General features: G+C 64.5%; 101 protein-coding genes, 1 tRNA gene and 1 riboswitch (2 of these 103 only partly in view). Of the genes, 41 read left to right on the top strand and 61 right to left on the bottom strand.

The genetic code is table 11. The features are described from left to right. The 4 genes in view from OQZ28_RS09685 to OQZ28_RS09670 are tightly spaced (at most 37 nt apart) and all read right to left on the bottom strand, a layout consistent with a single transcriptional unit that may run on beyond the window. Positions 1-711, bottom strand: partial view of a class I SAM-dependent methyltransferase gene (locus tag OQZ28_RS09685; RefSeq protein WP_458135966.1) — the 5' portion only. It extends 564 nt beyond the left edge of the window; the window shows 711 of its 1,275 coding nt (coding positions 1-711); the start codon lies at positions 709-711; its stop codon lies beyond the left edge, outside the window. 8 nt (positions 712-719) lie between these two features. After that, positions 720-1,478 carry a glycine betaine ABC transporter substrate-binding protein gene (locus OQZ28_RS09680; protein WP_458135965.1) on the bottom strand — a complete coding sequence of 253 codons (759 nt, stop codon included), beginning with the start codon at positions 1,476-1,478 and terminating at the stop codon, positions 720-722. A 37-nt stretch (positions 1,479-1,515) separates the two neighbouring features. Beyond that, complete coding sequence (locus OQZ28_RS09675; RefSeq protein ID WP_458135964.1) at positions 1,516-2,367, bottom strand: Dabb family protein; 852 nt, start codon at positions 2,365-2,367, stop codon at positions 1,516-1,518. A 36-nt stretch (positions 2,368-2,403) separates the two neighbouring features. Beyond that, positions 2,404-3,228, bottom strand: coding sequence for an acyl-ACP desaturase (locus OQZ28_RS09670; protein ID WP_130731292.1), 825 nt, complete (start codon positions 3,226-3,228; stop codon positions 2,404-2,406). Positions 3,229-3,414: 186 nt separating this feature from the next. On the opposite strand from OQZ28_RS09670, the gene sucC reads away from it, so the two are divergent. From sucC to OQZ28_RS09635, 7 genes are all read left to right on the top strand, one after another. Continuing rightward, positions 3,415-4,614, top strand: coding sequence for an ADP-forming succinate--CoA ligase subunit beta (gene sucC, locus OQZ28_RS09665; RefSeq protein WP_458135963.1), 1,200 nt, complete (start codon positions 3,415-3,417; stop codon positions 4,612-4,614). A 5-nt stretch (positions 4,615-4,619) separates the two neighbouring features. Further along, positions 4,620-5,492: a succinate--CoA ligase subunit alpha gene (gene sucD / locus OQZ28_RS09660; RefSeq protein WP_130731294.1), complete on the top strand. Its 873-nt coding sequence runs from the start codon at positions 4,620-4,622 to the stop codon at positions 5,490-5,492. Positions 5,493-5,601: 109 nt separating this feature from the next. Beyond that, on the top strand, positions 5,602-6,612 hold the full coding sequence (gene bioB / locus OQZ28_RS09655) for a biotin synthase BioB (protein ID WP_130731295.1): 1,011 nt from the start codon (positions 5,602-5,604) through the stop codon (positions 6,610-6,612). An 87-nt stretch (positions 6,613-6,699) separates the two neighbouring features. Then, complete coding sequence (gene queE / locus OQZ28_RS09650; protein WP_458135962.1) at positions 6,700-7,335, top strand: 7-carboxy-7-deazaguanine synthase; 636 nt, start codon at positions 6,700-6,702, stop codon at positions 7,333-7,335. 2 nt (positions 7,336-7,337) lie between these two features. Then, positions 7,338-8,078, top strand: a complete 741-nt coding sequence (gene queC, locus OQZ28_RS09645; RefSeq protein WP_130731297.1) for a 7-cyano-7-deazaguanine synthase QueC — start codon at positions 7,338-7,340, stop codon at positions 8,076-8,078. Next, the gene (locus tag OQZ28_RS09640) at positions 8,071-8,598 is read left to right on the top strand and encodes a 6-pyruvoyl trahydropterin synthase family protein (protein WP_130731298.1); all 528 of its coding nucleotides are present in this window, start codon (positions 8,071-8,073) and stop codon (positions 8,596-8,598) included. The genes queC and OQZ28_RS09640 overlap by 8 nt, the downstream gene beginning before the upstream one ends. Before the next feature lie 31 nt (positions 8,599-8,629). Then, entirely contained in the window at positions 8,630-10,090 is a 1,461-nt protein-coding gene (locus OQZ28_RS09635; RefSeq protein ID WP_458135961.1) for a SulP family inorganic anion transporter, read from the top strand. Positions 10,091-10,334: 244 nt separating this feature from the next. Here OQZ28_RS09635 and OQZ28_RS09630 read toward each other — a convergent pair whose 3' ends face one another. The 11 genes from OQZ28_RS09630 to OQZ28_RS09580 form a co-directional block, all read right to left on the bottom strand. Further along, entirely contained in the window at positions 10,335-10,517 is a 183-nt protein-coding gene (locus OQZ28_RS09630; RefSeq protein WP_458135960.1) for a hypothetical protein, read from the bottom strand. Positions 10,518-10,602: 85 nt separating this feature from the next. Then, on the bottom strand, positions 10,603-10,791 hold the full coding sequence (locus OQZ28_RS09625) for a DUF4304 domain-containing protein (protein ID WP_458135959.1): 189 nt from the start codon (positions 10,789-10,791) through the stop codon (positions 10,603-10,605). A 23-nt stretch (positions 10,792-10,814) separates the two neighbouring features. Then, entirely contained in the window at positions 10,815-11,717 is a 903-nt protein-coding gene (locus tag OQZ28_RS09620; protein ID WP_458135958.1) for a hypothetical protein, read from the bottom strand. Next, positions 11,714-12,664: an MlaD family protein gene (locus tag OQZ28_RS09615; RefSeq protein ID WP_130731301.1), complete on the bottom strand. Its 951-nt coding sequence runs from the start codon at positions 12,662-12,664 to the stop codon at positions 11,714-11,716. Before OQZ28_RS09615 ends, OQZ28_RS09620 begins: the two co-directional genes overlap by 4 nt. Beyond that, positions 12,664-13,359: a P-loop NTPase family protein gene (locus OQZ28_RS09610; RefSeq protein WP_130731302.1), complete on the bottom strand. Its 696-nt coding sequence runs from the start codon at positions 13,357-13,359 to the stop codon at positions 12,664-12,666. Before OQZ28_RS09610 ends, OQZ28_RS09615 begins: the two co-directional genes overlap by 1 nt. A 2-nt stretch (positions 13,360-13,361) precedes the next feature. Next, complete coding sequence (locus tag OQZ28_RS09605; RefSeq protein WP_458135957.1) at positions 13,362-14,258, bottom strand: MlaE family ABC transporter permease; 897 nt, start codon at positions 14,256-14,258, stop codon at positions 13,362-13,364. Next, the gene (locus tag OQZ28_RS09600) at positions 14,255-16,597 is read right to left on the bottom strand and encodes an adenylate/guanylate cyclase domain-containing protein (protein ID WP_130731304.1); all 2,343 of its coding nucleotides are present in this window, start codon (positions 16,595-16,597) and stop codon (positions 14,255-14,257) included. Before OQZ28_RS09600 ends, OQZ28_RS09605 begins: the two co-directional genes overlap by 4 nt. A 95-nt stretch (positions 16,598-16,692) precedes the next feature. Continuing rightward, positions 16,693-17,373, bottom strand: coding sequence for a DNA polymerase III subunit epsilon (dnaQ, locus tag OQZ28_RS09595; protein WP_458135956.1), 681 nt, complete (start codon positions 17,371-17,373; stop codon positions 16,693-16,695). Next, positions 17,370-17,999 carry a dephospho-CoA kinase gene (gene coaE / locus OQZ28_RS09590; RefSeq protein WP_458135955.1) on the bottom strand — a complete coding sequence of 210 codons (630 nt, stop codon included), beginning with the start codon at positions 17,997-17,999 and terminating at the stop codon, positions 17,370-17,372. The genes dnaQ and coaE overlap by 4 nt, the downstream gene beginning before the upstream one ends. Positions 18,000-18,004: 5 nt before the next feature. Continuing rightward, the gene (locus tag OQZ28_RS09585; protein ID WP_458135986.1) at positions 18,005-18,874 is read right to left on the bottom strand and encodes a shikimate dehydrogenase; all 870 of its coding nucleotides are present in this window, start codon (positions 18,872-18,874) and stop codon (positions 18,005-18,007) included. 29 nt (positions 18,875-18,903) lie between these two features. After that, a complete protein-coding gene (locus OQZ28_RS09580) occupies positions 18,904-19,722 on the bottom strand; it encodes an N-formylglutamate amidohydrolase (protein ID WP_130731371.1) in 819 nt (272 codons plus the stop codon). A gap of 250 nt (positions 19,723-19,972) precedes the next feature. Between OQZ28_RS09580 and argH the strand changes: the two genes are divergently transcribed. Continuing rightward, positions 19,973-21,403, top strand: a complete 1,431-nt coding sequence (gene argH / locus OQZ28_RS09575; RefSeq protein WP_458135954.1) for an argininosuccinate lyase — start codon at positions 19,973-19,975, stop codon at positions 21,401-21,403. Beyond that, positions 21,400-21,561: a hypothetical protein gene (locus tag OQZ28_RS09570; protein ID WP_165399143.1), complete on the top strand. Its 162-nt coding sequence runs from the start codon at positions 21,400-21,402 to the stop codon at positions 21,559-21,561. The genes argH and OQZ28_RS09570 overlap by 4 nt, the downstream gene beginning before the upstream one ends. Before the next feature lie 12 nt (positions 21,562-21,573). Here the strand turns inward: OQZ28_RS09570 and cdd are convergent, their stop codons facing one another. Then, a complete protein-coding gene (gene cdd, locus OQZ28_RS09565; RefSeq protein WP_458135953.1) occupies positions 21,574-21,972 on the bottom strand; it encodes a cytidine deaminase in 399 nt (132 codons plus the stop codon). A gap of 78 nt (positions 21,973-22,050) precedes the next feature. On the opposite strand from cdd, the gene lysA reads away from it, so the two are divergent. Continuing rightward, on the top strand, positions 22,051-23,421 hold the full coding sequence (lysA, locus tag OQZ28_RS09560; protein ID WP_458135952.1) for a diaminopimelate decarboxylase: 1,371 nt from the start codon (positions 22,051-22,053) through the stop codon (positions 23,419-23,421). Continuing rightward, the gene (locus OQZ28_RS09555; RefSeq protein ID WP_458135951.1) at positions 23,418-26,150 is read left to right on the top strand and encodes a DUF4175 domain-containing protein; all 2,733 of its coding nucleotides are present in this window, start codon (positions 23,418-23,420) and stop codon (positions 26,148-26,150) included. The genes lysA and OQZ28_RS09555 overlap by 4 nt, the downstream gene beginning before the upstream one ends. Positions 26,151-26,263: 113 nt before the next feature. On the opposite strand, the gene OQZ28_RS09550 is transcribed toward OQZ28_RS09555, so the two are convergent. From OQZ28_RS09550 to glmU, 7 genes are all read right to left on the bottom strand, one after another. Next, positions 26,264-28,885 (bottom strand): cation:proton antiporter, encoded by a 2,622-nt coding sequence (locus tag OQZ28_RS09550; RefSeq protein WP_458135950.1) that lies wholly within the window; start codon positions 28,883-28,885, stop codon positions 26,264-26,266. 226 nt (positions 28,886-29,111) lie between these two features. Next, positions 29,112-29,735, bottom strand: a complete 624-nt coding sequence (locus tag OQZ28_RS09545) for a thiamine phosphate synthase (RefSeq protein WP_458135949.1) — start codon at positions 29,733-29,735, stop codon at positions 29,112-29,114. Beyond that, positions 29,732-30,502 (bottom strand): thiazole synthase, encoded by a 771-nt coding sequence (locus OQZ28_RS09540; RefSeq protein ID WP_458135948.1) that lies wholly within the window; start codon positions 30,500-30,502, stop codon positions 29,732-29,734. Before OQZ28_RS09540 ends, OQZ28_RS09545 begins: the two co-directional genes overlap by 4 nt. A gap of 5 nt (positions 30,503-30,507) precedes the next feature. Further along, a complete protein-coding gene (gene thiS, locus OQZ28_RS09535) occupies positions 30,508-30,708 on the bottom strand; it encodes a sulfur carrier protein ThiS (protein ID WP_130731314.1) in 201 nt (66 codons plus the stop codon). Positions 30,709-30,730: 22 nt separating this feature from the next. Beyond that, positions 30,731-31,726: a glycine oxidase ThiO gene (gene thiO, locus OQZ28_RS09530; RefSeq protein WP_130731315.1), complete on the bottom strand. Its 996-nt coding sequence runs from the start codon at positions 31,724-31,726 to the stop codon at positions 30,731-30,733. A gap of 68 nt (positions 31,727-31,794) precedes the next feature. Then, positions 31,795-33,618: a glutamine--fructose-6-phosphate transaminase (isomerizing) gene (gene glmS / locus OQZ28_RS09525; RefSeq protein ID WP_458135947.1), complete on the bottom strand. Its 1,824-nt coding sequence runs from the start codon at positions 33,616-33,618 to the stop codon at positions 31,795-31,797. Further along, on the bottom strand, positions 33,618-34,985 hold the full coding sequence (gene glmU / locus OQZ28_RS09520) for a bifunctional UDP-N-acetylglucosamine diphosphorylase/glucosamine-1-phosphate N-acetyltransferase GlmU (RefSeq protein WP_458135946.1): 1,368 nt from the start codon (positions 34,983-34,985) through the stop codon (positions 33,618-33,620). The genes glmS and glmU overlap by 1 nt, the downstream gene beginning before the upstream one ends. A 344-nt stretch (positions 34,986-35,329) precedes the next feature. Here glmU and OQZ28_RS09515 point away from each other — a divergent pair, with 344 nt between their 5' ends. Next, complete coding sequence (locus tag OQZ28_RS09515) at positions 35,330-36,010, top strand: HAD-IA family hydrolase (RefSeq protein WP_458135945.1); 681 nt, start codon at positions 35,330-35,332, stop codon at positions 36,008-36,010. A gap of 6 nt (positions 36,011-36,016) precedes the next feature. On the opposite strand, the gene gyrB is transcribed toward OQZ28_RS09515, so the two are convergent. The 6 genes from gyrB to mutM form a co-directional block, all read right to left on the bottom strand. Continuing rightward, complete coding sequence (gene gyrB / locus OQZ28_RS09510) at positions 36,017-38,485, bottom strand: DNA topoisomerase (ATP-hydrolyzing) subunit B (RefSeq protein ID WP_458135944.1); 2,469 nt, start codon at positions 38,483-38,485, stop codon at positions 36,017-36,019. Positions 38,486-38,575: 90 nt separating this feature from the next. Continuing rightward, entirely contained in the window at positions 38,576-39,700 is a 1,125-nt protein-coding gene (gene recF, locus OQZ28_RS09505) for a DNA replication/repair protein RecF (protein WP_458135943.1), read from the bottom strand. A gap of 22 nt (positions 39,701-39,722) precedes the next feature. After that, a complete protein-coding gene (gene dnaN / locus OQZ28_RS09500) occupies positions 39,723-40,847 on the bottom strand; it encodes a DNA polymerase III subunit beta (protein ID WP_130731320.1) in 1,125 nt (374 codons plus the stop codon). Positions 40,848-40,955: 108 nt separating this feature from the next. Further along, on the bottom strand, positions 40,956-42,419 hold the full coding sequence (gene dnaA, locus OQZ28_RS09495; RefSeq protein ID WP_130731321.1) for a chromosomal replication initiator protein DnaA: 1,464 nt from the start codon (positions 42,417-42,419) through the stop codon (positions 40,956-40,958). 367 nt (positions 42,420-42,786) lie between these two features. Continuing rightward, a complete protein-coding gene (gene rpsT / locus OQZ28_RS09490; RefSeq protein ID WP_130731322.1) occupies positions 42,787-43,056 on the bottom strand; it encodes a 30S ribosomal protein S20 in 270 nt (89 codons plus the stop codon). A 130-nt stretch (positions 43,057-43,186) separates the two neighbouring features. Further along, positions 43,187-44,041 carry a bifunctional DNA-formamidopyrimidine glycosylase/DNA-(apurinic or apyrimidinic site) lyase gene (gene mutM, locus OQZ28_RS09485; protein ID WP_458135942.1) on the bottom strand — a complete coding sequence of 285 codons (855 nt, stop codon included), beginning with the start codon at positions 44,039-44,041 and terminating at the stop codon, positions 43,187-43,189. A 29-nt stretch (positions 44,042-44,070) separates the two neighbouring features. On the opposite strand from mutM, the gene OQZ28_RS09480 reads away from it, so the two are divergent. From OQZ28_RS09480 to OQZ28_RS09460, 5 genes are all read left to right on the top strand, one after another. After that, positions 44,071-44,868 carry a class I SAM-dependent methyltransferase gene (locus tag OQZ28_RS09480; RefSeq protein ID WP_130731324.1) on the top strand — a complete coding sequence of 266 codons (798 nt, stop codon included), beginning with the start codon at positions 44,071-44,073 and terminating at the stop codon, positions 44,866-44,868. Then, the gene (gene coaBC / locus OQZ28_RS09475) at positions 44,868-46,097 is read left to right on the top strand and encodes a bifunctional phosphopantothenoylcysteine decarboxylase/phosphopantothenate--cysteine ligase CoaBC (protein WP_458135941.1); all 1,230 of its coding nucleotides are present in this window, start codon (positions 44,868-44,870) and stop codon (positions 46,095-46,097) included. The genes OQZ28_RS09480 and coaBC overlap by 1 nt, the downstream gene beginning before the upstream one ends. Continuing rightward, positions 46,094-46,555, top strand: coding sequence for a dUTP diphosphatase (dut, locus tag OQZ28_RS09470; RefSeq protein ID WP_458135940.1), 462 nt, complete (start codon positions 46,094-46,096; stop codon positions 46,553-46,555). Before coaBC ends, dut begins: the two co-directional genes overlap by 4 nt. A gap of 71 nt (positions 46,556-46,626) precedes the next feature. Continuing rightward, positions 46,627-48,270, top strand: coding sequence for an ABC transporter permease (locus OQZ28_RS09465; protein ID WP_458135985.1), 1,644 nt, complete (start codon positions 46,627-46,629; stop codon positions 48,268-48,270). 9 nt (positions 48,271-48,279) lie between these two features. Beyond that, positions 48,280-49,641, top strand: a complete 1,362-nt coding sequence (locus tag OQZ28_RS09460) for an ABC transporter ATP-binding protein (protein WP_458135939.1) — start codon at positions 48,280-48,282, stop codon at positions 49,639-49,641. Positions 49,642-49,733: 92 nt separating this feature from the next. Here the strand turns inward: OQZ28_RS09460 and msrA are convergent, their stop codons facing one another. From msrA to OQZ28_RS09445, 3 genes are all read right to left on the bottom strand, one after another. After that, complete coding sequence (msrA, locus tag OQZ28_RS09455) at positions 49,734-50,288, bottom strand: peptide-methionine (S)-S-oxide reductase MsrA (protein ID WP_130731329.1); 555 nt, start codon at positions 50,286-50,288, stop codon at positions 49,734-49,736. Positions 50,289-50,415: 127 nt separating this feature from the next. Continuing rightward, entirely contained in the window at positions 50,416-53,109 is a 2,694-nt protein-coding gene (locus OQZ28_RS09450) for a valine--tRNA ligase (RefSeq protein ID WP_458135984.1), read from the bottom strand. Positions 53,110-53,428: 319 nt separating this feature from the next. Then, positions 53,429-53,502 (bottom strand) — tRNA-Cys (locus tag OQZ28_RS09445). Between the two features lie 182 nt (positions 53,503-53,684). On the opposite strand from OQZ28_RS09445, the gene OQZ28_RS09440 reads away from it, so the two are divergent. Both OQZ28_RS09440 and OQZ28_RS09435 read left to right on the top strand, forming a co-directional pair. Continuing rightward, positions 53,685-54,371 carry a protein-L-isoaspartate O-methyltransferase family protein gene (locus OQZ28_RS09440; protein WP_458135938.1) on the top strand — a complete coding sequence of 229 codons (687 nt, stop codon included), beginning with the start codon at positions 53,685-53,687 and terminating at the stop codon, positions 54,369-54,371. 92 nt (positions 54,372-54,463) lie between these two features. Next, a complete protein-coding gene (locus tag OQZ28_RS09435) occupies positions 54,464-55,885 on the top strand; it encodes a TolC family outer membrane protein (RefSeq protein WP_130731331.1) in 1,422 nt (473 codons plus the stop codon). Between the two features lie 165 nt (positions 55,886-56,050). On the opposite strand, the gene OQZ28_RS09430 is transcribed toward OQZ28_RS09435, so the two are convergent. Both OQZ28_RS09430 and OQZ28_RS09425 read right to left on the bottom strand, forming a co-directional pair. Next, complete coding sequence (locus tag OQZ28_RS09430; protein WP_458135937.1) at positions 56,051-56,635, bottom strand: hypothetical protein; 585 nt, start codon at positions 56,633-56,635, stop codon at positions 56,051-56,053. 113 nt (positions 56,636-56,748) lie between these two features. Then, entirely contained in the window at positions 56,749-56,880 is a 132-nt protein-coding gene (locus tag OQZ28_RS09425) for a hypothetical protein (RefSeq protein ID WP_458135936.1), read from the bottom strand. A 355-nt stretch (positions 56,881-57,235) separates the two neighbouring features. Here OQZ28_RS09425 and OQZ28_RS09420 point away from each other — a divergent pair, with 355 nt between their 5' ends. Both OQZ28_RS09420 and OQZ28_RS09415 read left to right on the top strand, forming a co-directional pair. Next, a complete protein-coding gene (locus tag OQZ28_RS09420) occupies positions 57,236-57,916 on the top strand; it encodes a hypothetical protein (RefSeq protein ID WP_458135935.1) in 681 nt (226 codons plus the stop codon). A 122-nt stretch (positions 57,917-58,038) separates the two neighbouring features. Next, a complete protein-coding gene (locus tag OQZ28_RS09415) occupies positions 58,039-59,391 on the top strand; it encodes a purine-cytosine permease family protein (RefSeq protein ID WP_458135934.1) in 1,353 nt (450 codons plus the stop codon). Positions 59,392-59,498: 107 nt separating this feature from the next. Here OQZ28_RS09415 and OQZ28_RS09410 read toward each other — a convergent pair whose 3' ends face one another. Then, a complete protein-coding gene (locus OQZ28_RS09410; RefSeq protein ID WP_458135933.1) occupies positions 59,499-61,634 on the bottom strand; it encodes a beta-N-acetylhexosaminidase in 2,136 nt (711 codons plus the stop codon). Positions 61,635-62,105: 471 nt separating this feature from the next. On the opposite strand from OQZ28_RS09410, the gene OQZ28_RS09405 reads away from it, so the two are divergent. The 5 genes from OQZ28_RS09405 to OQZ28_RS09385 all read left to right on the top strand — a co-directional run bounded on the left by OQZ28_RS09405 (position 62,106) and on the right by OQZ28_RS09385 (position 67,152). After that, positions 62,106-63,575: an aminotransferase-like domain-containing protein gene (locus OQZ28_RS09405; RefSeq protein WP_458135932.1), complete on the top strand. Its 1,470-nt coding sequence runs from the start codon at positions 62,106-62,108 to the stop codon at positions 63,573-63,575. Between the two features lie 78 nt (positions 63,576-63,653). After that, positions 63,654-63,950, top strand: coding sequence for a putative quinol monooxygenase (locus tag OQZ28_RS09400; RefSeq protein WP_458135931.1), 297 nt, complete (start codon positions 63,654-63,656; stop codon positions 63,948-63,950). Between the two features lie 34 nt (positions 63,951-63,984). Continuing rightward, complete coding sequence (locus OQZ28_RS09395) at positions 63,985-65,112, top strand: arabinose transporter (protein ID WP_458135983.1); 1,128 nt, start codon at positions 63,985-63,987, stop codon at positions 65,110-65,112. Position 65,113: 1 nt separating this feature from the next. Beyond that, positions 65,114-66,322, top strand: a complete 1,209-nt coding sequence (locus tag OQZ28_RS09390; protein ID WP_458135930.1) for a Tm-1-like ATP-binding domain-containing protein — start codon at positions 65,114-65,116, stop codon at positions 66,320-66,322. Beyond that, positions 66,322-67,152 (top strand): phosphoenolpyruvate hydrolase family protein, encoded by an 831-nt coding sequence (locus OQZ28_RS09385; protein WP_458135929.1) that lies wholly within the window; start codon positions 66,322-66,324, stop codon positions 67,150-67,152. Before OQZ28_RS09390 ends, OQZ28_RS09385 begins: the two co-directional genes overlap by 1 nt. A gap of 82 nt (positions 67,153-67,234) precedes the next feature. On the opposite strand, the gene OQZ28_RS09380 is transcribed toward OQZ28_RS09385, so the two are convergent. After that, entirely contained in the window at positions 67,235-68,212 is a 978-nt protein-coding gene (locus OQZ28_RS09380) for a hypothetical protein (RefSeq protein WP_458135928.1), read from the bottom strand. 281 nt (positions 68,213-68,493) lie between these two features. On the opposite strand from OQZ28_RS09380, the gene OQZ28_RS09375 reads away from it, so the two are divergent. From OQZ28_RS09375 to OQZ28_RS09350, 6 genes are all read left to right on the top strand, one after another. After that, positions 68,494-69,036, top strand: coding sequence for a Dps family protein (locus OQZ28_RS09375; RefSeq protein WP_130731343.1), 543 nt, complete (start codon positions 68,494-68,496; stop codon positions 69,034-69,036). Positions 69,037-69,139: 103 nt separating this feature from the next. Continuing rightward, positions 69,140-69,331 (top strand): hypothetical protein, encoded by a 192-nt coding sequence (locus OQZ28_RS09370; RefSeq protein WP_458135927.1) that lies wholly within the window; start codon positions 69,140-69,142, stop codon positions 69,329-69,331. 68 nt (positions 69,332-69,399) lie between these two features. Next, complete coding sequence (locus tag OQZ28_RS09365) at positions 69,400-70,344, top strand: 2-hydroxyacid dehydrogenase (protein ID WP_458135926.1); 945 nt, start codon at positions 69,400-69,402, stop codon at positions 70,342-70,344. A gap of 164 nt (positions 70,345-70,508) precedes the next feature. Next, positions 70,509-70,588: riboswitch (Fluoride riboswitch) on the top strand. 111 nt (positions 70,589-70,699) lie between these two features. Continuing rightward, positions 70,700-72,049: a voltage-gated chloride channel family protein gene (locus OQZ28_RS09360; RefSeq protein WP_458135925.1), complete on the top strand. Its 1,350-nt coding sequence runs from the start codon at positions 70,700-70,702 to the stop codon at positions 72,047-72,049. Between the two features lie 14 nt (positions 72,050-72,063). Continuing rightward, entirely contained in the window at positions 72,064-72,522 is a 459-nt protein-coding gene (locus OQZ28_RS09355; protein ID WP_458135924.1) for a hypothetical protein, read from the top strand. Then, positions 72,519-73,259: a DUF4232 domain-containing protein gene (locus tag OQZ28_RS09350; protein ID WP_458135923.1), complete on the top strand. Its 741-nt coding sequence runs from the start codon at positions 72,519-72,521 to the stop codon at positions 73,257-73,259. Before OQZ28_RS09355 ends, OQZ28_RS09350 begins: the two co-directional genes overlap by 4 nt. Here OQZ28_RS09350 and OQZ28_RS09345 read toward each other — a convergent pair. The 12 genes from OQZ28_RS09345 to OQZ28_RS09290 form a co-directional block, all read right to left on the bottom strand. Beyond that, entirely contained in the window at positions 73,244-74,014 is a 771-nt protein-coding gene (locus OQZ28_RS09345) for a glucose 1-dehydrogenase (protein ID WP_130731348.1), read from the bottom strand. The two genes, OQZ28_RS09350 and OQZ28_RS09345, sit on opposite strands and share 16 nt — an antisense overlap. Positions 74,015-74,247: 233 nt before the next feature. Next, positions 74,248-75,147, bottom strand: coding sequence for a glucose-1-phosphate thymidylyltransferase RfbA (gene rfbA, locus OQZ28_RS09340; RefSeq protein ID WP_130731349.1), 900 nt, complete (start codon positions 75,145-75,147; stop codon positions 74,248-74,250). Beyond that, on the bottom strand, positions 75,144-76,220 hold the full coding sequence (gene rfbB, locus OQZ28_RS09335) for a dTDP-glucose 4,6-dehydratase (protein ID WP_130731350.1): 1,077 nt from the start codon (positions 76,218-76,220) through the stop codon (positions 75,144-75,146). Before rfbB ends, rfbA begins: the two co-directional genes overlap by 4 nt. A gap of 200 nt (positions 76,221-76,420) precedes the next feature. Then, a complete protein-coding gene (locus OQZ28_RS09330) occupies positions 76,421-77,572 on the bottom strand; it encodes an acyltransferase family protein (RefSeq protein WP_458135922.1) in 1,152 nt (383 codons plus the stop codon). A 198-nt stretch (positions 77,573-77,770) separates the two neighbouring features. After that, entirely contained in the window at positions 77,771-78,361 is a 591-nt protein-coding gene (locus tag OQZ28_RS09325; protein ID WP_130731352.1) for a polysaccharide biosynthesis/export family protein, read from the bottom strand. Between the two features lie 59 nt (positions 78,362-78,420). Further along, complete coding sequence (locus OQZ28_RS09320; RefSeq protein ID WP_130731353.1) at positions 78,421-79,797, bottom strand: outer membrane beta-barrel protein; 1,377 nt, start codon at positions 79,795-79,797, stop codon at positions 78,421-78,423. 13 nt (positions 79,798-79,810) lie between these two features. Continuing rightward, positions 79,811-81,289 (bottom strand): flippase, encoded by a 1,479-nt coding sequence (locus tag OQZ28_RS09315; RefSeq protein WP_458135921.1) that lies wholly within the window; start codon positions 81,287-81,289, stop codon positions 79,811-79,813. Continuing rightward, on the bottom strand, positions 81,289-82,440 hold the full coding sequence (locus OQZ28_RS09310) for a glycosyltransferase family 4 protein (RefSeq protein WP_458135920.1): 1,152 nt from the start codon (positions 82,438-82,440) through the stop codon (positions 81,289-81,291). Before OQZ28_RS09310 ends, OQZ28_RS09315 begins: the two co-directional genes overlap by 1 nt. 19 nt (positions 82,441-82,459) lie before the next feature. Continuing rightward, complete coding sequence (locus OQZ28_RS09305; protein WP_130731355.1) at positions 82,460-84,634, bottom strand: GumC family protein; 2,175 nt, start codon at positions 84,632-84,634, stop codon at positions 82,460-82,462. Between the two features lie 41 nt (positions 84,635-84,675). Then, positions 84,676-85,491 (bottom strand): WecB/TagA/CpsF family glycosyltransferase, encoded by an 816-nt coding sequence (locus OQZ28_RS09300; RefSeq protein WP_207303450.1) that lies wholly within the window; start codon positions 85,489-85,491, stop codon positions 84,676-84,678. A 38-nt stretch (positions 85,492-85,529) separates the two neighbouring features. Next, entirely contained in the window at positions 85,530-87,029 is a 1,500-nt protein-coding gene (locus OQZ28_RS09295; protein ID WP_242621795.1) for an exopolysaccharide biosynthesis polyprenyl glycosylphosphotransferase, read from the bottom strand. 351 nt (positions 87,030-87,380) lie between these two features. Further along, positions 87,381-88,859, bottom strand: coding sequence for a mannose-1-phosphate guanylyltransferase/mannose-6-phosphate isomerase (locus OQZ28_RS09290; protein ID WP_458135919.1), 1,479 nt, complete (start codon positions 88,857-88,859; stop codon positions 87,381-87,383). 322 nt (positions 88,860-89,181) lie between these two features. On the opposite strand from OQZ28_RS09290, the gene OQZ28_RS09285 reads away from it, so the two are divergent. Further along, the gene (locus tag OQZ28_RS09285; protein ID WP_458135982.1) at positions 89,182-90,513 is read left to right on the top strand and encodes a UDP-glucose dehydrogenase family protein; all 1,332 of its coding nucleotides are present in this window, start codon (positions 89,182-89,184) and stop codon (positions 90,511-90,513) included. Positions 90,514-90,617: 104 nt separating this feature from the next. Here the strand turns inward: OQZ28_RS09285 and OQZ28_RS09280 are convergent, their stop codons facing one another. From OQZ28_RS09280 to OQZ28_RS09265, 4 genes are read right to left on the bottom strand one after another with little or no spacing between them, the layout of a single operon-like run. Continuing rightward, complete coding sequence (locus OQZ28_RS09280) at positions 90,618-91,583, bottom strand: glycosyltransferase family 2 protein (protein WP_130731358.1); 966 nt, start codon at positions 91,581-91,583, stop codon at positions 90,618-90,620. Continuing rightward, a complete protein-coding gene (locus tag OQZ28_RS09275) occupies positions 91,580-92,785 on the bottom strand; it encodes a glycosyltransferase (protein ID WP_130731359.1) in 1,206 nt (401 codons plus the stop codon). The genes OQZ28_RS09280 and OQZ28_RS09275 overlap by 4 nt, the downstream gene beginning before the upstream one ends. Then, positions 92,782-93,924 carry a glycosyltransferase gene (locus OQZ28_RS09270; protein ID WP_458135918.1) on the bottom strand — a complete coding sequence of 381 codons (1,143 nt, stop codon included), beginning with the start codon at positions 93,922-93,924 and terminating at the stop codon, positions 92,782-92,784. Before OQZ28_RS09270 ends, OQZ28_RS09275 begins: the two co-directional genes overlap by 4 nt. A 42-nt stretch (positions 93,925-93,966) precedes the next feature. Beyond that, positions 93,967-95,076, bottom strand: coding sequence for a GumK N-terminal domain-containing glycosyltransferase (locus tag OQZ28_RS09265; protein ID WP_458135917.1), 1,110 nt, complete (start codon positions 95,074-95,076; stop codon positions 93,967-93,969). Positions 95,077-95,396: 320 nt separating this feature from the next. Between OQZ28_RS09265 and OQZ28_RS09260 the strand changes: the two genes are divergently transcribed. From OQZ28_RS09260 to rfbD, 5 genes are read left to right on the top strand one after another with little or no spacing between them, the layout of a single operon-like run. Next, the gene (locus OQZ28_RS09260) at positions 95,397-96,572 is read left to right on the top strand and encodes an acyltransferase family protein (RefSeq protein WP_130731362.1); all 1,176 of its coding nucleotides are present in this window, start codon (positions 95,397-95,399) and stop codon (positions 96,570-96,572) included. After that, complete coding sequence (locus OQZ28_RS09255; protein ID WP_458135916.1) at positions 96,556-97,914, top strand: polysaccharide polymerase; 1,359 nt, start codon at positions 96,556-96,558, stop codon at positions 97,912-97,914. Before OQZ28_RS09260 ends, OQZ28_RS09255 begins: the two co-directional genes overlap by 17 nt. Before the next feature lie 38 nt (positions 97,915-97,952). Then, positions 97,953-98,939 carry a glycoside hydrolase family 5 protein gene (locus OQZ28_RS09250; protein WP_458135981.1) on the top strand — a complete coding sequence of 329 codons (987 nt, stop codon included), beginning with the start codon at positions 97,953-97,955 and terminating at the stop codon, positions 98,937-98,939. A gap of 44 nt (positions 98,940-98,983) precedes the next feature. Then, positions 98,984-99,541, top strand: coding sequence for a dTDP-4-dehydrorhamnose 3,5-epimerase (gene rfbC / locus OQZ28_RS09245; RefSeq protein WP_458135915.1), 558 nt, complete (start codon positions 98,984-98,986; stop codon positions 99,539-99,541). A gap of 46 nt (positions 99,542-99,587) precedes the next feature. After that, on the top strand, positions 99,588-100,475 hold the full coding sequence (gene rfbD, locus OQZ28_RS09240) for a dTDP-4-dehydrorhamnose reductase (RefSeq protein ID WP_458135914.1): 888 nt from the start codon (positions 99,588-99,590) through the stop codon (positions 100,473-100,475). Positions 100,476-100,542: 67 nt separating this feature from the next. Here the strand turns inward: rfbD and OQZ28_RS09235 are convergent, their stop codons facing one another. Continuing rightward, positions 100,543-101,454, bottom strand: a complete 912-nt coding sequence (locus OQZ28_RS09235; RefSeq protein WP_458135913.1) for a hypothetical protein — start codon at positions 101,452-101,454, stop codon at positions 100,543-100,545. Positions 101,455-101,784: 330 nt separating this feature from the next. Here OQZ28_RS09235 and OQZ28_RS09230 point away from each other — a divergent pair, with 330 nt between their 5' ends. Both OQZ28_RS09230 and OQZ28_RS09225 read left to right on the top strand, forming a co-directional pair. Continuing rightward, positions 101,785-102,942: an aminotransferase class I/II-fold pyridoxal phosphate-dependent enzyme gene (locus OQZ28_RS09230; protein ID WP_458135912.1), complete on the top strand. Its 1,158-nt coding sequence runs from the start codon at positions 101,785-101,787 to the stop codon at positions 102,940-102,942. A gap of 44 nt (positions 102,943-102,986) precedes the next feature. Then, complete coding sequence (locus OQZ28_RS09225) at positions 102,987-104,369, top strand: aminotransferase DegT (protein WP_458135911.1); 1,383 nt, start codon at positions 102,987-102,989, stop codon at positions 104,367-104,369. An 87-nt stretch (positions 104,370-104,456) separates the two neighbouring features. Here OQZ28_RS09225 and OQZ28_RS09220 read toward each other — a convergent pair whose 3' ends face one another. The 7 genes from OQZ28_RS09220 to OQZ28_RS09190 form a co-directional block, all read right to left on the bottom strand. Then, the gene (locus OQZ28_RS09220; protein WP_458135910.1) at positions 104,457-105,824 is read right to left on the bottom strand and encodes a sugar porter family MFS transporter; all 1,368 of its coding nucleotides are present in this window, start codon (positions 105,822-105,824) and stop codon (positions 104,457-104,459) included. Between the two features lie 56 nt (positions 105,825-105,880). Then, positions 105,881-107,017, bottom strand: a complete 1,137-nt coding sequence (locus OQZ28_RS09215) for an L-dopachrome tautomerase-related protein (protein WP_458135909.1) — start codon at positions 107,015-107,017, stop codon at positions 105,881-105,883. 97 nt (positions 107,018-107,114) lie between these two features. Further along, positions 107,115-108,584, bottom strand: a complete 1,470-nt coding sequence (xylB, locus tag OQZ28_RS09210) for a xylulokinase (protein ID WP_458135908.1) — start codon at positions 108,582-108,584, stop codon at positions 107,115-107,117. A 116-nt stretch (positions 108,585-108,700) separates the two neighbouring features. Then, positions 108,701-108,904, bottom strand: a complete 204-nt coding sequence (locus OQZ28_RS09205; RefSeq protein WP_458135907.1) for a hypothetical protein — start codon at positions 108,902-108,904, stop codon at positions 108,701-108,703. A gap of 8 nt (positions 108,905-108,912) precedes the next feature. Further along, positions 108,913-110,055, bottom strand: coding sequence for an acetoin dehydrogenase dihydrolipoyllysine-residue acetyltransferase subunit (locus OQZ28_RS09200; protein WP_458135906.1), 1,143 nt, complete (start codon positions 110,053-110,055; stop codon positions 108,913-108,915). 1 nt (position 110,056) lies between these two features. Beyond that, positions 110,057-111,085 (bottom strand): alpha-ketoacid dehydrogenase subunit beta, encoded by a 1,029-nt coding sequence (locus tag OQZ28_RS09195; RefSeq protein ID WP_130731127.1) that lies wholly within the window; start codon positions 111,083-111,085, stop codon positions 110,057-110,059. 30 nt (positions 111,086-111,115) lie between these two features. Then, positions 111,116-112,081, bottom strand: a complete 966-nt coding sequence (locus OQZ28_RS09190) for a thiamine pyrophosphate-dependent dehydrogenase E1 component subunit alpha (protein WP_130731126.1) — start codon at positions 112,079-112,081, stop codon at positions 111,116-111,118. A 214-nt stretch (positions 112,082-112,295) separates the two neighbouring features. Here OQZ28_RS09190 and OQZ28_RS09185 point away from each other — a divergent pair, with 214 nt between their 5' ends. Continuing rightward, complete coding sequence (locus OQZ28_RS09185) at positions 112,296-113,255, top strand: helix-turn-helix domain-containing protein (RefSeq protein WP_130731125.1); 960 nt, start codon at positions 112,296-112,298, stop codon at positions 113,253-113,255. An 8-nt stretch (positions 113,256-113,263) separates the two neighbouring features. Here the strand turns inward: OQZ28_RS09185 and OQZ28_RS09180 are convergent, their stop codons facing one another. Beyond that, on the bottom strand, positions 113,264-113,875 hold the 3' portion of the coding sequence (locus OQZ28_RS09180; protein WP_458135905.1) for a hypothetical protein. It continues 36 nt past the right edge of the window; only the last 612 of its 648 coding nucleotides appear in the window; its start codon lies beyond the right edge, outside the window; the stop codon is at positions 113,264-113,266.

The following is a 113,875-nucleotide window of genomic DNA, read 5'->3' as shown; positions in this document are numbered from 1 at the left end:
CAGCCCTGCGTCGCCCCCGGTCAGGTGATCGCCAAAATTGGTATTCTGCCGCAGCCAGGCGGTGGCGGGCAGATGGCGCATGACGCGGCGGGCCACATCGAGCCGCCCCTTCGGGGCCTCATCCACCGGGGCAAGGCGCTCAAGGGCGTCTTGCAGCATATACACGCCCGTGCGGCCATAAGGCGCATAGACCATCAGCCCCATGCCGCCACCGGGCGCAAGCACGCGCTCGAGGGCCGCAAGCCCCGCATCGGGGTCGGGCAGGTGATGCAGCACGCCGCAGCAGTCGATGTAGTCGAACGGGCCGGGGGCCACCTGCGCGATATCGGTCAGGTCGCCGCGCACGAAGCGCATGTTCTCCAGCCCGCGCACCGCAGCGCGTTTGCTGACAATGTCGAGCGCCGCGGGCGAGCGGTCGAGGCACAGCACCTCACCCGGCCGCCCGGTCCGCGCCATGTGAGTGGCCAGCATGATCGCGCCATCACCCGTGCCGCACCCCGCCACCAGCACCCGCAATGGCTGCGAACGCGGGCGGGTGGCGCCAAACACCCAGTAATCGATCTCGCGCAGGTGGCTGGGGCTGCCGATCAGCAGCCTGCTCTTTTCCTCACGCGGGTCGCGGGCGGGATAGGGGTAATGCTCGTACTGGGCAAGCAGCCCGGCATCACGCCCGTCATGCGGAGTGGGGATGGCGCTTTCATCACGGGTCATGATGGGCCTCAGCGCGGCAGCAGCTTGCCGCGCTGCCAGGCCTCGGCGGCGTCTTCAGCGCTCATGCCCTCGAAGCGCATGGCATGGTCGAGCGCGCTGACCACCTTGTTGCCCAGCGTCAGCTCATCAAGCTCGTCAAGCAGGTCGGTATCCATTTCGGGCCGGGCGACCGAGCGCAGCAGGATGCGGGCTTCCTGCTCCGCGCCGTAGCTGCCCTTGGGGTCATCAAGTGCGAGCAGCTTCTGGCCGTAATGCACGAAGGAAGGCTGCCAGGCGGGAATGATCTCGGGCAGGCTGCCCTCAAGCACCCGGGCTGCGTGGTCATATGCCTCTGCATCGGGGCGCGCGGCGATGGTGTAGCCCGCCTCGGTCAGGTTATAGGCGGCCACGACCTGGCGCACCCGGTCGAGCAGCGAGGCGGGGGTCACGATCTCGCGGCTTACGGGGCAGTCGGCCGCGGCAAGCCCGGCAACCGAGGTCACGCCCGTGGCCGCGGCCTCGGGCACGCCCCAGCCAAAGGCGGGGCGATAAAGCTGGCCGAAGGCTTCCATGCCCAGCTCGGGGGCGAGGAAGGCGGCATCGACATCAGGCAGCCAGGCCGAGACGAACAGGTCCACATCGCCACGGCGCATGTGCTCGATCATCTCCGCGCGCGGGGCAACGACGTATTCGATTTCCAGCTCATAGGCTTCCAGCACGCGGGCGACAGCGGCGGCGGAGGCCTGCTGCACGGTTTCATCAAGGTGCCCGAGGGTCACGGTGGTCATGTAGTTTCACTCCTTGGTGGCAAGTGTGCCCGGCCCGTCAGCCCTGCTGCTGGGGAACCTGCGCCGCGTGCCCGGTCTGGACCGGCGCCCTGTTCTGGGGATGCGCGGATGCAACGGCATAGTCAAATACGAGGGTGGTGACGATATAGGGTGCCGCGAATTTCTTGAAGGCTTCATGCGCGGGGTCGAAATAGGCCGGGTCCGTCACGACCGGGCGGCCCACGTAATAATTGCGATCTCCCTCCGAGCGGAAGGTGACCACGAAGGCCTGCTGCAGCCCCTCATCCACGCCCTCGCCGCTGATCTGGGCGCCGGTCTCGATCGAGACGACAACGGGCGAGCCATCCTCGCGCCGCGACGTGCGGGCCAGCGCCAGGAACCGGCGCACCACCTCCGCACGCTGGTCATCGGTGATGGTGGGCAGAAAGCGGAACAGCACGATATGGCGCACAAGGCCGCGATGAAAGCCCGCCGAGGTGAAGCGCAGCAGCCCCACCTGCGAGGCCATGAGCCGTTCGGCGCGCGTGGCATCGCTGACCGGCGGCTCGGCTGGCGCTGCCGCCGCACTGGCCGGAGCGGGAACCGGAGCCGCAGCGGCGGCTGGGGCCGGGACTGAAACCGGGGCCGCAGGAGCGGCTGATGCAGGGGCCTGAGCTGGAGCCACAGGGGCGGCTGATGCCGGAGCCTGAGCCGGAACCACAGGAGCAGTTGATGCCGGAACCTGAGCCGGAGCCGGGGGCACAGGCGCAGTCGGGGCCGGAACCGGGGCCACGGCGGCGTCCGGGGCGGGCGTTGCAGGCGCGTCATCCGCCCACGCGGTTCCCGCCATGAACAGGCAGCCCGCCGCGATGATGGCAGCCTGTCCCGCCCTGATGTCACGCACCTTCATTTTCAGTCTTCGTTCCTTTCATGCGGCAGCACGGGGTCAGGCTGCGGCGGTCATCCGCGCGAATTTGCGCTGGCGCATCATGAGCAGGCGGTACACCGCACTGCTGATCAGCCCGCTCAGCCGCCCGTGGGGCGTCCAGCCAATGGTTTTCAGAATCATGCCCGTAACCCGCACGGCATGGCGCGGCTTGTACAGCCGCAGCGCACGCGACATGTAGGCCGCGATGCAGCGGCGGTGGTCGTAGGGCGTGGAGGCGGGTTCGTTGGTGGTGTGGAAGGCGGACGCCAGTTCGTCATCCTCGCTTTCCGTCACCCGGCCCAGGGCAATGCGGGTGCGCTGCCATGCGCCCAGGCGCTCACGCCGCAGGTAGCGGCGCATATGGTCATAGAACAGCTTGAAATGGCGGTATTCGTCCGCCGCGATCTGCTTGCATATGGCCTTGAGCAGCGGCTCGTCGGTGGCATCGGCCAAGGCGCTGTAAAAGGAGGACGTGCCCGTCTCGACCATGCAGCGCGCGATCAGCTCCCCCGTGCGCGAGCCACGGATGGAGGCATTCACGTCAAGGTCGAGGCTGTAGGCCTGCCGGTAGCGGGTGAAGGCGGCCATGTAGTCCCAGCTCGGGTCGGCCAGCATGGCCCAGCGGCCCAGCGCATCGCCGTGCTGCACTTCCTCCACCGCCCAGTTATCCGCCGCACGGGCAAAGGCGGGGTCATCGGCAAAGACGTTTTTCAGGTAGCGGGCATAATCAAGGCCATTACGCTCCACGACCGATGCTGCCTTGATGACAGGTATCATGTCAGGGTCCACCCGTTGCGGGTCGAAACTGTTCCAGTTCATCTGTTCAATGCGCCAGTGTTTCATCGCAACCTGCTCTTGTATTTTTTCTCCATTAAGGCGCGCACAGCGTGCCATTGATGAAGAGGACATGACACATGTTTCATGTTTACGCCAATCCTGACACCATCCCACCCCCTGTCATTGCGCTGCCAAATCATGCTAGGGGGCTAGCCCGACACCGCCAATAAGAACGACAGATTGGGTCGCCACATGAATATTCATGAATATCAGGCAAAGGCGCTCCTGCGCTCCTACGGCATGCCCGTGCCTGAAGGACATGCCGCCACCACCGCCGATGAGGCCACCGCCGCAGCAAAGGCGCTGGGCGCGCCGGTTACCGTAGTCAAGGCGCAGATCCACGCCGGTGGGCGCGGGGCCGGGCATTTTGCGGGCAAGCCCGAGGGCAAGGGCGGCGTGCGCCTCGCCCGCACGCCCGCCGAGGTGGAACAGGCCGCCCACGCCATGCTTGGCCAGGTACTCGTGACCAAGCAGACCGGGCCTGCGGGCCGCCTCGTGCGCACGCTGTATGTCGAATCCGGCTGCGACATCGCACGCGAGCTGTATTTTTCCATGCTGGTCGACCGGGTGACCGGGCGCGTGGTCATTGTTGCCTCGCCCGATGGCGGCATGGAGATCGAGGAGGTCGCCGCCCGCACGCCCGAGCGCATCTTCAAGGAATATATCGACCCCGCGAAGGGCCTGTGCGACTACCAGTCACGCGCGCTGGCCGTGCGCCTGGGCCTGAAGGGACGCGAGATCCGCGCGTTCCAGAGCGTGGTGCGCGCGGCCTATACCGCCTTCACCAGCCTTGATGCCGCCATTGTCGAGGTTAACCCCCTGGTCGTGACCGGGGCGGGCGACCTGCTTGCCCTCGATGCCAAGATGTCGTTCGACGAGAACGCGCTCTACCGCCACCCCGAGATTGCGAAGCTGCGCGACGAGCACGAGGAAGACCCCCGTGAGCGCGAGGCGGCCGAATACGGCCTGGCCTATGTGGGGCTGGATGGCAATATCGGCTGCATGGTCAACGGCGCGGGCCTGGCCATGGCCACGATGGACATCATCAAGATGGAAGGCGAGGAGCCGGCCAACTTCCTCGATGTTGGCGGCGGCGCGTCAAAAGAGCGCGTGGCGGCGGCCTTCCGCATCCTCATCGGCGACCCCAAGGTGCGCGGCATCCTGGTCAACATCTTTGGCGGCATCATGCGCTGCGACGTGATTGCCGAGGCCATCATCGCCGCCTCGCACGAGACCGGGCTGAACGTGCCGCTGGTGGTGCGCCTGGCGGGCACCAATGTCGATCGCGGCAAGGCACTGCTGGCTGAATCCGGCCTGACCATCATCCCCGCCGATGATTTGGGCGATGCCGCCCGCAAGATCGTAGCCGCCGTCCGTAACGCGGGAGTCTGAAGCGCATGTCCATTCTCGTCAACAAATCCACCAAGGTGATCACGCAGGGCTTTACCGGCGCGCAGGGCACCTTCCACACCGAGCAGGCGCTGGCCTACGGCACCCACATGGTCGGCGGCGTGACCCCCGGCAAGGGCGGCAGCGTGCATCTGGGCCTGCCGGTGTTCGACACCGTGGCCCAGGCGCGGGATGCGACCGGGGCTGATGCATCGGTCATCTACGTGCCGCCCGCCGGCGCCGCCGATGCCATCCTTGAGGCCATTGCCGCAGGCATTCCCCTGATCGTGTGCATTACCGAGGGCATTCCCGTGCAGGACATGGTGCGCGTGCGCGCCGCCCTCGAGCTGTCGGGCAGCCTGCTCATCGGCCCCAACTGCCCGGGCATCATCACGCCTGATGAATGTAAGATCGGCATCATGCCCGGTCCCATCCACCGCCGCGGGCATGTGGGCATCGTCTCGCGCTCGGGCACCCTGACCTATGAGGCCGTGGCCCAGACCACCGCCATCGGCCAGGGCCAGAGCACCTGCGTGGGCATTGGCGGCGACCCGGTCAAGGGCATGGACTTCACCGATGTGCTCGCCCGCATGATCGAGGATCCCGACACGCATTCCATCGTCATGATCGGCGAGATCGGCGGCACGTCGGAAATCGACGGGGCGGAACTGATCCGCGCCAGCGGCACGCACAAGCCCGTGGTGGGCTTCATTGCCGGTGCCACCGCCCCTCCCGGCCGCCGCATGGGCCATGCGGGCGCGGTCATTACCGGCGGGCACGAGACCGCAGGCGCCAAGATCGAGGCCCTGCGCGAGGCGGGCATCCATGTCGCCCCCAGCCCCGCCGAACTGGGCACGACACTGGCCCGCGTGCTGGGCTGACCCCCGTTTCCGGCGATGGCGCCATAGGAATAAAAGAGTGGCCATCGCCGGTTTTGTATGGCACAGCCGGAAGCGTTTTTTCCACCCCCTGCCAGAGGACCTGAGCCCGATGCCCGATGGGAGCAGCCCGGATACCCTGCCCTTGCATGGCACCGCCATGCCCCCCGTCCGCACGGACTGGACGCGCGATGAAGTCGCGGCCCTCATGGCCCTGCCCTTCCCCGACCTGATCTACCGTGCCCAGACCGTGCACCGCGCACGCTTTGACCCCACGGAAATGCAGATATCCACCCTGCTGTCGATCAAGACCGGCGGCTGCCCGGAGGACTGCGCCTACTGCCCGCAGAGCGCGGTGCATGAGGATGGCGGCGTCAAGGCCAGCCGCCTCATGGCCGTGGAGGAAGTACTGAAGGAAGCCCGCGCCGCCAAGGCCGCGGGGGCCGCGCGCTTCTGCATGGGGGCCGCGTGGCGCAGCCCCAAGGAGCATGACCTCGAGACCGTGTGCGCCATGGTCGAGGGCGTGAAGGCGCTGGGGCTGGAAAGCTGCGTGACCCTGGGCATGCTCGACAACAGCCAGGCCCACAAGCTCAAGGATGCCGGGCTGGACTACTACAACCACAACATCGATACCTCGCCCGAATATTATGGCGACATCATCTCCACCCGCACCTTCCAGGACCGGCTCGATACGCTGGAGAACGTGCGCGACGCGGGCATCAATGTCTGCTGTGGCGGGATCGTGGGCATGGGCGAGGACAGCACCGACCGCGCGGGCATGATCGCCACCCTGGCCAGCCTGCCCCGCCACCCCGAGAGCGTGCCGATCAACATGCTCGTACGCGTGGAAGGCACGCCGCTGGCCGACAGGGCCGAGGCGGTTGACCCGATCGAATTCGTGCGCACCATCGCTGCCGCCCGCATCACCATGCCCGCCAGCCGCGTGCGCCTTGCCGCAGGCCGCGAGGACATGAGCGATGAAGCCCAGACCCTGTGCTTCCTGGCGGGTGCCAACTCCATTTTCTATGGCGAACGCCTGCTGACCACGCCCAATCCCGCCGCCCTGCGCGACCGGCAGTTGCTGGACCGGCTGGGCATGCATACATCACACAAACAGGGCTGAACCCGACGCGGCCGGGCGGGGACCGGCCGGGGCATTTTCCCATGCTGGCCCTGTTCATCTGGCCACGTGCATCACGAAATCTGGAACATGTCCTATACCGTAAAGGAAATCTTTCCCACCCTGCAGGGTGAGGGCGCACAGGCTGGCCGCACCGCCGTGTTCTGCCGCTTTGCAGGCTGCAACCTGTGGAGCGGGCTGGAGCGTGACCGTGCAAAGGCCATCTGCCAGTTCTGTGATACGGATTTCATCGGGACGGATGGCACGGGCGGCGGCCGCTTTGCCGATGCCGATGCCCTGGCTGATGCCATCGCCGCACAATGGCCCGGCCCTGACACCGCGCGGGCCTTCGTGGTGTTTACCGGCGGCGAGCCCCTGCTCCAGCTTGATGCGGCGCTGATTGCCGCAGTCCATGCACGCGGTTTTGAAGTGGCGGTGGAAACCAACGGCACCCTGGCCGCCCCCGCCGGTATAGACTGGCTGTGCGTCAGCCCCAAGGCGGGCGCCGTGCTGGTGCAGAAATCGGGGCATGAACTCAAGCTGGTCTATCCCCAGCCCGACCTGATGCCCCAACAGGTGGCGGAACTGGATTTCGGGCAGTTCTGGCTCCAGCCCATGGATGACGCGCGCCGCAACCACAACACGGCGGCAGCGGTTGACTACTGCATGCGCCACCCGCAATGGCGGCTGTCGCTCCAGACCCACAAGCTGATCGGGATCCCCTGAACATGAGCGTTTCCCCTCCCCCTCCCTCCAGGCCCGAGAACGAAGCAGCCCTGGTCCTGTTTTCCGGCGGGCAGGATTCAGCCACCTGCCTCGCCTGGGCGCTGGCGCGGTTTGGCCGGGTGGAAACGCTGGGTTTCGATTACGGGCAGCGGCACGCGGTGGAGCTGGAATGCCGCGCCACGCTGCGCGATGGCATGGCGCGGCTCAACCCCACATGGGCGCAGCGCCTCGGCGCCGACCACACGCTTGACCTCGCAGCCCTTGGCACCGTGTCGGACACGGCGCTGACGCGCGAGGCGGAAATTGCGCTGACCGAAGGCGGCCTGCCCAACACCTTCGTGCCCGGTCGCAACATCATCTTCCTCACCTTTGCCGCAGCCCTGGCCGCGCGCCGCAATATTCGCCACATCGTGACTGGCGTGTGCGAGACGGACTATTCCGGCTACCCCGACTGCCGCGATGACACGATCAAGTCCCTGCAGGTCACCCTCAACCTGGGCATGGCCAGCCATTACATCCTCCATACCCCGCTCATGTGGATCGACAAGGCCCAGACCTGGGAGCTGGCCGAGCAGCTTGGTGGCGCGGCACTGGTGCGGCTGATCAACCACGAGAGCCACAGCTGCTACCTCGGCACACGCGGCGTGCTGCATGAATGGGGGCATGGGTGTGGCACATGCCCGGCCTGCCTGCTGCGCAAGGCGGGGTGGGAGCGGTTCATGGCACAGAAACACCATGTTTGAACTGGTTTTCAGCCGTCGCTTTTCCATGGCGCACCGGCTGCTGGCAGGTAGCAGCGAGCGCTGCGCCCTGCCGCACGGGCATAATGAATACGTGCGCGTGCACCTGCGCGCGGCAACACCCGCGCCGCTTGATGGCGGAGCGAACATGGTCATGCCCTTCGAACGCGCCAAGGGGGTGTGGCATGGCTTTATCGACAACCATGTCGACCATGCGCTGCAACTTGCCGAGGGCGACCCGCTGCTGGCGTGGTTCCGCCAGCATGAACCCGGGCGCGCGGCCCGCATCATGGTCACGCCGGGCGACCCCACGACCGAACTGCTGGCCTGCCTGCTCATGGCCAAGCTCAATGCCTTCCTTGCCGCCGATGGCGGGGCGCTGACCTGTGCGGCCATTGAAATACAGGAAACGCCCACCAACACGGTCCGTTACAGCGGCGACCCGCTCGCGGTCCTGCCCCAGCCCCGCGCGGCCCCCCGATGCTGGTGGCGGCGCGCGGACATGACCATAGCCGACACCTGATTCCCCTACCCTGAAAGGCCCCGTTTTTTACATGTCAGCACTTGCCCGCTACCGCCAGGAATGGTTCGGCAACATCACGCGCGACACCCTGGCCGGGATGGTCGGCACATTCGCGCTGATCCCCGAGGTCATCGCGTTTTCCTTCGTGGCGGGGGTGGACCCGGCCGTTGGCCTTTATGCCTCCTTTGTCATCAGCGTGGTCATTGCGTTCACGGGCGGGCGGTCAGGCATGATCTCGGGGGCCGCGGGCTCGGTGGCGCTGGTGGCGGCAGCGCTGGTGCGCGGGCATGGCGTGCAGTACCTGCTGGCGGCCACACTCCTGTGCGGCCTGCTGCAGGTCCTGTTCGGCATTCTCAAGCTCGACGTGCTCATGCGCTATGTCTCGCGCCCGGTGCGCACCGGGTTCGTCAACGCGCTGGCCATCCTGATCTTTTCGGCCCAGCTGCCGCACATGCTGCATGTCACGTGGCATACCTATGCCATGATCGCGTTGGGGCTTGTCATCATCTACATGGTGCCGCGCTTCTTTACCGCCATCCCCTCGCCGCTCATCTGCATCGTGGTGCTGACGGTGGTGGCCGTGGCCTGGCCCATGCCGCTGCATACGGTGGCCGATCTGGGCCGCCTGCCCGACAGCCTGCCGCATCTGGTCCTGCCTGATGTGCCATTCTCGCTTGATACGCTGGGCATCATAGCACCCTACGCCCTGGCCATGGCCAGCGTGGGCATGCTCGAATCCATGATGACCGCCCGCGTGGTCGATGACATGACCGACACCCACAGCAGCAAGAAACAGGAATGCATGGGCCTTGGCGTGGCCAATATTGCAGTCGGCCTGTTTGGCGGCATTGCAGGCTGCGGCATGATTGGCCAGACGGTGGGCAACCTGCGCTATGGCGGGCGGGGACGGCTTTCCACCTTCGTGGCGGGTGCGTTCCTGCTGCTGCTGATGGTAGCATTGCGCCCGTGGGTGGCGCAGGTGCCGGTGGCCGCCCTCGTTGCGATCATGATCATGGTCTCGGCCAGCACGTTCTCATGGGGGTCGCTGCGTGATCTGGCGCACCACCCGCGCACGACCAGCGTCATCATGCTGGCTACCGTTGCGGTTGTGGTGGGCACGCATGACCTCGCCGCAGGTGTTGCCGTGGGCGTGCTGCTCAATGGCCTGTTCTTCGCCTTTCAGGTGTCGAACATGCTGTCGGTCACCAGCACGCTTTCCCCCGATGGCCTCAGCCGTACCTATATCGTGAACGGGCAGGTGTTCTTTGCTTCATCCGACGGATTTACCGATGCGTTCGACCTGCACGACACCGCCCGCGACATCACCATAGACCTCACCCATGCCCATCTGTGGGACATGACCGCCGCTAGCGCCGTGGAAGAACTGGTGAGCCGGATGAAGGCGCTGGGCATGCAGGTGCGCCTGACCGGGCTGAACACGGCCAGCGCCACGCTGATCGAGCGGCATACCGGACTGGAAAACCTGACCTGAAAGAGATCTTCTGGCAGGAAGGCATGATGACCCTCCTACTGCGCCAGATGCAGGCCCGTTTGGCCTGTGTCATGCAGGCGACATGATGGCCGCCTGCGGCCAGCGGTTACGGCAGGGAATGGGAGACCCATACCTGCTGGGCCATGATCCGGATCTGGCCGGAGCCTTGCTGGTCCGATCAGGTCCGGCCTGATCTAAAGAGTCACCGCCCGACCGCATCATGCCGCGTTGCGGGATGCGCGGTTCATTCCGGCCCGGAGGCTTGCCCGGAGGGCGGCGCCACAGGCAGCGATGGCCACAAGGCTGGATCAGACAGTTTTTCGATCGTGACTGCCGCAAGTTCCTGCGGCGCATGCTGGTCAAACCTGAACCACTTCGCCTTGAGATACGTATCTTCCGGAGTAATACGCTCCCTTTTGCGCGTCATGTGCCACGCCGTCACCTTACGCGGCGATATGAATGCCCCCGGGCCATCGTATAGTCCTGTGGCGCGCATCGGGCCACTTCCAGCACTATCCGCCACCACGCGGGTCGAACCGGAAGGTCAGCAGGTCGATTGCATCGGGACCGGGGCGCCGGAAGTGGGTCAGCGATCCCCTGAACCCCTGCTGGCGCAACCATGGTACAACGCTGGCCTTCAGTTCACGGTCCATATCAGCGCGGGTATGGGTCACCTGCCTGGCCTCATACGTAGAAGGCATGCGCCCCGGTCGCCATCAAGTGGCTATTTCGTGCTTTTTCCCTTGCCCGTGGCCGAAGTCGCGGTGGGCACGGCAAAAGGATCGGTCACCGTGGCCGTGCCTGCAAGTTTGGCCCACTGGTCGGCCGCCGTCGTATCACCCGCCTGCCGCGCGCTCTGGCTGGCACGGGCATAAAGCTGGGCTGCCGCCTGTGAATTGCCTGCCCTGGTCGCCGCGCGGGCGGCTACGCCAAGGGCGCGGGCCATGTCGCGGTAATGCACCTGTGTCTGGCGGATGGTCGCGGCCTGCAGCGCATCCTGCCAGGCGGTCTGGGCGCTGCCGCCGGTGGCGAGCAGATTGCGGGCCGCCATCTCCCTGGCATCCGCGCTCCAGCTATCGGGCAGCTTGCCGGTCAGCGTCTCGAAATACGCCGCGACCGAGGCCAGTGTCGCACGATCCCCGCTCTCATCGGCAATCAGCCCACGGATGAACTGGCCTTTCTCGGCAATGTCAGGATCCTGCGCGCCCGCGGCAAGGGCGGCCTGTTGCGCGGCTTCCCCCTCGCGGCCCAGCCGGTGCAGCGCGCCGGCCTGCACCAGGTCCAGCCCCGTATCATCCGTCGTCTGCCCGCGCAGCGCCAGCGCCGCCCGGGTTGAGGTAATGGTGGCCAGCGCATCCTGCGGCTTATTTTCATCAAGCTGCACGGTGGCCAGATTATAGCCCGCATCACCTATGGCCGTAACGTCATCACGCGCCACGGCACGCTGGCCTGCCGCACGGTACTGCTGTTCGGCCACCGCAAGGCGGTCAAGCCCCACGGCATCGCGCCCGGTATCCATATCCTGCGACAGGGTGCTGTCGGTCGGGGGGGCGGGGGTCTGCGCCCCGCCGCAGGCGGCAAGGCCCAGTGCAAGGCCCAGTGCCGCATAGTTTTTTTTCATCTTCATGGCTGCACCTTCTGCGCGGGAAGACGGGCATGGCCTTTCTTCACCTTGTTGCCGCTGCCGCCCAGCAGCCACATGCCCCGCATCTGGTCAACCAGCTTCTGCAGGCTGGCGGCCGTGGTCTGGGCCTGCACCAGAAGGACCGGAAGCTGCTGGCTGGCATCCTTCAGGTTGCTGGTGATGGCGGGTGTTGCATTGCTCAGGTCGCCCGTCGCCTTCTGCACGTTGCTCATCGAGGCACTGGCCTTGTCCATCACGGTACCAAGCTGCTTCTCGATCGGGGTCAGCTGGCTGACCGTGGCGTCAAGGCTGGTGATCATCTGTTCCGCCTGGCGGATCAGGTCATCATTGGTCATGAGCCGCCCGATGGAACCCTTGCCCGCATGCATGTCGGTAATGGTGGCATCGAGCGTTGCCATCATGTGCTGGGCGTTATCAAGAACCGGGATCACGCGGTCACGGATATCGCTGAAGGTCTGGGTAATGGTATCAGCCGGGTTGGGCGCGTTGGTGGCGCTGAGCACGGCGTAGCTCCAGTCCAGCTTCTCGCCCACGCCACGCGAGATGTCGATATAGCTCGCCCCCGCCACCACGAAGCGCTTGCGGATGATGGCCGTGCTGTCGTGGCGGATATAGGGCTCGATGTCGGGGTCGATCTCGGCAACGGCGTACATGCCGCCCGAGGGGTTGATGCGCACGCGGCGCACCGTGCCCGCATGGATGCCCATCACCTCGAGGTCATCGCCAACGGAAAGGCCGCTCACCCCGTCTTCAGGCAGCACGATGCGCAGCCTGCCCGCGGGCGTGAGCCAGTCGCGCAGCACGCCAGCCTCGATCACCGCGCCAAACAGGATGACAAGGGCGACCAGAACGAGGATGCCCACCCATTCATCGGCGTAACGGACGCGCACAAGCTGCCGGATTCCGTCTGACTGTTGTTTCTGCACCATTACACCACCCGCAGGGAAAAAAGACCTTCGTCGAGAAGGCGCATGTGGATATTCACCGCCTTGCGATAGGCATGCCACGCAGCAGAGGAGCGGACGAACCACAGCACCCCGCAGCCACGGTCGCGCGCGGCGGTCATCGTTTCAAAAAACGGCAGGACCGTCTCTTCTGGCAGCATGTCCGAGATATCTTCCAGTATCAGCAGGTCCGGCCGCCCCATGAAGGCCCGCACGCAGGCCGCCCGCGCCAGATCCGCGCTGGAAAGCCGGTCTGGCGCGGTAATGGGCAGGCCGGGAAAGCCGAAAGTATGCCCAAGCTCGGTCGCGCGCCGGACCACGTGCTCGAACGGGTCTGTCGTATGGTACAGGTGCGGCAGCATGATGTTGAGATGCGTGCCGAACAGGCTCAGCCAGCTACCATGGCGCGAGATGCGGCCAATACGCCCGCGCAGCGCGTTGAGCTGCCGGTCATACAGCGTGCTCCAGTCCAGCCCCATGAACTTGATGCTGCCCTGCGTGAGCGGGATCATGCCCGTGCACAGATCAGCGAACATGGCGGCGCGCTCGAAGTCACGGCAGTCGATCACCGCGCATTCACCCGGCATGATGCGCAGGTTGTAGGGCGCGGGCATGAGGCCGCTTTCCTCGAACGAGGGCACGGCGTCGCGTAGTTCCAGCAGGGGCGCGTTTGCTGCCATGGTCAGAAATCCAGCATGAAGAGGATATTGACCACCAGCACCAGCATGATCCCGCGGGCGAAGCCGCGCGGCATGATGGTGGCCATCGTATCGTTGCTGCTGACGGTCAGCCCCGAAATGCACGCCCCCAGCCCGACGAAGAAACCGACAAGCACGAATTTGAGCGGGATGATGAGGTAATCCCACGTGGTCATGGCAGCCAGCACGTTGAAGAAGAACGTCCAGACCGAGGAGGTGATCGCCCCGCTGGCATGCGCCACCACAAACCCCATGAGCAGCGACACGACCGCGAAGATCATGCCCAGCGTAAAGCCACCCACCGTAAAGGCGAAGGTGCGCGGCATGACCAGCGCCAGGAAGGGGTCGATGCCACGCGCCTGCAGGCCGCGCACCTCGCCGCCAAGCACCATCATGCCGATCTCGGTCAGCGACAGCATGCCACTGCGGCCCATCAGGATGATGCCCACGAGAATGGGCGCGATTTCACGCACCAGCACCGATACCAGGATCGAACCCGTCATCTGCGCCATGCCGGCATAGCCCAGCCAGTACGCCGCCTGCGACACGACCATCAGGCCCGCGAGGGTTGCGGTAATGACAATGCTCAGGAAGCCGCCGCCAATCACCTGCCGCAAGGTGGCGCGGAATTCATAGATGACCGGCCGGCGCCATGAATTGGGGCGCAGGCTCTCGCGCAGCGTGCCCCACCCCGCCCCGATCAGCAGGAGCGTGAAGCGGACCTGGTGGCGCGTCAACCGCCCCAGTGCCGCAAGCCAGGGCGCGAAACGCCCGACCAGCGTAGCGAAACGGCCCGTATCTCCGCTCTCCTCTGGCGGGGCCATCTGGGCCAGCACGCTTGATGCCTGCTGCTCGGGCGGCGGGGGAGCGTTTTGTGTCATCGCCGCCCGGCCAGCACATAGGTGCGCGTCAGCCCCGCGCCGGGAATGAAGAAGCGCCCGCGCTCACGGAACAGGAAGTTCTGGCGCAGCTGGTGATAGACGTCCTCCGTCACCTGAATGGTGCCGACATCGGGCGCGCCCTGCGCCATCATCTCGGCCATGCCCATGGCATCGCCCCACAGGTTGAAGGCCTGCGGCGCGTTGCCGAGCATGCCGCCAAAGACGGGGCCGACATCAATGCCGATGCGGAAGACGGGGTCGAGGTCTTCCTTGGCCAGGACGGCCAGCGTGTTTTCACGCATCATCAGCGCCGCATTGGCCATGCGGAAGACTGCTCCCTTGTCGGGCGTGTGCGAGCAGCCCGCCACGCACACCACGCGGTGGCCAAGCATGCGGATGGAGAACAGCCCACACTGACGGGCGATGTCCTGCAGCATGCCCGCCATTGAATCGATCAGCTTGAGGTTGGCCATCGGGTCGTTCTGGGCTGTCATGACCATGTCCGACAGGCTGATGACCATGATGGCCACGGCAGGGAAGAACCCTTCCATATTGGCCAGGTCCTGCGCCGAGGGCTGGCCGTTCATGCCCAGGCTGCCGGGCGCCAGCAGGAAGCCCTGGCTGGGATCATGCGGCACTTCATCGGGCGAAGGCTCGGATTCCAGTTCCTCGCGCGCGGCGGCCACCGCCGTGTAATGCTGGGCGGAGAAGCGTGCCGCCGTAACGCCTGCCATCATCTCCACGAAATGGGAGACAATCCCCGCCCGTGGCGCATCCTCAAGCGTGATGACGCCGACCGGGCCGCTGCTGCCCAGAATGGGGCTGCAGAACAGCGCCCGGCTGCCAAACGAGCGCATGTAGATGCGGTAGAACGCCCCGACCCGCTCATCGGCCGCCGCATTCTCCGTTGTCAGCACATCACCATGCGAGACGGCATCGAAAAAGGTCTTGAGGTCCGTGGTGGCCATCTCGAAGCCACCGGAATGCACATCCTGCTGCCTGTCGTAGGAATCGATGCACATCAGCGTATGCCCGTCATGCAGGATACGCCAGATGGCGGCCCGGCGGGCATGGGACTGGTCGGCCAGGGTCTCGGTCAGCAGCAGGGCGTTATCTTCGGGGTTGAACAGGTCCGGGTAGGTCGCGACCGATTGCAGGGCATGGCTCTCGTATGTGGCCACGGCGCGGGACCTGGCAATCTGCGCGCGCATGTGGTCGGCCCGGCGCGCCTGCAGGAACAAAAGCAGGCCCAGCCCCGAGGCCAGAATCACGACCAGCACGGTAAAGAGCAGGTTCTGCCGCCCATCCGCCATGGCGAACTGTGAGAAGTCATCTTCCGGCGCCACGAGCAGCAGCACCCAGCTATCGGTGCCAACCGGCAGGTTGGCCGTGATGGTGACGTAGTTCTTGCCTTTTACACGGACCGTGCGCGCCCCATCGCCATGAACGCGATATTCATCAAACGCCTTGGTCATGACCGGAAAGTGATTCGGGTCGAGCTTCATCCTGTCGGGGTCGCCACCTGCGGCGGCCTCGGCCTCCTGCATGCCGTGGCCTGCCAGCACATGCCCGTCGCGATCCATCAGGATGGCGTTGCCGCTTTCACCAATGCGCAGGGAATTGAGGAATTTGTTCAGATGCGCCAGCGACATGTTGATGGCATAGACATAGGTCTTGTCATCCTGCCCCTTATAGGGAATGGCTGCCGTAAGCGTCAGCTGCCGCGTCACTTCCACGATATAGGGATGGGTCCAGTGCAACTGGCCCGCCTTGACCGTATCGGCAAACCAGGCATGGCCGCGCGGGTCGTAGCTGCCGCCGGGGGTCTGCCACTGCCTGAGCACCTTGCCATTGGCGTCACGCAGTTCATGGGTGAAGACGGACGGCTTGTTCGCCTCCCTGACCAGGGTGGTCAGGGCCACTTCCTGCTCGTTCTCGCCATGTTCGAGCGTGCTGAAATTGCCATCGCCATCAGCGATGTAGAAGGACTGGATCTGCGGCACGTTGCGCAGCATGGTGCTGCTGTAGCCCATGAAGATCTTCTGTTCCACCGCGGGCGCGCCATGTTCGAGCATGTCACGCGCCACCACGCTGCCGGACGATGCCGGGGCGAGGAAGGAATTGACTTCCTTGGCGATGTAATCCTGCTGGCTGACCAGCAGTTCATGCGTCAGGGCAAGGGCGCCGGTGCGCACCGTGCGGTAGGAATGCCAGCCAAAGCCTGCGATGATGGCAATGATGCCCACCACGCACCCGACGGGCACGCCCACATGCAGCAGGAAACGCTTGACCTGATCGGAAGGGGCAATCGTGGGATCGACAATCTCGTCCGTGGACAATGCTCTCTTCCTGTTCAACACATCAGGGCCGGTGGAAGGGCAAGCCTAGACCAAAGCCGCCCGAACGGCCACTCCCTTTGTTACATACCGCCTATTCAGCTCAGCCACACGGGGTCGGCCAGGGCGGCGACGAAGGCCTGGTGGGCCTCGATTTCCGCTGTGTCGGGGCGCACGCGCACGGTCACATGCCCTGCTGGCCGTGCGTAGGTATAGGTGGCAATGCCGCCCCCCCCTTCGGCCACCGAAAGGCCAAGCCCGCGCTGGCGGCCGCCGGTCAGTTCAAGATAGACCTCGGCGAGCAGCTTGCAGTCGAGCAGGGCGTTATGGGTGGTGCGGGCGGAGAGGTCGATGCCAAAGCGGCGGCACAGCGCATCAAGGCTGTTGGGCATGCCGGGAAAGCGTTCGCGCGCCATGTCCAGCGTATCGACCATGCGGCCCATATCAAGTTCAGGCAGGCGGGCGCGGGCGAGTTCCGCGTTCAGGAAACCGAAGTCGAAGCGCGCATTATGCGCGACCAGCGGGTCACTGCCCACGAATTCGAGGAAACCGGGGGCAATCTCGGCAAATTTCGGCTTTCCCTCAAGGTCGGCATAGGTAAAGCCATGCACGCGGGATGCCTCCTCGGGCACGTCGCGCTCGGGGTCGATCAGCACATGGAAATTATTGCCCGTGGGCAGGTCGCCCATCAGTTCCAGCGCCGCGATTTCAATCACGCGGTCGCCCTTGAGCGGGTCGAGCCCCGTGGTTTCCGTATCAAACAGGATGGAGCGTTTCATGCGGGCTTTCCTTTATGGGCCGCCCATGCGGCGGGGCTGGCGGCGTGCATGGCGCGCAGCAGGCGCCTGACCTGCCGCAGCGTGCCATGCCGCGACAGCCCGGTTTGAATGACGATATCGGCCCTGCGCCGCCGGGCGGCATCGGGCATCTGGCGGGCCAGAACGGCATCAAGCTGCGCGGGCGTCATGGTGCCACGCCTCAGCACGCGCGCGCGCTGGATGGGGGCGGGCGCGCTCACCACCACCACCCTGTCACAGATCCGCTCGGCCCCGGTCTCGAACAGGAGCGGAATATCAAGCACCACCCACCGGCACCCATCACGCCGCGCCCGCTCAAGGAAGCGCGTGCGCGCGGCCCGCACCAGAGGGTGCATGATACCCTCAAGCCCGCGCATGATGGCAGGCTCGGCCAGCGCCGCGCGCCGCAGCGCCGCGCGGTCGAGCACGCCATCGCGCACGCAGCCGTGTACCAGCTTTTCAATGGCGGGCAGCGCGCGACCGTGCGGGGCCTGAAGCGCGCGCACCGTGGCATCGGCATCGAACACGCGCAGGCCCGCACGGCGCAGCAGGGCCGCCATGGTGGACTTGCCCATGCCGATCCCGCCCGTAAGGCCGAGCACCCGCATGGCGTTCAGCCGCCTGCGTGGGCCGCGCGCAGGTCGGCATCAAGCAGGGCTTCGACCTCCGGGCCGATGGCAGGCTTCGCGCCAAACCATTTTTCAAACCCCAGCCCGGCCTGATGGATCAGCATGCCCAGCCCATCAACCGTGCGCAGGCCGTGGCGTGCGGCAAGGCGCAGCAGGCCGGTCTGGCGCGGCACGTACACAATGTCACACACCACAAGCCCGGCATCGGCCTGCGCCAGATCGAGCGGGAAAGCGGCGTCATCGGCCCCTTCCATCCCGATCGAGGTGGTGTTGACCAGCAGCGTGCAGCCCGCCAGCGCCTCACCGGCCCGCGCCCAGTCAATCACCTCGATTCCCTCAAGCAGGGCTGCCAGGGCCTCGGCGCGGGCGCGGGTGCGGTTGGCAATGACAACCTGCACGCCCCGGTCGAGCAGGCTTGCGGCAATGGCGCGCGCGGCCCCGCCCGCGCCGAGCAAAAGGGCGCGGCCGCCGCGCACCGCAACACCATGCGCCTCGACATTGGCAACGAAGCCGTCACCATCGGTGGAATAGCCCTCGATCTGGCCATCAGCGGCAAAGACCAGCGTATTGACCGAGCCTGAACGCCGGGCCGAGCGGTCAAGACGGTCAACGATGCGATAGGCGGATTCCTTGTGCGGGATGGTCACGTTCACCCCCCTGAAGCCTGCGGCCTGCAATCCCCTGACCGCCGTATCAAACGCGCCGGGCCGCACGGGCAGCGGCACGTAGGCGCCGTTGATGCCACCCTGCGCCAGCCAGAAATTATGCATGAGCGGCGAGCGTGAATGCGCCACCGGCCAGCCGATCACTCCTGCAAGCCCGGTGTGCCCGTCAATACGGGGGCTGCGTTCCATCGTGTTGTTCATGAACGGCATGTTCCTGCTCAGTGGCGGTATTCTTCCCAGGCCCGGGGCAGGATGCGCTCAAGCCGCGCGGCCCATTCGGCCTGCCCCTGCGGGGTTGCGATCAGGTCCTGCCTGATCTCGATTTCCAGATACGGCAGGCCGCGCCCTTCGGCATGGACCGGCACGGTGTAGTCATTCACATCCGTCAGCGCATAGGGCTCGTTGCTGCCCACCACCAGCCCGTCTTCCGCTGCCAGCAGGTCGCGCACGCGCAGGCCAAAGGCGGGGTTGCGATTGTGCAGCACGCCCGTATGCCACGGTCGCGCCTGGCCGTTCATGCAATCGGTAAAGCTGTGCAGCGAGACCAGCACCACGGGCAGGCCAGCCTCGAGCCGCGTGGAAATCTCGCCACGGATCTTCTGGTGATAGGGCAGGAAAATTTCCTCCACACGCCAGCCTTCCGCATCGGCGCTGAGATCGGCATTGGCGGGCACAAGCGTGCCGTCGCTTTCGCGCACGATGGATGAGGGGTGCCCCGGCGCGCGGTTGCAGTCGATCACGAGGCGGGAATAGGCCTGCTCGATCAGCACGCAGCCCAGCTTTTCGGCCAGCAGGCGCCCGGTTTCGGCCATGCCCAGGTCACAGGCGATATGGCGCGCCCGGTCTGCGGCACTCACCCCCATGTCGCCCAATGCGGCGGGAATGGCCCGGCCCGCATGGTCGCTGACCAGCACGAAGGGCAGCCCCCCTGCCGTGGCCACGCCATCAAGCGCCGACGGGCCGAACTGGATGACCGGCGCCGGGTCGGCCGGGGTCAGCAAACGTGACGGCTCCTGCGCAAGGGCTGCATGGTGCATTGTGGCGTAACGTCCTCTGCCATGGGCGGGTTGGGTGCCGACATTACAGCCCCGGCCCGCCAAGTGAAAGACCCTGCCGGGCCAGCACGCCACAACCCCGCCCCGCGCCAGCCCCTCCCCCCGCGCAGGATTGCGGCGCGCCATGATTGTATCTGCCGCGCCGCGCCGGTAGGGTGCGCTGCGCGCAATGGCATTGAGCCATGAAGGCGCGCCATAATCCTTTTCACACTTGGGGTAGCTGGAACACAGGATGCCGGGGAACGCAAAAACGCTGACGGATCAGGACGCGCACAAGGCGAACGCACAATGGGGCGGGCGCTTTGCCGGGGGGCCTGCGGCCATCATGCAGGACATCAATGCCTCGATCGGCTTTGACAAAGCACTGTGGCGGCAGGACATCGCGGGATCAAAGGCCCATGCCGCCATGCTCGCGAAAACCGGCATCATTTCCGGCGAGGACGCCAAAGCCATTACCGAGGGGCTGGACCAGATCGGCCGCGAGATCGCGGCGGGCACGTTCGAGTTCAGCACCGCCCTTGAAGATATTCACATGAATATCGAGGCCCGCCTGTCCGATCGCATTGGCGAGGCGGGCAAGCGCCTGCACACCGCGCGCTCGCGCAACGACCAGGTGGCGACTGATTTCCGCCTGTGGGTGCGCGATGCGATTGACGGGCTGGAGCAGCAGGCAGCAGCCCTCATGCGGGCACTCGCCCGTCGCGCGCTTGAGCATGCGGCGACCCCCATGCCCGGATTCACCCACCTGCAGACCGCCCAGCCCGTGACCTTCGGCCACCACCTCATGGCCTATGTCGAGATGCTGGCGCGCGACCGGGGCCGCCTGAGCGATGCCCGGCGCAGGCTCAACGAATCCCCGCTCGGCTCGGCAGCGCTTGCGGGCACGTCCTTCCCCATCGACCGCGAGATGACGGCCCATGCGCTGGGCTTCGACCGGCCCACCGCCAACTCGCTCGATGCCGTGTCGGACCGCGATTTCGCGCTGGAATATCTCTCGGCCCTGTCCATCATGGCGATGCACCTCTCACGCCTGGCGGAAGAAATCGTGATCTGGTGCTCGGCCCCCTTCTCGTTCATCCGCCTGTCGGATGCGTTCACCACCGGCTCGTCCATCATGCCGCAAAAGCGCAACCCGGACGCCGCCGAGCTGGTGCGCGCCAAGGGCGGGCGCATTACCGGCGCGCTGGTGGGCCTGCTTACGGTCATGAAGGGCCTGCCGCTGGCCTATGCCAAGGACATGCAGGAAGACAAGGAACCCGTCTTCGCCGCCACCGATGCCGCCACCCTGTGCCTTGCCGCCATGGATGGCATGGTGCGCGACCTCACGGTCAATGAGGCGCAGATGCGCGCCTATGCCGGGTCCGGCTTCTCCACCGCGACCGACCTGGCCGACTGGCTGGTGCGCGTGCTCAAGGTGCCCTTCCGCACCGCGCACCACGTGACCGGCCGCCTCGTGGGCAAGGCGGAAGCGAAAGGCGTGGGCCTGGCCGAGCTGAGCCTTGCGGAAATGCAGGAAGAGGAAGCAGGCATCACGCAGGACATCTTCTCGGTGCTGAGCGTCGATTCCTCCATCGCCTCGCGCACCAGCCTCGGCGGCACGGCGGCCGATAACGTGCGCGCACAGGCCACGCGCTGGCTTGACACACTGGGAGCACAGAAATGAACACGCTGACCATCCTGCGCCGGGGCGCGCCCCGCTTCATGCTCACGCTCGCCATGCTGGCGGCCATAAGTGCCACGCTTGGCGCCTGCGGGCGCATTGGCAACCCGCACAGTCCCAGCAAGGCCATCTACAACAATTACCCCGACAAGGACCGCTAGGGCACGCGCCGGTCAGGCCAGGTTGCCCGGCCCGAAACTGTCGGGCAGCAGGTCGGCCAGCGTATGAACCACCAGCACCATGCCTTGGGGCGAGATCATGGTGATCTCGGCCTCGGGGGGTGCGAATTCCCTTATCTTCTGGCGGCAGCCCCCGCATGGCGTGCAGGCTGCCCCCGTGCCGCCACACACCACCACGCGCCGGATGAGGCGCCCGCCCGCCGCCACCATGGCCGCAATGGCGCCTGCCTCGGCGCAGGTTCCCTCGGGGTAGGCCGCGTTTTCAACATTGCAGCCGGCAAAAACCCGGCCATCCGCGGTCTCGACCGCAGCCCCCACCTGAAAGCGGGAATAGGGCGCGTAGGCATGGGCGCGCACGGCCATTGCCGCCCGTGCCACGGGGTCGTGATTCATGATGGAGCTGTCCTTCGTGTTCTTTCCTGCGTCAACCACCTTGGAAGGGATGCGGCAAGGCGGTATCGTGCAGGCATCATGGCTGATACTCCCCTCCCCTGTCGCGGACAGGACCCTTCCGTCGCCGACCTTCTGGCCGTCCGTCCCGCGCTGTCAATGCACGCCATGGACGGGCTCGTGCTCGAGGACGTGCCGCTCAACGCCATAGCCGATGCGCTGGGCACGCCCACATGGGTCATGAGCGCTGGCACGCTGCGCGCGCGCTACCGCAGGCTGGCCAATGCCTTTGGTGCGACGGGCCGCCCGGTTTCCATCCATTTCGCGGTCAAGGCCAACGACCATCTGGCCGTGCTGCGCGTGCTGGCGGCTGAGGGTGCGGGGGCCGACGTGGTCAGCGGCGGCGAACTGCGCCGCGCCATGGCGGCGGGCATCCCGGCAGGCAAAATCGTGTTCTCGGGCGTGGGCAAGACCGCTGACGAAATGCGGCTGGCGCTGCACGCGGGCATTCTGCAGATCAATGTGGAAAGTGCGGAGGAACTCGAACTCCTCTCCGCCACGGCGCAGGCCGAAGGGCTCGAGGCAGCCATTGCCCTGCGCATCAACCCCGATGTCGATGCGGGAACGCATGCCAAGATCACTACCGGGCTTGCCAACAACAAATTCGGCATTCCGTTCAACCGCGCGGTTGAACTCTATGCCCACGCAGCCGAACTCCCCGGCATCCGCCCCGTGGGGCTGGCCATGCATATTGGCAGCCAGATCGTGCGCATGCAGCCTTACCGCGCTGCTTATGCCCGGCTGGCTGCACTCGTGCAGGCCATCCGCGCGCGCGGGCTGGTGGTCGACGCGCTTGACTGCGGCGGGGGGCTTGGCATTTCCTACCGCGATGAAACCGAAGGCGCGCCCGAAGCGCTGGCTGCAGTCATTCAAGCCGAACTCGGCGGGCTGGGCACGCGCCTTGCCATTGAGCCGGGGCGCTGGCTGGCCGGGCCCGCGGGCGTGCTGCTGAGCACCGTCATCCTGCGCAAGCGCGGCTATGACGGCATGCCCCCCTTCCTGGTGCTCGATGCGGCGATGAACGACCTCATGCGCCCCAGCCTGTATGATGCATGGCACGGCATCCTGCCGCTTGCCGCGCAAGATGCGACAGCCCCGGTCGAGACGGTGCATGTGGTCGGTCCCGTATGCGAAAGTGGCGATACCTTCGGCCACGACCGCACCCTGCCTTGCCTGCAGGCAGGTGCACGCGTGGCCCTGCTGGATTGCGGCGCCTATGGCATGGTGATGAGCTCCACCTATAACGACCGCCCGCTGGCGGCGCAGGTGATGGTCGATGGCAATCGCTGGGCTGTCATCCGCCCGCGCCAGCCCGTTGAGGAACTCTGGGCCGCCGACCATGTTCCCCAGTGGGTGGACCAGACCCTTACCCCCGCTGGCGGAGGCCTATGACCGTCGGGCAGGACAGCATCCGAACAGGCGGCAACCTGCCGCAACGCCTTGCGCGCGCGCGCGGTCAGGCCCGGCGCGCCCTGTGGGCCGAGCGCCTGTGGCCGCTCATGCTGCCTGCCGCCAGCACAGCCATGGGCGTGGCCCTTCTGGGGCTTACGCGCATACCTCAGCGCCTGCCCGACAGCGTGCATGCGCTGGCGCTGCTGGGGCTGGGCGGGGCCGTTGCCTGGCGCACCTGGCGGCTGTGGCAGGCCGTAAGCCCCCCCACCGCCACCGAGACCGACCGCCGTGTGGAGCAGGCCTCAGGCCTGACAGGGCAGCCGCTACGCACCCTGCATGACCGGCCCGCCAATACCGGCACGCCCGCCCTGCATGAACTGTGGCAGCTGCACCTGCACCGCACCATGGCGGCCCTCGATCACCTGCGCGGTGGCTGGCCGCATCTGCGCCTGCCCGCCTCGAGCTGGGTGCGCGCGGCCCCCGTGCTGGCGGTACTGCTGGCCGGAGGGCTGGCCTGGACCGGCCCCCATGCCGCCAGCCGGATCACCGCCGCTTTCCTGCCCGGCACGGATGATGCCGATACCCCCGCCCCGCAGGTCAATGCCTGGATCACCCTGCCCGATTACGCGCCCGGCGCCCCGGTCTTTCTTGATGCCACCCATGCCACCGCCACCATTCCCGCCGGGGCCGTGCTCAGTGTTACGCTCAACGGGCTGGATGGCACGCCCGCCCTGCACATGCAGGCCAGCCAGTCCGGCCCCGCCATTGGCCCCCATGCCTTTCACGCGCTGGGCAAGGCAAGCTGGAGTGCGAGTGCCCCCCTTCTGGCCAGCGGCACGCTGCGCCTGCGTGGCCGGGGGCGCACGCTGGCGCAATGGAACCTGCACGTAACCCCCAACCCGCTGCCGGATGTAGCCTGGGGGCCAAACCCCGGCAGTAGCGAGGGGGAATGGCGCACGCGCCTGCCCTACCATGTGGCCCAGCCCTACGGCATTACCAGCCTGCACGCCGAACTGGTCATGCCCGACGGGCCGAACGACATCCTGCGCGTGCCCCTGCCACTCAATGGCCAGCCCCGCACGGCTGATGGCGTGGCAACGCCCGACCTGTCAGACAACCCATGGGCGGGCGAGGACGTGACCGCCCGCCTCGTGGCCACCAGCCACAGCGGCACCACCGCCACCTCCGCCCCCGTCAAGCTGCGCATCGGCGCGCGCGCGTTCCATAACCCGGTGGCCAAGGCCATTCTGGATATTCGCAAGCGCCTTGCCCTGCACCGCGAGAACCGGGCCCAGGCCGCGCGCGAACTGGTGGGGCTGGGGCAGGCCGATACCGTGCTGACCCACCATGTCGGCCTGCTGCTGGCCCTGACCAGCACCGCCGCCCTGCTGGGCAACGACGATGTAAGCGATGAGCCCGCCATTGCCCAGGCCACCGCACGGCTGTGGTTTCTGGCCCTTGATGTGGAGCACAACCGCCGCGACATTGATAACGAACAGGCGGATTTTGGCGTAAAGGCCGCGCAGGAAGCCGTGCGCCAGCAGCTTGAGCATATGCGCGAACTGGGCCCCAGGGGGCAGGATGCCCAGCAGCAGGCCGAACTCCAGCACCGCATGCAGGCGCTGAAAGATGCAATCGCGCGCAAGATGCAGGCTCTGGGCCAACATTCCGCCATTCCCGCCATGCCGGAAATGACCCTGCAGGGCGAGCAAAATCTGGGCCAGATGATGCAGCAACTGCAGGATGATGCCGCATCGGGCCGCGATGCCGATGCCATGCAGAAACTCCAGCAGATGGAAGACATGGCGGACGGCATCCGCAACGCCACCCCGCAGGACATGATGCAGCTGGCCCAGCAGATGCAGGCCCGCCAGCAGGCCCGCGAACTGCGCCGTGACCTGCGCGATCTGGTCACCCGCCAGTCGCAGCTGCTCGATCACGCCCAGTCGCGCCTTGACCAGGACCAGCACCAGCGTGAACGCGAGGCCGCCAGCCGCCAGACCGACATGGATGAGGATGATGGCGACCTGTCCTCCATGTCCACAACCGATCTTCTGCGCCAGCTTGGCATAACGCCCCAGGGCGGCATGCCCCCGGCCGCAGCGCAGGCAGGCCCACCCCCGCCACCCAGCCTGACACCCGAGGCCCGCACGGCCCAGCAGCATGCCGACCGCGCCGTGCAGCATGCCCTCGCCCGCGCCCTGCATGAGCTCCAGCGTGAGTTCAAGCAGGCCATGGGCAAGGACATGCCCGCCCTCGACAAGGCCCAGACCGACATGAAGGCGGTGCGTGCCGCCCTTGGCGCGGGCAAGGACCCCGAGGCTGCGGCGGCGGAGAAAAAAGTGCTGGCTGACCTGCAGCAGGGCAACCAGCAGATGCGCCAGTCCATGCGCAGCCAGAGCAGCAAGGGCACCGTAAGCGTGCTGCTGCCCATGCTGTCTGATAACGGCAAGGGCAAGGGTTCACACGGCAGTGGCGGCAACCAGTCCGGCGACCCGGATGATGAGGATGACGAACAGCAGCAGGCCGGTGACAAGGGCGATCGTGACCCGCTTGGCCGCAAGAGCGGCGGCACCCATGCCGGCATGGATAACGATACCCACCTGCCCGACAATGCCAGCCGTGAACGCGCGCGCGAGATCGAGCAGGAACTGCGCCGCCGCGATGCCGACCGCACCCGACCGCCAGAGGAACTGGAATATCTCGACCGCCTGCTCCGCCCGTTCTGAACATAATGTTCAGGAAGGCGGGCACGGGAAGCGGTCGTTTTTTTAGAAAAGTGACAGATGACGAAGCTTTCTGAAAAAAGCTTCACCAAAACCTTCTTCTGTTTCAAGCGGCTTCAGGCGTTGCCTGAGCCGCTTCCCCGCACCGGTATGGCCTGTGTCACCGGGGCCGTGGCGAGGTCGATCGCATCATAGGAGGGTGCGCGCCCCGCCATTTCCGCGCCATCGCCGGGCAGCAGTTGCGCATCGGGCAGTTCGCCCCTGGCACGCGCCTGTATCAGGCGCTCGAGGTTTTCACCGATATGGGGATAATCCTCCACCAGCTTGCGAAAGTCGCGCGCGCTCATGGTCATGAAATGCCCGAACTGCAATGACCGGCTGGTTGCCGCCACGCGCCCTTCCTTCAGGGCTTCCTCGCCGCCAAGCACGGCACCGGCCCCGAAGCGCACGTCATGCTTGGGGTAATGCGTCTCGGCAAGGCCCGCGCTGATGAAATAGACCGTGTGTACCTTCTGCCCCTTGCGGTACAGCCGCTCGCCCGGCGTAGAGAAATGGATCGACATCTTCATCGCGATGTCATGCAGCACGCCATCGGCCACGCCCTCGAAGAGGGGGAAATTGTGGATACGGCTTTCAATCCCCGCGCGGATGTTGAACTTGAGCCTGAAATCAAGCTGCTCGCGGCGGTGTTCCACATCACGGTGCAGTTCGCGGTGCAGCTCCTCGCTCAGCAGCGATTCCGACATCAGGGTGTCGTATTTTTCCTCTTCCAGCCTGAGCGCGATCTGGCGCAGCATCCGGTTTTCCAGCGCCTCGGAATAACCGTGGTAATGCAGCCGCAGGGTCTGTAGCGCCTCGTCAAGCAGCTTGCACTGCCGGCCCAGCACCTCGCCCACGATCTCGCTGATGCGCACGCCAAGCGTTGGCTCCATGCGCTGGCGCATGAAACGCGTGAGTGACAGCGAGACGAAATAGCCGATCATCAGCATCTCGAAACGCTCCATCATGCAGTACATGAGGGGGGTGTCGAAATTGAAGCGGTGGTGGATGAACTGCGCCACGCGAAAGCGCAGCGAGGGCCGCAGCCTGCGCCGCAATGCGCGCACATAGCCAAAGCGGCCTTCAAGGCGCGCGCCATCCACCATGGCCTCGGCCGAGCGCAGCAGCGTTTCCATCACCCGGCGCGACAGGCCCTGAATGCGGAACAGGTCGAGCAGGATGGAGCGCTCGCGGTTGGCGATCACGATCAGCGCCAGCGTTACGCGCTGGCGGTCGCCGAGTGCGGTATCGAATGTATTGGCCTGTTCCTCCGAATGGACGCGCCGGTCGAGCACATCGACCACCGTGCTGGTCACGTTGGGCGAAAAGCCAAGCTCGCCCGCCACGTCGCGCGTCTGGTCACGCACTTCACCCAGGCCGATGGCCAGGATCTGGTGGCGCAGCGCCTGGTCGATCAGCGGCAGCTGGTCAAGCTTGAGGAACAGCACGAGGTAGCGCAGCGACAGACCGTTGACGAACAGCGTGATCAGCACGAACCCCGTGGCAATGATGCCGATGAAGTGCGCGATGCTGCTCGAGACATGCTCGTTTTCCGTCACCGCCAGCGCCAGCGCCAGCGTAATCGCCCCGCGCAGGCCGCCCCACACCATTGTCACCTTGAACGGCGTGGGCACCGGCGGCGAGAGCTTTGTCGCGGCAAGGACGGGCAGCATGCCGAACACCACCGCCCCGCGCGCAAGCAGCCCCGCGCCCGCGGCCACAAGGATCAGCACGCAGTCCCACTTCGTCATGCCCACCAGCAGGCGGGGCACCAGCATCGAAGCCAGCACGAACACCAGCGACCCCGCCCAGAACACAAGCTGCTGCCACAACTCGTTGAGGAAGCGCCAGGTCTGGGGCCGGAAGGTGGACGGGCCATAGATGGAGATGGTCAGCCCCGAGGCCGCCGTGGCCACCACGCCTGAAAAACCAAGGAATTCATCACATACGATATAGGACAGGTAGGGCAGCGCCACCGTCAGCGTGACCTCGGCGGCGGGAGCGGCACCCAGGGCCGGGATCATCATGAGCACCAACCGCCCGAACAGGATGCCGATGATGAGCGCGCCGATGAACGAGACCAGGAACTCCAGCACCGCCCCGCCCAGCATGATCTTGTGATGCGAGGTGATGGAACCGAGCAGGATGGTGAAGATGGAAATGGCCGCCGCGTCATTGAGCAGCGCCTCGCCCTCCACCAGTCGGGTCAGGCGGCTGGCCGCCCCGATTTCCTTGAAGATGCCCGCCACCGCCGACGGGTCGGTCGTGGCCACGATGGAGCCGAGCAGCAGGCACACTGCAAGCGGCATGCCCGCCAGCGGATAAAGCGCGAAACCGATGGCGGCGGTGGAAACGGCAACCGCCACCACGGCCAGCAGCAGCACGGTTGCGGTTTCATGCGCGAGCCTGCGGACATCAATGCCGAGCGCGCCCTGGAAAACCAGTATGGGCAGGAAGATAAGCAGGAACGCTTCGCTGTTAAGCGGAAAATCCAGCAGCGTTTCCGCCGCGCCATTGAATATTTCCAGATGGCTGTTGCGCAGCACCAGATCCGCAGCACCACCGATCACGATGCCCACGATGGCAAGTAGCACGGTTTCGGACAGTTCGAGGCGGCGGGCAAGCGGCTGGACCGCGCTGACCACGACAAGCAGCACGGCAATCGCCATCAGGATTGCTGCCAGACCCGCTATCTCCATTCAAAATCCCCGCCTTCCGGCCACATCAATATATAATAGGCCAACCCTAGCGACCGACCATGAACAGATTATGTCCATCACGTATCAGTGCGGCAGAATCCGGCGTCATGAAACCAATATCTGGCCGTAAAAGGCATTCCTTCAAGGACCAGAAACGTCAGTACCAATAATGCCACAGAAGCGTTGCACGAACAACACAATGCCCATCACATTATGTTCCACTTTTTCACAGTGGCCGCACGGTAGCTGTCGCAGCCAGCCAGGCCTTTACCTGACCCGCCGGGTCGGGCATGCGGATAAAATCGGATACTGCCGAGACACAGTCCGCTCCCGCCGTAATGCATGAAGGCGCGCGCTCGAGCGTAATGCCGCCAATCGCAACCAGCGGCAGGTCGCCAATGCGCTGCTTCCATGCCGTCAGTTTTGCCGTGCCCTGCGACCCCCATGGCATCTTTTTCAGCCTGGTGGGCCAGACCGGCCCAAGGGCCACGTAATCGGGGCTAACAGAGAGCGCGCGCTCGAGTTCCGCCTCGCTATGGGTGCTCACCCCCAGCCTGATCCCGGCGGCACGGATGGCGGGCAGGTCCGCCGTATCAAGGTCTTCCTGCCCGAGATGGATGTAATCCACCCCCTCCTCGATCGCGATACGCCAGTAATCATTGAGCACAAGGCACACGCCATGCTGGCGTGCCTGCGCCATTCCTGCGCGGATTTCGCGCAGCAGGGCCTCGGGGGTCATATCCTTGAGGCGCAGCTGGATCAGCTTCGCGCCCGCCTGGCCCAGCTGGCCCACCCAGCGGGCTTCATCCACAACCGGGTAGATGCGCGAGGGCAGTGCTGCGTGGCTCATAGCACGGCCTGCCCGATAACGGGGGTGGAGGGCACGGCCATGTCGCGTTCCTCCATCGGGTCGGCAATATAGGCCATATGCCCGGCCTCGACCGCCATGGCGAAGGCGCGCGCCATTTCAGCCGGGTTGCCCGCCTTGGCCACTGCCGTGTTGATCAGCACCGCGTCATAGCCCAGTTCCATGGCCTGCGCGGCATGCGAGGGCACGCCAATGCCCGCATCGACCACCATCGGCACATCGGGGAAGTGCGCGCGCAGCGCACGCAGGCCAAACAGGTTGTTCAGCCCCTTGCCCGAGCCGATCGGGGCGCCCCAGGGCATCAGCACCTCGCAGCCCGCGCGCAGCAGGCGCTCGGCGCCCACCAGGTCCTCGGTCATGTAGGGAAAAACCTTGAAGCCGTCCTCGGTCAGGATGCGCGCGGCCTCGACAAGGGCGAACATGTCAGGCTGCAATGTGTCGGATTCGCCAATCACCTCGAGCTTGATCCAGTCGGTGCCAAACACCTCGCGCGCCATCTGCGCCGTAGTCACGGCCTCGCGCACGGTGTGGCAGCCCGCCGTGTTGGGCAGCACGGGCACGTCGAGCCCGCGGATCAGCTCCCAGAACGCCTGGCCCGCGCGCGCGCCCGCCGCCTCGCGCCGCAGCGATACGGTCACAACCCCGGCCCCGGCCCGGCGCACGGCATCCGCCAGGATTTCAGGCGAGGGATACTGCGCCGTGCCCAGCATCAGGCGCGAGGTGAGTTCGGTGCCATAGAAAAGGGTCATTGCGATTATCCTCCCTGCATGGGGGCCAGAATTTCCACCTGCGCGCCCGGATGCAGCGCAAGGGCCGGACGCTTACTGGCCGCGACAAAGCAGCCATCCACCGCCGTGGCGATGCGGGTGGTGGCGTCATAGCCCATCTCGTCAAGCAGGGCGCTCAGGGTTGTGGCCTGGACGTCATGGCGTTCGCCATTTACCGTTATCTGCATGGAACGCTCCTGTAGGGACTGCTCACGCCGCGCCGAACACGATATCGGCCGCCTCTGCCGCCCGCACGGGCGAGAGCAGGAAGCCATGGCGATACATGCCGTTGATATGGATATGCCGCCCCCGATAGCGCACGGCGGGCATGTTGTCAGGGTAGGAGGGACGCAGGCCGGTGCCGGTTTCGAGTATCTCGGCCTCGCCAAAGGCGGGGTGCAGGGCATAGACCGCGCCCAGCATTTCCACCATCGAGCGCAGGGTCATGGGGCCTGCGTTCTCGCTCTCGATCATGGTGGCCCCTACCATGTACACATGGTTGGCACGCGGCACGATGTAAATGGGAATGCGCGGATGCAGCATGCGCACCGGGCGGTGCAGCGTCACGTCGGGGCAGCGCAGCAGCAGCATCTCGCCGCGCACGCCGCGCATGTCGGTCAACTCGTCGCGGGCTGCGATGCCGGTGCAGTCCACCACCCAGTCAAAGCCTGCGGGCTGTTCATCCACCGGCACGTTGAACCGGATTTCACCCCCCAGTTCGACCACGCGCGCGGCCAGGGCCGCCAGCGCATCACGCGGGTTGACGTGGCCCTCGCCCGCAAAGAACAGCGCACGCGAGAAGCGATCGGCCAGATCCGGCTCAAGCTGCGTGATCTCGGCCTCGCCAATGGTTTCATAATGTGAGGTGCGGCGGCCAAAGCGCATGATCTCGCGCACGTCACGCGCAGGCGCGAGCACCAGCGTGCCGTTACGGTCCACGCCGGGCACATGCGCATCCCACCAGTCGAGCGAGGCGAGGGACTGGGCGGTCACCTCCGGCGTTGCGGATTCGGCCTCGCACCACGGGGCCAGCATGCCGCCTGCCTTCCATGAGGCGCCCCAGCCCACGCGCGGGCCACATTCATGCACCACCACCCGCGCACCCCGTTCGGCCAGGGTCACCGCCGCCGTCAGCCCCGAAACCCCGGCACCGCGCACCAGAACGCGCGGACCCGGACCCTGGGGGAATGCCGTTGGTGCTGTCATGTGCCTGCCGTGCCCCTGTGCTGGTTCATCCATACTGGCGGCGAGTGTGCCAGCGTGCCTGCGCGTGTCTATTCAACAGTAACGGATTTGGCGAGATTACGCGGCTGGTCCACATCCGTGCCTTTGATGAGCGCCACCTCATAGGCCAGGATCTGCACCGGAATGGTCTGCAGGATGGGCGCCACGAACTCATCCACCGTCGGGATCGCCACCACGCATTCCGCAATTTCGCGCAGGCGGGGCGCGCCCGCCATGTCGGTAAACACCAGCAGGCGGCCGCCACGGGCCTTGGCCTCCTGCAGGTTGGACAGTGTTTTTTCAAACAACGGCCCCGACGGCACGGTAGCCACGACCGGCACGGTGCTGTCGATCAGCGATATGGGGCCATGCTTCATTTCGCCCGCGGCATAGGCCTCGGCGTGGATATAGGTGATTTCCTTGAGCTTGAGCGCGCCTTCAAGCGCTACGGGGAACATGGCCCCGCGACCCAGATACAGCACATCACGCGCGCCCGCCACGATGGCGGCCATGCGGCGGATCTCGTCATGGCGCTCGAACACCTCGGTGGCCTTGCTTGGCAGGTCGAGCAGGCTGGTCACCATGCGTTCTTCCTGTGCCGCGTCAATCATGCCGCGCGCGCGGGCGAAGGCGATGGTCAGGCACGCCAGCACGGAAAGCTGGGCCGTGAACGCCTTGGTGCTGGCAACCGAGATTTCGGGGCCCGCCACGGTGCCGAGCACGGCATCGCTTTCGCGCGCCATGGTGCTCTGCTCCACATTGAGCACCGAGACGATATGCTGCCCCGCCGCCCGCATGCCACGCAGGGCGGCCAGCGTATCCGCCGTCTCGCCAGACTGCGAGATGAGCAGCCCCAGCCCGCCATGGGCCAGCGGCGGGTTGCGGTAGCGCATCTCGCTCGCCACGTCGATATCGACCGGCAGGCGCGCGTACTGCTCGATCCAGTAGCGCCCGATCATGCCTGCGTAGAAGGCCGAGCCGCAGGCGGTGATCACGGCACGGGGAATGCTGGCCAGCTCAAACGGCAGGTCGGGCATCACCACGCGGCGGGTGGCGGGGTCGATCAGGCGCTGGAGCGTCTGGCCGATCACCACCGGGTGCTCGTGCAGTTCCTTCTCCATGTAGTGCCGGTAGCCATCCTTGCCCACCGAGGCCGCGATCAGCGCCGTCATCTTGACCGGGCGCTCGACCGGGTTGCCCGCCATGTCAAAGAACGTGGCGCCAGCGGGGGTGATGACCGCCCAGTCGCCATCATCCAGATAGGCGATGCGGCGGGTGAGCGGGGCCAGGGCCAGGCTGTCGGAGCCGAGGAACATCTCGTTATCGCCAAAGCCCACCACCAGCGGCGCGCCATGCCGCGCACCGATGACCATGCCGTCATGGCCGGCAAAGATCATGGCCAGCGCATAGGCCCCTTCCAGCCGCCTGAGGCATTCATGCGCGGCCTCGCGTGGCGGGAGGCCGCGCTGCAGGTGGTAGTCGACCAGCTGGGCGATGGTCTCGCTATCGGTATCGGTCGAGAAGACCTGGCCCGCCGCCTCGAGTTCGCGGCGCAGTTCCTCAAAGTTTTCGATAATGCCGTTATGCACCACCGACACGCGCTCCGTGCCATGCGGGTGGGCATTGTTCTCGGTCGGCGCGCCGTGGGTGGCCCAGCGCGTGTGGCCGATGCCGGTCACACCCGGTAGCGGCAGGCGCGCGAGCAGGGAGGCGAGATGGTCGAGCTTGCCCGCAGCCCTGCGGCGCTCGACATGACCGTGCTCAAGCGTTGCGATACCGGCGGAATCATAGCCCCGATATTCAAGCCGCCGCAGGGCATCAAGAATGACCGGCGTGGCCTGATTGCTGCCAACAACCCCGACTATGCCACACATCAGCCCTGTTCCTTCCTGTTCTTCAGCCGCTGGCGGAACGTGCGGGCATAGCCCGCCTTGTCCGCCTGCCGCGCCCGGCCAATGGCCAGGGCGTCATCGGGCACGTCATGGGTAATGACGCTGCCGGCCGCCGTAATCACCCCTTTACCCAACCGCACGGGGGCGACAAGCACCGAATCCGACCCGATGAAGCTTTCGGCCCCGATTTCCGTGCGGTGCTTGAACACGCCATCATAATTGCACGTAATGGTGCCCGCGCCGATATTGGCCCTTGCCCCCACGGTGGTATTACCCAGATAGGTCAGGTGGTTGGCCTTGGCCCCCGCGCCGAGCGTGGTGGCCTTGAGTTCGACAAAGTTGCCCACGCGCGCGCCCTGCCCCACATCGGTGCCCGGCCGCAGGCGGGCATAGGGACCGATCTGGGCATCAGGGCCGACCGTTGCCCCCTCGATATGCGAGAACGCATGGATTTCCGTGCCGCGCCTGACATGCACCCCCGGCCCGAACACCACATGGGGGTGCACCACCGTATCGGGCTCGAACACCGTATCAGCGCACAGGAACACGGTGTCGGGTGCGACAAGGGTCGTGCCACCCGCCATGGCGGCAAGGCGCAGGCGGGCCTGCACGCAGGCCTCTGCCTGGGCCAGTTCGGCGCGGGAATTGATGCCGCGCAGTTCATCCTCGGGGGCGATGACCGCGCGCACCTTGCGCCCTTCGGCCACGGCGCGGGCCACGACATCGCCCAGATAATACTCGCCCTGCGCGTTGCTGTTATCGATCTGACCCAGCCAGCGGCGGAAATCGGCGGCATCGGCGCACAGCACGCCCGCATTGCACAGGCCGATGGCGCGCTCGGCGGGAGTGGCATCGGCCCATTCCACAATGCGCTGCACCAGCCCGTCGCGCGTGACCACGCGACCGTAACGCGCAGGATCAGCCGGTTCCATGGCCAGCAGGGCAAGGCCCGTGTCATCGCTGCGGCGCCGGGCCAGCAGGGCACGCATGGTGCCGGGCGTAATCAGCGGGTTATCGCCATACAGCACCGCGACATCACCCGTGCCAAACGCGGCCTCGGCCTGGCGGGCGGCATGGCCCGTGCCCAGCCGGTCATGCTGCACCACCACCGTGTGCGGGGCCGCGAGGGCTGCCACGTCATCCATGCCCGGCCCGGCGACGACGACAATCCGGTCAAATACTTTAGCTGCATTATCAATCAGGTAGCGCAGCATGGGCTGGCCCGCGAGCGGATGCATGACCTTGGGCCGCTCCGATTTCATGCGCGTGCCGCGACCTGCCGCCAGAATAACAGCGGTCGACAGGGGCGAGGCGGAGGCGGATTGGTCGGTCTCTGTGTCGGTGTTCATGGCAGTGTGCGGGTACTCCGCACCTGACTGCCCTGTCAAACCCTTATCCGCATGCGGGCGCATCACTTCGGATGTCTGCATGCTACGGTGTTGCCGCCTGATAATAACAGATTGATAAAAAACATAAAAATTCAAGCCTCTCGGTTGAGGCCCCAAAAGCCTGCTCAAACAATAACCTGAAATCGTAAGCTTTTTGGTGAAGCTTTTTCCAAAAATCCTCGGAAAAAGGCGACGCCTGGGACTTTCCTGATTTTTTATCAATGACGTGTTTTCAAACAATCTCTTATGACTTGCAGGACCGCGCTGGGTCAGGCTTCCTCGACACCAGACAGTCAAAGGGCTTCATGATGACATCCTCCCCTCCCCGTCTGGCGGTTTTTGATATGGATGGCACGCTGATCGACAGCCTGCCCGACCTCGCGGCCTGCGCCGACTGGCTTCTGCCGCAATACAACCTGCCGGGCATAACACCAGAGGCCGTGCGCCCGATGATTGGCGATGGCGTGGCCGTACTGGTCAGCCGCCTGCTCGACCATGCCGGCCCTGCAGCCGCCCGCATCAACCGCGCCGAGGCCACGGCGCGCTACATGGAACGCTACACGCCGCATTCAACCGACCATTCCCGCCCTTTTCCCGGCACGGTCGAGACGCTGGCGGCCCTGCACGCGGCAGGCTGGCGCATGGCGGTCTGCACCAACAAGCCCGTGGCGGCGGCGCGGCATATCCTTCAGGTCATGGAACTGGAAAAATGGTTTGTCGCCGTGGGCGGGGGCGACAGCTTTGGCGTGCGCAAGCCCGACCCGCGCCATCTGCTGGGCACCATTGAACAGGCAGGCAGCACCCCGGCCCGCGCCATCATGACTGGCGACCACCATAATGACGTGGCCACTGCCACCGGCGCCCATGTGCCTGCCATATTCGCCCGCTGGGGCTACGGGCGGCCGGAAATGGAAGCCGGGGCCACGGTGGGTGCCGATTCCATTACCGAAATACCGCATCTGGCAGGCGAATTGCGGCCTGGCTGAGCCGCCTCACACGTCGAGATTGGCGACCTTGAGCGCATTGCCCACGATGAAGTCGCGGCGCGGTTCGACCACGTCGCCCATCAGGGTGGAGAAGACCTGCGCCGCGTTTTCAATATCGCCCACCTTGACCTGCAGCAGCGTGCGCATGGCGGGGTCGAGCGTGGTTTCCCACAGCTGCTCGTCATTCATCTCGCCCAGGCCCTTGAAGCGGTTGATCGACAGGCCCTTGCGGCCCTGCGCCAGAATCCGCTCATACAGCGAGGCCGGGCCGTGGAAGGGATGCGGCACCCCATCGAGTACAAGGCTGACCGGGCCTGCAAAATCCTTCACCAGCCGGTCATGGCGCTCGGCCAGCCAGCGCACTTCCGCGCTGCGCAGGGTGGTGGCCTCAAGCCGGTAGACCTCGCCCACGCCGCGCACGCTGCGCGCCATCTCCAGCCCACTTTCGCTTACGGCCACCTTCCACCCGCGCTCAGTGGGCGGCGAGATGGCATCAAGCCGCGCCTGCAGGTCTACAATGCGCTCGGGCACCGTGTTCAGGTCAGGGCGCAGTACGCCCGCAATGGCCGCCTGCTCCAGTATCCATACCGGCACCCGGGCTGACAGGCGCGAGAGCGCGCGCGTTACGTCACGGATGAAGTGCACCTCAGCCCGCATGGCCTCGCCCTGCACCTCGCGCCCATCGGCATAATGCAGCGCCGCATTGGCCAGCGCCTTGTCGAGCAGGTAGGATTCAAGGGCCGCGTCATCCTTGAGGTAGCGCTCGTCATTGCCGCGCTTGGCGCGGTACAGCGGCGGCTGGGCGATATACAGGTACCCGTTCTCGATCAGTTCGGGCATCTGGCGGAAGAAGAAGGTCAGCAGCAGCGTGCGGATGTGCGAGCCATCCACGTCAGCGTCGGTCATGATGACAATGCGGTGGTAGCGCAGTTTCTCGATCGAGAAGCCGCCATGCTCCACGTCGCCACGCCCGATGCCGGTGCCGAGCGCCGTGATCAGCGTGCCGATTTCAGCCGAGCCGAGCATGCGGTCAAAGCGCGCGCGCTCCACGTTCAGGATCTTGCCCTTGAGCGGCAGGATCGCCTGGAAGCGCCGGTCGCGCCCCTGCTTGGCCGTGCCACCTGCCGAGTCACCCTCGACGATGAACAGTTCGGACTTGGCCGGGTCGCGTTCCTGACAGTCCGCGAGCTTGCCGGGAAGCGAGGAAATATCGAGCACGCCCTTGCGCCGGGTGAGTTCGCGCGCGCGGCGCGCCGCCTCACGGGCGGCGGCGGCATCCATCACCTTGGCCACGATGTGGCGGGCTTCCTTGGGGTGGGTCTCGAACCAGTGGGAGATCATGTCGGCAGCGGCGGCATGCACCACGGGCTGCACTTCGGACGAGACCAGCTTGTCCTTGGTCTGCGATGAGAATTTGGGGTCGGGCACCTTGACCGAGAGCACGGCGGTCAGGCCCTCGCGCATGTCCTCGCCGTTGAGCGCGTGGCTTTCCTTCTTGGTGGCGTTGGCCTCGGCATAGCGGCCCACCACGCGGGTCAGCGCCTGGCGGAAGCCCGCAAGGTGCGAGCCGCCATCGCGCTGCGGAATGTTGTTGGTGAAGCAGAGCATGGTTTCATGGAAGCTGTCGTTCCATGTCAGCGCAAACTCGACCTTGATGCCGTTTTCCTCATTCTGGAGGCTGCCGGTAATCGGCGGGTTCACGATGGCGGTCTTGCCCTGGTCGAGCCATTCCACAAAGGCGCACAGGCCGCCCTCATAATAGAATTTTTCCTCGCGCGCAGGTTCGTGTCGCTCATCGCGCAGCACGATCCTGAGCCCGGAGTTGAGGAAGGCCAGCTCACGCAGGCGGCGCTCGAGAATCGAGAACTCGAACTCCACCTTGGCAAAGGTCTCGGCACTGGGCTTGAAGGTGACCTGCGTGCCGCGCGGCTCGCTGCTCTCACCCACCACGCGCAGCGCCTCGTCACGTTCGCCGCCCTTAAAGCGGATCACATGCTCCTTGCCATCGCGCCAGATGCGCACTTCCATCCATTCGGACAGGGCATTGACCACCGCGGCGCCCACGCCATGCAGGCCACCGGAAACCTTGTAGGAATTCTGGTTGAACTTGCCGCCCGCATGCAGCTTGGTCAGCACGACTTCCGCAGCACTCACCCCTTCCTCATGGTGCATGCCGGTGGGAATGCCGCGCCCGTCATCGCGCACGGTCACGCTGCCATCGCCATTGAGGGTGACAACGCAGCCGGTGGCGAACCCGGCCTGCGCCTCATCCACCGCGTTATCAATGATTTCGAAGGCCATGTGGTGCAGGCCCGAGCCATCATCGGTATCGCCAATATACATGCCGGGGCGCTTGCGCACCGCATCCAGCCCCCGCAGCACCGAGATGGATGCCTCGTCATAATCAGGCACGGGGGCTACTGTGCCCTTGGCCTCGGCATCGTGTTTCTGATCGGGACTGGATTGATCGGACATGCCGGCAGATGCTCCACAGCGGACAACAACAAAATATCAGAATGCATTATAGCCCCAACCGCCCGGCGTAACCAGCATTCCGCGCGCAAATCAGGCCTCATGGGCAAGATTACCGGCACCCGGCGTCTCGAATGCAGCATGGCTGCGCAGGGGGGCAAACTGTTCGGCGTCCGTTCCGGTCAGGAACACGCCCGTATTCATGCGGCCCACGGCGCGAAACAAGGCCTGCCTGCGGGCTTCATCCAGATGCACCAGCGGCTCATCGAGCAAAAGCATGGGCACCTGCCCCCGGCACGCCGCGAGTATGCGCGCATGCGACAGCACGATGCCCAGCAGCAGCGCCTTCTGCTGCCCCGTGCTGGATTGGGCGGCGGCGCGCCCGCTCACCCGGTCAGCCAGCGCAAGCCCGGTGCGGTGCGCCCCAAAACGGCTGCCGCCGCGCTGGCGGTCAATGCCGCGCGCGTGCGCGATCTGCCCGGCCAGCCAGTCCTCCACGGCTAACGCAGGCCGGGTGGCGAGGTGGGCGGCAATGTCGCATTCCAGTTTTAGCCGGGCGGCGGGAAAACCATCGGCCAGCGCCTGTTCATCGGTATTGAGGCGGCTGACCATGTCCATCCGCGCAGCAACGGTGGCCACCGCATGGCGGGCCATGGTGTGCTCAAGGGCGGCCAGCCAGGCGGGATCGGGGCTGCGCTGGGCCAGAAGGCGGCTGCGCTGGGCCATGGCGCGGTCATGGGCGGCAAGTTCACGGGCATGGCCGGGTTCAAGCGCCTGCACCAGCCGGTCAAGAAAGCGCCGCCTTCCCCCTGCCCCTTCAAGGAACAGGCGATCCATCTGCGGCGTGATCCAGACGGCGGAGAAATATTCGCCCACGCCATCGCGGTTGCGCAGGGCCTGCCCATCCACCCGGAACACCCGGCGCTCGGGGCGCAGCGGGTCGGCTCCGGTGGCCAACTGCGCGGACAGGGCTTCATCCCCATCCATGCCCTCAACCTGTGCGGCCACGCCCCACAGGCTGGCGCCATGCCGGGGCAGTTCATCCATGCGCGCGCCCCGCAGGCCACGACCGGGAACAAGCAGCGACACGGCCTCGAGCAGGTTGGTCTTGCCACTGCCATTTGGCCCGGTAATGACCGTAACCGGCGCCTCCGGCTGCCACGACAGGCGGCGGTAGTTGCGGAAATCCGTCAGCGTCAGCCGGGTTATGCAGGCCATGCTGCCGTAATGAGGGGCGCGCTCAAACGCGCATGGGCATCAGCACGTACAGCGCCGAGGGGCTGTCCACATCGCGCACGATGGTCGGGGCGGAACTGTCGGAGAATGCGAATTCCACTTCCTTTTCCACCTGATCGGTAATGTCGTTGAGGTACCGGGCCTGAAAGCCGATTTCGATGGGCGGCGCATCGTAGGAGACGTGATTTTCGTCGAGTTCCTCGGTGGCCGAACCCTGATCCTGGCTGGCGGCGGAGAGGGTAAGCAGGTTATGCGCCATGCTCAGCTTGACCGGGCGCGAACGCTCCTGGCTGATGGCCGCGACACGGGCCACCGCATCGGAGAAGATCTTCTTTCCCACGCGCAGGATGCGGTCATTGCCGTGCGGGATCACGCGCTCATATTCGGGGAAAGTGCCATCGATCAGCTTGGAGGTGAGCGTGATGTTGCCGATGGTGAACTGGATGCGCGTGTCGGACAGGGCCACATCGACCTGCTCCGGCCCTTCATCAAGCAGCTTGCGCAGCTCGCCCACGGTCTTGCGCGGCACGATCACGCCGGGCATTCCCTCGCTGCCCGGCGGCAGTTCGGTCTCGACCCGGGCCAGGCGGTGGCCGTCGGTTGCAACCGCGCGCAGCACCTGACCGGCCTCGCCTTCGGCCACGTGCAGGAAAATGCCGTTGAGGTAGTAGCGCGTCTCCTCGGTGGAGATGGCGAAGCGCGTGCGGTCGATCAGGCCGCGCAGCACCTGGGCGGGAATGCTGAATTCATGCGGCAGGCTGCCTGCCATCATGGAGGGGAAGTCATCCACGTCCAGCACGTTGAGGCTGGTGGCAAAGCGCCCAGCCCGCAGGCCCAGCGGCGCATCGCCCCCGGCGTGGTCGAATTCGACCTGCGCGCCATCGGGTAGCTTGCGCACGATTTCGTACAGCACGGCAGCCGGCGCCGTGACCGCACCATCACGCAGCGTTTCCGCCGCCATGCCCTCGACCACGGCAATTTCCATGTCGGTGGCGGTCAACGTCATAGCGCCATCAGTGACATTGATCAGCACGTTGGCCAGGATGGGGATGGTATTGCGCTTCTCGGCAACGCTCTGGATATGGGCCAGTGCCTTGAGCAGCGTTACGCGGTCAGCCTTCAACTTCATCGGTACGATATCCTCCACATCCCGCAGCACCCGAAAAAGCACAAAACGGGGGAGACCTGTCTAGCAGCCTGAAGCAACAGCGGTAAAGGGGCGTGCGCGGGAAATGCGTCAGGTCTCGAGCATGCGGCGCAGCAGTTCCACGTCCTCGGCAAAGGCGGGGTCCTGCGCCATCAGCTGCTCCACTTTGGTTACGCCATACATGACGGTGGTGTGGTCGCGGTTGCCGAACTTGCGCCCGATCTCGGGGTAGGAGCGGCTGGTGAGCTGCTTGGCGAGGTACATCGCCACCTGCCGCGGCCGCGCCACGGCCCGGCCCCGGCGGGCGGAGAACATGTCGGTCAGGCGCGTGTTCCAGTGCTCGGCCACCTTGCGCTGGATTTCCTCGATGGTGACGCGCCGGTCATGCGCCTTGAGGATGTCGTGCAGCACATCCTGCGTCGCCTCAAGGGTGACGGGGCGGCCAAACAGGTTGGCATGCGCGATCAGCCGGTTGAGCGCGCCCTCAAGCTCGCGCACGTTCGAGGTAATCTTGTGGGCCAGGAATTCCAGCACCTTGGCCGGCACCACCACGCCGGATGCGGCGGCCTTGGCCTCAAGGATGGAGATGCGCAGCTCGAAGGTCGTGGCATGGATATCGGCCACCATGCCGCACCCAAGGCGGGTGCGCAGCCGGTCCTCAAGCCCCGACAGGTCGGAGGGCGACTTGTCGGCCGAGACCACGATCTGCCGCCCGGCATCGACCAACGCGTTAAAGGTGTGGAAGAATTCGTCCTGCGTGTTGTCCTTGCCGATGAGGAACTGCAGGTCATCGATCATCAGCACGTCAACCGAGCGCAGCTGGTCCTTGAACTCGAGCGTGGACTGCGAGCGGATGGCCCCGATGAAGCGGTACATGAACTTCTCGGCCGACATGTAGGCTACCGAGACCTTGCCCCCACGCAGCAGTTCCGCGCCGATGGCGTGCATGAGGTGGGTCTTGCCCAGCCCCACGCCGCCATACAGGAACAGGGGGTTGAAGCCGGGGCTGGACGGGCGCTCGGCCACGCGGCGGGCGCAGGCATAGGCGAACTCGTTGGGCTTGCCCACAACGAAAGTGTCAAACGTGAAGCGCGGCTCAAGCGGGGCGGCAAGGTCGCTGCGCACCTCGGCCTGGCGCGGGCTTTCCGCCGCTTGGGGCGCTGCCGCGGGGGCCGCCGGTTCGCTTGGGGCGACGGCAGCAGCCGGGGCGGGCGTGGCCTCCTGCGCCCCGGCGGTCGGGGCAGGCTGGGCTGCGGGGCGGGCCACCTGCAACTCGACCCGGCGGATGGCAGGCACTTCGGCATGCCACAGCGCGCCGAGCCGGTCGCCGTACTGCCCGCGCACCCAGTCACGCAGGAAGCGCGTGGGCAGGTAGAGGGTGATCTCGTCCTCCTCCACCGGGCCGACCGTGATCTGGCGCAGCCAGGTGCGGTATTCGACCTCGCCCACCTCGGCCTTCAGTCGCTCGCAGATGCGCGACCAGTGGATGGCGAGCACACTTTTCTGCGCGTTGGCTTCCGCAACCGCGTCGTAGCCTTCCAGTCCGCCCGTCATATCCGCTCCCCGCCACATGGGGCACGAAAAGGACACCGCCTGCGCGCATGTCCCTGCCGTCACCCCGCTCCATTCCACCACCCCGCGCCACCGGCCCCTCCCCACAGGACAGGCCACAAGCCGTGCCATTGGCACGACCCAACAGCCCGACCCTATCGGCCAGGACCACCGATGACGCTGGAATTATCCCCATAATTTAGAGCACGGAATCGGGCGAAGCAACGGGAATCTGCCCCGACCCCGCCAAAACCCGTTCACACCAGCAAGATGCGGATAATAAAAAAAGGCCGCCATCGCCAATAATGGCGACAGACGACCTCCTTTATTACTTCCAGCCTTCTTTCAGATGAAAGAAACCAGCCGTATCTTACGCAGCAGCGAGAGACTTGATACGGGCAGACAGGCGGGAAATACGACGGGCAACCGTGTTGGCGTGAAGAACGCCCTTGCCAACGGCGCGCTGCATTTCGGGCTGTGCCTCACGCAGGGCCACCACGGCGTCGTCCTTCTTGCCGCTGGCGATCGCGGTTTCAATCTTCTTCACGAAGGTGCGTACGCGCGACAGACGTGCGGTGTTGCGGGCGTTGCGGCGTTCGTTCTGACGGATGCGCTTGCGCGCGGATGCTGTATTGGCCATTGCTCTCAGTTCATCTGCATAAATCAGGTTACGGCGGTCCGCCACCCGATCGTGCGGACATCCCATATCAGGCTGGCGATCTAGTCCACCCTGAGCGTATTCGTCAAGACAAGTCTTTGCCTAAATCGTCTCAAGCCTCCTGCAATCGGGGGCAGAAGAAGCTCGAACGCCCCGATTGGGTGATGCGTTCCACCCCGTCGCACGCAGGCGGGCCGGGGCAATCGGGGCATCCCAGCCCTTCACGCCCATAGACGCGCCATGCATGCTGGAAATAGCCGAGTTCCCCATCGGGTTGCACATAATCACGCAGGCTTGAGCCACCGGCGGCAATCGCCTCGTCGAGCACGGCGCGGACCTGGGCTGCCAGTTCATCATATTCCGCGGCGCTGATCTCGCCCGCCGCCCGCGCGGGGTGGATGCGCGCACGGAACAGCGCCTCGGACACATAGATATTGCCAAGCCCCGCCACCACGCGCTGGTCGAGCAGCAGCGCCTTAATGCTCGTGCGCCGCCCACGGCCCTTTGCCGCAAGCCACGCGCCGCCAAAGCGGTTGCCCAGCGGCTCAGGCCCCATGCCTGCCAGCAGGCGATGGCCCTCCACGCCCGCCACCGGCACCAGGTCGACCATGCCGAAGCGCCTGGGGTCAACCAGCCCGCAACGCGCGCCCTCCCCGGTCTCGATCACCAGATGCTCGTGCAGGGCGGGCGGCATCACACGCTCGGCTTCAGTCGGGCGCGAGAGCAGCACGCGCCCGGACATGCCCAGGTGCAGCACGACCACCATGCCGCCTGAAAGGGTGATGAGGATATATTTCCCCCGCCGGGCGAATCCATCGATCCGCTGGCCTTCCAGCGCACGGGCCAGACCGGGGGGAAACGGCCAGCGCAGCCCCGTATGGTGCGTGCTGGCGCGGGAAATAGTGTGACCTTCAAGATGCACTCGCATCCCGCGCATCACAGTTTCAACTTCAGGGAGTTCCGGCATGGCCTCATCTGGGGTTATACCTGTGCATCATGACCGACAATAGCCAGCCATACCATCCCTCCCCTTCCGCCGGCCGTCCCGATGACCGCCATGCGGATACCACCGATTTCGGCTTCCGCGATGTGCCATTGCGCGAGAAGAAATCCATGGTGCGCGAAGTCTTTGACAGCGTGGCCTCCAAATACGACATCATGAATGACGTGATGTCGCTGGGCATCCATCGCGCGTGGAAAAAGATTTTCGTCAACGAACTCGCCCCCCACCCCGACCTGTCGCTGCTCGACCTGGCCGGTGGCACGGGCGACATTTCGTTCGGCTGGCTGCGCGGCGGGGGCGGGCCTGCCATCCTGTCCGACATCAATGTGAGCATGCTCACGGTGGGCCGCAACCGCGCGATGGAGCGCGGGCTGGTGTCGGGCCTCAACTTCCTGGCTGTCGATGCCGAGGCCATTCCGCTGGCCGACAATTCGGTGGATCGCGTCTCCATCGCCTTCGGCCTGCGCAACTGCACCGACAAGCTGCAGGTGCTGCGCGAGGCGCGTCGCATCCTGCGCCCCGGCGGCCGGTTCCTGTGCCTTGAGTTCTCGCGCGTGCAGGTTGCAGCCTTCGCACCCGTCTATGATGCCTGGTCCTTCCATGTGCTGCCGCGCATGGGGGCGGCGATTGCGGGGGACCGCGAGAGCTACCAGTACCTGGCCGAGAGCATCCGCATGTTCCCCGATCAGGAAACGCTGGCCGACATGATGCGCGAAGCGGGACTTGAGCGCGTGTCCTACCAGAACCTCTCTGGCGGGATCGCGGCCATCCATTCCGGCTGGAAGATCTGATGGTGGCACGGGCAGACCGTTCTGTCCTGCTGGTGGTGTGTGGGGGAATCGCCGCCTACAAGGCGCTTGATCTCATCCGCAGGCTCAGGGAACACGATATCCGCGTGCGCACGGTGCTGACGGAAGGGGGCGCCCGATTCGTAACCCCCCTCTCGCTCCAGGCCCTGAGCGGCGAGCGCGTGTTCAGCGACCTGTTCTCCCTGACCGATGAAAGCGAGATGGGCCATATCGCGCTCTCGCGCAGCAGTGACCTGATCGTGGTCTGCCCCGCCACCGCCGATATTCTGGCCCGCATGAGCGCGGGCCTGGCCGATGACCTCGCCACCACCGTGCTGCTGGCCACCGACACCCCGGTGCTGGCAGCCCCTGCCATGAACGTGCGGATGTGGCGGCACCCCGCAACACAGGCCAATATCGCAACGCTTGCAGCACGCGGCGTGGAATTTGTCGGCCCCGAGACCGGGCTGATGGCATGCAACGAGCACGGGCCGGGCCGGCTGGCCGAGCCCGACTCCATCCTTGCCGCCATCCTGGCGCGACTGGGGGGCGAAAAGCCACTGGCAGGCCGCCGCGCGCTGGTCACCGCAGGCCCCACGCATGAGCCGATCGACCCGGTGCGCTATCTGGCCAACCGCTCATCGGGCACGCAGGGCTATGCCATTGCGCGCGCGCTGGCGGCGGCGGGGGCTGACGTGACGCTGGTCAGCGGGCCGACCACCCTGCCCGACCCGCCGGGCGTGCGCACCGTGCGCGTCGAGACGGCACGCGCCATGCTGGCGGCCTGCCAGCAGGCCCTGCCGTGCGACATTGCCGTCTGCGCCGCCGCCGTGGCAGACTGGCATGTGGATGAAACGCCGCAAAAGATCAAGAAAACCGCAGGCCAGCCTCCGCCCGCGCTCCGCCTTGTGCCCAACCCCGATATTCTGGCCACCCTGGGCCAGCCTTCCCCCACCCGGCCGCGACTGGTGGTGGGCTTTGCCGCCGAGACGGAGCGGGTTGTCGAACACGCCACTGCCAAGCGCCTGCGCAAGGGCTGCGACTGGATCGTGGCCAATGATGTCAGCCCCGAAAGCGGCATCATGGGCGGGGCGGAAAACGAGATCGACCTGATCGATGCCACGGGCTGCACCCACTGGCCCCGGCTGGACAAGACGCAGGTGGCGCAGCGCCTGGTGGCGCGCATCGCAGCCTTTTTCAACGCACCGCATGTTGACGGACATACTTCATGAGCCTCTCCCCCCTGCCCATTCAGGTCAAGCGCCTGGCCCACGCGCATGACCTGCCCCTGCCCGCCTACGCCACCGAGGGTGCTGCCGGCATGGACCTGCTCGCCGCCGTGACCGAACCCATGACCATTGCGCCGGGTGGCCGCGCGCTGGTGCCCACAGGGCTGTGCGTGGGGCTGCCGCGTGGCTACGAACTCCAGATCCGCCCCCGCTCGGGGCTTGCGCTCAAGCATGGCGTGACCCTGCCCAATGCGCCGGGCACGATTGATGAGGATTATCGCGGCGAGATCGGCATTATCGTGATGAATGCAGGCGATGCGCCCTTCGTGGTCGAGCGTGGCATGCGCATTGCCCAGGGCGTGCTCGCCCCCGTGGTGCGCGGTGAGTGGGTGGAATACGCCGAGCTTGATGAAACCACCCGCGGCACGGGCGGCTTTGGCAGTACGGGCACGGCAGGGTGAGCGCAGGCGGCCAACCGGGTAACCTGCGCGTCCGCCCCAATATAGCGGACCTGCTCGGCCTGCTTGCCATCATGGCGGGCGCGGTCGTGGTGGCCACGGCGGGCCGTCACATGCTTGTACCCATTCCCGCAAGCGAGGCCGGGACCATCCATCTCAGCCCGGCCTACCTGCCCGGCTATGCCGTGCGGACCACGCTGCGCATGTTCGCAGCCCTTGCCGCCTCGCTGGTGTTCACCTTCACCTATGCCGTATGGGCCGCCAAAAGCAGGCGGGCGGGACAGGTGCTGGTGCCGCTGCTGGATGTCTTGCAGTCGGTGCCCATTCTGGGCTTCCTCACCTTTACGGTCATTTTCTTTCTCGGGCTGTTTCCTGGGCGGATGATGGGGGCGGAACTTGCCGCCATCTTCACCATCTTCACCAGCCAGGCATGGAACATGGCCTTTGCCATGTACCAGTCGCTGCGCACCGTGCCGCCCGACCTGGAGGAAGCCGCCCGCTGCTTTGGCCTCACCCCCTGGCAGCGCTTCTGGCGGCTCGAGGTGCCGTTCGCCATTCCTGCGCTGGTGTGGAACACCATGATCTCCATGTCCGGCGGGTGGTTCATGGTCGTCTATTCCGAGACGATCACGGTGGGCAATACCGATATCGCCCTGCCCGGCATCGGCTCCTACGTGGGCGTTGCGATCGAGCAGCGTAACCTTGCCGCCATTTTCTATGCCATCCTCACCATGCTGGCCGTGATTTTGGCGTATGACCAGCTTCTGTTCCGCCCGCTGGTGGCATGGTCGGCGCGTTTCCAGACCGATGACGGCGCAAGCCTTGCAGCCCCTGACCCGTGGGTGCTTGTGCTGCTGCGCCGCACGCACCTGCTGCGCCGCTTCTGCCTGCGCGTGGGTGATGCCATGACGCGCATCGGCTGGCTGGCCCTTGGCCCGCGCCCGTCTGCCCCCGTGCGCGCGCTCATCCCCCCCCGCCTGATGGATGCGGCCTGGATTGCCGGGATCGTTCTGTGCGCCCTCACCATCGGCTGGAAGACATGGTCCTTCTCCCACACCCATTACAGCATGGGGCAGGTTGCGCATGTCATGGCGCTGGGGGGACTGACGCTGCTGCGGGTCATGATCACGGTGCTGGTGGCCTCCGTAATCTGGGTGCCCGCGGGGATCTGGCTCGGCCTGTCGCCACGGCGGGCGCGGCATGCGCAGATGGCGGCACAGTTCATGGCCGCCTTCCCGGCCAACCTGTTCTTTCCGCTCGTGGTGGTCGCGATCGTGCACTGGCACCTGAACAGCAATATCTGGCTCACCCCGCTCATGCTGCTAGGCACACAATGGTATATCCTGTTCAATATCGTGGCCGGGGCCTCGTCCTATCCCGGTGACCTGCTCGAGGCGGCGCGTAACTTCCACGTCAAGGGCTGGCTGTGGTGGCGGCGGGTGATGCTGCCGGGCATCACGCCCTATTTCATCACCGGCGCGCTGACGGCCTCAGGCGGGGCATGGAATGCCGCCATCGCCACCGAAGTGGCCAGCTGGGGCGACACCACCCTGAGCGCACAGGGGCTGGGTGCCTATATTGCCCATGCCACCGTGGCGGGCGCCACCGACCAGGTGGGTCTGGGCATGGCGGTCATGGCGGCCTTTGTGCTGCTGCTCAATCGCGCCGTGTGGCGCCCGTTATCCAATTATGCCGCCCGGCATTACACTTTTGACTGAGAGCGCCTGATGCCGCAGCAAGCCGCCCCCCCCAGCCCGAAGCCGACCGGTGCCGAACTCGTCCGGATCGTCAATTGCAGGCAGGCCTACCCCAAGGAAAGTTCGACCGACCTTGTGGTGCTCGATGGCGTGAACCTGAGCATCCGCAGTGGCGAGATCGTGGGGCTTCTGGGCCGCTCGGGGTCGGGCAAGTCCACCCTGCTGCGCATTATCGCAGGGCTTTTGCCGCCCACCGCGGGCGAGGTGATCTGGAAGGGCAAGCGACTGGAGGGGCCGGCTGCGGGCATTTCGCTTGTGTTCCAGTCCTTTGCGCTGTTTCCGTGGCTGACGGTGCAGAAAAACGTGGAGCTGGGGCTGGAAGCCCAGGGCGTGCCGCCTGCCGAGCGCGACAAACTGGCGGAAGACGCGATCCACCTGATCGGGCTGGGCGGGTATGAAAATGCCTATCCCAAGGAGCTTTCAGGCGGCATGCGCCAGCGCGTGGGGCTGGCGCGCGCCCTTGTTGTGCGGCCAGACCTGCTGCTGATGGACGAGCCGTTCTCCGCACTCGACGTATTGACGGCGGAAAACCTGCGCACCGACCTTGTGGAACTGTGGGCGGAGAAGAAACTGCCCATCCAGTCGATCCTGCTGGTCACCCACAATATCGAGGAGGCGGTGCTGATGTGCGACCGCATCCTCATCTTCTCCTCCAACCCCGGCCGGGTAGCCTATGAGCTTCAGGTGCCCTTCGAGCACCCGCGCAACCGCGAGGACATGGCCTTCCGCCAGTTCGTGGACCGTATCTACGCGCTCATGACACGCCGCGCGCCGGTCGTGTCGGAGGCGGACATGACCGACCCGGACATGAAGCATGTCCAGATCTCGGCCGATGCCGTGGCCCTGCCCGCCCTGCCGATGAACACCATCGTGGGCATGATGGAAACGCTGGCCGCCGACCCGCTGCATGGCCGCGCCGACCTGCCGCTGCTCGCCAGCCGCCTGCAGCTTGAGCTTGATGACCTGTTCCCCCTTGGCGAATCCCTGCAACTGCTGGGCTTTGCCGAGCTTGAGGATGGCGACATCCTGCTCACGCCCGAGGGCATGCGCTTTGTGCAGAGCGAGCACGACATCCGCAAGCACATCCTGTGGCAGAGCATGCTGCACAACATTCCCATGGTGCGCACCATCCGCGCCGTGCTGGACGAGCGCCCCAACCACCGCGCCAGCGCCGAGCGCTTCCGCGATGAACTGGAGGACAGCATGTCGCCCAACTACGCCCGCCAGACGCTCCAGACCCTGATCGGCTGGGCGCGCTATGCGGAACTGTTCGATTTTGACGAGGAAGCCGACCAGCTTTTTCTTGATGATGACCCGACGGACCGGAGCTAGCGGATAAAAGTTTCCGGGCGCTGCCTATTTTTAAAAAGGCAGCGATCTTCGAAGCTTTTTTAATAAAAAAGCTTCACCAAAAACTTTTCTTCCTAACCGGCGGAATCCACCAGTCGGTCACGGAACAGGCGGCGCATCTTGGCGATCTTGGGCGGGATGACCGCGCTACAGTACGGGTTGCCGGGGTTACGGGCAAAATAGTCGCGGTGATAATCCTCGGCGGGCCAAAAATGCTCCAGCTTCGCAATTTCGGTCACGATCGGGTTGGGCCAGACATGCTGGGCCGCAATCTCGTCGCGCACGGCATGGGCGGTTTTTTCCTGCGCCGCATCCTGCCAGAAAATGGCGGAGCGATACTGCGTGCCCACGTCATTGCCCTGCCGGTTGGGCGTGGTGGGGTCATGCATGACAAAGAAGATGCGCAGCAGGTCCGCGCATGAAAGCTCGGCGGGGTCGAAGGTAACGCGCACCACCTCGGTATGCCCGGTGCGGCCCGTGCAGACCTGCTCATAGGTGGGGTTGGGGGTATGGCCACCGGCATAACCCGGCTCGATCGCCTGCACGCCGCGCAGTTCCTTGAACGGCGCCTCGATGCACCAGAAGCAGCCTCCGCCGAGCACCAGTGTCTCCAATGCGTTTGCGGTCATGGTGGCGTCCTTCCCCAAGTTAGCGTGAAGAGAATATTCCAGAAGTTTTTGGTGAAGCTTTTTTCAAAAAGCTTTGAAAGAAAGCTGCCTTTTTGAAAAAAGGCAGCCCCCAAAAACTTTTCTTCCTTTAAGCAATCCGCGCCAGGGCCGCTTTCAGCCGCACGCGCTCTGCCTGGAACGCCTCCAGCCGCTCGCGGTTTTCGGCCACGACTTCGGGCTTGGCGCGGGCCACGAAATCGGCATTGCCCAGCTTGCGCTCGACCTTGGCAATCTCGCCATCAACCTTGGCGCACTCCTTTTCCAGCCGCTGGCGCTCAACTGACAGGTCAATGATCCCGGCCAGCGGAATGACCAGCGTTGCTTCATCCACCACAAGCTGGGCTGCCCCCTGCGGCATCTCGCCCGCAAGCGGCAGCACTTCGGACACGCGGGCCATGCGCCCGATCGCTTCCGCCCATTTGGCGGCACGCGCCACGGTGGTGGCGGAGGCATCACGCAGCAGCACGGGGGCAAGGCGCGAGGGCGGCACGTTCATTTCCGAACGCACGGTGCGGATGGCGGAAATGAAGCGGATCAGCCATTCCATCTCCTCGCGCGCGTCCTTCGCCCCTTCCAGATGCTCGGGCTGCGGCCACGGTGCGGTAATGAGCGACCCTTCGGCCCCGAAGCCGAAATGCTGCCACAGCCGGTCGGTCATGAACGGGGTCACGGGCTGGAGCAGGCGCAGGATGGTACCCAGAACATGGGCGGCAACCGCACGGGTCTCGACGGCTTCCGCCGTGTCGCCTGCGGCAAAGACCGGCTTGGCCAGCTCAAGGAACCAGTCACAGAAGCAGTTCCACACGAAGCGGTAGCACGCGCCTGCATATTCATCGAAGCGGAAGGCTTCCAGCGCCTTGCTCGCCTCTTCCACCGCCTGCGCCAGTTCGGCCAGGATCCAGCGGCCCAGCGGAGACTGCACGGAGGCCGGGTTGAATCCTGCAACCGGGGCCACGCCGTTCATCTCGCAAAAGCGCGCGGCATTCCAGATCTTGGTGATGAAGGAGCGGTATTCCTCCACCTTTTTCGGGCCAAGCTTCACGTCACGGCCAAGACCGGTGAGCGAACAGATGCAAAAGCGCATGGCATCCGCGCCGTAGCTGTCGATCATCTCCAGCGGGTCGATGCCGTTGCCCTTGGACTTGGACATCTTCTGCCCGCGCTCGTCACGCACCAGTCCGTGGATGAACACCTGCCGGAAGGGCACGTCCTTCATGAAGTGCAGGCCCATCATCATCATCCGCGCGACCCAGAAGAAGATGATGTCAAAACCCGTGACCAGCACATCGGTGGGGTAGTAGCGCGCCAGTTCCGGTGTCTGCTGCGGCCAGCCCAGCGTGGAGAACGGCCACAGGGCGGAGGAGAACCATGTATCAAGCACATCCTCGTCACGCGTGAGCGTGGTGTCCTGGCCGTAATGGGCGCGGGCCTGGCTGGCGGCATCCGCCTCGTCATGGGCGACGAATACATGGCCATCGGGGCCATACCAGGCGGGGATGCGATGCCCCCACCAGAGCTGGCGGCTGATGCACCAGGGCTGGATGTCGCGCATCCAGGCATAGAAGGTGTTTTCCCACTGCCGGGGCACGAATTCGATCTTGCCGGTTTCCACCGCCTCGATGGCGGGACCGGCGAGGGTCTTGGCGTCACAGTACCACTGGGTGGTCAGGCGCGGCTCAACCACCGCGCCGCTGCGCTCGGCATGGGGCACCTGATTGGTGTGCGGCTCGATCTTTTCCAGCCATTCCAGGCGCTCAAGCTCGGCCACCATGGCCTTGCGCGCCTCATCGCGCGGCATGCCGGCCAGCGTGCGCACGAAGGCGGGATCAGCCAGCCCTTCCTCCGCGCGGAGTTCGCCCTCGATCTCGGCAAGGGTGATGCGGGCTTCCTCATCAAGCACGCTGGGCATGTCGAGCTTGTGGCGGCGGCCGACCTCGAAGTCATTGAAGTCATGCGCGGGCGTGATCTTGACCGCGCCGCTGCCCTTGGTGGGATCGGAATGCTCATCCGCCACGACGGGAATGCGGCGGCCGGTCAGCGGCAGGATGACGTTTTTGCCCACCAGGTCGGCAAAGCGTTCATCATCGGGGTGCACGGCCACGGCCATGTCGCCCAGCATGGTCTCGGGCCGGGTGGTGGCGACCGTGATGGTGCGGCCCGGCTGGCCTTCAACAGGGTAGCGGATATACCACAGGCTGCCCCGGCTCTCGCGGTTATCGACCTCAAGGTCGGAAATGGCGGAGCGGAAGGCGGGGTCCCAGTTGACAAGGCGACGGTCGCGGTAGATCAGCCCTTCGCGGTAGAGGGTGACGAACACCTCTTTCACCGCATCCGACAGGCCATCATCCATGGTGAAGCGCTCGCGCTGCCAGTCAAGCGAGCCGCCAAGCCGGCGGAGCTGCTTTGTAATGCCGCCGCCGGATTCGGCCTTCCATTCCCACACGCGCTCGACAAAGGCATCACGACCCATTTCCTGGCGCGATGTGCCTTCCTTTTGCAGCATGCGTTCGACCACAAGCTGGGTGGCGATGCCTGCATGGTCGGTGCCCGGCTGCCACAGCGTGTCACGCCCCTGCATGCGGCGCCAGCGGATGAGCGTGTCCTGCAATGTCATGGTCAGGGCGTGGCCGATATGCAGCGTGCCCGTAACATTGGGTGGCGGAATCATGATGGTATAGGGCTTTGCCGTGCTGTCGGGCCGGGCGCTGAACGCGCCACTGGCCTCCCACAGGGCATAGAGGGAGGTTTCTGTCCCGGCGGGGGAGAACGACTTGTCAAGCATCACGAAAAACCAGATCCACCATAATCAGACGCAGGGCAGGACAACGCGCCCGGCCACGGGCAGATATACCCCAAACCGGCGCGAAGGGAACGCCTGCCCCTGCAATCTTTATGCCCGGAGGCGGATCATGTGCTGATGGTGAATATGGCAGGGCCGGAGGGCCGGGGCCAAGGATGGCGCGCCCAACATGTTGGCGATACCCCCACTATGTCTGTCATTCGGCGTCTCTCCCTGTCATCGGCTGTCACAGCCAGAGGGAAGAAAACGGCAGATTTTCGGGGGGTGTGTCAACGATTGTCCTTCCCTGTCAGGGAAGGATTGGAGGTCTGGGCGGGAATCGAACCCACATTCGCGGATTTGCAGTCCGCTGCATCACCATTCTGCCACCAGACCTCGGCGCTGCAGGGGCGTATATCCGCTGAAATGCATCTCAGGTCAAGCCGTTGTGTGCAGCGTTCTGGTTGTTTCCCGATCAAAGCGGCGCATAAATACAAAAAAGCCGGAAAAAATTTTCGCCCGTCCGGCCGGGTTGCGGCTTCAGCCCCCTATGGGGCAGCGTGTTTCAAGGAAACATCATGGACAGGACAGACCCCGATTACGCGCCCCTCGATTTTGTCACGGCCCGGCAGCGCATGGTCGATGCCCAGATTCGCCCCTCTCAGGTGGGCGATGCCACGATTATCGCCGCCATGCGCACTGTCCCGCGTGAGCGCGCCGTGCCCGATGCGCTGCGGGCCTTCGCCTATTGCGACCAGAGCCTGCCACTTGGCGAGGGACGCTACCTGACCGAGCCACGGGTGACGGGGCGCATGCTGCAGGTGGCCGACCTGCGGCACGGCGAGCGGGTGCTGGTGGTTGCGGCGGGCACGGGCTATCTCGCGGCCCTGCTGGGCGCGATGACGCTTGAACTGCATGTCACCGCCCTCGAATCCGACCCGCGACTGGCCACCATGGGCAAGGCCCTGTGCGCCGCCTACGCGCCCGGCGTGCAGTGGTGCGACGGGCCGCTGGTCAAGGGGGCACCGGCCTCGGCGCCGTATGACCTGATCTTCATCGATGGCGCGGTGCGCGCCGTGCCGCAGGCCATTGTGGACCAGCTTGCACAGGGCGGGCGCATCATCGCCCCCATTGCGCCCGCATCGGGCGTGACATCGGTCAGCCGTATCGCCGCGACAGCGCAGGGCAGCGCGGTGCAGCCCCTGTTCGAGGCGGCCGTGCCCCTGCTGCCCGAGCTGGCCCCCGCCCCCGCCTTCGTGTTCTAGCCGGTTAACCCCCACGCAACATCCTGCGGCTAAGACGGGTCGGGGCGGGCTGGCATGGGTCCGCCTGGCATATCTGGCTGGCAGGGGCGGACATGAAGGGAAACTGGGCAATCGGGGCGGGGAGTGCGGCCCTCCTGTGCAGCGGCACGGCGCTGGCACGCGTGCCGCAGGCGGTGGAGGAGCCACGCACGCTGGATGCGGCCCTTGCCGCGGCCTATCTGGGCAACCCGGTGCTGCGGCAGGAACGCGCGACCCTGCGCGCAACCGATGAGCAGGTGCCCCAGGCCCTGGGCGGCTGGCGGCCCACGATTACGGGCACGGCGAGCATGTCCTATTATTCCGGCCTGATGCGCATGGAACCCTCATCGGGGGAAAGCGGCTATGCCCGCCGGTATGACAGCCCCGGCTATTCCGGCGGGGTCAGCATCTCGCAGCCCATCTATACCGGCGGCAAGACCACGGCCGGCACGCACAAGGCGCGCCATGCGGTCATGGCCGAGCGCGCGCGGCTGATCGCGGCTGAGGAGCAGGTCTTCTCCGATGTGGTCAGCGCCTATGTCAATGTGGTGGAGGATGAGCAGATCCTGCGCATCGACATCAATAACGAGCAGGTTTACGCCGCCCAGCTTCATGCCACCGAACTGCGCGCGCATGGCGGCGAGATCACCCACACCGATGTGGCGCAGGCCGCAGGTGCCCTGGCCAATGCCCGCGCGGTGCGGCAACTGGCCGAAGGCACCCTGCAGGCCGATCGCGCCACCTACCGGCAGGTTGTGGGCGTTGACGCACCAGACAACCTTGCCCTGCCCCAGCCCCTTGTCCTGCCGCTTCATACCGAGCAGGACGCCATGACGCAGGCCGTGCAGAACAACCCCGACGTGATTGGCGCCCTGTTTGACGAGGCGGCAAAAAAGGATGCCGTAGGCGTGGCCTTTGCCGCCCTCATGCCCACGGTCAGCGCGCAGGCGGCCTATATGCATGGCATCAACCAGGATGAGGGCCGCTCGCTCAACAATAACAAATATGCCCTCGTCAATGCCTCCATGCCGCTTTATCAGGGTGGGGGCGAGTATGCCGCCGTGCGCATGGCCCGCCAGCAGGCCAATGAGGCCACCCATACGGTGGATGTAAAGCGCCGCGCCGCCGTGCAGCTCGCCGCGGCAAGCTGGCAGCGCATGCAGGCCAACCGCGCCGCGATAGAAAGCAATCGCGCCGCCGTCGAGGCCGATGCCACAGCCCTGCACGGCATGCAGCGACAGGTGATGGTGGGCACCACCTCAACACTTTCCGTGCTCCAGCAGCAGGAAACGCTGCTCCAGGCCCAGATTGCGCTGGTGCGCAGCGCGGGCAATCTTGTGATCTCGTCCTATCAGGCTACCGCCGCCATCGGTCGGCTGACCGCGCGTGACCTGAACCTCGACGTGCCGCTTTATGATGAACGCGCCTATTACCGCGCCGTGCATGACCGGCTGTGGGGCATCAGCGATTACGCCACCAACCAGCCGGGGCGGTAGGCGCAGGGGCCAGAGGGGCCTGTGCGCCATGTGCAGCAATATTTATTGGAGGCAGCGTTATTTGAAGATTTTTTCAAAAAGCTTCACCAAAAACTTTTCCATTATGGCTGGATTAATATCCGGGTATCATTTTTTACATGGATACGGGCACATATCCCATTGCACTTATGCAATCTGCTCAATGCGGCACCGGGCGCAAAGGGGATCGGACTGGATGTAGTCGGCAACCACCGCCTGCATGGCTGCAAAACTGCTACCGTAGAAATAAAGCGCGGTCTCGCTATCGCCTTCCCAGTAACCACGCAGCTCCTCTTTCTGGCCAAGTGCCGCACTCGGCCCCTCGATTGTTTTATTGATATCAGACCGGGCATAGGTTTCGGCTGGCAGGTCGGTGCCGTTCATGAAAATAGCCATGCCCTCCATCACGCCAAACGCGATGGGCGCAGCCGCAGCCGGCAGGCGCAGTTCCGATCCCTTGGGCGCGCCAAGCAGGTCAAGAGCCTGCATGACCTGCTTCAGCACGGTTTCCGACCCATCTTTTACTGCGATTTCCACATCGCAGACTGAAACACCAACCGGATCAGGGGCAAGGGCCATGCCCCCACCCATTACTTCGCCAATGCCCATCTTTTTAAGGATGGCATCAAGCGGGTCTTCAAGGAAGTGACCGCGCTGGAATGGCTGGAGGCGGGCATTGAGGTGGACCACCACGATAATGGGTGCAGGGGATACGCCCAGATTATCAGACATTTTATATTCCCTGCTCCAATACAGCGGGCAGCTATATTGAGTATACTATTTTATTTTGAAATCTTATGATCGGTTTTGAATAACCATAATTAAACAGGGTCAGGACTCACTGATCAGAGCCAGAAGATGACGGTGGCAGGAAAGCCTATGTCATCAGGCATGGGGAACAGGCGGATCGCAGCAATATCGTCGATATATTTGATTATGCCCCGCCCGACAGAATTGGAACGGTGCAGCAGCAACATGATTTTGCAACGCGCTGGCTGGCTTCAATGACACATCGCCGGTGATGCCTCCGACACCCCCAGCAATCACAAGCAAAATTCTGGCGCAGCTTCTTTTCAAAACCAGGCAGCGCCTGCGACTTTGTGCATCATCCATCGCATGCATGACGCATGACGTTGTGGCAAATACGATCACAATGAAGCGAATGCCACACCCGCTTCCCGGTCTGTTAACACCACAAGAACAGGGTGGGTCTTGATCTTCATGCAGTATCGGCGGACAGGCCCGGACAACACAGCCTCCCGATTTTTCCTGTGGGGTTGACGGCCCGGCGTCTGTTACATCAAGTAACATTGACCGACTGACAGGAAACCTATGAAAAAGACCCTCCTGTGCCTGAGTGTTCTGGGTATGGCTGGATGCGCTGCCAATCCATCGGATATCAGCGCACAATATACCAGTCCCGAACCCTTCATGCGCCAGAGCTGCGCCCAACTGGCCCAGATGGACCAGATGGATACGCAAAACCTCGCATCAGCCGAGATGCATCAACGCCGCATGCACCAGTCCGATGCATGGGGGGTTGCCCTGATCGGCGTGCCCGTGGGCAGCGCAGGCGGTGACAGGCACAAGGAAATTGGCGAACTGAAGGGCCAGCTTGAGGCCATTCACACCGCCGAACGTGGCAAGAACTGCGTGGGCCGCTATTCCGCCACTGATTATGACCCCACCGGGGCGCTCAGGGCACCGGCCGGCCGCCTCCCCACCAGCAGCGATCCGGCCTATGGCTATCGTGGCGCAGGCACCGCGGCCCCTGCGGCCACCACGGATTATCCGCCCCTGCAGACCACACCGACGGATATCAGCACAGGCACAGGCACAGGCACAGGCACAGGCACAGGCATGACAAGCGGTTCCATGCCCGCGCAGGAAGGCCTTTCCGCCCCCGGCGCGCTCGGTGCCCCCAGCCACGCCCCCACCTATACCGCGCCGCATTACGTTGTGCCGCCTGCGGGCTATACCGCGCCGTCCTATTCGGGCAATCCGTTCCAGTAACGACCTGCCTCGTGCCGTCGTGCCGCCTCCGTGGTGGCGGCACGGACAGATCGTAACGCAAAGCGATCAATATCGTGGTGGGCATATATCCATAAGGCCGTTCCTCAGGCATAACGTGTTCGATGAGCACGGCGTTTGAAACCCACACCATACACCAGATCCCACCCGACCAGCGCCACGGCCGCGCGCGCGACCTGTTCGCGGTCTGGTTCAGCACCAACCTGACCCTGCTCACGGTCGTGACCGGAGCACTCGGGCCGGGGCTGTTCGGGCTGTCATTTACGTGGTCGACCATTGCCGTCATCCTTGGCAACCTGGCGGGGGCCGTGTTCATGGCGCTGCATGCCGCCCAGGGGCCCATGCTGGGCGTGCCGCAGATGGTGCAGAGCCGGGGCCAGTTCGGCTTTTATGGCGCGGTGCCCATCATCGGCCTCGTCGTGCTCATGTATATCGGCTTCGTGGCCTCGAACTTCGTGGTGGGGGGCCAGGCGCTTTATGCCGCCCTGCCCATGACCGGGCGGCGCAGCGCGATCCTGCTCATCGCCGTGCTGAGCCTCGTGCCATGCTGCATGGGCTACCACACCATCCATGCCTGGTCGAAGCTGGTCAGCTGGGTGGCGGGGGCGGTCATATTATACTGCCTGTGGCTGGGCTATGAAGCCTTTCCCCCCGGCACGCTGCGCGACATGCATGGCTCGGTCGCGGGTTTTTTCAGCACCTTTTCCACCGCGGCGCTGTGGCAGATCGCCTATGCGCCCTATGTATCGGATTCATCGCGCTACCTGCCCGCCGATGAAGCCGGTCGCCGCACCGCCTTCCTCACCACTTATGTCGGCACGGTCGTGGGCACGGCGCTGTCCATGATACTGGGCTGCATGGTCGCATTGCAGGGCCCAGGCGTATCGGTCGCCACCACGCTGGCGCACCTGGCGGGGCGGCAGGCTACACCGGTCATGATCGTGCTGTCGCTTTCCATCGCCCTTGGCAACGCCATGAGCCTGTATGGCGGCGCGCTCTCGGCCATAACCGTGCTCCAGACCTTCGTGCCGGACTGGCGGGCCGCCCTGCGCGAACGCCTTGTCGTAACCTGCACGCTGGTGGCGATTGCGCTGGGCATGGCGCTGGGCATGGCCGACAGTTTCATGAAATCCTACGCCGCCTTCCTTGACCTGCTCATGGCCATCATGGTGCCGTGGACCGCCATCAACCTGACTGATTACTACCTGCTGCGCCGTGGCCGTTATGATGTCGCCTCGTTTTTCCGCCGCGATGGCGGGGCGTATGGCTATTGCAACATTCCCGCCCTGTGCGCCTATGGCATCGGCATCGCCATTGAAGTGCCCTTCATGCAGAACGGGTTTCATACCGGCAGCCTGGCCCGCCGCCTGCATGGGGTGGACATATCATGGGTGGTGGGGCTGGTTGTCACCACCGCCTTCTATATCCGCGCCACAACCACGCGCAGGCGCGCGTAATGGCGCCCATTCCCTTCGTGATAACGCCTGCGACAGGGCAGGAATGAAAGTTTTGGCAGCGTTTTTCTAAAGCTTTTTGCAAAACGCTTCATTAAAAACCTCTGTTTTTACATATGTCCCTGCACAAGGCCTGCAATACCGGGCGTAATGGCCTGGAGCAGGTCGCCTGCTGGCTGCGCGCTTGTGCGCACCGCCAGCATCGATGCCGAGGCGGCGAACTGGGCCTGCGCCGTCTGGAGCACCGCTTGCACCTGCACCTGATGCGCGGCCAGCGTGCCATCGAGCGCATACAGCCCCACTGAAGCCAGTTCCGCAAGCTGGCCCGATGCAGGCAGGGCCTCGCGCAGGGCCGGGCGGGTCGCCACGACCTGGCGCAGGCGCGTATCGTTATCGCGCCAGGTTTCCAGCCGGGAGCGCAGGCCGGGCGCAAGGTCATGCTGGCCGCCTACATAGGCGGCCACGTCGCGCGTAAAGGCGGCGGCCTGAAAACTGTCGGGCGTGGCCATATCAGCCACCCGGTCCAGCGCCGGTGGGGTGGATGTGGCGGCGACGTGGCTCGGGCCAAATACATGGTTGAGCGCATAATTGCGCACCGGAGTGGTCACGGCCAGCAGGGTGGCAAGCGGGGCAATGCCATCAGGGGCGAGGCGCGCCATCATGCGGTGACGGTCGGTTGCGGCGCGGTTGCCCAGCATGTCCAGCTCCGCCTGCACCACGGGCAGGCGGCGGGCCAATGCATCCTCATCACGCACGGCGGCGGGCGACCAGAAGCGCTCGGCCAGGGCGACCGCGCGCGGCCACAGGCGGGCATCGAGCATCTCCTCGCTCACGATCTCGGTCCATAACGCCGCCTCAGCCCCCATCACCAGCCCATCCTGCGCCGTGGTCATGGAGGCGGCGGGATCGAGGGCAAAGGGCGCAAGCGCCGGTGCGTGGGCTGCCGCCACCTGATCGGGCGGCAGGCCATTGCCCAGCGGGTCCAGCGGGTCAACATGGTAATACGCAGCCGCAGGCAGCAGCAGGTCAAGATAATAGCCAGCCGAGACCACGACCGGATGCCCCGCCGCCGTGGCCTGCGCCGTATAGCGCGAGCCACGCCACGGCTCGATCACGATGCCGGGGGAAGCTGGCGCATCAAGCAGTTCATCCCAGCCCATCATGGTCTTGCCCTCATGCGCCACGATGGCCTGCACGCGGCGGGTAAAGGCGGCCTGCAGGGCCGTGGCGCCAGCATAGCCATGCTGCTGCATGAAAGCGGTGATGCGGGGGTTTGCCGTCCATTCATCAGGCCGCACCTCATCGCCACCCACATGAAAATAGGCATCAGGGAACAGGCCCGCCATTTCATGGTAGAGCCGGGCCAGAAACACATAGGTATCGGGGTTTGTGGGGTCGAATGCGGTACGCACCACCCGTTTGGGGTCGAGCGGGGCCGTGACGGGCTGGGCGGCATATTGCGGATAGGCCAACAGCATGGCGTAGCTGTGGCCCGGCGCATCGAATTCCGGCACGATGCGGATGCCGCGATCAGCAGCGGAGGCCACAAGGTCGCGCACCTGCTGCTGGGTATAGTATTGCCCGTGCGACGCCACCTGCTGCAGGCGCGGATAGACCCGGCTTTCCACCCGGAAGCCCTGCCCGTCAGACAGATGCAGGTGCAGCACGTTGAGCTTGGTCAGTTCCATCATGTCGAGCTGCCGCTCAAGGGCCTCAGGCGACATGAAATGGCGGCTGACATCCACCATCAGGCCGCGCCATGCAAAGCGCGGGCTGTCATCAATCTCGGCCCCGTCCAGCGCCGGCCCCGCCGCCCCGGGTTCAACGAGCTGCAGCAGCGTGGCCAGCCCGCGCAGCACGCCCGCCGGGCCATCGGCCACCAGCGTCGCGCCATCGGCGCCGGTGCGCAGCTGGTAGTGCTCGCGCATGCGAACCGACAGCATATCGGGGTCGGCATGCTGGCAGTTGATGCGCAGCACCAGCCCCGGAGGCATGCCTGCCACCGCCGGGCGTGCGCTCAGGGCGGCCAGGCGCTGTTCGAAACGCGCTACCGCGCGCTCCAGCAGGGGCGAGCGCACGCCCTGCCACTGCACCTGCACCCCGCCCGCAAGCGGCAGGCCGCCGCCCTGCGGCTGGTACTGCACGGGCTGCGGCATCAGCGCCGGGGCGGCGAACGCAGGCGTGCAGGCCATGCCTGCGCAGAGCCCAACCATGGCAAAGGGGCGGATACGGCGGGGAAGGCGCATGATGAACATCATTCCGTTAAAGGCACCCCGCATCGTGCCCCATCATGCAGCACGACCCAACCCCCGTGCGCCAGACGGGCCACCGCGCCGCCTATAGCGGGCATAACACGGCATTAAACTATTATATGTGCGATAATTACAGAAGGTGCATTGGCAATCCTCATCGGAGCCATCCGCCGCGCCGCCCGCACGCGCCTCTCGGCAGCGTGGCATACGGACTGACCATCACCTGCGGCACCAGCCTCGCGCCCGGCATCAAGGACCCCACCAATACCCGTTCAGCCCCATGCATGCGCAAAACCCCGGCATGCCCACCGCCATGACCCGCAGCGGCCGCGCCGTCATCCCCCGTTCGCCCCTCGGGCCCTCCGGCATGGCCCAAAGCCGCTTTTTCGCGCCGCTGCCAGCAGTCCTGCCGCATCGCACCGGGCAAGGACGTGGGGGCACCAGCCGCATCATATTGATCGCGTCATGTCGGGTGCCAACAAGTGGCGCGTGCCAAGCACCGGTTCCGCCTCCTGCCCCGACCTGCTATGGCTGGGCCACCCCAACAGGATTCAGATCTGTCCCGCCATGCGCCTGCGCTCCCCATGGCAGCCGCGCCTGCCCGCAGGCGACGGCTCTCCCGCCGAACGGCTGGCCGATGCCCTGGCCGGTGACATCCTTGGCGGCCGACTGCAATCAGGCGACCGCCTGCCCGCGCACCGCCCGCTGGCCTGGCAGCTTGGCATCGGCATTGGCAGCGTTACGCGGGCTTATGCCACGCTTGAGCGCCGCGGGCTGGTGCGCAGCGTGCGCGGGCGGGGCACCTTTGTCGCCGCCAGCCCCAACGGCACGGGGCCGGTTCTTGACCTTTCGGCCAACATGCCGCCGCCCATGTTCAGCGACCGCGCACTGGCCCGCACGCTGGCCCGCCTTGCCCGCTCGGTCGATCCGGCGCTGTTCAATGTCTATCCGCCCGTGGCGGGCCATATCGAGCACCGGCGCATCATGGCCCACTGGCTGGCCGAACTCGGCGTGGCGTTATCGCCCGACCAGTTGCTGCTGACCAGCGGGGCGCAGCAGGCCCTTGGCGTGGCCCTGACCGCCGCGCGCAGGACCGCCCCCATCATGCTGACCGAGGCCCTGACCTATCCCGGCATGCTCACCCTCGCCCGGCAGGCGGGCATGGATGTGCAGGGCCTGCCAATGGATACGCAGGGCCTGTTGCCCGAAGCGCTGGCGCACGCCCTGCGTCAGCATGCACCCGGGCGCTGCCTGCTCTATGTCACGCCCACCATGCACAACCCCACCACCGCCACCATGGGCACGGAGCGTAGGCACGCCATCACTCACCTGTGCCGCCGCCATGATGCGCTGATTATTGAAGATGATGTCTATGACTGCGTGCAGGATGCCACCCTTCCCCCGCTGGTAACGCTGGCGCCGGAGCGGACATTTTATGTCAGCAGCCTGTCAAAGACCCTCAGTCCCGGCCTGCGCATTGGCGCACTGGCCCCGCCCCAAGGGTTCATGCAGGCGGCCCGTGAGGCGCTGCTCAGCGCATCGCTCATGATCGCCCCGCTCTCCTATGCCATGATGGCGCAGTGGATGCTTGATGGCACGGCGGCCTCCGTGCGGCAGTCGCTGCGTGGCGAGGCAGGGCGACGCCGCGCGCTGGCCCGGTCCGTACTTGGCCCGCACCTTGCGCCACCGCCCTATGATGCCTTTCATGCATGGATGCCCATGAAGCTGGCCCGCGCACAGCATTTGGCGGCGCAGGCGGCCAGACAGGGCGTTAAAGTCACCCTGCCCCAGCCCTTCATGGCCTGCCCGGACGCAGCGGCCGATGCACCCGCGGGCATCCGCCTGTGCCTTGGCCCGACACCCCTGCCCGACCTGCGCGAGGCGCTGCACCGGCTGCGCCATGTGCTTGATGGCATGGACAATAGTGTCACGTGACACTTTCTTCGTGGCAGGAAAGTGTCACACCACCCTATGCTCGCCACACCATGCAACACATCTGGCGAGGATATTGTCATGACAGCGCAGCCCATCACGGTCATTGCAACGCTCCGCATCCTGCCGGGGCACGAAACGGCGGCGCTTGAGGCCATCCGCCATTGCGTGGCGCTGTCGCGGCAGGAAGCGGCCAACCTGTCCTACCAGTGCCACCGTGACATCAACGACCCGGCCATTTTCGTGTTTGTCGAGCGCTGGGCCAGCCCCGAGGCCCTCGTGGCCCATGAACAGACACCGCACTTCCAGGCCATGAAGGCCGTGTTCGCCACGGCACTGGCCGCGCCGCTGCAGGTACATATTACCCGTGAACTCTGAGGCCGCATCACTGCGCCACCTTGGTCGCCTCGCCATGGCGCTGTTCCTGGCCTACATGGCCGTGGCCCTGCCGCTCGCCGCCATTCCGGTGGCCGTGCTGCACTGGCCGGGTTACGGCAACGGACTGGCGGGGCTTGCCGTGGGCATTGCCTTCTTTTCCACCATTCTCAGCCGCAACCATGCAGGCCAGATGGCGGATACGAAAGGCGGCCGGCCGTGCATGCGCACGGGGCTGATGGTGTATGGGGCCGCCAGCCTGATCTGCGCCCTCGCCGCCCTGCCCGGCCTGCACGTCGGCGCACGCTACGCCGTCCTGATCGCGGGCAGGCTCCTGCTGGGCGTGGGCGAAAGCCTGACCATCGTGGGCATGCTGGGCTGGGGCATCGGCCTGGTGGGGCAGGCACGCGCGGGCCGCGTGCTGGCCTGGACGGGGGCGGCCATGTACGGCGCCTTTGCCGTGGGCAGCCCGATCGGTCTGGCGCTGTACCAGAAGGCGGGGCTGGGCGTGCTCATGGGCCTCTCCGCCCTGCTGCCGCTGGCCGGACTGGTGCTGGTACACACCATACCCGCCACACCGACGCATGCGGGTGGCAGGCCGCCATTCTGGCACGTTCTGGGCACCATCCGCTGGCTGGGCATGGCGGTGGCCCTTCAGGGCGTGGGCTTTGCCGCACTGGGCGCGTTCCTGCCGCTGCGCTTCATCCACGCCCACTGGCCCGGCGCCGGGCTGGGGCTGACCTGTTTTGGCACGGCCTTCGTGGCCGGGCGCGTCATATGCGGGCACCTGCCTGACCGGATTGGCGGGCTGCGGGTGGCGCTGCTCTCGCTGGTGGTCGAGGCCGCGGGTCAATACCTGCTCTGGGCCGCCCCCTCGCCCGTGCTGGCGCTGGCGGGTGCGCTGCTGACCGGGGCGGGGTGCTCCATGGTGTTCCCCGCCCTTGGGGTCGAGGTGGTGCAGCTGGTGGCACCTGCCATGCGGGCCACGGCGCTGGGCGGCTTCGCGGCGTTTCAGGACCTGGCATATGGAGCCACCGGCCCGCTGGCGGGACTGCTGGCTGACCGGTGTGGCTACGCGGTCGTGTTCGGGCTGGGCGGGGCGTGCGCCACGCTGGGCGCGGGCATTGTGCTTGCCCTGCTGGCCCGCCAGCGCGCGGAGGCATGACATGAATTCAAGCCATGTTTACATTCTGGGCACCTGCGACACCAAGCAGGCCGAACTGACCTATCTGCGCCAGACCCTGCGCGAGAGCGGGGTGCCCGCGCTGATTGTCGATATCGGCACGCGGCAGGCGGGGCGCGTGGCCGATATCAGCGCCCGCATGGTCGCGCGCTGCCACCCGAAGGGGGAAGGCTACGTTTTCTGTGGTGACCGGGGGCGGGCCATAGCGGCCATGGCCGAGGCGCTGTGTGTGTTCTTGCGCACGCGCACCGACATGCGTGGCGTGCTGGCCATTGGGGGCTCGGGCGGCACGGCGCTGGTGTCGCCTGCCCTGCAGGCGCTGCCCATCGGCCTGCCCAAGCTGGTGGTCTCGACCGTAGCCTCGGGCAATACCGCGCCCTATGTGGGGGGCGCCGACATTGCCATGCTCTATCCCGTTACGGACATGGAGGGGCTCAACCGCATCTCGCGCGTGGTGCTGGGCAATGCGGCCCACGCCATGGCGGGCATGGCGCGCACCCCCTGCCGCCCCGTGCCCGACCCGCGCCCCGCCATCGGCCTGAGCATGTTTGGCGTGACCACACCCTGCGTGGAGCAGGTGGTGCACCAGCTTTCCAGCCGGTTCGACTGCCTTGTGTTCCATGCCACGGGCACCGGCGGCCGCGCCATGGAGCGGCTGGCCGATGACGGGATGATCAGCGGCTTCATCGATACGACACTGACCGAGTTCTGCGATTACGTGGCAGGCGGCATCTTTGCGTGCGATGCCGACCGGCTTGGCGCCGTCATCCGCACGGGGCTGCCTTACGTGGGCAGTTGCGGCGGGCTGGACATGGTCAATTTCGGGGTCCGCGCCAGCGTGCCCGCCCATTACAAGGGCCGCGTGTTTGTGGAGCATAACCCCCAGATCACGCTGATGCGCACGAATGAAGCGGAATGCCGGGCAATGGGCCACATGATTGGCCACCAGCTCAACCGCTGCCCCGGCGAAGTGCGCTTTCTCTACCCCGAGGGCGGTTTTTCCATGCTCGACCAGCCCGGCGGCCCGTTTCATGACCCTGCCGCCGATGAAGCCTTTTATGCAGCGCTGGCCGAAACACTGGAGCAGACCCCGCGCCGCAGGCTGATCCGCCTTCCCCACGCGATCAATGACCCGGCTTTTGCCGCGGCACTGGCGCATGAATTTTTACATCTTTATGGAGACCAGCACTGATGCCCCGTATTCCCCGTAGCGAGATCCTCGCCCGCTTTCGCAGCATGATCGCCGCGCGCACGTCCATCGTGGGCGGTGGCGCGGGCACCGGCCTGTCCGCCAAATGCGAGGCGGCAGGCGGCATCGACCTGATCGTCATCTATAATTCCGGGCGGTACCGCATGGCGGGCCGTGGCTCGCTGGCCGGGCTTCTGGCCTATGGCAACGCCAACCAGATCGTGATGGACATGGCGCGCGAGGTGCTGCCCGTGGTGCCCACCACCCCCGTGCTGGCCGGCGTGAACGGCACCGACCCGTTCGTGGATTTTGATGTGTTCCTTGATGATGTGAAGCGGGTCGGGTTTTCGGGCATCCAGAACTTTCCCACCGTGGGGCTGATTGACGGCAATTTCCGCAAGAACCTTGAGGAAACCGGCATGAGCTACAGCCTTGAGGTGGATGTGGTCGCCCGCGCCCACAAAAAGGACCTGCTGACCACGCCCTACGTGTTCGATCCCGCCCAGGCGGTGGACATGGCGAAAGCGGGTGCTGACGTGCTGGTGGCCCATATGGGGCTGACCACAGGGGGCGCCATCGGCGCGGAGACGGCGCTGACGCTGGATGACTGCATTACGCAGATCAACGCGATCATCGATGCCGCGCGCGGCGTGCGCCCCGACATCATCACGCTATGCCATGGCGGGCCGATCGCCATGCCGGCCGATGCGCAGAAAGTGCTCTCCGCCTGCCCGGACTGCCACGGCTTTTATGGTGCCTCAAGCATGGAGCGCCTGCCGGTTGAGGTCGCGCTGACCGAGCAGACCCGCAATTTCAAGGCCCTGACACGCTGATCGCGTCGCGATTTATCCTGCTGGCGGGGCGCATCGGGCCTCGGGCCTTCATGCCGCCCCCTGCCCGCAGGCGGGCGCAGGCTCAGGGGCAGCGCCGGGGCACGTAAGAGACCACGCGGTCAAGCAGGATATCCATCTCGGGCTTCAGAACGGGGTCGATGCAGGTCGCCACATAGGCGCGTGCGCGCTGCTTTATGGTGTTTGCGGCACGCAGGTTGATGGCCAGCATGTCGCTCTCCTCGATCAGGTCGGCCACGGTCATACGCCGCTGGAAGGCGGTCTGCGCCAGGGTGAAGGCCAGGCGGTCGGTCACGGTTTTCATTTCCGCGCGGCCAAAGGCCGACTGGCAGTTGGAAAGCTGCGCCTGAGCCTGCGCATAAAGCTGGATGAGCGGCAGCTTGCGGCTGCGATGAAAATGCTGCTGGTGCCATGTGCGCGCCCACATATGCTCGCGCTGCGCGGTCTCGAATTCATGCATGTCCGTGCTGTTATCGCAAACGAGCGCATGCACCGCGCGCGCCGCAAGCCACGCGGAGGCAAAATCAGGGTAGGCCTGGCCGTTCCACAAAGGCTCGGCCCCATGCGAACCGGTGGCAAACCGGAACGCCCGCTGCCCGTCCACACCATATAAAATGGAAATGGTGGGATCGCTCCGCGGGTCATGCCCCAGTATGAAGATGTGGCCGCCATCACCCGCATGCATGTAACGCTGCGCGGTAAAGACATCGAGCAGGCTTTCATCATCCACGCTGCGTTCGGCATGGTGCTTGACGTAGGTGAGGAACAGCGGGTTGTTCACCCCCGTGACCCCGCGCGGACAGAAATCAAACCGCCACCACCGCGACAGCTTGATGAGATGGAACGCCAGCGCATTGCGCAGCCGGGTCAGCGCGGGCGTGGCCTCGCCGCCGTCGCACAATGCCTGCACATCACGAAAGCGCCGGGCCAGCACATTGGCCTGCCGGGCAAAGGGATAATGGGGGTCAAGGTAATGCAGCAGCTGGTCGGGGGTGGAGTGGTCAAGGTGCCAGTCGGCCGTGCAGCCTGTTGTCTCGCTCATGGCATGATCCCTGCGGGAAAGGAAAGGGGCGGCATCGCCGGAACGTGGTGGCGATGCCGCATAAGTTTTCACGGCCCTGTGCTGGGAAATCGACGGTTGGGAAAACTGCCTGATAACGCCGTGAGTAAGTGAATTGATAATGCAAACGAATATCAATTGCAATACATAAACGGCAGGCATGAACCCTGCCACCCCCCATGCGTTGGGGGCGCAGGGGCGCTGACGCAGCACTTGCGGCAGCGCAGCGTTCATGTACGACCCGATGACAGACCACGGAGATCATGATGACAGACAAGGCAGTTGCAGCAGGTGCCGCCCATGTGCAGACCTATCTCGGCACGCCGACCGACCTCGCGCACGAGGCGGTGCGTGACATCGCGGCAGGGCTGAAGGCGGTCCTGGCCGATGTTTTCGCGCTTTATATCAAGACCAAGAACTTCCACTGGCATATGAGCGGCCGCCATTTCCGCGATTATCACCTGCTGCTGGATGAGCAGAGCAGCCAGATCTTCGCCATGACCGACCCCTTGGCCGAGCGCGCGCGCAAGATCGGTGGCAACACCCTGCATTCGGTGGGCGAGATCGCGCGCCTGACCAGGGTGGCCGATAACGATGCTGAATACGTGACCCCCGAGGACATGCTGTCTGAACTGCGCGAGGATAACCTTGCCCTGACCGCGCGCCTGCGCGCCGTGCATGCCGTGTGCGACGAAGGCAATGACGTGGCGACAGCCAGCCTGATTGAAAACTGGATTGATGAGACCGAGCGCCGCACATGGTTCCTGTTCGAATCAACCCGCCCGGCCTTTGGCGCGAATAGCTGACGGGCCTGCGCCCCGTATTGCGTGGCAGGCGGTGCCGGCAGGCACGGCCTGCCTGCGGCCAGAGCAAATCCGGGATTACCGGTATCCCTGATGGCGCAGGCACATGCTCCCGGATCGCTGGTTTATCGACAGTACACAGCCGAACTGGCTGGCGTGCCGCCCTGGCCCTCCCTCCCCCGATCATCCTGCATGCATATCGCGCGATGACATCGCCCCCGGCTTCATGGCGCGCCACGAGCAGATGCGCCGAGGGGTCGCCCGTTATGGCAGGGTGTGGTGGCAGCTCATTGCATGACCATGCCACCTGACCGTAAATCTCTCATGACGGCCTGAAGGGCTGCAGGACACGGAATGGGAGAAGAAATGCCAAGGCTTGTCATCAGCTCGGACGGACCCGCGGCCATGCCCGCATGGCGCGCGGCCTTTGGGCACGTCGCCCCCGACCTGCCCCTTGCCGCATGGCATGACCCGGCGCTGAAAATCACGGCTGACGATTATGCGCTGGTATGGGACCCCACGGCAGATGATCTCACGCGCATGGGGGGCATGCGGGCCATCATCTGCACGGGGGCCGGGGTCAATCACCTGCTCGACAACCCGGCCTTTCCGCACCATGTGCCCCTCGTGCGCATGGGGGGCGAGCAGACAGCAGCCCTGATGGCCGATTACGTGTTGTGGGCGACACTCGGCCTGCTGCGTGAGGCGCGGACATGGGCGGTGCAGCAAAATGCGCATCACTGGCATAACCCGCGCACCAGCATGCGCACCAGCAGCCAGACCCGTGTTGGCATGATGGGCATGGGCCATCTGGGCGCCCATGTGGGCCGCGTGCTGCGGCAGGTCGGCTTTCAGGTTTCGGGCTGGCGGCGTTCGGCGCAGAGGGTGCCGGGCATCCGTACCTTTGCCGGGCCGGGAGGGCTGCCTGATTTTTTGCGCGAGGTGGATATTCTGGTCAACCTGCTGCCCAGCACGCCGCAGACGCGCGGCATGATCGATTACGCCCTGCTGGCGCAACTGCCGCGCGGGGCGGGGCTGGTCAATGTGGGGCGTGGCGACCATGTGGTGCAGGCCGACCTGCTCCGCGCGCTTGATGAGGGCGTGCTCGGCGGCGCGGTGCTTGATGTGGTGGAGCCCGAACCCCTGCCGCCCGATGATCCGTTATGGCGCCATGAGCGCGTGACCATTACCCCGCATGTGGCCTCCGAAGCCTCGCGGGAGGCACAGGCGCGTTATGTGGTGGAAGTGATCGGGCAGATGGAGCGTAACGAGCGGCCCGCCCTGCTGTACGACCCCCGGCGGGGATACTGAAGCCGCAGGCCAGAAAAAGATGGCCGGGAAATAACAAAAGATTCTGGGGCGCCTCCCCTTCCCCCGGAAAGGAGGCGTTCTCCTGAAACTATTCATGATGGCGAGCCGCCCTGCCGGGCCACATATTTCCACGGTTGACCCTTACGCCAATACGGGCTTTTTTAGATCAACACGGCAATGGATTCTGCCGGACCATGCTGGTCGAACCGCTGCCCGCAAGGGCGCTGATGATTCCTGCCCACTGCCTTTACGGCAACAAGGGGAGGAATCCGTGTAGCGTTTCGCACAGCCATGATCCACGGCCAGCCAGGCTGGCCTGCCAGTCCATCCTGAATGCCGGGTTTACCGAAATACCATGAATATTGCTGTATTGGCGCGGGCTGTGGCCCGCCAGTCCGGGGGCCTGCTCAAATGGGCCAGCCTGCTGCTGCCCATGGCGGCCTGCGTGGGCACGTTGTGCGCCCTGTTCCTGTGGCTGCTCGACCGGGCGGCGCAGACACGCCTGCTGCACCCGTGGCTGCTTTACGCCCTGCCGGTGGCGGGTGTTGCCGTGGGGCTGCTCTATCACGTTTTTGGTCGCGCGGCGGAAGGAGGCAACAACCTAATCGTGGACCAGATTCACGAACCCGGCGGCGGCGTGCCGCTGCGCATGGCACCGCTGGTGCTGGTGGGCACGGTGGTCAGCCACCTGTTCGGGGCATCGGTGGGGCGTGAAGGCACGGCGGTGCAGATGGGCGGCAGCATTGCCAGCGCGGTGGGCCGCGCATGGCGCCTGACCAACCCGTATGAAATCCGGGTCCTGCTCATGTCCGGCATTGCGGCGGGGTTTTCCGCCGTGTTCGGCACGCCGGTGGCGGGTGCGGTGTTCGGCATGGAAGTGATCCGGGTCGGGCGCATCGATTATGATGCCCTGGTGCCCGTAGCCGTAAGCGCCATCCTGGCAGACTGGACATGCCATGCATGGGGCATGGAACATGTACCCTATCATCTGGCCTTTCAGGGCTATGCGGGGGTGGATGGGCATTTTTTCCATGCCGACCTTCTGCTTTTGGGCAAGGTCATGGTGGCGGCGGTCGCCTTCGGGCTGGCCAGCCTGGTATTTGCGGAATCAGTGCACCGGCTGGCAGGTTACCTGCGCCAGCTCTGCCCGATTGCATGGCTGCGGCCCGCACTGGGCGGCATCGCGACCATAGCGCTGGTATGGCTGTGCGGCTCGCGTGACTATCTGGGGCTGGGCATTGTGGCACCCGAGGCGGGCGGCGCATCGATTACCGATTTTTTTGGTAGCGGGCATTATCCGCTGGCATGGGCATGGAAGCTGGTCTTTACGGTGGTCGTGCTGGCCACGGGCTTCAAGGGGGGCGAGGTCACGCCGCTCTTCTTCATCGGGGCGGGTCTGGGCAATGCGCTGGCCCCGTTGCTGCACGCCCCGGCGGACCTGCTGGCGGGGGTGGGGTTTGTCGCGGTCTTTGCGGGGGCTGCCAATACGCCGCTGGCCTGCATGCTCATGGGGGTGGAACTGTTCGGCACGGCGGATATCGTCTATTTCGCCACGGGCTGTTTCGTGGCCTATATGTGCTCGGGCCATTCGGGCATTTACCTGTCCCAGCGCGTCGCGGTGCCCAAGCGGCATGAGGCAGGCAGTATGACTGGCCTGGCGCTGCGCCAGGCACGGCTTGGGCGGCCTCCGGGCGGGCAGTCATGAACAGGATCATGAACATGAACATGAACACGATGCGCGGCCTCCTCTCCATCGGGCTGGGCCTGCTGGCCATGCTGCGCCCGGCCTGTGGCGCGCCTGCCATGCCCGGCCCCTCTGCCGCCGAAAAACGGATCATCGACCAGCATATCGGCCGGATTGCCGACCCCGCCACGCGCCGCGCCGTGCAGGAGCAGGACATGGCGTGGCAGATGACCACTTTCCTGTGCCAGGATGCCGCGCGGGCGGTGCTGGTGCGCATGGGTGGCCTGCCGCACCGTTTTTTCCTGCAGGATGCGGCAACTGGCAGCCAGGTCGTGACCAGTGCTGCGCTGGTATCAGGCCGGGGGCAGTTTTTGCGGGCCGGAAACGCAATTCAGTGGGTGGGTTTTACGTGGAACTGCCATCTTGATCCCGACACCGGGCATGTGCTGCGTTTTGATGCACAACCCACCGGACCGATAAGGCCCGGCCCATGAACCGTCATCATGCCGCCCTACTGGCCGCCATGCTGGTGGGCCTGTCAGCACATGCACAGGCGCGCGCCCTGCCAGCCTGCACGGCCCGGCATATGACCATGACCCTTGATGATGGGCAGGGCGCGTTCAATGGCATGATGCACAGCGGCACATGGCTTGTGCTGCGCAACAAGGGGGCGCGGGCCTGTTCCCTTGCCAGCATGGGGTCGCTCTCGTTCGAAGATGGCCGGAACCATTCCATTCCCGTGACATGGCAGCAGGCCGTGCCGCCACCTGCCATCGCACTGCCTGCGGGTGGCGAGGTGACAACGGCCCTCCGCTGGGTCTCGGGCGATGTGTTCGACCCTGGCGCGTGCATCACGCCCGCAACGCTCGTGCTGACCCTGCGGCATGGGCGGGTGCGGCATGCTTTTGCCCATGCCCTATGCGCTCCGGCCCAGCGCCCCCGATGCTTGAGCAGCAACCATGGACCGTGGGGCCGCCGGGACAGGGTCAGGCTCACGGCTCATTTCCCGAGCCAGAAGCCCATCCGCACTCGTAAAGTCACTGATCGGCCCTGCAGGGATTGCGCCGCTGCCCATCATTTCCCCCACAGGCTCAATATCCTGCGGGGGGGGGCACGTTACAAGAACCGTCACGGTTTATTCAAAATACACCCTGTTAAATTCGGAACATTAACATATGAGTGTTATTTAAAAGACCCGTTGATGGAAATTGTTATTTACTGGGCCGTATAGCCGCCATCAATAACCAGTTCGCTGCCGGTCATGAACTTTGATTCGTCCGATGCAAGGAACACGATACCGTAGGCAATGTCATCGGGCTCGCCCAGGTGGCCCAGCGGGTGCAGGTCAACCAGCTTCTGCCGGGCGGCAAGCTGGTCCGGGGTCGCGGCGGTCAGGCCCTGCACCATGGGGGTCCAGATATAGCCGGGATGAACGGAGTTGACGCGGATCTTGTAGCCCGATTTAGCGCAGTGCAGCGCGGCTGATTTGGTAAAAAGCCGCACGCCGCCCTTGCTGGCATTATAGGCCGCAAGCGTGGGGTCACCCACCAGCCCCTCGATGGAGGACAGGTTGATGATCGATCCGCCGCCATGCGGCTTCATGGCCTCGATGGCGTAGCGCGTGCCTAAAAACACACCATCGAGATTGACCGACTGCACGCGCCGCCACTCCTCAAGGCTGGTCTGCTCAACCGTGCCGGTATAGGCGATACCCGCATTGTTGACCGCAATGTCCAGCCGCCCGAAACGGGCCTGCACGGCGGCCATGGCCTGCTGCCAGCTTGCCTCCTCGGTTACGTTGAGTGTCGTGAACATTGCCTCGCCACCCGCGGCTTCAATTTCGGCCACCACGGCCTCGCCTTCGGTTTCCTTGAGGTCGCCAATGATAACCTTTGCCCCCTCGCGGGCCAGAAGCTGGGCGGTGGCCCGGCCAATGCCAAGTGCTGCCCCGCTGACAAGGGCGACTTTTCCCGATACGCGTCCCATGAATACTCTCCTGCTTCGATGAACCCGTGCGCAGGCGCCGCAGAAATCGAACCGCCCTGGCCGCCAGGTTTTTCTTACCCTGCCGTATCTGCCCTTACGCCTCAATGATACGCGTCAGGCTCCTTTAAATATGAACGATGCCCTGAACAGCCAGCCCAAAAGAATGCCGCCTTTTTTTGAAAAAGGCGGCATCATGAAACTTTCATACTTATGATGGCAGGCCTGCCCAGGCATTACCCCTCGCCATGGGCAATGGCCATGAGCGCCTTGCCAAGCTCCGTCTTGATCATGCGCTTGGCATAGGCTTCAAGCCCTGCGGCATCAATGAACCCCATGCGAAAGGCCACCTCATGCGGCGAGCCTACCAGCAGCCCCTGGCGGGACTGGATGGTCTGCACGAACTGCCCGGCCTGCATCAGGCTGTCGGGCATGCCGGCATCAAGCCACGCACAGCCGCGACCGAGGCGCTGCACATGCAGCTCATCCGATTGCAGGTAAAGGCGATTGAGGTCGGTAATTTCCAGTTCGCCACGCGGCGAGGGCTTGAGGCTGCGCGCATACTCACGTACCCGGCCATCATAGAAATACAGCCCTGTTACTGCCCAGTTTGACTTGGGTTCGGTGGGTTTTTCAACAATATCGATTGCATGCCCGTCCTCGCCAAAACTCACCACGCCATAACGCTCGGGGTCACGCACCTGATAGGCAAAGACGGTGGCCCCGCTTGGCCGGGTGGCGGCGGCACGCATCTGCTTGCCCAGATGGTCGGCAAAGATCAGGTTATCACCCAGAATAAGCCCGCACGGCGAATCATCCAGCCAGTCATCGGCAATGACAAAAGCCTGGGCAATGCCATCGGGCGTGGGCTGCTCGCGGTAGGTGAAGGTGACCCCCATATCCGCGCCATCGCCCAGCAGGCGGCGGAACAGCGGCAGGTCGGCCGGGGTGGAAATGATCATGATATCGCGTATCCCCGCCAGCATGAGCGTGGAAAGCGGGTAGAAGATCATCGGCTTGTCATAGACCGGCAGCAACTGCTTGCTTACCGCCAGCGTCATGGGGTGCAGGCGCGTGCCCGATCCGCCTGCCAGAAGAATGCCCTTGGTCGGCTTTGCGCTACCGTGTCCGCTCATGCTGCTGTTCCCATCTTGTCACCTGTCTGCCCAAGGCGCTGGCCATCGTAGCGGGCGGCGCGGATGCCCTCCCACCAGGCGCGGTTATCGAGGTACCACTGCACCGTGCGGCGGATACCGTGCTCAAAATCATGCTTCGCCCGCCACTCAAGCGCCTGCTCGGCATGGGTGGGGTCGATCTCGTAACGGAAGTCATGGCCCGGGCGGTCATGCACATGCCGGATCAGGCGCGCATGCGGGCCGGCAAGGTCGGGGCGCAGTTCATCAAGAATGGTGCAGATCGCTTCGACCACCTGCATGTTGGTACGGGGCTGGCGGGCGCCGATGGCATAGGTCTCGCCAGGCTGGCCGCGCTCGACCGCGCGGACCAGCGCTTCGGCATGGTCCTCGACAAACAGCCAGTCGCGCACGTTCTGCCCGCTGCCATAAACCGGCAGTTCACGCCCTTCGATGGCGTTGATGGTCACCAGCGGGATCAGTTTTTCGGGGAAGTGCCACGGGCCATAATTGTTCGTGGTGTTGGTGACAAAGGTGGGCAGGCCATAGGTATGGTACCATGCCCGCACCAGATGGTCGGATGACGCCTTGGAGGCGGAATACGGGCTGCGCGGGTCGTAGGGCGTATGCTCGTTGAACGGCGGGTCACCCATCTCGAGCGCGCCAAAGACTTCATCGGTCGAGATGTGGTGAAAGCGGAAGGCCTTGCGGCGGGCCTCGTCCTGCTTCACCCACCACCGCCTTGCTGCCTCGAGCAGGGTATAGGTGCCCACGATGTTCGTGCTGACAAACGTGCCCGGCCCATCAATGGAGCGGTCGACATGACTTTCGGCGGCAAGGTGCATGACCGCATCGGGCGCGAACTGTTCGAACACCCGGTCCATGGCCTGATGGTCGGTAATATTGGCGACTTCCAGCCGGTAACGACCGCTGTCGGCGGCATCTTCCGTTGCCTTTATACTTGCGGCATAGGTCAGGGCATCCACATTGAGGATCTCATGCGTGGTGTGCCGGACCAGATGCCGCACGACTGCCGAACCGATAAATCCGCAGCCTCCCGTTATCAATATACGCATTGCCTATTCCTTTTCCTTGCCGCGAGCGCTGGTGCGGGCACCGCGCGCGACAGGCCAATTATTTCGCGTGGACATACCAGATGAAAATATTGGCAATCATATCAAAACCATCATAACTTAACGCCGTAGTTAAAGATGCCTATATGTCATAAATATGAACAAACTTTCTTCGCCTGTTCAGATTTTGACCGCATGCCCGATCAGGCCATATGCCGTGCGGCCACCATCGCATCACGCGCATCGATGCGCTGCATGATGCGCCGCCCAAGGCGCTGCGATGGCCGCTCGACCAGATGGTAACAGACCACGCCCACCAGCAGGCACAGCGCGAAAATGGCCACCACCGCCACAAGCCCCGCGGCAAGGTCCAGCTGCCGCAGCCACGGCCCCATGCACCAGGCCAGGATGCCGATGATGAGGTAATGCGTCAGGTAAAACGAAAATGATATGCGCCCCAGCCACACCACCGGCGCCGAGGCCAGCACGGCATTGACCACGCCGCGCTGGTAGGCGAGGCCGAACACCAGCGCAGTAAACCCGAACACGTCACACACCGGCACGACCGGAAAGAACAGGGTCAGGGCAATGAACCCCACGGCCCCCAGCGTAAGGGCCGCCGCATAACGCTCCGTGCTGTCAGGTGCGAGGTGATAGACGCGGTACAGCACGACCCCGGCTGCAAAACAGAAGAACATGCGAATGGCGCCAAACGTGCCCGTGGGGTTGTTGTTGGCATGGTGGGCGGCAAACAGGATCACCACCAGTGCGGCCAGGCTTGCCACGCACAGGGCCACGGCACTGCGCACGGATGTGATGCGCATCGCCATCATGGCCAGCATGGGGAACAGGATATAGCCCAGCACTTCCGCGCTCAGCGTCCATGATACGATATTCCACTCACCCAGTTTCAGCACCGTCCAGCTCTGCACCAGCAGCAGCGTCTGTACAAAGCCGGGCCAGGACAGGTTATGCACCCTGTAGGCAAAGGCGGGGTCGGTATAGGCGCGCTGCATGGCCACGTAACCTGGCGCAAACAGCACCAGTGGCACGATGGCCAGCAGCACGACCGTATTGAGTGGATAGACGCGGAAGAAACGGACAATAAAAAAATCCCGTATCACGCGCCATGTCGGCATGCGGAACTGCGCCTCATGCACATGCATGAGAATGAAGCCCGACAGAACGAAGAACAGGTCAACGCCCCGAAAGCCGTTGAACAGGAAAAGCGACCGCAACAGCCATGGCATATGCAGTATATCGGCAGCCAGACCATAGAAATGGGTGGTGAAAACCCATAGCGCCGCAACACCACGCACTCCTGTCAGGCTGGGGATGGAACGGGCCCTGGGCATGTGATTCCCCCTTCAGAGATTGCCTGAACAACAACTCATAAACATAAAAACAATAAAAGTTTCCGGATGCCGCCTTTATATTACAATAAAACGACACACCCTGAAGCCATCTGGCACAGACTTCACCAAAAACTGACTTATGCTGATGCGATGCTTCCGGGCTCCTTGCGCGGCAAGCCCGGAAGCACCCTGCACGGACTAGAAGAACCGCTCTTCAATCGTCACGACATCACCGGGCAGCAGCACCGTCTCGCGTGAGATGCGGCCTTCATGCGCGGGGGTATCGAGGTCTTCATGGCGCACATCGGTCGCATGCCCGGTCACGGCGCGGTAGGTAAAGCCGCCCGCAAGGGCCACGGCGGTGAGCATGGTCATGCCCGGCTGGTAGGGATACTGGCCGGGATGATTGACCTCGCCAAGGATGTAGATCGGCCTGTACTGCGCAATCTCGACCGAAACGCTGGGCTGGTACAGAATCCCCTTCTTGGCCAGGTCGGCGGCAATGCGCTGCGCCAGCGCCCCTGGCGCCGAGCCCGATGCCGGCACGGCGCCGAGCAGCGGAAAGTCGATATTGCCGTTGTCACTCACCGTAAAAGTATTGCTCAACTGCGGGTCATTATAGGTGATGACACGCACCTGGTCGCCCGGCCCGAGGTGATAGGCCCGGCCATCCACCGGGGCAAAGGACTGTTCCTGCCCCGATGCGCATGAGCCGAGCGCCAGCAGGGCCGTGGCACCGATTGCGTGCAGTATTCCAGGCCGACACGTTTTCCGTATCATTGCAAACATGGCCACTCCCAAATCATTCAATGCTGTTTTCCTCTTTCCGGGTGGGGCCATGTGGCCCCTTAGCCGGAGATGGAAAAACCCAATAGTACCGTATTGCTCGTAAACGTCGAAAGACGCCCCGGGATGTTCAGGTAATTCACGTTTCCGCCCGATGTGGCGTTATTGACATAGTTATAGGTAAGTGAGGCACGCACATGGCGATCGATGTTCCAGAACACCGTTCCGCCAAAATGAATCTGTTTTTGCAGGCGGCTGCCCTCAAGGCTCGCCACGGCCGAGCCCTCCGTCTGCTGGCTGGACTGCGAGCTGCTTTCCCCGAACTCGCCATAGGCGCGCACGAACACATTGTGCCGCAGTTCATGGTCCCATTGCAGCCGCACGTCGGTAATGACCTGGTTGCGGGCGAAAGGCGTTTCGGGGTCGCTGATATGGCGGGCCGCGGTCAGGGTCACGGTATCGATACGGCGCGGCATCCACGCCACGTTGGCCTCGAAGGTAGGCGTGCTGACCGAGGGGCTATAGCCATTCTTGAAGCTGCGCGTCTCGCCACCGACAAGCAGCCGGTACTGCCACACCTGCCCGCGGCGGAAGTCAACACCCACAAACCCCGCCCCATCGGCGTAGTTGTTGGTCGAGGCCTGGACCGCCTGGTCGAACTGCGCGGCCGATCCGCGCAGCACGGCAACAAGCGCATCCCCGCGCGAGAACTCGTAGCGCGAGGTCAGCGATCCGGTCTCGACCTTGTGGCTGATTGAATCGTAATCGATCGAAATCGGCCCCGGCGCCGTGCCGAACGAGAAATCCTGATAGTCGAATGCCGGGATCAGGCTGAAGCGCCCGAACACCTTGGTATAGCTCAGCCGCCCGTCATTGACCTGGTAGGGCACGGGATAGACCACCCCGTACACACCCAGATTGGTGGCCGAAAGGTGGTACTGATAGTGCGAGAACGCAGCGCTGAGCGTGTCATGGCCCAGGTTGAGCGACCCGCCGATACTGCCATGCCAGTTGGTGTAGCTGGCGATGGACTGGGTAGGGTAGCGGTGGTCATCCATCCCCACCGAGGCCCCAAGCGCATGCCGCCGCCAGCGTGAACTGGCGCTGACATTGGCCGATGTCTGCACCGCCGGGCTGCCGGAGCCGGGAATGCCCAGCGTATTGGTGTTGTAACCCACGTTCTCTGATGCGCTGGGCCTGAGCAGCCAGCTCCCCATGCCGATGCCATCGCTCTGCTGGCCCATCATCTGGTGGGTCACGACCGAGCCGGTCAGGTCGGTGGAATAACCCGGCACATCGGAGGGAAAAAGCTGCTGGATCAGCTGGGCATGGGCCGCATGCGCATGCAGCCCCACCCCCAGCGCCACCATGCTCCCCACCGACCCATACCGCAGGCCACGCCGCACCCCGCCGCGACCACGCAACCGCACTACCTTCATACCCTGCCCTAACCTAACCTGTAATCGTAACGCGGGGCTTGCCCCCAGCGCGTGGCACCAACCGGTGCACCATGTCATGCAGCCCGGGGTCCAGCCGGTAGGCGGCGAAGGCCATTGCCAGCCCCACCACAACGGCAGCCCCCGCCGAGACCAGCAGGGTCATGGGAACCAGCAGACTCACAATCAATGCCCCTGTCATAATCATCATACCTGGCACAAGGCGCCAAGTCTGCCGTGACAGGCAATCCGACAACAGATAAAGTGCAACTAAATTAATCGTGACCCGCAGGGTCCATGCCGCTGCGGCGCCGGGCAGCCCCCACCATTTGATGAACAGCCACAATACGCAAAAGAACGGCAGGATCTCGACCATTGACACCTTGGCCGTGATATGCGGCCGCCCCTGCCCCTGCAAAAGCCCGTAAGGCAGGAAGGCAATGCCGTTGGTCCAGGCGCCAAACATCAGGATCTCGGCCACCGGACGCGACACATCGGCAAAATTGCCACCCACCCACATGTGCAGGAACGCGCCCGAGAACACGATGCCCGGCGCGCAGATCAGCCCGAAGCCATAGGTGAGCGAGGAGGTGGCCCTGCGCGTCAGGTCAACCGCCTCGCCACGCTCGGCGCGGGACAGGCGCGGGAACAGCGTGCGGGCCAGGGCGGTCGCCACAACCTGCGAGCGCATGGCCAGGTTCATCGGCACGGTGTACTGTCCCACCGATGTCACACCCAGCGTGGCGCCGATGATAAGCTGGTTGGAGGTATCAAGCAGCGGGTTGATCAGGCTCGATATGCTGACCCACGAGCCATAGCCCAGCAGGCGCTTGAGCCATGTCACGTCAAAGTCGAGCGGGCGGATGGGCCATTCCAGCGCCATCACCACGCAGTAGGAGAGCATGATCATGCCCAGCCGTGACAGCACGATCGAGGGCAGCACAACCGTAAGCTGTGGCCCCCATATATGGATACAGATCAGCGGGATGATCTGCCCCGCCATGGTGGTGGAGGAGTTGAGCATGTTGGAGAGCAGGAAGCGCTCGCGCGATTCCATCGCCCCCGTGGCCACGCCATTGATCATGCCCAGCGGCAGCATCACCGCCATCCACGGATAGGCATGCCGTGTCTCGGCCATCAGGTCGGATGGTATGCGCACGAAGTGCAATAGCACCATGTCGCCAATGGGGTACAGGATCAGCCCGCCCAGCGCGCCCAGCCCCAGATTGCTGTAAAACGCGGTCATGAGCACGGGCGAGCGCTCGCGTGAGGTCGCGTGCCCCAGCTGCGCCAGCGCATTGGCCGAGGCGCGCGACAGCCCGAAATCAAGAAACCCCAGATACCCCAGCAGGATCCATGAAATGGCGACAATGCCGTACCGGTCCGTGCCGATCAGGTGCAGGTAGAACGGCACCGTGCCCAGCGAGACGACAATGGGGAAGATGGAGCCAAAGACATTGAACAGGAAATTGGTGGAAAACTTGCTCCTGGCCATCACTCCGCCCCTGCCGCAACCATGTTGGCCCCGGGGCGCGCATGGCCCAGGACCTGCTGGTACAGCTGCGCGTATTCATGCGCCACGCTGTGCCAGTCATACCGGCTGGCCACGTCCATGTTGCGCGCCCGCAGGGCATCCGCCGTCTCGGGCAGGGCGGCGGCCATGTCCTCGGCCTCCCGCGCGCCGGGGGCGAGGTTGTCGGGGTCCACCATCACCCCTGCCGCACCCTGCTGCATGAGCCGGGCAAAGGGGGTGATGTTGCTCAGGATGGGCACAAGCCCCGCCGACATGGCCTCCACCGCCGCAAGGCCAAAGCCTTCATGCGCCGACAGGCAGCCAAAGAAGCTGGCCTCCCCCATCAGGTCGCGCAGTTCGGCGTCCGACGGGCCGGGCACGATGCGCAGGCTGTCCTCTATGCCGCAGGCGCGGGCCTGCTGGCGCAGGTCCTCTGCCGTGAGGTTGGAATCCTGCCCCGCCACGATCACTTTCCAGCCGGGGTTATAGGCACGCAGCAGGGCCACAAGCTGGAACAGGAGCTTGAGGCGCTTGTGCACTGCAAAGCGGCCAAAGGCGAGGATGGTGCGGTTGGGCGTGCGCGACGCCGCATCACGGAAGCGGGTCTGGTTGATGCCGTTCTCGATGGTAAGCAGGCGGCCCGCCGCCACATGACGGAACAAGTCGGCGTCGCTGTAGCTGCACGCCACGATCTTTTCATACGCCCGCACCGAGATGGGGGTGATGGTGCGGAACCAGATTTCCTTGATGCGCCTGAGCGCGCCGGTATGAAAAAAGCCGCCATGGGTCGAGGCGATCATGGTCTTGCGGTGCAGCGGCCATGTCCAGGCCAGGAAATCGAAAAAGAAGTCGATCGCGTGCACGTGCAGCAGGTCAAACCCGCCAATATGCCGCAGCACCTGCGGCGCCAGCGGGTATTTGGTCGAACCCCGCCACGCCAGGCGGGTGACGGGTATGCCATCGACCACATCGCGGTGCGGCAGCCTGCCGGGGCGGCCGAACACGGTGTCAAGCGTCAGCACCTCGGCATCGATGCCCAGCTTCTGGCGCTGGCTGCTGGCAAGGTTGAGCAGGGAGTCTTCCAGCCCACCGACCGAAGGGCTGAACTGGCGGCAGATATGCAGGACTTTCAATGTTTCATCCCCCCGTTTTTTACTGTTCATCAAAACGGCTCAGGATCCTGATATCCCTGTTGCCGTAACTGTAGCCCATCACGTCCATCGCGTTATCCTCCACCATGGTGGCCACCACGCCGGCAAGGTGCGCGCCACAGGCTTCAAGCCGCTCCAGGCAGGCCATGACGGCACGCTGGGCCGTGCTCTTCCACCGGCATACGAAAATCACCTGATCGGCCATGTTCGCATGCACCAGCGCATCGCTCAGCCCCAGCAGCGGCGGGCAGTCGATGATGATGAGTTCGTACGAATGCTTGAGCTCGACCAGCATCGCGCGCAGGCGGCGGATCTCGACGGGGCTGAAGGCGTGCTCGATGGTGCGCCCTGCCGGGATGTAGTCAAACCCGGCCTCGGGGTCGGTGCGGATCGCGTCCGCCACCCGCGTGCCTGTCGTGACCAGGTCGCTCATGCCCAGCGAGGGGCGGCCCGTGGTGCCATCGGTCAGGTAATGGTCGAGCATGCCACGCCGGTGGTCGGCATCGATCACCAGCACTTTCTGCCCGCCACGCCTTGCCACGGTGGCCATCCACAGCGCCAGCGTGCTCTTGCCTTCCTCCGGCCCGGCGGAGGTAATGGCAAGGCAGAGCGGCTGGCCGCCCTCATGCACCCGCATGGAAAGCTGCATGACCAGGCTGCGCACGGCCTCGGTTGCGCGGGAATAGGGATGGTCGAGCACATGGCGGCGCACGGTCTGCTCGCTGCGCCCGCCCACCTTGGGCACCACGGCCAGCAGCGGCAGCGGAATGGCGGCACGCAGGCGCTCGATCTCGGTAAAGCCCGCCGTGAAGTAATCGCGCAGCAGCACCGCACCCGCACCCGCGGCAAGGGCCACGGCAATCAGGCCAATGCCAAGTTTCTTGCGGTTGGGGAAGCTGGGCACATCCGGTGCCGAGGCATGCGACACCATGGCGATGGGCGGCTGCAGCAGGGCGGCGCGGTCCACCACTTCCTTGGCGTGCTCGAGGAAGGTTTCATACACCGTGCGCGCGCTCTGCGCCTCCTGGTCGAGCGTGCGGTATTCCGCCTGCGGGCCGCTCTGGCCACCTGCCTTCTGGCGCAGCAGGTCAAGGTTTTCGTTCAGGCGGTCCACCTCGGCGCGGGCGGAGATCTGGTCCTCGCGGATGGTGTTCAGCGCAGCCTGCGTCTCGGCGGCAAGGCTGGCTTTTGTGGTTGCGATCTGCTGGTCAAGCGCGCGCAGGCGGGGGTGCTGGGGGCCGTAGGTGGCCGCCTCCTCCTGGCGCGTGCTTTCAAGCTGCATGAGCGAATTGGCGGTAGCCACCAGGATCGGCTCCTGCGACAGGGCGACGGCGGCGCGCGCATCGCCCCGGGCGGCTGCATCCTTCAGGGCATCGGCACGGGCCTGGGCTGCGGCAAGGCGACCCTGCGCCTGGCTGAGATTGGAGGCCGTATCGGCAATCTGGCGCTCGATCAGGGGGCTGGAGGTGCTGCCCTCGTTCGTATTGGTCAGGCCGTGGGCATTATCAAAGGCGTTGGCCTTCTGCACCGCGTCGAGCCAGCGCTGGCGCAGGGCGGCGGTGCGGCTGTCTAGCCACGCGGCCACGCGGTTGATGTCCGCCGTCTGGCGCGCGAGCGCAATGCGCTGGTAGTTGGTCACCACCGCATCGGCCAGCGCCGCGGCGCGTACCGGGTCGCCATCGACCACGCTGATGTCAAGGATCTGGGTGCGCGGCTCGGGCGTGATGGTCAGGCTGTTGAGGAAAGCATCCTCCTCATGCATGCGCTGCACCTGCGGGTCCACCGGTTTTGCCACATGGCACACGAAACCCAGCCCCATGTGGCACAGCCGGTCGCGCAGGCCGACATGGGCAGGCTGGGTGGGGGGCGGCAGCTGCGCCAGCACGGCGGCGGCCACATCGCGCGAGTGGATCATCGCAGCCTCCGTCGAGACCAGCTCATCATCCGGCGGCGCCTGGTTCTGCTGCTGGCCATTGGGCGCGAGGGGATCCTGCTGCGCATGGCCCGCCACCACGACCGTGGCCGTGGCCGTATAACGCGGCTTGAGCGAGAGCGTGACCGCGCCCCCTACCCCCACCACGCCAAGCACGGTCAGGGCAAACAGCATCCGGTGCCGCAGGAAGGCGCGGCATGTCTGGCGAATGACGAGGCCGACATCCTGTGCGGTCCATGACATTGAAGGGTTCCGTCCCTGTATGGAAACATAATTCATGCTGCTTACCCGGCGAGTTTCCGTGAGAGGGGGGAGGCTGCCCGCAGGCGGAGCCTGCGCTGCAGGTAGACCAGGACATAAAAGCCGAACACCGGCAGCCCCAGCACGTAACGCCGCCACAGCCTGCGCGGCTCGCGCATCAGGCGCACCAGCCATTCCAGCCCCATATTGGCCACCCATCGCGGCGGCCGGCTCACCCGGCCCGCCGCGTGGTCAACCAGTGCGCCCGCCGTGATGAACACGCCGGTGGGCAGGTGGTCGATATTGTCGCGCAGCCAGATTTCCTGCCGGGGCATGCCCATGGTCAGCAGGATGATGTCAGGCTTGCTCGCCAGCAGGCGCCCGAGCAGCTGCGTGGACTCGCGCGAGCCGGGGGTTAGGTCAAAAAAACCATGCTGCGTGCCGGCCGTGCGCACGCCGTAGCGGGCAGAGAACGCCTGCGCCGCCGCATCGACCACGCCCGGCCTGCCTCCGATCCAGAACACCGAAGCCTCGGGGCCAAGGCGCTCGAGCACCGGGCCGATCCATTCCGGCGGCGTGGTGCGCGGCAGGCGGCGCCCGGTCAGCACGCGGGCGGCGAGCTGCACGCCCGCGCCATCGCAGAACGCGATATCCGCCCGGCGGAACAGCCCGCGCAGCCACGGATGTTTTTGGGATTCAACCGCCATGTGGGCATTGGCGTTGACGATGGCCATCTTGCGCCCGCCCTTTACGGCGTCGACCACGCGCGTGACAATTTCAGCGCGCGTGATGTCGAGCAGGGGCAGGCCCATGACATCGACAATGGCATCATCCAGTTTTATTTCCGTATTCGCGTTCATTTTGAATACACCGTTCATCATTATTGCAGTTCAGGAATTCAGAACGCATTCCGTGAGAAAATCTCGCGCTTGATGGTCAGGAAGATGATCTTCATATCCAGCCAGATCGACCAGGCACGTATGTATTCCAGGTCCAGCACCACGCGGCGGCGCAGGTCCTCGCGCGTGACAAGTTCGCCGCGCGAGCCGTTGATCTGCGCCCACCCGGTAATGCCGGGCTGCACACGGTGGCGGGCCACGTATTCTTCCATCGCCTCATGCAACAGCTGACCGCCCGCGCGGGTCTGGGGCGCATGCGGGCGGGGACCGACCAGCGACATCTCGCCACGCAGCACGTTGAAAAGCTGGGGCAGCTCATCAATGCTCAGCCGCCGGATCACACGGCCCACGCGCGTAACACGCGGGTCGGTGCGCGAAGTCTGCCGCGCAGCCCCGCTATCGGCCATGTCGGTATACATGGAGCGGAACTTGAACACGTTGAAATAACGGTTATTGAAGCCCTGGCGCGGCTGGCAGAACAGCACCGGCCCACGCGAATCCAGCTTGATGGCCAGCGCCACGAGGGCAAGGACGGGAGCGATCGCAATCAGGATCAGCACGCTGGCACTCAGGTCGAACGCGCGCTTTTCGAGCATGTCCCACTCGCTCAGGGGGCGGCGCTGCAAGACCGTGAGCGAAAACGGCCCGAAGCGCTCGACCGGCCAGAAGTGGCAGTCCTCCGTCATGAGCGTGGGCACGACATAAACATCGGCCAGTACGCCGCGCAGCCGCCACAGCACATCCATCACATGCTGCTGGCCGCCTTCAGCGGGGGGGAAGCTCATGATGACGGCATCAATGCCATCCTCGCGCCCGCGCTGCACGAGCTCATCAATCGTGCCGTCAACATTGCTGCCCTGGTCATCAAATATGCCAACAAGGCGGAACATGCGCTGCATGCGGGTATTGATGCGCGCGGCCATCTGGGTCGCCTCCGCGCCTGAACCGATAATCGCCACCTTGCGCGTCAGGCGATGGGCCATCGCCTCCGTATGCAGCACATAAGTGCCGATGATCCGTTCAGCCGCCAGCGCCACCACGACAAAGACCAGCCACTCGCCGCCCATCCGCATTGCAACGCCCACCGGCCAGGACAGCATGACCAGAATGGCGCAGAACACGATCAGGCCAAACACGACAGGAGGTGCCAGATAGCGGAGCTGGAAAGAAAGCCGGGTGATATCGGGAATGTCGAGCAATGGTACATTCTTGGGGAACAGGAAGAATGCGCCGCCTGCCATGACATTGGCCAGCAGGAGGGCGCCGGACAGTTCGGGCGTATCAAAAATGCGCTGCCAGGCGATGCAGGCCACCACGGCAAGGCACACGCACATCGTATCTGACAGCACCACCACCTGCGACACGACGGGATGGCGATAGGAAAAGCTGCTTTCACCTGCCCGGTGCATCAGGCGCAACCGCGAAGAGATGCCATCGACCCCCGTTGATAGCGACAGGTCGGATTCACCATTTTCCAAATGCCTGAGTGCCTCGCTCATTTTGAAACATCTCCTGTCAATGCGGGCCGCAGCCTGCCACCGGATACAGCTTCCCTTGCCATTCCCCGCATTACGCAACGCGGGCACCAAACACTCTTCACCTTTTTATTGTTTTTAAGACTTTCGGGACTCCATTTCCCGTAGCGGCATTATTCTGGGTATTTTAGGGCCAAAATATGTCATTGCCACAGTATGGAATCATGATTTAACCGTCACATCTAATTTATTAAAAAATTAACGATTTGATGGAACCGTTATTATACCGAAACGAATATTCTACACCCCCGGCATCACCCCTTCTCCAAGGGGCACTCATGGGCATCTGCCCCTGAGTGCCCCATGGCTGCCACGTTACTGCCGCCCGTATGTATCCTCGAAGCGGACGATATCGTCCTCCCCAAGGTATGGTCCGGACTGCACCTCGATCAGGGTCAGTGGAATGCGGCCGGGATTTTCCAGGCGGTGCATACAGCCTAACGGCAGATAGACACTTTCGTTTTCCTGCAACAGCAGATTTTCCGTATCTCGCGTGACCAGCGCCGTGCCGCTGACCACGACCCAGTGCTCGGCACGGTGGAAATGCTTCTGCAGCGAAAGTTTCTGCCCCGGATAGACCACGATGCGCTTGACCTGAAACCGCTCGCCCTGAATCAGCCCCTCGTAAAAACCCCAGGGCCGGTAACAGCGATTGTGAATTTCGGCTTCCGTCCGGCTCGCCTTTTTCAGCTGGGCCACAAGGGCCGAAACGTCCTGCGCGTAATCACGATGGATGGCGAGCACCGCATCGGTCGTGACAACCAGCACGATATCGGTCAGCCCCGCCACCGCCGTCAGCATGCCCTCGCTGCGCACGTAGCAGTTATGGGACTGCTCGAGCACCACGTCGCCCACGACCACGTTGCCGCCTGCATCCTTGTCGCCCAGTTCCCACAGCGCATTCCAGTTCCCCACATCCGACCAGCCAAGATCGGCGGGAATGACCAGCGCGCGGTCGGTGCGTTCCATCACGGCATAATCAATGCTGACACTCGGGCAGCGCAGGAAGGCTTCCTCATCAAGCCGGCAGAAGGTCAGGTCATGCTGGCTGCGGTCCAGGGCCGTGCGCACGTTTTCAAGCACCGCGGGCTCGTGCCGGGCCAGTTCGGCCAGCATGACCGAGGCAGGAGCCACGAACATGCCCGAATTCCACACATACCCCCCCTCGCGCAGCATTTCGGTCGCGCGCAGGTGATCCGGTTTTTCAATGAACCGTGTCACGCGGTACACGCCCTCATCAGGGCGGTCGGGGTGCACCGGCGCACCGGTGCGGATATAGCCATAGCCTGTCTCGGCCACGTCGGGCTTCATGCCGAAAGTGACGATATAGCCTTCACGCGCCACCTTCGCCGCTTTTTCCAGCACGGGGGCCAGGCGCTCGGGGTGGCGGAAGGCGGCATCGGCGGCCATGATCCACAGCAGGGTTTCGGGGTCATCCTGTGCGGCCATGAGGGCGGCGGCGGCAATGGCGGCCGCCGTGTTGCGCACGGCGGGTTCCAGGATGATGCGGCCGTTCTCGCAGCCATTCTCGCGCAGCTGTTCAGCCACGAGAAAGCGATGCGCCTGGTTGCACACCACGATGGGCGGCGCAAAGGCCTCGCCCGTGGCGCGTTGCAGGGTTTCACCGATCATGGTCTGATTCGAGGCCAGCGCCCAGAACTGCTTGGGGTGGCTGGCGCGCGAGACCGGCCACAGCCGCGTGCCCGTGCCACCCGAGAGCACGATGGGCGTGATGGGCGGCAAGGGGGTTTCAGGCCTGGGTACGGTTACATCCGTCGCTGTCATAAACGTCATGGATCGTGTCTCCGTCCTGCGGGTTTCATGTCACACCAGCCCACGGCCCCCGGTTGCGGGTGGCACAGGCACTGAGAGAAGGCGAACATTCGTGTGGTGAACGCACTAAGCCAGAATTTTTTTGTCAAGAATGTGGTGTGCAAACATATTTTTGTCGTGTTCATGCCCTTGTGTGTCACTGGCATGAAATATTCGGCACGCCGGAACCGACATGCCTTATTACTTTTTCATTGTTTCAAGCTGATTTGAAAAACGCTACACGCGGACCTGCGCATGAAGGCAGGTTCACAGACAGACCAGGGAGGTCCAGGTGCGAATTGCTATGATCGGTGGAGGCTACGTGGGGTTGGTCTCCGGTACATGTTTTGCAGAGTTCGGCACGGATGTTGCCATTGTTGAAACCAACCCCGACCGTCTGGCCGCCTTGCGTGAGGGGCGGATCCCGATTTACGAACCCGGCCTCGACCGCCTGGTGGCGGAAAACGTGGAGGCGGGGCGCCTGACATTTGGCGATGACATCGCCGCTGCCGTAAAGGGTGCCGATGCCGTGTTCGTGGCCGTGGGCACGCCCTCGCGCCGGGGCGATGGCCAGGCCGATACGAGTTACGTCTATGCCGCGGTCGAGCAGGTCGCGCGCGTGGCCGAGGGTTATACGCTGATCGTGACCAAATCGACCGTGCCGGTAGGCACCGGGCGCGAGATTGCCAAGATCGTGCACGCGACGCGGCCGGACCTTGATTTCGATGTGGCGTCGAATCCCGAGTTCCTGCGCGAGGGCAACGCCATTGTCGATTTCATGAAGCCTGACCGGGTCATTATCGGCACCGACCAGTCAAAGCCGGGCGGCACGGAGCGCGCACAGAACATCCTGCGCAAGCTCTACCGCCCGCTCTACCTGCTTGAGCGCCCCATTGTCTTTACCGGACTGGAAACGGCGGAGCTGATCAAATACGCCGCCAACTCCTTCCTGGCCATGAAGATCACCTTCATCAACGAGATCTCCGACCTGTGCGAGAAGGTGGGGGCTGATGTGAATGATGTCGCCCGCTCCATCGGGCTTGACGGGCGCATTGGCAAGAAGTTCCTCCACCCCAGCCCCGGCTTTGGTGGCTCGTGCTTCCCCAAGGATACGCGCGCGCTGACCGCCATCGGGCGCAACGCGGGCTCGCCCGTGCGGCTGATCGAGACGACGGTTGCCGTCAATGAACAGCGCATGAAGGCCATGGGCGAGCGCGTGATTGCGCTGGCGGGCGGTGATGTGAAGGGCCTGACGATTGGCGTGCTCGGCCTGACCTTCAAGCCCGAGACCGATGACATGCGCGAGGCGGCCTCGATTGTCGTGCTTGACCAGCTTGACAAGGGGGGCGCCAAAATCCGCGCCTTCGACCCCGCGGGCATGGAAACCGCGCGCCCCGTGCTGCCCCAGGCCGTGACCTACTGCAAGGATGCGCTCGATGCCGCCACGGGGGCGGATATTCTCGTGGTGCTGACCGAGTGGAATGAATTCCGCTCACTCTCCCCCGAGAAGCTCAAGGCCCGCATGACAGGCCGCAAGATTGCTGACCTGCGTAACATCTGGGATCCCGAGAGCCTGAAGGAAGCGGGCTTCGATTACATCTCGCTCGGGCGGCCGGACATGGTGCACACCGCCTGAAACACAATCCGGGCCATGCAGGTGCCTGCATGGCCCGGATCAGGCGAAATCAACAAAAAAACCAAGCAAGGAACGCAGGCCCTGCCTGAAACTCCTTGATGATTTCACGAATGGCAGAGGCGACGCCGCAGGGCCACGCCAACCTGGCGCATCATGGCAGGCAGGAAGGCCGGGCGGTCCATGATGCGCCGCATGATCGCCCCCACCGCGCCCGCGCGCAGGGCAACCGAGACGAAGTGTGAGTCATCAAGCCGCTGCAACCCCTCGGCACGCTGGCGCAGCAGGTCGACAAGCACGGGATCAGTGCTGATGCGCGGGTCACGCGCCAGCGCCAGCGCCATGTCGCGCATGTCACGATAGGCGATGACGGTGCGCGACATGCCGGAGGCCCGGCCACTCACGCTGCCCTGGCGCTGGGTATAAAGATAGGTGGGCTGGTCGATCAGGCACAGCCGCCCGCCCGCCAGCAGGAACGAGACCACCAGCAGGAAGTCCTCCCCATGCCGCACCTGCGGGTCGTAGCGCAGGCCATGGGCCTCGAGGAACGCACGCCGGAACATCGGCTTGAGCAGGCCCCAGTCAAAACCGGTGCCGCCTGAACGGTTATGGCGCACGTAATCACGCAGGTTTATGGTCTGGAGCGGCACCTGCCCTGCCCCCATTGCCCGGCCCGTCACCTGGCCTGCCATGGCATCGTAATAGCCCAGGTCATCGGCCACGGCATCACAGTCATCATGTGCCGCGCGCGCCATGAGCACTTCAAGCCGGTTGGGCGCAAAGGCGTCATCGCCATCAAGAAAGGCGACCCAGTCCCCCTTCGCCACGGCCAGGCCGGTATTGCGCGCGACCGACGGACCACCATTGGCAGGGGTGGACACGACACGGATGATGTCATGCGCGCGCGCCACCCGGCGCAGCAGGTCGGGCGTGCTGTCGGTGGAGCAGTCATCCACCACCACGATTTCAAGCGGCGGCTGCGTCTGCTCAAGCGCCGAATTGACGGCCCGCATGATGAAATCCTGCGCATTATACGCCGTGATGACCAGGGTGACGGACATGGGAGCGGTCATGAGGTGCGTCCTGTCATGCTATCGTAAATCTTCTCGAGCATGCCTGCCCAGTAGGACAGGTCATGGTGCTTCGCCACGAAAGCGGGCCCCGCTTCCGACATGCGCGTGGCAAGCGCATCATCACGCAGCAGCCGGATCAGGTAGGCGCTCAGCGCCGCGACATCGCCCTCGGCAAAGGCGAAGCCGGTCCTGCCATGCTCGATGCCCTCGGTGGCGCCACCACGGGCGGATGTGACCACCGGCACGCCGCAGGCCTGGGCCTCGAGCAGGACAAGGCCCATGCCCTCGGCATCGCCATTGGCCGCCGTGACGCTGGGCAGGCAGAACACCCGCGCCTGCGCCAGAAGCGGCTGCATCTGCGCTGCGGAATAGCGGCCATTGAACGTAATGCCCCCGATATCGGCCGCAAGGCCCGCCAGCATGTCGCGCTCCGGCCCGTCGCCTGCAATGAGCAGGCGGGCATCGGGCACCTGCGCGCGCACGCTGCGAAAGGCCTCGATCAGGTAGCGGCAGCCCTTTTTCTCCACCAGTCGGCCCGCGAACAGGATGACCGGCGCACGCTCGGCCACGGGCGGCCCGGCAGGGTGAAAGCGCGCAAGGTCGATGCCGATGGGGCAGACATGAATGCGCTGTTCGGGCAGCCCCGCGCGGATCGCCGCCTCGCGGATGCTGTGCGACACCGCGACGTAATTGACCTGCCTGATACTGGCCAGGTGCTTGAGCCTGCGCGGATAGGCCCGCCAGCGCTGCCCGCCGCCACCGCGCGCGAACCACTCCATGCGGGTGGTAATGTCCGATCCATGCAAGGTGACCAGCAACGGCACGCCCAGCGCATGCGCAAGCGGCCACGCCTCCACACCATCAAAGCCGAAATGGGCATGCACCAGCCGGGGCGCGAAGCCGCGGGCGAGGTTCAGCATGCCCGGCACGGGGCGTTCGAGCATGCGGGCGGCCATGCCGGTCAGGCGTTGCACGAATGTGGGCGGCCCGTCATGCAGCGCGCGCACGTCCATGCCATCAAGCGGCAGCTGGCCTATGGTGCGCTCGCCCAGCAGCACGGGCCGCCAGCGCCGCAGGCCACGCGCCTGATCGCGCACGAATGTCTCGGACAGGGGCAGGATCTGGGTGCGGTAGATCGCAACCGTTGGTGCGGTTGCATCCGCCATGACCGACCCCGCACCTGTCCCGGCCATACCGTTCATGCCGCCACGGCCTCGCCGGGGGCAGGACAGGCCTGGCCGCGATGGCACGCGCGGTCCGTGCGGGAGGATTCATGGCCAAAGCGGCGCACGAGCGGGGCGAGCAGCACGCCAAGCACCGCATCCTTCTGCATGGCGCGGGGGCCGAAGGTCCAGAACGAGCGCTCGCTATAGCCCCCCGCGCGCACCAGCCGCACGAAGGCGGCAATACGGCGCGGCAGGCTGGCGGAACACACCTCGGCGCGCGCGGTGTAAAGTGGCTCAAGCGCCCCCCACGCCCTTGCCGCGGTGCGCGCACGCATGCGCAGGCTTTCAGGCCATGAGGGGGTCAGGGCCAGATCGGCAAACAGGTTGCTGTCCTGCACCGTCATGCGCGCAAGGTAGCGGTAGGTATCGGCCCGGTCTTCCAGCCGGTAGCGCCAGCGGTCAAGAAAGGTGGGCTGCGTGCGCTTGCCCGAGCCCACCGTGTTGCCCCCGTGCAGGCGGTATTCGGTCAGTTCCTCATCAATATAGGCAATCGAGCCCACGCCTGACGCCACAAGGAAATAGAACAGGTCATGCCCCATTTCCTTGCCGGGATTGTAATGGTCGCGCATGCGCGGCCACAGGGCGCCGGCGGGCTTGAGCACGGCGCGGAAGGTCTGCATGTACCCGTAGGAAAAGCTCCACGGCTGCAGGGTCAGCGCCCGGGCCACCGGCGGCATGGGGGGCGTGGCATAGAAGGTGGAGATGGACCTGCGGTTTTCATCGACAAGGCGCGCGTTGTGATAGACCATCATCACATCGGGGTCCCTGACAAAGACCTCGCGCACGCGCGCGAGATTGTCGGGCTTCCAGTAATCATCCTGATCACAGAACGAGATCAGGTCGCCCGTGCTCAACGTGACCGCATGCATGAAATTGCCCTTGTAGCCCAGCCGCGTGGCATTGCGGTGCACCTGCACGGGAAAAGGCGCGTTACGGGCAAAATCGGCCACGATGTCGAGCGTTGCATCGGTTGAGCCATCATCGGTCACGATCAGTTCGGCAGGCAGGCAGGTCTGCGCTGCCAGGCTGTCGAGCTGTTCGCGGATATGGCTGGCGCCATTATAGGTGGCCATGACAACGGAAATACGGGGACCGGGATCACCTGCCTCACTCATGTTCTCGCTCTTTCCTGTGCTTGTGCAGGGGTCAGCCTGCGCTCAGACATGTGTGTCGGGATATGCTTCGGGTGTAAGGATGCGCTGCACGATCTCGGGCCAGCCATGGGCCTCGAGTTCGATCACATCCGATGAACGCAGGGCATCGGCAATGGCCTGGCCGATCGAATGCGCATCGCCCGGTCGGTAGCCATACCGGCCGGGCGTGTCATTGAGCGCGAAATCGGGGCAGACGGCGGGAATGCCGAACAGCGCGAACTGCCGCAGCTTGAGTGATGTATCGAGCAGGTAGCGCGGCGTGTTGGCATCACGGTAAGGCGCTACGCCAAAAGCTGCGTGCTGGAGGTAGGACAGCGTGCGCTCGAACGCCATCTCGGGGTGGATGATGATGTTGGGCGCATCCAGCCCTTCTGTCGCGCGCCCCGCGCCGATGATGTGAAAATCGATATCGGGCCGCAGCCGGGCCGCGATCTGGAAAAAGGTTTTGTCGAACAGCATCGAGCCGATCGAAACACAGCTTGTACGGCCGGGCGTATAGGGATCGGGATAGGTTCTGTCGGCAATGCTGCGGTCGATGCCATGCGGCGCGAACACGGCCGAACGCGCATGGGGCAGGCGCTCGAGCAGATAGCGCGAGGGCATGCGCACGGTGTCGATCATATCGAAATTACGCACGAAATCATTCTTGATGGTATCCGCACAGCCCACGACCTCAAGGTCATCGGACATCAGGTAGATAATGCGCGCACCCGGATTAAGTTTCCTGACATCGCGAATAAATATTGGCGCCATGCCCGATTCAATAAAAACCGTATCGGCGCGGCGTATCCACCGGCGCGCAATGGCGGGCAACATCTGCCGGTAAAGCCAGAACAGGCCACGCTCAAGGGGTGCAAGCGCCTTTTTGCGCATGTTGAAGGGGTGCCACTTCATGCGCCACAGGTAGCATTCCACGCCATCGACCGTTTCCACCCTATTGGCGCGGGGGGCGAGGTTGGCGCGCGTGTCGCCACGCCGCAGCGACAGGTCGCTCAACCCGATGGACAGGAAGGCCGTTGGCCCGCGACGCGCCATTTCCGCTGCGATAAAATGAATACTTGCCTTGCGCAGACTACGAAAATCATGAACGGAAATGAACAGCGACCGTGTCATGGAAGAATGTACTCCTGCCTTGCAACCATTTTTCAATGCTCCTGCACGCGCAACGACAGGCAGATCCGCCGGTTCATTGTGGCTGCGTGAACATATGCGAGAGCACCAGCGGCCCTTTTCACGCAGGCGCCAAATCCACCTGCACATTGCGGCAGGATCATGACATGATCGTGCCTTGAAAAAGGCGTCCGGACAAAGAATTGTGTAGGGATATTTCCCGTGTTTTCTACATTTATATTCTGATACGCTGTGCCCGCCATAGCAGAATCACTGTATTGCCTTGATCACACCATGCCGCTCATGCACCGGGGGAACCGACAATGTCGTCTGTGACAGAAACTTCGGGAACGGAACGACATTACCTGCACCAACTCACCTCCCTGCGCGGCGTCGCCTGCCTTGTGGTGCTGTTTGGCCATGCCATACAGGTTTTCCGTTACCACAGCCCGCAGCGCACGCCCGTGCAGGGTGGCGTGCATGACCTCATAACCTACGCCTTCAATGCGGAGGCGGCGGTGGTACTGTTTTTCGTGCTCAGCGGGTGCGTGCTCTCGCTGTCATTGCGCAAATACGCGCACATGACGCCGCGCATCGTGGGCAGCTTCTACATCAAGCGCATTTTCCGCATCTATCCGCTGCTGTGGTTTTCCATCGGGCTTGCCGTGCTGAGCATGGTGGTGGCCCGCGGGCTGGTGCCTGATGGCGTGTTCGTGGGCTGGCTGTCGCGCAACCTGCACACGCCGGTCTCGATGCGCAACACCATCGCCTCGCTTGCAGGCGTGTTCACCCGCTATAACGGCCCGATGTGGTCGCTGCGGGTCGAGCTCATGTACTCGGTCGTGTTTCCGCTCCTGTTCGTGCTGATGCGCGGGCGCACGGCGCGGGTGGTGACGCTGCTGGCGCTGGCCGCCATCGCAGCACTGCCGGTGCCGCACGAGGTCGGCACGGTGTTTGCCCTGTCGTTTGGCCTTGGCGCGCTGATCCCGCTGCTGCCGGGCACACTGGGCCGGTACCACGGATGGTATGCGCTGGCAGCCCTGGTGGTGCTGCTGTATGACCGTTACGCGCTGGCAGGGCTGCACCTGCCAGAGCGCATTGCCGACATGATCGAAACCCTGGCCGCCTTTGTCGTGATCCGCGACCTGTATGCCTCGGGGCGGCAGTACCGCATCCTGCTCAGCAAACCGGTCATCGTGGTGGGGGAACTGTCCTATGGCATCTACCTCATGCACCTGCCCATCATGCTGATCGTGTTCACGATCGCGGGCCACCGCATGGGCACGGCCACGCTGCTGGCCCACCCGTCGCTGACCCAGTTTACGCTTGGTGTCGTGACCGCCGTGCTGACCACGGCACTGGCCGGGCTGACCTACCGCGTGCTTGAACTGCCGCTGCACAATATCGGGCGCAGGCTGGGCCGCGCCGTGCTTGATGCTGCGCCCACCCGCCCCCTCCCCTCCACGCAGGATGCGGATACCCATGCCTCACGGATCTGATACCTTCTCCTTCCTGCCTGCCAGCGCGCCTGCTTTCCGGGCAGCACCCCGCATCGGTGCGCACGCGCCCGCCCTGTCGCGGGCCGATGGCATATCGTGGCTGGTGGTGGCGGGGGCGGTGTTCAACCTGGCGCTGTGCTTCATCAACACCCGGCATGTCGTCACCGTGCATAATTCGGAAATCGTGCTGTGCGAGCTGTTCATCATTTTCCTCGCCTTCCTTGAAGTGCGCAACACCATCTCGCCTGCCGTCGTGCGCATAACCGGGGTGATGGTGTGTTTCGAGGTTGGCGCGAAGCTCATCAATCCTGGCCTGGACATGAAGATCCTGCATGACCTGGCCATTGCCTATGTCTTCTACCAGCTTGGCACGCGCTCCACCCTGCGTTCGGGCGAGCGGACGATCTGGGTGATGATGGCGATCATCCTGGTCATCGGTTTTTTTGAGCTGATGTTCACCAACCTGTTCGGCATGGTGTTCGATGTCTGGACCTATTACGTGAACAAGGGCGTCATCGCCAGCACCACGGTCAATTACAGCAACACCAACCTCTTCATCAGCGGCAATCGCGGGGCTGCGGCGTCGCGCACGTTCTTCCAGTCCATCTTCGGCTCGCACCGCGTATCCTCCATCTTCCTCGAGCCGGATTCACTGGGCAATTTCTCGGCCATCGGGTTTGCGTGGTGCCTGAGCACCCATCTCGGCTCGCGGCTGCGCCATGCGTGCCTGTTCTTCCTCTCTGCCCTTTGCTTCGTGCTGGCGGATTCCCGCTTTGCCTCGGGCTGCACGGTGGCGATGGTGCTGTTGCGGCTGACCCCGCTTTACCGCTCGCGCTTCGTGGTATTCGCCATGCCGGTGGCGGTGATGCTGGGCCTGATGATCCAGGGCGCCAACCACGAGATGCCGGGCATCCTGCCCTCCATCATTGGTGATAATTTCTCGGGCCGCCTGCTGTTTTCAGGCCGGCTGCTTGACTACTGGAACCTGCCGCAATGGTTCGCGCTGGCCCCCTCGCAGGTCTATACGGCTGATACGGGCTATGCCTACATCATCAACAACCTTGGCCTGCCGCTGACCCTGTTCCTGCTGGCGCTGTTCACCATGCATCCCGCCCGCACCGAATCCGCCGTGTCGATGAAGGCGATGATCTCGCTTTATTTCTCGACCTCGCTGTGCATCGGGGCCTCGGTTTTCACCATCAAGACGGCAGCGCTGCTGTGGTTCCTGTACGGCACGACCAACAGTGTCGCGCCTGTGGCGGATACCGTGCGCCAGGTGCCCGAGCGCCTGAAATCCTTTCGCTTCAACCGCTTCTCCCCTTCAGCGGAGCATGTGACATGATCGCTTTCCCCTCTTCCCTGCGCTGGCCTGCATGGGCCATGGGCTGCATCGCGGGGGCCGGGCTGGCACTGGCCACCCCCACCATGGCTGCTGCCCAGACCTATCGCGGCGTGAACCTTGCGGGGGCGGCCTATTCCTCCAACAAGCTGCCGGGGCGCTACGGGTATGACTATCTCTACCCCAAACCGGCGGAGGTGGACTACTTCACGCAGGCCGGCATGAACACCTTCCGCCTGTCGGTGCTGTGGGAGCGGCTGCAACCCACGCTGAGCGGCCCGCTTGATGAAAAGGAACTCCAGCGCGTCAGCCAGTTCATTGCCTATGCGCAGGCTCACAATGCCTCAACCGTGCTCGACATCCACAATTACGGGCGTTACCGGGGGCAGGAAGTGGGCGCGCCCGGCGTACCTGACGCTGCCTTCGCCGATCTGTGGGCGCGGCTGGCACAGGCTTTTGGCAACAACACGCATGTGCTCTTCGGCCTGATGAACGAGCCGCAGCAACATGACGCCAATGCCTGGAAAGAGGCCGTGCAGGCCGCGATTGACGCCATACGCAAGGCAGGCGGCCACAACCTGATCCTGGTGCCCGGCATTGGCTGGGATGGCGCACACAGCTTTGCCAAGCTCAACGGCCCGGCCCTGAGCCAGCTCCATGACCCCGATAACAAGCTGCTTTATGAAGTGCACGAGTATTTCGATACCGATGCCTCCGGCACGAAGCCCGAATGCATCGCCCCTGACAGGGCGGTTGAGCGCCTGCGCGGATTTACCGACTGGCTGCACGCCAACCATGCCCGCGGCTTTCTGGGTGAGTTCGGGGTCAGTCGCCAGCCCGAATGCGTGAAGCTGCTCGAGCCTGTCCTGTCGCACCTGCGCGACAACGCCGATGTATGGGCCGGATGGACCTACTGGGCGGCCGGTCCGCTGTGGGGAAACTATATGTTTACCCTTGAGCCCGACCATGGTGCCGACCGCCCGCAGATGACAGCCATCAGGCCCTTTCTTGCGGGCGGCACGCACTGAGCATTTATTGCAACTGCCATAACCGGAATTTCAGGAGCCCTTTCATGGATATAAAGACCTTCAACATCGCGGGCCTGATGCTGATCACCCCGCCGCGCTTCGGCGATGAGCGCGGCTATTTTTCTGAAACATTCAACGCTGTCCGCATGAAGGAAGCCGGCATTACCGATACTTTCGTGCAGGACAACCACAGCCTGTCGCGCCAGCGCGGCGTGGTGCGCGGGCTGCACTGCCAGCTGCCGCCACATGCGCAGGGCAAGCTGGTGCGCTGCACGCGCGGCAGCATATGGGATGTGGGGGTGGACATCCGCACCGGCTCGCCCACCTTTGGCCAGTGGGTAGGGGTGACCCTGTCGGAGGAAAATGGTTCACAGTTCTGGATTCCGCCCGGCTTCCTGCACGGATTCTGCACGCTGAGCGAAAATGCCGAAGTGCAGTACAAATGCACCAACCTGTGGAACCGTGAATGCGAGCGCTCCGTGCGGTGGGATGACCCGCTGCTCAACATTGAATGGCCGGTGGCCCCCGGTGCCGCCATCCTGTCTGCCAAGGATGCGGCGGCGGAAGCGTTCTCCAACGTCAATGACTGGTTTCAGGCCTGAACGCCCTCGCCTGCCCTTCCCTCCCGCAAGAAGAAAAAAGCTCACGATGCAGAATTCGATCCTGGTCACCGGTGGTAGCGGCCAGCTTGCCAGCGCCCTTGCCGCCCAAGGCACTGTAAAACGGGCAGGCCGCCCCGGCTTTGATTTTGAGCGGCCTGACACGATTGATGCCACCTTCCGCGCGGCGGCCCCCTCCCTTGTTGTCAACGCCGCCGCCTGGACCGCCGTTGACGCCGCCGAGACCCACGAGGCGGAAGCCGAACGCGCCAACAATACCGGCCCCGCCCATCTGGCCGCCCTGTGCCATGAACGGGGCATTCCCTTCATCCACATCTCGACCGACTACGTTTTCAGCGGTGACAAGGGCAGCCCCTATCTCGAGACCGACCCGGTCGACCCGCGCTCGGTCTATGGCCGCACCAAGGCGGAAGGCGAGCAGGCGGTGCTCGCAGCCCACCCCCGCAGCATCATCCTGCGCACGGCCTGGGTCTATTCGCCCTATAACCGCAATTTCGTGCGCACCATGGTCAATGCCGCCGCCCAGCGCCCGGTCTTGCGCGTGGTGAGCGACCAGATTGGCAACCCCACCAGCGCCGACCAGTTGGCTGATGTCATTTTCAGGATCATCGCCCGCATTGAGGAAACCGGCTGGAAAGCTGAATATGCCGGTATTTTCCATGCCGTGGGCGAAGGGGCTGCAAGCTGGTATGAACTGGCCCGCACCGCCATCGCCGCTGCTGCAAGGCTGGGCAACCCGCTGCCCGAGATCGAGCCGATCACCACGGCGGACTGGCCAACACCGGCCCGCAGGCCGCCCGATGCCCGGCTGGACTGCACGCGCCTCAGGCAGGTCTTTGGTTGCGCCCCCGGCCCGTGGGCGCCGGAGGTGGAGCGGGTCGTGGGCGAGATCATGAAGCAGGAACAACAGGGATAAACGGTTTTGGGTGCCGCCTTTTTTCAAAAAGGTGGCAGCCGGAAACTTCTTATATATTCAGGAAATACTACAGGCCACCACGGGCTATATGCAGCCTCTGGGCCGCACGCGCCAGCGCCGCGCGGTAAAGCTGCCTGCGTGAGACCACACCGGGAAAGCGCCTGAGTTCGCGCCGCAAATGGCTACCGGGCATGAAATAATGCCGCACGAAATGCGTCTGCCGCAGCAGGCTGGCGATATACCGCTTCTGGTCCAGAACCGGATGCAGGAACGTATGCCCGCCCGCAGGCAGCACCAGATCGGCCTCAAGAATGGGCGGGAACCACGTATAACGCGAGACATCGCCATACCGGCCAAGCGGCACGAAATTAAATCCGGCCTTTTCTATTTCCGATGCCACGAAGGCCTCGCCAAGCGGCCAGAATTTGATTTCCGCCTCCGGCACCGACATGGCGCGCCGCCGCGCGGCAAGATGCACGAGCGCGCGGCTGGAAAAAAAGGAAATGCAGTTAAGCGAAGCCCGTAACTGCCCATCGGGGTAAACCCCGGCATGAAACGCCGTCCAGTACCACGACAGGTCAGCCACAATGGGGTGGGCCACGAAATCGGCGCCATCGGCGATCATGTCAGCGAGCAGGCGGTTGCCGTTGCCGCCAATGCAGGCATCATATTCAACAAACAGATAATAGGCGTAACCGGGAATGCAGGCCTGCACCTGATAATGGGTGTAATCGGCATTCCACCACAGCAGGCTGCCTTTTTCAAAACGGTTGGCAAACCCTGCTGCCACCATATCGGCGTTGCAGGTGCGCAATACGTTGGGGTACGGAATGTTTCCCGCAAATCCGTTTGTCTCATCAATGGAGATGAAAATATCCGTATCAGGAAAAGTGGCCTGCAGGCGCTGCAGCTGGCGCTGCACGAAACTGTCCCACGCATAGGTTTTCAGTACAATGGCGCATGTTCGTGCAGCATTCATGTCAGTCACGTTCCCTGTTTCATTGGCATTATGACCTAAATTGACCGAAGGATATTTCGGTTTTCCCGTTTTTTATGAATATATCCTATAGAAGAAAACACGAGTCATTTTTTTTCGGTGAATGAATTTTTATTTTCTTTTTCATTTATCGTATACTTCAACCATACATACGATCACATAAACGTGTGGTAAACGATATGCCTCTGGGCGCGTTAAAAATGTACATGTTATGTAATTTTGCAGGCGCACTGGAGGCAGATGGCACCAGGGTGCGGCAATCAGAACAATACTTGTACTACTCACCGAGTTAAGTGAATCGGAATGTGAAAAATGACAGAAATGTCGCTCCCGGAAATATCGTTCATACGTTCCAACATTCCGAAGATCAGCCAGTTATCCGAGAGCGTCATCGCGATGGAAAACTCTGGCATCTATACAAATTACGGCCCGATCAACCAGAAGTTCGAAAAACGCCTGGTCGAGCAGATGTTTGGGGGCGTGGGCCAGTGCGTAACGGTGTGCAACGCCACCATTGGCCTCATGATGGCGCTCAAATACGTCACGCGCCACACCAACCCTGAGCGGCAGCGCTATATCATCATGCCGTCCTTTACTTTTGCCGCGGCAGCACATGCCGTATTGTGGGCGGGTTTCGTGCCGCTTTTGTGTGATATCGACCCACAGGACTGGATGGCATCGCATGATGCGGAACAGGCATTATTGCAACAGTACAAAAATCAGGTCGCGGCAATATTCCCTTATGCCACCTTTGGTAACGCCGCCGATATGGACTACTATACGGAACTTGAAAGGCGCACCGGCATTCCCGTCGTCATTGATGCCGCAGCCTCGCTTGGCGCGCGCGATGGGCAGGGTCGTGGCTTTGGCCAGGGCTCGCCGCATGCCATTATCTGTTCGCTTCACGCAACAAAAACAATGGGGATTGGCGAAGGCGGCTTCATCTATGCCAACAACCCCGAGATGATCGACGCCCTGCGGGCCATGGGCAATTTCGGGTTTGGCCGGGTCCGCCACGCCACCATGCCGGGCCTCAATTCCAAGCTGCCTGAAATCGGGGCGCTGCTGGCCCTGTCGGGGCTGGAGCAGCTTGATGCGGTGGTCGAGAAAAAATGCAGCATCGAACGACTGTATTACGACCTGCTGCCCGAATTCACGTTCCAGCGCCAGCATGGCACGCGCACGGCCTACCAGTTCCTGCCCGTGCGGCTGCCCGCGCAGTACGCGCCGCACCGCCGCGCCATACTGGAGCGCATGAAGCAGAGGCGCATTGGCACCTCCACCTATTTTTCACCCCATCTGCATGAACAGAGCTATTTCGCCGCCAATAGCGTAGCAGGCGACCTGAGCGCGACAGAAGCCCTGGCCGCCTCCATCGTGTCGCTCCCGCTATGGCATGAAATGACCCCTGAAATGGTGCATTACGTGTGCCGTGAATTCAGGGCCGCCTGCCATGCCCAGATTGTCTGAGCCCCCGTCGTTCCTTCCAACCACGGAAAACGGACCCATGCCCCATGTCCACCCACGCGACAACGCCCATCCTCATTGCTGGCGGCGGCCCCGCGGGCATCGCCATCCTGCTTGCCGCCTCGCGCATCGGCCAGTTGCCCCACCTCCTTGATGCAGGCGTGACCCTGGTTGAACAGGGCAGCACGATCGGCTCCGGCATGCTGGGGCGCTATGTCATCAATTCCGACAGTGCTGCCGAAACCTTTGTCGATGCGATTACAGCCAACCCCGTGCCCGAGCTGGCCCGCCTGACCCATCACCCCCTGGTGGAAATGATCCGCAGCCACGGCAGGCAGCCCCTGCCGCTGCGCATCGTTGCGGATTTTCTTGATGTGGTGGGCCATGTGCTGACCGAACTCATCGCAGCCCACCCCGCCTCGCGCCTGCTCACCGGCTGGCGGCTTGAAACCCTGACCCGGCAGGAAGATGGCAACTGGCTGGCCGACCTTGCCACGACCCACGGGGCGCACAGGCAGCAGGTGTTTGCTGGCAAGGTGGTGCTGGCCCTTGGCGCCTGCCAGCCCGAAGCCCGGCTTTATACCGAGAACGTGGCAGGCCGGCCCCTGCTGCCGCGCTATGCGGGGCGTATCGTGCAATCCGATGCCCTGCTGGCGCCTGAAGGCATGCACACGCTGCGCGCCATGCTGGCGGGATGCGAAAAACCCAGGATCACCATTATCGGCGGCGCCAGCAGCGCCCTGTCATCGGCCAATGTCATTCTGCGCGACATGGGCGAGCGGATCGCGCCGGGGCACCTGACGCTCCTGCACCAGTCCCGGCTCAAACTGTTCTACCGCACGGCTGAGGAAGCACAGGCCGACGGGTATGCCGATTTCAGCGCCAGTGACATCTGCCCGGTCAGCCAGTTCGTGCATCGCTTTGGCGGCCTGCGTTATGATTCGCGCACCCTGGCCATGCGCCTGCTCGGCATTGCAGGCGCAGCACCCGAGCCCCGCCTGCACGCACTGCAAATGACACCGGACAATACAGCCCGGATACAGCACATTCTGGACCAGTCCGATGCCATCATCGCCTGCCTTGGCTACAGCCCGCGCCGCGTGCGCGTGCGCGACACTGATGGTGCGCCCATCCCCCTTGCGGCAGACCAGCCCCATGCCGCCCTGACCGGGCCGAACTGCGGCATTCTTGATCAGGCGGGGCATGAAATCCCGGGCCTGTTCGGCATTGGCCTGGCCTCGGGCTTCAGGCCATCGGGGGCGATGGGGGGGGAAGCCAGCTTCCGCGGGCAGGTCAACAGCCTGTGGTTGTGGCAGAACGCCATTGGCGAGCGGATCCTCACGCATATCCTGCCCCCTGCGGCTCGTGCGCGTTCATCCCCCGTGCCCGCGCGCCCGTTTGACCTCGCGCGCGGACATGTGCATCTTTGAAAATGAAAGTTTCTGGTGAAGCTTTTTTCAAAAAGCTTTGAATAACGCCGCCTTTAAAAAAAGGCGGCACCCATGCCTACTTCAGGTTCAGCGCAACCGGTCGAAGGCGCCTGCCTTGAGGGCGGTCTCGATTTCCTCAAGCGAACGCCCCCGGGTTTCAGGCACGTAGCGCCAGATGAACACGAAGGCCAGCACGTTCAGCCCCGCATACATCCAGAACGTGCCCGCCGCCCCGAGCGCCTGCACCAAAGAGAGCGTGGTGAGTGAGATCAGCAGATCCGCCGTCCAATGGGTCGCGGCCACAAGGCTCATGCCCTTGCTGCGGCACGAGAGCGGATAGACCTCAGCCCCCACCAGCCAGATCGCTACCGACAGGCTGCCCACGTTGAAGATGGCGTAACAGACAACCGCCGCTGCCGTAATCCATGTATTGATCCCATGCGTCGCACCTTGCGCAAACATTGCGCCAAGCACCATGAGCGATACCGCAGCACCGGGCACCAGCCGCAGCAGCAGCCTGCGCCGCCCCCACGCATCAACCGCCCAACTGCCGAACGCGGTGGAAATGACCATGGCCACGCCAATGGCGATCGAGGTCAGCAGCGCCGACCCCTCGCCAAATCCTACGCCTGCGAAAATGGTGGGCGCGTAATACAGCACCGCGTTGATGCCGGTAATCTGGCAAAACAGCGCCACACCCACCGATGCCACCACCGCAGGCCGCACCCAGGGTTGCAGCAGGGCCGACCACGGGGCCTGCTCATCATGCATGGCCACGATGGCGTCCAGTTCCGCGCGCGCGGCCACGGGGTCACGCCGCAGGCGCTGCAGCACGTCAAACGCGCTTTCCAGCCTGCCCTTCATGGCCAGCCAGCGCGGGCTGCGCGGCAGGAACGACATGCCAGCCAGCAGGATCACCGCCGGAATGACCCCCAGCCCGAACATGAGCCGCCACGACTGCGCGCGGAACAGATAGCCCACGATAAACGAGACCAGAATGCCGGTCACGACGGCCAGCTGGAACAGCACCACCATCTGGCCGCGTTTTTCACGCGGGGCAATTTCCGCAATATAGACCGGCACGATCTGCGAGCACATGCCCACGGCCAGCCCCAGGATGAAACGCGCCGCAACCAGCACCCCCACGCTTGGCGCAAACGACGCCACCAGCGTGCCCACGATAAAGACAAGGGCCGCGAACATGATCATGTAGCGCCGCCCCAGCCGGTCCGATAGCGGGGCCGCCATCAGGCACCCTGCCAGCGCCCCGGCCACGATGGCCGAGGTCACGACCTGCTGCCCCAGCGTGCCGAGTGAAAAAGCCGGGGTGATCTGCAGCAGGGCGGCCGAAATGATGCCGGTGTCATACCCGAACAGAAGGCCCCCGGTCGCGGCCACGCCTGCAATCAGGTTGACAATGCCGGAGCCGGAAACCGTTTGACTGTGATGCGCCATTATTATGCGTTCTTTCAGCTGCGCCGGGTCAGGGCGGGGCGGCGGTGCGCCCGGGGTTATTGCATCGGTATCTTCACCACCAGCCAGGGGCGCTCTTCCATGTCGTGCCCATCATGGAACACGGGCAGCCGTCCCCACTGGCCCACGGTCAGCCACAGCGCGTTATCCTTGATGGTCAGGCCATCGGGCGCGATCAGGCGCGGGTCATGGGCTACGACCGAAAGCTGCCCGTCAGGCAGGCGGCGCAGTACGGCGTGGCGTTCGATATCGGTCAGGTAGAGGGAATTGTCCGGCCCGGTCGCCATGCCATCCACCACGGCGTCCTCCCCTTCATCGCGCACGGCTTGTTCAAGCTGCGCGGGCTTGGTGGCGGGGTTGGCCAGGAGTGCGGTGGGCGCGCTGTACAGCCTGCGGCTGGACAGGGGCTGCCAGTACAGCGTGCTGGAATCCGTGCTCAACGCAACACCATCGATCCCGCCCTGCCCCATGGCCGGATGCGCCATGTCATAACGCAGCATTTTGCCATCAAGTTCCATGGCAAAGCCCTGCTCTGCGCGGACGGAGGGGGCGTTTTCAAGCACGCGGCGGGCATGGCCGGTGGCAAGATCAACCACGATGATGGCCGGGTGATCCATCTGCGAGGTATCGCTGATGAAGGCGGTGCCCTTCTCGCCATGCGTCAGGTCAACGCGCACGTCATTGACGTGGCTGTCCGCGCGCGTGGCGCCGGTGTCCGGGCCGAGCGCGATGGTGGCAATGATCTGGCCGCTCCTGGGGTCCAGCCCGATCAGCGCCGGGGTGGCGGGTGCTGCCTGCCCGGCCACGGTACCTTCATCCACGATCCACAGGTGGCCCGATGTATCCACCGTCATGCCAAGGGGAGAAATGAAACGCGCCTGCGTCGCCTCATCGGGGAAAGCGACGGCCTTGCCCTTGACCAGCTGGCCAAGGCGCGGCCCCTTGTGGTCAGCCGCACTGCGGGGGAAGGCTATGACCAGCCGCCCGTCGGGCAGGGCCGCGATGCCGGAGGGCTGCATGTCGGCAAAACGGGCCACCACGGTTACATTGCCGCTTGGCGCTGCGCCATGGTCCACGCTGTCCCTGGCATGGGCGCCAAGGGGTGCCAGAAGGGCCAGCAGCGCGGCCCCACAGGCATAATGGTGGAAAAGACGGGAGAACAGGCGTGTTTTCATCAAACTCTATCCATTTCCTTATTCTTGCCCGACATGCCTAACATGATCGCCATAGGCCCATAACCATCTTTTTCCACACCCTGCCCCGCCTTTACTTTCAGGCGGGGCATGCGGCCATTGCCCCGCGCAGGGCGGGATAGAGCGCGCGGTAGCGGGCCAGCGGGGCTGCGTAGGCCTGGGCCATGCCCGCATCGGGCACGAGTGTCTCCTCACGCTGCGGCGGCTGGCACACGGCCTCCACCGCCTCATCCGTTACAGCAATTCGTGCCAGACGCGCCGCGCCAAAGGCCCCGCCCTGCGCCCCATGCGCCAGGCGGTGCAGCGCAAGCCCGGTAACATTGGCCAGGATCGAAACCCACAGGCGGCTGTGCGAGCCACCGCCAATCACATCCGCACTGGTCAGCACGGACCCGGCATCGGCCAGCGCATCGACCACATCACGAAACGAGAAGGCAACACCTTCAAGCACGGCCTGCGTCATCTCCGCCCGCGTTGTGGCATCCGACAGCCCGGCAAAGCTGCCGCGGATCTGCCCGTCATTATGCGGCGTGCGCTCGCCCGAAAGGTAGGGCAGGAACGTAACAGGCGAAGGCCGCGTAATTTCAGGCGGCAGTTCGGCCAGCAGGGCCGTTTCCGTCATGCCGGTAACGCGCGCCCACCACGCCAGCGATGACGCGGCGGAGAGTGTCACCCCCATCTGGTGCCATGTCGCGGGCACGGCATGGCAGAAGGCATGGATGCCGCCCTGCGGATGCGGGCGAAAGCGGTCGGTCGTCACCCACAGCACGCCTGATGTGCCCAAGGAAAGGAAGGACGAGCCCGCCTGCACCGCTCCCAGCCCCACGGCGCCGGCGGCATTGTCACCCGCGCCGCCTGCCAGCACGGGGCGGCCCTTCATGCCCCAGCGCCGGGCCAGATCGGCATGGAGCAGGCCCGCCCGCGCCGTGCCCTCGACCACTGCGGGCATGGCGTCACGGCCAAGGCCGGTTGCCGCCAGCGCCGCATCCGACCAGCAGCGCCCGCCAACATCGAGCCATAGCGAACCGGCGGCATCCGACATGTCATCAATCATCTCGCCGCTCATGCGGTAGCGCAGCCAGGCCTTGGGCAGCAGAACATGGCGGGTGGCGGCAAATACCTCCGGCTCATGTTCCGCCACCCAGATCAGCTTGGGCGCGGTAAAGCCGGGCATGGCGATATTGCCACATACCTGCCGGCTATAGGGAAAGCGGCGCTCGAATTCGGCGCATTGCGCAACGCTGCGCAGGTCATTCCACAAAATGCACGGCCGCAGCACGCCCCCATCGGCGCCCAGCAGCACCGCGCCGTGCTGCTGGCCTGACAGGCCAATGCCCGCCACCTGCGCCATCTCGCGCGGGTTTGCCGCCGCCAGCGCATCCATGGTGAGCAGCAGCGCCTCCCACCAGTCCTGCGGGGCCTGCTCGCTCCAGCCAGGCTGGGGAGAGGTCACGCGCAGGGGGTGGGCGTGGCTGGCAACAACCTGCTGCCGGTCATCGACCAGCACGGCCTTGAGAGATGATGTACCCAGATCTAGTCCGACAAACATTATTGTTATTCCCGTGCCACAACTGGCATTGCAGTCGCGGCATTGCTGTTTTCTGCTTGCTCAGGACTTTACTCAAGACATACCGGCCACCTTGTGGCAAGCACCGGCTGGACACCTTATGGTGACCGGAACGCGGCAGGACAGAACGTTGCTGCTGAAAAGGCAAAGTGCAGAGCCTGATGTTCCATGAAGATTTTTGAAAAAAGATTCACCAAAAACTTTTCAGGATCTGCACCACAAATACGGTTCAGAAAAAGTTCCTGAATAAAGTAAAAGTTCTCTGGTGCCTTTTCCCCAAAAGGCGGCGTTTCTGTTGCCAATACAGGCTTTATGCCGTCGCCACCTCATGCCCGATGAAAGCCTCCACAACCTCATTGACGGCCGTCGCACTTTCAAGCTGCGGCATGTGCCCGATGGCGGGCAGGATGTGGCGGGTCACGCTGCCCGGCAGGCCATCAGCCTGTGCCACCGGCAGGATTTCATCCGCCTGCCCCCAGATCAGGGTCGCGGGCATGTCGGCTGCCGCCAGCACGGGGCGCAGGTCATCGCCCTGCTTTCCACCGGGGAAACACGCTTCCGCTACCTTGCGCAGGGCAGCTTCCGCCCCGTCCAGCCGCTTGTAGCGCAGCACGTCATCCGCCATGCGCCGCCCGATCAGCGCCTTGTCATGCACCAGGTATTTCAGCACATCCTGCACACCGCGCACGCGGTCGGCCTCGATGAAGCCGTTGATGAAATCCATGTTGATCTGTGGCCCCAGCCCGGCAGGGGCGATGAGGGTCAGTGACGCCACAAGCGCGGGCTGGGTGCGTGCCAGTGTCAGCGCAATGCCGCCGCCCAGCGAATGGCCCATGACATGCACACGCGAAAGATCGAGATGCGCCAGCAGTTGCGCCGTGACATCGGCAAAGAACGCCAGCGTGCCCGGCCCCACGTCCTTTGACGAGCCACCATGCCCCGGCAGGTCGAACGCAATGACGCGCCGCCCGTGTGCGAGGGCCGCGTGATTGAGCATCCAGTTCTTGAGGTCGCCGCCAAAGCCATGAATGAGCACAAGCGGGGTGCCGTCGCCCGCCCCCCGGTCATGCACGCGCAGGCTGTGCGCGCCCACCTGCATCATTACCGGCTCATCAGCGGCCTCCGCCCCGTCAGGCTGATCGGAGGCGGCGGCAAAATCGGCCTGGAAGCGGGTGATGAACGCATCGATATCCGCATCCGCCACCGCTGCATCAGCCACGATGCCGATCAGCGCGCCCACGGGCAGCATCTCGCCATTGGCGGCCACATGGCGGCGCAGCAGGCCCGCCACCGGACTTTCAAAGGTGTTGGTGATCTTGCTGGTCTCGATATCGACCAGTTCCTCGCCAACCGTGACCTGCGTACCGGGCTCGACCAGCCAGCCCGCAATCTTGCCCTCCGTCATGGCAAGGCCGAATTTGGGCATGGTGATGGGGGTGATGTCGGGGGTCATGTCACACTTTCTCCGTTACGCGGTGGTTCATGGTCGCGGTGACGGCGGCCTCGATCTTTTCAACGCTGGGCATGTAAAGCGTTTCCAGCACCGTGGCGAAGGGCACCGGCGTGTGCGGTGGCACCACGCGGCGGATGGGCGCGCGCAGGGTATCAAACGCCTCTTCCGCCACAAGGGCTGCGATATCGGTGGCCATGTTGCAGCGCGGGCTTGATTCATCAACAATGACCAGCCTGCCGGTATCGGCCACGCAGTCCAGTATGGTCTCGCTGTCCAGCGGTGATGTGGTGCGCGGGTCGATGACCGTGCAGCCTATGCCCTTTTTGGCCAGCCGGTCGGCGGCCTCGTTGGCCATGCCCACCATGCGGCCAAAGGCCACGATGGTCACGTCATCGCCTTCACGCGTCAGGTTGGCCTCGCCAAAGGGAATGGCGTAGGGCTCATCGGGCACCTCTTCCTCAACGTCATACATCACCTTGTTTTCAAGGAAGATGACGGGATCATCATCGCGTATGGCTGAAATGAGCAGGCCCTTGGCCTCGTAGGGGGAGGACGGGATGACCACCTTCAGCCCCGGAATATGCGTAAACAGCGGGTACAGCGCCTGGCTGTGCTGGGCGGCGGCATTGAACCCCGCGCCGTACATGGCCCGGATGACCAGCGGCGTGCGCGCCTTGCCGCCAAACATGTAGCGGAACTTGGCGGCCTGGTTCATGATCTGGTCAAGGCAGCAGCCGACAAAATCGACAAACATCAGCTCCGCCACCGGGCGCAGGCCGGTCACGGCGGCTCCTGCCGCAGCACCGATATAGGAGGCCTCGGTAATGGGGGTGTCGAGCACGCGGGTCTCGCCAAACTCCTCGTACAGCCCCTTGGTCACACCCAGCACGCCGCCCCAGGCATCGGGCGTGCCGGCCGAGCCACCACGGCCACCGGCCACGTCCTCGCCCATCAGGATGACGGTGGGGTCACGGCGCATTTCCTGGCGCAGGGCCTCATTGATCGCCTGCCGGAAGCTTTTCTTGCTCATTGGTCGTCTCCTTGGTGCCGTGGGGTGGGGTCAGTAACGCACATACACATCGGCCAGCAGGTCGGCTGACTGGGGCAGCGGATCATCCTTGGCCTGCAGCACGGCGGCCTCGATCTCGTCGGTCACGGCCGCATCGACCTCATCGAGCACGCTGTCCTCGAACAGGCCCGCCTGTGTTACGCGCTCGCGGAACAGCTTGAGGCAGTCATGGTCACGCTTGGCCTCGGCCACTTCATTGGGCGCGCGATAGGTCATGGCATCGCCTTCAAAATGGCCATACCAGCGCTGCAGGTGCACATGCAGCATGACCGGCCCCTTGCCCGCGCGCGCATGGGCAATGGCCTCGCCTGCCGCCTCGTGCACGGCAAAGTAGTCCGAGCCATCGCATTCGATATACGGCATGCCAAACCCCGCGGCCCTGTCCTTCTGGGTGCCCGCGCAGGCAAAGGAGGCCGCCGTGGCCTCGCCATAGCCGTTGTCTTCCACCACGAACACGGCGGGAAGCTGCCAGACCGAGGCAAGGTTGAGGCTCTCGAGCGTGGTGCCTTCATTCGAGGCGCCATCGCCATAGAACGCCACCGCCACGCCACCGTCACGCAGGGTCTTGTGCGAGAGTGCGGCTCCGCAGATCAGTGGCGGCCCGCCACCCACAATGCCATTGGCGCCCAGCATGCCGCAGGCGAGATCGGCAATGTGCATCGACCCACCCTTGCCCCGGCACACGCCGGTGCTGCGGCCATAGATCTCGGCCATCATGCCCGCGACTTCCACGCCCTTGGCAATACAATGGCCATGACCACGATGGGTGCTGGCAATGGTGTCGTTATCGGTCAGGTTGGCGCACACGCCCACGGCCGAGGCTTCCTCACCGCAATACAGATGCACGAAGCCGGGTATCTCGCCGGTTGCAAATTCGACATGCAGGCGCTCTTCAAACATCCGGATGGTGCGCATCGCCCGATACGAGCGCAGCAGCGTTTCACGCGCTATTTGCATGGGTCTTTTCCCTGTTTCTTCCCTGGTCCCGTCACGCATGCCACGCGGCACGCAACCGGGCTGTGGGCAGCACACACGCAAGCCCGCCCTACGCGCAAGCACGCAGCCCCGGTGCTTCACGCCCATGTGACGGCGGTGGTACGAAGTGTCGCGAAACCGCGCCATGTGGCCGCGTGTTTAGCCGCCACCCCTCCCAACCCTGCAAAGAGACAGCATGCCGCACGGTTCCGGTTTTCCGCCTGCCTTCCCTGCACGGCCTGCCCCTTGCGTGATCGGCACGGGGCTCGAGGCCTCATGGCGGCGCTGCCAGCATGATTACGCGCTCGACCCCAGCACGCCCGCCCTGCCCGATGTGCTGTCCGGCACGGAACTGCGCCATGCCTGCCAGCACGCAGGCCGCATGCTATATTTTGCGGGGCCGGAAATGGCGCGGCTGCACCATGCGCTTGAACCCGTGGGCTACACCGCCCTGCTGGCCGATACCGCGGGCGTGGTGCTGACACATAACGTGGCGGGCACGCTGCAGCGCGGCTGCCGCCGGTGGAACCTGTGGCCCGGCGCCGTGTGGCACGAGCGCCATGCAGGCACCAACGGCATTGGCACCTGCCTTGCCGAACAGCGCAGCATCAGCGTGCACCGCAATGAACACTGGCGCAGTTTCCTGCACGGGCTGACCGGTATTGCAACGCCGGTCTATGACGCGACGGGACGCATGGCGGGCGCGCTCAATGCCAGTTCCTACCGCCCCTCGCCCGACGGCAGCCTTGGCGCGCTCATCGCATCATGCCTGTTGCAGGCCGCCCGCCAGATCGAGCAGGCGTTTTTCATGGATCTGTATCGGGGCCATACCATCATGCTGCTCGGGCCGCCGCAGGGGGCATCGGCCTCCGTGCCCATGATGGCGCTCAACCGCGAGCGCCACGTGGTGGGCGCGACCCATGCCGCGCGTGCGCAACTCGGCCTGCCCCCTGCGGGCGATGTCAGCCTGTGCCTGATGGAGGAAACCACCCCCCGCTCCCCGTTGCGCGAGGCCCAGGCCATGGCCATCCGCACAGCGCTTGCCAGCGCAGGCGGCAAGGTGGCGGTAGCGGCAAGGATGCTGGGCATCAGTCGCTCGACCCTGCACCGCAAGCTCCGTGCCCTGGAGGACACGCAGGCGGCCATGCGCCCCTGAGCGGCCCTTCAGGTAATCCGTTCACACACGTTGAAATTCGGGCCACCCGCCACCTGCCACAGTTCATACCACGGCTCGGCCCCGCGCAGGGTCAGCACGGCGCGCCGCATTTCCAGCGGCATGTAGAAATCATCCTCTGGCCAGGACTGGTGCCACCCGCCCACAATGGCATCAACATTGTCGCGGAACAGATCGCCCCGTTCGGCATAGGCATCGCCATAGGCCCTGCCCAATGGCGTAAGGGCGGCGCGCGCGTATTCATGCCGGTGCAGCCCGAGGCTTCCGAGCCATTCCGCCACTTTTTCGCTGCCATAAAGGCAGACCGCCTCAAGGGGCGGGAAAGACGTGTCGGCCGTGGCATGAAGCGGCAGGCCGGTGCAGCCCAGTGCCGTAACCTCCTGCTGCGAGCGCAGCACGTTAAAGAACCGCCCGTCCTCCACCGCGCTAAAGCCGATGCTGGCATAGCCCATGGGCATGCCTGTTTGCACAAGCAGCTGGCTGTCGAGTGTCATGACATGGGGGCGCAGGGCTGGCGGGGCATAATCAGGGCGTTCGCCGCGCCAGTATCCGGCAATGTCGCCCCTGCCTTCCACACTGAGGGTAAAGCACGGGCGGCGCAG

The organism is Komagataeibacter sp. NFXK3 (genome assembly GCF_054182245.1).
The sequence above is the reverse complement of the archived record's forward strand: the minus strand, read 5'-3'. Positions and strand labels throughout refer to the sequence as shown.

Excerpts from the sequence above, each read along its gene's own strand:
- OQZ28_RS09680 (WP_458135965.1), bottom strand. The coding sequence starts at position 1,478 with ATGACCACCGTGACCCTCGGGCACCTTGATGAAACCGTGCAGCAGGCC.
- OQZ28_RS09675 (WP_458135964.1), bottom strand. The coding sequence starts at position 2,367 with ATGAAGGTGCGTGACATCAGGGCGGGACAGGCTGCCATCATCGCGGCG.
- OQZ28_RS09670 (WP_130731292.1), bottom strand. The coding sequence starts at position 3,228 with ATGAAACACTGGCGCATTGAACAGATGAACTGGAACAGTTTCGACCCG.
- sucC (WP_458135963.1), top strand. The coding sequence starts at position 3,415 with ATGAATATTCATGAATATCAGGCAAAGGCGCTCCTGCGCTCCTACGGC.
- sucD (WP_130731294.1), top strand. The coding sequence starts at position 4,620 with ATGTCCATTCTCGTCAACAAATCCACCAAGGTGATCACGCAGGGCTTT.
- bioB (WP_130731295.1), top strand. The coding sequence starts at position 5,602 with ATGCCCGATGGGAGCAGCCCGGATACCCTGCCCTTGCATGGCACCGCC.
- queE (WP_458135962.1), top strand. The coding sequence starts at position 6,700 with ATGTCCTATACCGTAAAGGAAATCTTTCCCACCCTGCAGGGTGAGGGC.
- queC (WP_130731297.1), top strand. The coding sequence starts at position 7,338 with ATGAGCGTTTCCCCTCCCCCTCCCTCCAGGCCCGAGAACGAAGCAGCC.
- OQZ28_RS09640 (WP_130731298.1), top strand. The coding sequence starts at position 8,071 with ATGTTTGAACTGGTTTTCAGCCGTCGCTTTTCCATGGCGCACCGGCTG.
- OQZ28_RS09635 (WP_458135961.1), top strand. The coding sequence starts at position 8,630 with ATGTCAGCACTTGCCCGCTACCGCCAGGAATGGTTCGGCAACATCACG.
- OQZ28_RS09630 (WP_458135960.1), bottom strand. The coding sequence starts at position 10,517 with ATGACGCGCAAAAGGGAGCGTATTACTCCGGAAGATACGTATCTCAAG.
- OQZ28_RS09625 (WP_458135959.1), bottom strand. The coding sequence starts at position 10,791 with ATGCCTTCTACGTATGAGGCCAGGCAGGTGACCCATACCCGCGCTGAT.
- OQZ28_RS09620 (WP_458135958.1), bottom strand. The coding sequence starts at position 11,717 with ATGAAGATGAAAAAAAACTATGCGGCACTGGGCCTTGCACTGGGCCTT.
- OQZ28_RS09615 (WP_130731301.1), bottom strand. The coding sequence starts at position 12,664 with ATGGTGCAGAAACAACAGTCAGACGGAATCCGGCAGCTTGTGCGCGTC.
- OQZ28_RS09610 (WP_130731302.1), bottom strand. The coding sequence starts at position 13,359 with ATGGCAGCAAACGCGCCCCTGCTGGAACTACGCGACGCCGTGCCCTCG.
- OQZ28_RS09605 (WP_458135957.1), bottom strand. The coding sequence starts at position 14,258 with ATGACACAAAACGCTCCCCCGCCGCCCGAGCAGCAGGCATCAAGCGTG.
- dnaQ (WP_458135956.1), bottom strand. The coding sequence starts at position 17,373 with ATGAAACGCTCCATCCTGTTTGATACGGAAACCACGGGGCTCGACCCG.
- coaE (WP_458135955.1), bottom strand. The coding sequence starts at position 17,999 with ATGCGGGTGCTCGGCCTTACGGGCGGGATCGGCATGGGCAAGTCCACC.
- OQZ28_RS09585 (WP_458135986.1), bottom strand. The coding sequence starts at position 18,874 with ATGGAACGCAGCCCCCGTATTGACGGGCACACCGGGCTTGCAGGAGTG.
- OQZ28_RS09580 (WP_130731371.1), bottom strand. The coding sequence starts at position 19,722 with ATGCACCATGCAGCCCTTGCGCAGGAGCCGTCACGTTTGCTGACCCCG.
- argH (WP_458135954.1), top strand. The coding sequence starts at position 19,973 with ATGCCGGGGAACGCAAAAACGCTGACGGATCAGGACGCGCACAAGGCG.
- OQZ28_RS09570 (WP_165399143.1), top strand. The coding sequence starts at position 21,400 with ATGAACACGCTGACCATCCTGCGCCGGGGCGCGCCCCGCTTCATGCTC.
- cdd (WP_458135953.1), bottom strand. The coding sequence starts at position 21,972 with ATGAATCACGACCCCGTGGCACGGGCGGCAATGGCCGTGCGCGCCCAT.
- lysA (WP_458135952.1), top strand. The coding sequence starts at position 22,051 with ATGGCTGATACTCCCCTCCCCTGTCGCGGACAGGACCCTTCCGTCGCC.
- OQZ28_RS09555 (WP_458135951.1), top strand. The coding sequence starts at position 23,418 with ATGACCGTCGGGCAGGACAGCATCCGAACAGGCGGCAACCTGCCGCAA.
- OQZ28_RS09550 (WP_458135950.1), bottom strand. The coding sequence starts at position 28,885 with ATGGAGATAGCGGGTCTGGCAGCAATCCTGATGGCGATTGCCGTGCTG.
- OQZ28_RS09545 (WP_458135949.1), bottom strand. The coding sequence starts at position 29,735 with ATGAGCCACGCAGCACTGCCCTCGCGCATCTACCCGGTTGTGGATGAA.
- OQZ28_RS09540 (WP_458135948.1), bottom strand. The coding sequence starts at position 30,502 with ATGACCCTTTTCTATGGCACCGAACTCACCTCGCGCCTGATGCTGGGC.
- thiS (WP_130731314.1), bottom strand. The coding sequence starts at position 30,708 with ATGCAGATAACGGTAAATGGCGAACGCCATGACGTCCAGGCCACAACC.
- thiO (WP_130731315.1), bottom strand. The coding sequence starts at position 31,726 with ATGACAGCACCAACGGCATTCCCCCAGGGTCCGGGTCCGCGCGTTCTG.
- glmS (WP_458135947.1), bottom strand. The coding sequence starts at position 33,618 with ATGTGTGGCATAGTCGGGGTTGTTGGCAGCAATCAGGCCACGCCGGTC.
- glmU (WP_458135946.1), bottom strand. The coding sequence starts at position 34,985 with ATGAACACCGACACAGAGACCGACCAATCCGCCTCCGCCTCGCCCCTG.
- OQZ28_RS09515 (WP_458135945.1), top strand. The coding sequence starts at position 35,330 with ATGATGACATCCTCCCCTCCCCGTCTGGCGGTTTTTGATATGGATGGC.
- gyrB (WP_458135944.1), bottom strand. The coding sequence starts at position 38,485 with ATGTCCGATCAATCCAGTCCCGATCAGAAACACGATGCCGAGGCCAAG.
- recF (WP_458135943.1), bottom strand. The coding sequence starts at position 39,700 with ATGGCCTGCATAACCCGGCTGACGCTGACGGATTTCCGCAACTACCGC.
- dnaN (WP_130731320.1), bottom strand. The coding sequence starts at position 40,847 with ATGAAGTTGAAGGCTGACCGCGTAACGCTGCTCAAGGCACTGGCCCAT.
- dnaA (WP_130731321.1), bottom strand. The coding sequence starts at position 42,419 with ATGACGGGCGGACTGGAAGGCTACGACGCGGTTGCGGAAGCCAACGCG.
- rpsT (WP_130731322.1), bottom strand. The coding sequence starts at position 43,056 with ATGGCCAATACAGCATCCGCGCGCAAGCGCATCCGTCAGAACGAACGC.
- mutM (WP_458135942.1), bottom strand. The coding sequence starts at position 44,041 with ATGCCGGAACTCCCTGAAGTTGAAACTGTGATGCGCGGGATGCGAGTG.
- OQZ28_RS09480 (WP_130731324.1), top strand. The coding sequence starts at position 44,071 with ATGACCGACAATAGCCAGCCATACCATCCCTCCCCTTCCGCCGGCCGT.
- coaBC (WP_458135941.1), top strand. The coding sequence starts at position 44,868 with ATGGTGGCACGGGCAGACCGTTCTGTCCTGCTGGTGGTGTGTGGGGGA.
- dut (WP_458135940.1), top strand. The coding sequence starts at position 46,094 with ATGAGCCTCTCCCCCCTGCCCATTCAGGTCAAGCGCCTGGCCCACGCG.
- OQZ28_RS09465 (WP_458135985.1), top strand. The coding sequence starts at position 46,627 with ATGGCGGGCGCGGTCGTGGTGGCCACGGCGGGCCGTCACATGCTTGTA.
- OQZ28_RS09460 (WP_458135939.1), top strand. The coding sequence starts at position 48,280 with ATGCCGCAGCAAGCCGCCCCCCCCAGCCCGAAGCCGACCGGTGCCGAA.
- msrA (WP_130731329.1), bottom strand. The coding sequence starts at position 50,288 with ATGACCGCAAACGCATTGGAGACACTGGTGCTCGGCGGAGGCTGCTTC.
- OQZ28_RS09450 (WP_458135984.1), bottom strand. The coding sequence starts at position 53,109 with ATGCTTGACAAGTCGTTCTCCCCCGCCGGGACAGAAACCTCCCTCTAT.
- OQZ28_RS09440 (WP_458135938.1), top strand. The coding sequence starts at position 53,685 with ATGGACAGGACAGACCCCGATTACGCGCCCCTCGATTTTGTCACGGCC.
- OQZ28_RS09435 (WP_130731331.1), top strand. The coding sequence starts at position 54,464 with ATGAAGGGAAACTGGGCAATCGGGGCGGGGAGTGCGGCCCTCCTGTGC.
- OQZ28_RS09430 (WP_458135937.1), bottom strand. The coding sequence starts at position 56,635 with ATGTCTGATAATCTGGGCGTATCCCCTGCACCCATTATCGTGGTGGTC.
- OQZ28_RS09425 (WP_458135936.1), bottom strand. The coding sequence starts at position 56,880 with ATGTTGCTGCTGCACCGTTCCAATTCTGTCGGGCGGGGCATAATCAAA.
- OQZ28_RS09420 (WP_458135935.1), top strand. The coding sequence starts at position 57,236 with ATGAAAAAGACCCTCCTGTGCCTGAGTGTTCTGGGTATGGCTGGATGC.
- OQZ28_RS09415 (WP_458135934.1), top strand. The coding sequence starts at position 58,039 with ATGAGCACGGCGTTTGAAACCCACACCATACACCAGATCCCACCCGAC.
- OQZ28_RS09410 (WP_458135933.1), bottom strand. The coding sequence starts at position 61,634 with ATGCGCCTTCCCCGCCGTATCCGCCCCTTTGCCATGGTTGGGCTCTGC.
- OQZ28_RS09405 (WP_458135932.1), top strand. The coding sequence starts at position 62,106 with ATGTCGGGTGCCAACAAGTGGCGCGTGCCAAGCACCGGTTCCGCCTCC.
- OQZ28_RS09400 (WP_458135931.1), top strand. The coding sequence starts at position 63,654 with ATGACAGCGCAGCCCATCACGGTCATTGCAACGCTCCGCATCCTGCCG.
- OQZ28_RS09395 (WP_458135983.1), top strand. The coding sequence starts at position 63,985 with ATGGCGCTGTTCCTGGCCTACATGGCCGTGGCCCTGCCGCTCGCCGCC.
- OQZ28_RS09390 (WP_458135930.1), top strand. The coding sequence starts at position 65,114 with ATGAATTCAAGCCATGTTTACATTCTGGGCACCTGCGACACCAAGCAG.
- OQZ28_RS09385 (WP_458135929.1), top strand. The coding sequence starts at position 66,322 with ATGCCCCGTATTCCCCGTAGCGAGATCCTCGCCCGCTTTCGCAGCATG.
- OQZ28_RS09380 (WP_458135928.1), bottom strand. The coding sequence starts at position 68,212 with ATGAGCGAGACAACAGGCTGCACGGCCGACTGGCACCTTGACCACTCC.
- OQZ28_RS09375 (WP_130731343.1), top strand. The coding sequence starts at position 68,494 with ATGATGACAGACAAGGCAGTTGCAGCAGGTGCCGCCCATGTGCAGACC.
- OQZ28_RS09370 (WP_458135927.1), top strand. The coding sequence starts at position 69,140 with ATGCTCCCGGATCGCTGGTTTATCGACAGTACACAGCCGAACTGGCTG.
- OQZ28_RS09365 (WP_458135926.1), top strand. The coding sequence starts at position 69,400 with ATGCCAAGGCTTGTCATCAGCTCGGACGGACCCGCGGCCATGCCCGCA.
- OQZ28_RS09360 (WP_458135925.1), top strand. The coding sequence starts at position 70,700 with ATGAATATTGCTGTATTGGCGCGGGCTGTGGCCCGCCAGTCCGGGGGC.
- OQZ28_RS09355 (WP_458135924.1), top strand. The coding sequence starts at position 72,064 with ATGAACATGAACACGATGCGCGGCCTCCTCTCCATCGGGCTGGGCCTG.
- OQZ28_RS09350 (WP_458135923.1), top strand. The coding sequence starts at position 72,519 with ATGAACCGTCATCATGCCGCCCTACTGGCCGCCATGCTGGTGGGCCTG.
- OQZ28_RS09345 (WP_130731348.1), bottom strand. The coding sequence starts at position 74,014 with ATGGGACGCGTATCGGGAAAAGTCGCCCTTGTCAGCGGGGCAGCACTT.
- rfbA (WP_130731349.1), bottom strand. The coding sequence starts at position 75,147 with ATGAGCGGACACGGTAGCGCAAAGCCGACCAAGGGCATTCTTCTGGCA.
- rfbB (WP_130731350.1), bottom strand. The coding sequence starts at position 76,220 with ATGCGTATATTGATAACGGGAGGCTGCGGATTTATCGGTTCGGCAGTC.
- OQZ28_RS09330 (WP_458135922.1), bottom strand. The coding sequence starts at position 77,572 with ATGCCCAGGGCCCGTTCCATCCCCAGCCTGACAGGAGTGCGTGGTGTT.
- OQZ28_RS09325 (WP_130731352.1), bottom strand. The coding sequence starts at position 78,361 with ATGTTTGCAATGATACGGAAAACGTGTCGGCCTGGAATACTGCACGCA.
- OQZ28_RS09320 (WP_130731353.1), bottom strand. The coding sequence starts at position 79,797 with ATGAAGGTAGTGCGGTTGCGTGGTCGCGGCGGGGTGCGGCGTGGCCTG.
- OQZ28_RS09315 (WP_458135921.1), bottom strand. The coding sequence starts at position 81,289 with ATGGCCAGGAGCAAGTTTTCCACCAATTTCCTGTTCAATGTCTTTGGC.
- OQZ28_RS09305 (WP_130731355.1), bottom strand. The coding sequence starts at position 84,634 with ATGTCATGGACCGCACAGGATGTCGGCCTCGTCATTCGCCAGACATGC.
- OQZ28_RS09300 (WP_207303450.1), bottom strand. The coding sequence starts at position 85,491 with ATGAACGCGAATACGGAAATAAAACTGGATGATGCCATTGTCGATGTC.
- OQZ28_RS09295 (WP_242621795.1), bottom strand. The coding sequence starts at position 87,029 with ATGAGCGAGGCACTCAGGCATTTGGAAAATGGTGAATCCGACCTGTCG.
- OQZ28_RS09290 (WP_458135919.1), bottom strand. The coding sequence starts at position 88,859 with ATGACGTTTATGACAGCGACGGATGTAACCGTACCCAGGCCTGAAACC.
- OQZ28_RS09285 (WP_458135982.1), top strand. The coding sequence starts at position 89,182 with ATGATCGGTGGAGGCTACGTGGGGTTGGTCTCCGGTACATGTTTTGCA.
- OQZ28_RS09280 (WP_130731358.1), bottom strand. The coding sequence starts at position 91,583 with ATGACCGCTCCCATGTCCGTCACCCTGGTCATCACGGCGTATAATGCG.
- OQZ28_RS09275 (WP_130731359.1), bottom strand. The coding sequence starts at position 92,785 with ATGAACGGTATGGCCGGGACAGGTGCGGGGTCGGTCATGGCGGATGCA.
- OQZ28_RS09270 (WP_458135918.1), bottom strand. The coding sequence starts at position 93,924 with ATGAGTGAGGCAGGTGATCCCGGTCCCCGTATTTCCGTTGTCATGGCC.
- OQZ28_RS09265 (WP_458135917.1), bottom strand. The coding sequence starts at position 95,076 with ATGACACGGTCGCTGTTCATTTCCGTTCATGATTTTCGTAGTCTGCGC.
- OQZ28_RS09260 (WP_130731362.1), top strand. The coding sequence starts at position 95,397 with ATGTCGTCTGTGACAGAAACTTCGGGAACGGAACGACATTACCTGCAC.
- OQZ28_RS09255 (WP_458135916.1), top strand. The coding sequence starts at position 96,556 with ATGCCTCACGGATCTGATACCTTCTCCTTCCTGCCTGCCAGCGCGCCT.
- OQZ28_RS09250 (WP_458135981.1), top strand. The coding sequence starts at position 97,953 with ATGGGCTGCATCGCGGGGGCCGGGCTGGCACTGGCCACCCCCACCATG.
- rfbC (WP_458135915.1), top strand. The coding sequence starts at position 98,984 with ATGGATATAAAGACCTTCAACATCGCGGGCCTGATGCTGATCACCCCG.
- rfbD (WP_458135914.1), top strand. The coding sequence starts at position 99,588 with ATGCAGAATTCGATCCTGGTCACCGGTGGTAGCGGCCAGCTTGCCAGC.
- OQZ28_RS09235 (WP_458135913.1), bottom strand. The coding sequence starts at position 101,454 with ATGAATGCTGCACGAACATGCGCCATTGTACTGAAAACCTATGCGTGG.
- OQZ28_RS09230 (WP_458135912.1), top strand. The coding sequence starts at position 101,785 with ATGACAGAAATGTCGCTCCCGGAAATATCGTTCATACGTTCCAACATT.
- OQZ28_RS09225 (WP_458135911.1), top strand. The coding sequence starts at position 102,987 with ATGTCCACCCACGCGACAACGCCCATCCTCATTGCTGGCGGCGGCCCC.
- OQZ28_RS09220 (WP_458135910.1), bottom strand. The coding sequence starts at position 105,824 with ATGGCGCATCACAGTCAAACGGTTTCCGGCTCCGGCATTGTCAACCTG.
- OQZ28_RS09215 (WP_458135909.1), bottom strand. The coding sequence starts at position 107,017 with ATGAAAACACGCCTGTTCTCCCGTCTTTTCCACCATTATGCCTGTGGG.
- xylB (WP_458135908.1), bottom strand. The coding sequence starts at position 108,584 with ATGTTTGTCGGACTAGATCTGGGTACATCATCTCTCAAGGCCGTGCTG.
- OQZ28_RS09200 (WP_458135906.1), bottom strand. The coding sequence starts at position 110,055 with ATGACCCCCGACATCACCCCCATCACCATGCCCAAATTCGGCCTTGCC.
- OQZ28_RS09195 (WP_130731127.1), bottom strand. The coding sequence starts at position 111,085 with ATGAGCAAGAAAAGCTTCCGGCAGGCGATCAATGAGGCCCTGCGCCAG.
- OQZ28_RS09190 (WP_130731126.1), bottom strand. The coding sequence starts at position 112,081 with ATGCAAATAGCGCGTGAAACGCTGCTGCGCTCGTATCGGGCGATGCGC.
- OQZ28_RS09185 (WP_130731125.1), top strand. The coding sequence starts at position 112,296 with ATGCCGCACGGTTCCGGTTTTCCGCCTGCCTTCCCTGCACGGCCTGCC.